This window comes from Sphingomonas sp. 3-13AW (assembly GCF_049311085.1).
GTDB lineage: Bacteria > Pseudomonadota > Alphaproteobacteria > Sphingomonadales > Sphingomonadaceae > Sphingomonas.
Window position 1 is genome coordinate 441,748 of sequence record NZ_JASNVZ010000001.1, and the last position, 110,749, is coordinate 552,496.

Annotated in this window: 123 protein-coding genes, 1 tRNA gene, 2 pseudogenes and 1 CRISPR repeat array (2 of these 127 running past the window's edge); of the genes and pseudogenes, 28 read left to right on the top strand and 98 right to left on the bottom strand. The window is 60.9% G+C overall.

Annotated elements, in window-relative coordinates; translation table 11 throughout:
* The 10 genes from QP045_RS02475 to QP045_RS02520 all read right to left on the bottom strand — a co-directional run.
* A protein-coding gene (locus QP045_RS02475) for a hypothetical protein (protein WP_422513371.1) crosses the window boundary here: on the bottom strand, nucleotides 1-1,154 show its 5' portion. It extends 355 nt beyond the left edge of the window; only the first 1,154 of its 1,509 coding nucleotides appear in the window; it begins with the start codon at nucleotides 1,152-1,154; its stop codon lies off the left edge, out of view.
* Nucleotides 1,155-1,250: 96 nt separating this feature from the next.
* A complete protein-coding gene (locus QP045_RS02480) occupies nucleotides 1,251-1,700 on the bottom strand; it encodes a hypothetical protein (protein WP_422513372.1) in 450 nt (149 codons plus the stop codon).
* Nucleotides 1,701-1,834: 134 nt separating this feature from the next.
* Entirely contained in the window at nucleotides 1,835-3,853 is a 2,019-nt protein-coding gene (locus QP045_RS02485; RefSeq protein ID WP_422513373.1) for a M3 family metallopeptidase, read from the bottom strand.
* A gap of 141 nt (nucleotides 3,854-3,994) precedes the next feature.
* On the bottom strand, nucleotides 3,995-4,705 hold the full coding sequence (locus tag QP045_RS02490) for a hypothetical protein (RefSeq protein WP_422513374.1): 711 nt from the start codon (nucleotides 4,703-4,705) through the stop codon (nucleotides 3,995-3,997).
* A gap of 72 nt (nucleotides 4,706-4,777) precedes the next feature.
* Nucleotides 4,778-5,347: a hypothetical protein gene (locus QP045_RS02495; RefSeq protein ID WP_422513375.1), complete on the bottom strand. Its 570-nt coding sequence runs from the start codon at nucleotides 5,345-5,347 to the stop codon at nucleotides 4,778-4,780.
* Complete coding sequence (locus tag QP045_RS02500) at nucleotides 5,344-6,018, bottom strand: hypothetical protein (protein WP_422513376.1); 675 nt, start codon at nucleotides 6,016-6,018, stop codon at nucleotides 5,344-5,346. The genes QP045_RS02495 and QP045_RS02500 overlap by 4 nt, the downstream gene beginning before the upstream one ends.
* 82 nt (nucleotides 6,019-6,100) lie before the next feature.
* On the bottom strand, nucleotides 6,101-6,604 hold the full coding sequence (locus tag QP045_RS02505; RefSeq protein ID WP_422513377.1) for a hypothetical protein: 504 nt from the start codon (nucleotides 6,602-6,604) through the stop codon (nucleotides 6,101-6,103).
* Between the two features lie 90 nt (nucleotides 6,605-6,694).
* Nucleotides 6,695-7,549 carry a hypothetical protein gene (locus tag QP045_RS02510; RefSeq protein WP_422513378.1) on the bottom strand — a complete coding sequence of 285 codons (855 nt, stop codon included), beginning with the start codon at nucleotides 7,547-7,549 and terminating at the stop codon, nucleotides 6,695-6,697.
* A 138-nt stretch (nucleotides 7,550-7,687) separates the two neighbouring features.
* The gene (locus QP045_RS02515; RefSeq protein WP_422513379.1) at nucleotides 7,688-8,290 is read right to left on the bottom strand and encodes a hypothetical protein; all 603 of its coding nucleotides are present in this window, start codon (nucleotides 8,288-8,290) and stop codon (nucleotides 7,688-7,690) included.
* 12 nt (nucleotides 8,291-8,302) lie between these two features.
* On the bottom strand, nucleotides 8,303-8,809 hold the full coding sequence (locus tag QP045_RS02520) for a hypothetical protein (RefSeq protein WP_422513380.1): 507 nt from the start codon (nucleotides 8,807-8,809) through the stop codon (nucleotides 8,303-8,305).
* A 182-nt stretch (nucleotides 8,810-8,991) separates the two neighbouring features.
* On the opposite strand from QP045_RS02520, the gene QP045_RS02525 reads away from it, so the two are divergent.
* A complete protein-coding gene (locus QP045_RS02525) occupies nucleotides 8,992-9,531 on the top strand; it encodes a hypothetical protein (RefSeq protein ID WP_422513381.1) in 540 nt (179 codons plus the stop codon).
* Between the two features lie 47 nt (nucleotides 9,532-9,578).
* Here QP045_RS02525 and QP045_RS02530 read toward each other — a convergent pair whose 3' ends face one another.
* The 19 genes from QP045_RS02530 to QP045_RS02620 all read right to left on the bottom strand — a co-directional run bounded on the left by QP045_RS02530 (nucleotide 9,579) and on the right by QP045_RS02620 (nucleotide 22,760).
* Nucleotides 9,579-10,013, bottom strand: a complete 435-nt coding sequence (locus QP045_RS02530) for a hypothetical protein (RefSeq protein WP_422513382.1) — start codon at nucleotides 10,011-10,013, stop codon at nucleotides 9,579-9,581.
* 190 nt (nucleotides 10,014-10,203) lie between these two features.
* Nucleotides 10,204-10,743, bottom strand: coding sequence for a hypothetical protein (locus QP045_RS02535; RefSeq protein WP_422513383.1), 540 nt, complete (start codon nucleotides 10,741-10,743; stop codon nucleotides 10,204-10,206).
* Entirely contained in the window at nucleotides 10,730-11,362 is a 633-nt protein-coding gene (locus tag QP045_RS02540) for a hypothetical protein (protein ID WP_422513384.1), read from the bottom strand. Before QP045_RS02540 ends, QP045_RS02535 begins: the two co-directional genes overlap by 14 nt.
* A gap of 257 nt (nucleotides 11,363-11,619) precedes the next feature.
* Nucleotides 11,620-11,820 carry a hypothetical protein gene (locus QP045_RS02545; RefSeq protein ID WP_422513385.1) on the bottom strand — a complete coding sequence of 67 codons (201 nt, stop codon included), beginning with the start codon at nucleotides 11,818-11,820 and terminating at the stop codon, nucleotides 11,620-11,622.
* Nucleotides 11,821-12,064: 244 nt separating this feature from the next.
* Nucleotides 12,065-12,856: a hypothetical protein gene (locus QP045_RS02550; RefSeq protein ID WP_422513386.1), complete on the bottom strand. Its 792-nt coding sequence runs from the start codon at nucleotides 12,854-12,856 to the stop codon at nucleotides 12,065-12,067.
* Nucleotides 12,857-13,070: 214 nt separating this feature from the next.
* Nucleotides 13,071-13,556, bottom strand: a complete 486-nt coding sequence (locus tag QP045_RS02555; RefSeq protein WP_422513387.1) for a hypothetical protein — start codon at nucleotides 13,554-13,556, stop codon at nucleotides 13,071-13,073.
* Nucleotides 13,557-13,916: 360 nt separating this feature from the next.
* Nucleotides 13,917-14,183 (bottom strand): hypothetical protein, encoded by a 267-nt coding sequence (locus tag QP045_RS02560; protein WP_422513388.1) that lies wholly within the window; start codon nucleotides 14,181-14,183, stop codon nucleotides 13,917-13,919.
* Nucleotides 14,184-14,740: 557 nt separating this feature from the next.
* Nucleotides 14,741-15,538, bottom strand: a complete 798-nt coding sequence (locus QP045_RS02565) for a hypothetical protein (RefSeq protein ID WP_422513389.1) — start codon at nucleotides 15,536-15,538, stop codon at nucleotides 14,741-14,743.
* A gap of 558 nt (nucleotides 15,539-16,096) precedes the next feature.
* Nucleotides 16,097-16,393 carry a hypothetical protein gene (locus QP045_RS02570; protein ID WP_422513390.1) on the bottom strand — a complete coding sequence of 99 codons (297 nt, stop codon included), beginning with the start codon at nucleotides 16,391-16,393 and terminating at the stop codon, nucleotides 16,097-16,099.
* Nucleotides 16,394-16,486: 93 nt separating this feature from the next.
* A complete protein-coding gene (locus QP045_RS02575; RefSeq protein WP_422513519.1) occupies nucleotides 16,487-17,536 on the bottom strand; it encodes an aminoacyl-tRNA hydrolase in 1,050 nt (349 codons plus the stop codon).
* Between the two features lie 124 nt (nucleotides 17,537-17,660).
* Complete coding sequence (locus tag QP045_RS02580; protein WP_422513391.1) at nucleotides 17,661-17,894, bottom strand: hypothetical protein; 234 nt, start codon at nucleotides 17,892-17,894, stop codon at nucleotides 17,661-17,663.
* Nucleotides 17,895-17,898: 4 nt separating this feature from the next.
* Nucleotides 17,899-18,228 carry a hypothetical protein gene (locus QP045_RS02585; RefSeq protein WP_422513392.1) on the bottom strand — a complete coding sequence of 110 codons (330 nt, stop codon included), beginning with the start codon at nucleotides 18,226-18,228 and terminating at the stop codon, nucleotides 17,899-17,901.
* A gap of 163 nt (nucleotides 18,229-18,391) precedes the next feature.
* Nucleotides 18,392-18,700, bottom strand: a complete 309-nt coding sequence (locus QP045_RS02590; protein WP_422513393.1) for a hypothetical protein — start codon at nucleotides 18,698-18,700, stop codon at nucleotides 18,392-18,394.
* A gap of 107 nt (nucleotides 18,701-18,807) precedes the next feature.
* Nucleotides 18,808-19,440 (bottom strand): hypothetical protein, encoded by a 633-nt coding sequence (locus tag QP045_RS02595; protein WP_422513394.1) that lies wholly within the window; start codon nucleotides 19,438-19,440, stop codon nucleotides 18,808-18,810.
* 2 nt (nucleotides 19,441-19,442) lie between these two features.
* A complete protein-coding gene (locus tag QP045_RS02600; protein WP_422513395.1) occupies nucleotides 19,443-19,646 on the bottom strand; it encodes a hypothetical protein in 204 nt (67 codons plus the stop codon).
* A 23-nt stretch (nucleotides 19,647-19,669) separates the two neighbouring features.
* Nucleotides 19,670-20,158 (bottom strand): hypothetical protein, encoded by a 489-nt coding sequence (locus QP045_RS02605; RefSeq protein WP_422513396.1) that lies wholly within the window; start codon nucleotides 20,156-20,158, stop codon nucleotides 19,670-19,672.
* Nucleotides 20,155-20,691 (bottom strand): hypothetical protein, encoded by a 537-nt coding sequence (locus QP045_RS02610; protein WP_422513397.1) that lies wholly within the window; start codon nucleotides 20,689-20,691, stop codon nucleotides 20,155-20,157. Before QP045_RS02610 ends, QP045_RS02605 begins: the two co-directional genes overlap by 4 nt.
* Before the next feature lie 498 nt (nucleotides 20,692-21,189).
* A complete protein-coding gene (locus QP045_RS02615; RefSeq protein ID WP_422513398.1) occupies nucleotides 21,190-21,444 on the bottom strand; it encodes a hypothetical protein in 255 nt (84 codons plus the stop codon).
* Nucleotides 21,445-21,542: 98 nt separating this feature from the next.
* The gene (locus QP045_RS02620; protein ID WP_422513399.1) at nucleotides 21,543-22,760 is read right to left on the bottom strand and encodes a hypothetical protein; all 1,218 of its coding nucleotides are present in this window, start codon (nucleotides 22,758-22,760) and stop codon (nucleotides 21,543-21,545) included.
* Between the two features lie 346 nt (nucleotides 22,761-23,106).
* On the opposite strand from QP045_RS02620, the gene QP045_RS02625 reads away from it, so the two are divergent.
* Nucleotides 23,107-23,658 (top strand): hypothetical protein, encoded by a 552-nt coding sequence (locus QP045_RS02625; RefSeq protein WP_422513400.1) that lies wholly within the window; start codon nucleotides 23,107-23,109, stop codon nucleotides 23,656-23,658.
* 105 nt (nucleotides 23,659-23,763) lie between these two features.
* On the opposite strand, the gene QP045_RS02630 is transcribed toward QP045_RS02625, so the two are convergent.
* The 11 genes from QP045_RS02630 to QP045_RS02680 form a co-directional block, all read right to left on the bottom strand.
* Entirely contained in the window at nucleotides 23,764-23,988 is a 225-nt protein-coding gene (locus tag QP045_RS02630; protein ID WP_422513401.1) for a hypothetical protein, read from the bottom strand.
* A 286-nt stretch (nucleotides 23,989-24,274) separates the two neighbouring features.
* Nucleotides 24,275-24,349, bottom strand: a tRNA-Ile gene (locus QP045_RS02635).
* A 114-nt stretch (nucleotides 24,350-24,463) separates the two neighbouring features.
* Entirely contained in the window at nucleotides 24,464-24,916 is a 453-nt protein-coding gene (locus QP045_RS02640) for a hypothetical protein (protein ID WP_422513402.1), read from the bottom strand.
* 101 nt (nucleotides 24,917-25,017) lie between these two features.
* Entirely contained in the window at nucleotides 25,018-25,905 is an 888-nt protein-coding gene (locus tag QP045_RS02645) for an ADP-ribosylglycohydrolase family protein (protein ID WP_422513403.1), read from the bottom strand.
* A 120-nt stretch (nucleotides 25,906-26,025) separates the two neighbouring features.
* A complete protein-coding gene (locus QP045_RS02650) occupies nucleotides 26,026-26,610 on the bottom strand; it encodes an ATP-dependent Clp protease proteolytic subunit (protein WP_422513404.1) in 585 nt (194 codons plus the stop codon).
* 175 nt (nucleotides 26,611-26,785) lie between these two features.
* Entirely contained in the window at nucleotides 26,786-27,310 is a 525-nt protein-coding gene (locus QP045_RS02655; protein ID WP_422513405.1) for a hypothetical protein, read from the bottom strand.
* Nucleotides 27,311-27,338: 28 nt separating this feature from the next.
* Complete coding sequence (locus QP045_RS02660; protein ID WP_422513406.1) at nucleotides 27,339-28,082, bottom strand: hypothetical protein; 744 nt, start codon at nucleotides 28,080-28,082, stop codon at nucleotides 27,339-27,341.
* 252 nt (nucleotides 28,083-28,334) lie between these two features.
* The gene (locus QP045_RS02665) at nucleotides 28,335-28,652 is read right to left on the bottom strand and encodes a hypothetical protein (protein ID WP_422513407.1); all 318 of its coding nucleotides are present in this window, start codon (nucleotides 28,650-28,652) and stop codon (nucleotides 28,335-28,337) included.
* 499 nt (nucleotides 28,653-29,151) lie between these two features.
* Nucleotides 29,152-29,595, bottom strand: coding sequence for a hypothetical protein (locus QP045_RS02670; protein WP_422513408.1), 444 nt, complete (start codon nucleotides 29,593-29,595; stop codon nucleotides 29,152-29,154).
* Nucleotides 29,596-29,737: 142 nt separating this feature from the next.
* Nucleotides 29,738-30,274: an RES family NAD+ phosphorylase gene (locus QP045_RS02675; protein ID WP_422513520.1), complete on the bottom strand. Its 537-nt coding sequence runs from the start codon at nucleotides 30,272-30,274 to the stop codon at nucleotides 29,738-29,740.
* Nucleotides 30,275-30,305: 31 nt separating this feature from the next.
* Nucleotides 30,306-30,593 (bottom strand): hypothetical protein, encoded by a 288-nt coding sequence (locus tag QP045_RS02680; RefSeq protein ID WP_422513409.1) that lies wholly within the window; start codon nucleotides 30,591-30,593, stop codon nucleotides 30,306-30,308.
* Nucleotides 30,594-31,327: 734 nt separating this feature from the next.
* On the opposite strand from QP045_RS02680, the gene QP045_RS02685 reads away from it, so the two are divergent.
* Nucleotides 31,328-31,750: a hypothetical protein gene (locus tag QP045_RS02685; RefSeq protein WP_422513410.1), complete on the top strand. Its 423-nt coding sequence runs from the start codon at nucleotides 31,328-31,330 to the stop codon at nucleotides 31,748-31,750.
* Between the two features lie 160 nt (nucleotides 31,751-31,910).
* On the opposite strand, the gene QP045_RS02690 is transcribed toward QP045_RS02685, so the two are convergent.
* Nucleotides 31,911-32,387 carry a MucR family transcriptional regulator gene (locus QP045_RS02690; protein ID WP_422513411.1) on the bottom strand — a complete coding sequence of 159 codons (477 nt, stop codon included), beginning with the start codon at nucleotides 32,385-32,387 and terminating at the stop codon, nucleotides 31,911-31,913.
* An 883-nt stretch (nucleotides 32,388-33,270) separates the two neighbouring features.
* On the opposite strand from QP045_RS02690, the gene QP045_RS02695 reads away from it, so the two are divergent.
* Entirely contained in the window at nucleotides 33,271-34,491 is a 1,221-nt protein-coding gene (locus QP045_RS02695) for an HlyD family secretion protein (protein ID WP_422513412.1), read from the top strand.
* A gap of 6 nt (nucleotides 34,492-34,497) precedes the next feature.
* Nucleotides 34,498-36,603 (top strand): peptidase domain-containing ABC transporter, encoded by a 2,106-nt coding sequence (locus tag QP045_RS02700; protein ID WP_422513413.1) that lies wholly within the window; start codon nucleotides 34,498-34,500, stop codon nucleotides 36,601-36,603.
* Between the two features lie 174 nt (nucleotides 36,604-36,777).
* On the opposite strand, the gene QP045_RS02705 is transcribed toward QP045_RS02700, so the two are convergent.
* Nucleotides 36,778-38,058: an ATP-grasp domain-containing protein gene (locus QP045_RS02705; protein WP_422513414.1), complete on the bottom strand. Its 1,281-nt coding sequence runs from the start codon at nucleotides 38,056-38,058 to the stop codon at nucleotides 36,778-36,780.
* 89 nt (nucleotides 38,059-38,147) lie between these two features.
* Nucleotides 38,148-38,315 (bottom strand): hypothetical protein, encoded by a 168-nt coding sequence (locus QP045_RS02710; protein ID WP_422513415.1) that lies wholly within the window; start codon nucleotides 38,313-38,315, stop codon nucleotides 38,148-38,150.
* Between the two features lie 536 nt (nucleotides 38,316-38,851).
* On the opposite strand from QP045_RS02710, the gene QP045_RS02715 reads away from it, so the two are divergent.
* Entirely contained in the window at nucleotides 38,852-39,760 is a 909-nt protein-coding gene (locus QP045_RS02715) for a hypothetical protein (RefSeq protein WP_422513416.1), read from the top strand.
* A 148-nt stretch (nucleotides 39,761-39,908) separates the two neighbouring features.
* Here QP045_RS02715 and QP045_RS02720 read toward each other — a convergent pair whose 3' ends face one another.
* The 8 genes from QP045_RS02720 to QP045_RS02755 all read right to left on the bottom strand — a co-directional run bounded on the left by QP045_RS02720 (nucleotide 39,909) and on the right by QP045_RS02755 (nucleotide 45,957).
* A complete protein-coding gene (locus QP045_RS02720) occupies nucleotides 39,909-40,595 on the bottom strand; it encodes an RES family NAD+ phosphorylase (protein WP_422513417.1) in 687 nt (228 codons plus the stop codon).
* Nucleotides 40,596-40,600: 5 nt separating this feature from the next.
* Entirely contained in the window at nucleotides 40,601-41,098 is a 498-nt protein-coding gene (locus tag QP045_RS02725; RefSeq protein ID WP_422513418.1) for an antitoxin Xre-like helix-turn-helix domain-containing protein, read from the bottom strand.
* Nucleotides 41,099-41,295: 197 nt separating this feature from the next.
* Nucleotides 41,296-41,787: a hypothetical protein gene (locus QP045_RS02730; RefSeq protein WP_422513419.1), complete on the bottom strand. Its 492-nt coding sequence runs from the start codon at nucleotides 41,785-41,787 to the stop codon at nucleotides 41,296-41,298.
* Nucleotides 41,788-41,810: 23 nt separating this feature from the next.
* On the bottom strand, nucleotides 41,811-42,056 hold the full coding sequence (locus QP045_RS02735) for a hypothetical protein (protein WP_422513420.1): 246 nt from the start codon (nucleotides 42,054-42,056) through the stop codon (nucleotides 41,811-41,813).
* Between the two features lie 109 nt (nucleotides 42,057-42,165).
* Nucleotides 42,166-42,843: a DUF6915 family protein gene (locus tag QP045_RS02740; RefSeq protein ID WP_422513421.1), complete on the bottom strand. Its 678-nt coding sequence runs from the start codon at nucleotides 42,841-42,843 to the stop codon at nucleotides 42,166-42,168.
* A complete protein-coding gene (locus QP045_RS02745) occupies nucleotides 42,840-44,624 on the bottom strand; it encodes a PcfJ domain-containing protein (RefSeq protein WP_422513422.1) in 1,785 nt (594 codons plus the stop codon). Before QP045_RS02745 ends, QP045_RS02740 begins: the two co-directional genes overlap by 4 nt.
* Nucleotides 44,621-45,094: a hypothetical protein gene (locus tag QP045_RS02750; protein WP_422513423.1), complete on the bottom strand. Its 474-nt coding sequence runs from the start codon at nucleotides 45,092-45,094 to the stop codon at nucleotides 44,621-44,623. Before QP045_RS02750 ends, QP045_RS02745 begins: the two co-directional genes overlap by 4 nt.
* Before the next feature lie 392 nt (nucleotides 45,095-45,486).
* Entirely contained in the window at nucleotides 45,487-45,957 is a 471-nt protein-coding gene (locus QP045_RS02755) for a hypothetical protein (RefSeq protein ID WP_422513424.1), read from the bottom strand.
* 67 nt (nucleotides 45,958-46,024) lie between these two features.
* Here QP045_RS02755 and QP045_RS02760 point away from each other — a divergent pair, with 67 nt between their 5' ends.
* Nucleotides 46,025-46,936: an SOS response-associated peptidase gene (locus QP045_RS02760; RefSeq protein ID WP_422513425.1), complete on the top strand. Its 912-nt coding sequence runs from the start codon at nucleotides 46,025-46,027 to the stop codon at nucleotides 46,934-46,936.
* 513 nt (nucleotides 46,937-47,449) lie between these two features.
* On the opposite strand, the gene QP045_RS02765 is transcribed toward QP045_RS02760, so the two are convergent.
* Nucleotides 47,450-48,721 carry a hypothetical protein gene (locus QP045_RS02765; RefSeq protein WP_422513426.1) on the bottom strand — a complete coding sequence of 424 codons (1,272 nt, stop codon included), beginning with the start codon at nucleotides 48,719-48,721 and terminating at the stop codon, nucleotides 47,450-47,452.
* 595 nt (nucleotides 48,722-49,316) lie between these two features.
* Here QP045_RS02765 and QP045_RS02770 point away from each other — a divergent pair.
* Complete coding sequence (locus QP045_RS02770) at nucleotides 49,317-49,646, top strand: hypothetical protein (RefSeq protein ID WP_422513427.1); 330 nt, start codon at nucleotides 49,317-49,319, stop codon at nucleotides 49,644-49,646.
* A gap of 583 nt (nucleotides 49,647-50,229) precedes the next feature.
* On the opposite strand, the gene QP045_RS02775 is transcribed toward QP045_RS02770, so the two are convergent.
* Complete coding sequence (locus tag QP045_RS02775; RefSeq protein ID WP_422513428.1) at nucleotides 50,230-50,730, bottom strand: hypothetical protein; 501 nt, start codon at nucleotides 50,728-50,730, stop codon at nucleotides 50,230-50,232.
* A gap of 328 nt (nucleotides 50,731-51,058) precedes the next feature.
* Nucleotides 51,059-51,796: a hypothetical protein gene (locus tag QP045_RS02780; RefSeq protein ID WP_422513429.1), complete on the bottom strand. Its 738-nt coding sequence runs from the start codon at nucleotides 51,794-51,796 to the stop codon at nucleotides 51,059-51,061.
* Nucleotides 51,797-53,101: 1,305 nt separating this feature from the next.
* Between QP045_RS02780 and QP045_RS02785 the strand changes: the two genes are divergently transcribed.
* The 14 genes from QP045_RS02785 (at nucleotide 53,102) to cas2 (ending at nucleotide 70,774) form a co-directional block, all read left to right on the top strand.
* Nucleotides 53,102-56,971, top strand: coding sequence for an RHS repeat-associated core domain-containing protein (locus tag QP045_RS02785; protein ID WP_422513430.1), 3,870 nt, complete (start codon nucleotides 53,102-53,104; stop codon nucleotides 56,969-56,971).
* A 10-nt stretch (nucleotides 56,972-56,981) separates the two neighbouring features.
* The gene (locus QP045_RS02790) at nucleotides 56,982-57,347 is read left to right on the top strand and encodes a hypothetical protein (RefSeq protein WP_422513431.1); all 366 of its coding nucleotides are present in this window, start codon (nucleotides 56,982-56,984) and stop codon (nucleotides 57,345-57,347) included.
* Between the two features lie 34 nt (nucleotides 57,348-57,381).
* Nucleotides 57,382-57,756: a TrbC/VirB2 family protein gene (locus QP045_RS02795; RefSeq protein WP_422513432.1), complete on the top strand. Its 375-nt coding sequence runs from the start codon at nucleotides 57,382-57,384 to the stop codon at nucleotides 57,754-57,756.
* Nucleotides 57,757-57,849: 93 nt separating this feature from the next.
* On the top strand, nucleotides 57,850-58,161 hold the full coding sequence (locus QP045_RS02800; protein WP_422513433.1) for a TrbC/VirB2 family protein: 312 nt from the start codon (nucleotides 57,850-57,852) through the stop codon (nucleotides 58,159-58,161).
* A 52-nt stretch (nucleotides 58,162-58,213) separates the two neighbouring features.
* Entirely contained in the window at nucleotides 58,214-58,447 is a 234-nt protein-coding gene (locus QP045_RS02805; RefSeq protein ID WP_422513521.1) for a type IV secretion system protein VirB3, read from the top strand.
* Between the two features lie 2 nt (nucleotides 58,448-58,449).
* Nucleotides 58,450-60,813 carry a VirB4 family type IV secretion/conjugal transfer ATPase gene (locus QP045_RS02810; RefSeq protein WP_422513434.1) on the top strand — a complete coding sequence of 788 codons (2,364 nt, stop codon included), beginning with the start codon at nucleotides 58,450-58,452 and terminating at the stop codon, nucleotides 60,811-60,813.
* A complete protein-coding gene (locus tag QP045_RS02815) occupies nucleotides 60,810-62,060 on the top strand; it encodes a type IV secretion system protein (protein WP_422513435.1) in 1,251 nt (416 codons plus the stop codon). Before QP045_RS02810 ends, QP045_RS02815 begins: the two co-directional genes overlap by 4 nt.
* Entirely contained in the window at nucleotides 62,057-62,983 is a 927-nt protein-coding gene (locus tag QP045_RS02820; RefSeq protein ID WP_422513436.1) for a virB8 family protein, read from the top strand. The genes QP045_RS02815 and QP045_RS02820 overlap by 4 nt, the downstream gene beginning before the upstream one ends.
* A complete protein-coding gene (locus tag QP045_RS02825) occupies nucleotides 62,983-63,672 on the top strand; it encodes a TrbG/VirB9 family P-type conjugative transfer protein (protein WP_422513437.1) in 690 nt (229 codons plus the stop codon). The genes QP045_RS02820 and QP045_RS02825 overlap by 1 nt, the downstream gene beginning before the upstream one ends.
* A 548-nt stretch (nucleotides 63,673-64,220) precedes the next feature.
* Nucleotides 64,221-64,787: a TrbI/VirB10 family protein gene (locus tag QP045_RS02830; protein ID WP_422513438.1), complete on the top strand. Its 567-nt coding sequence runs from the start codon at nucleotides 64,221-64,223 to the stop codon at nucleotides 64,785-64,787.
* Nucleotides 64,788-65,771 (top strand): P-type DNA transfer ATPase VirB11, encoded by a 984-nt coding sequence (virB11, locus tag QP045_RS02835; protein WP_422513439.1) that lies wholly within the window; start codon nucleotides 64,788-64,790, stop codon nucleotides 65,769-65,771.
* A gap of 669 nt (nucleotides 65,772-66,440) precedes the next feature.
* Nucleotides 66,441-69,581 (top strand): type II CRISPR RNA-guided endonuclease Cas9, encoded by a 3,141-nt coding sequence (cas9, locus tag QP045_RS02840; protein WP_422513440.1) that lies wholly within the window; start codon nucleotides 66,441-66,443, stop codon nucleotides 69,579-69,581.
* Nucleotides 69,539-70,432 (top strand): type II CRISPR-associated endonuclease Cas1, encoded by an 894-nt coding sequence (cas1, locus tag QP045_RS02845; protein ID WP_422513441.1) that lies wholly within the window; start codon nucleotides 69,539-69,541, stop codon nucleotides 70,430-70,432. The genes cas9 and cas1 overlap by 43 nt, the downstream gene beginning before the upstream one ends.
* Nucleotides 70,433-70,774: a CRISPR-associated endonuclease Cas2 gene (cas2, locus tag QP045_RS02850; RefSeq protein WP_422513442.1), complete on the top strand. Its 342-nt coding sequence runs from the start codon at nucleotides 70,433-70,435 to the stop codon at nucleotides 70,772-70,774. It abuts the gene before it with no gap.
* A gap of 57 nt (nucleotides 70,775-70,831) precedes the next feature.
* Nucleotides 70,832-71,328: direct repeats of the CRISPR family, unit length 36 nt; unit sequence GTCCTACCATGGGCAAATCGGTAGGGAAACCACGGC.
* Nucleotides 71,329-71,396: 68 nt separating this feature from the next.
* Here cas2 and QP045_RS02855 read toward each other — a convergent pair.
* A complete protein-coding gene (locus QP045_RS02855; RefSeq protein ID WP_422513443.1) occupies nucleotides 71,397-72,275 on the bottom strand; it encodes a recombinase family protein in 879 nt (292 codons plus the stop codon).
* Between the two features lie 586 nt (nucleotides 72,276-72,861).
* Here QP045_RS02855 and QP045_RS02860 point away from each other — a divergent pair.
* On the top strand, nucleotides 72,862-74,058 hold the full coding sequence (locus QP045_RS02860) for a hypothetical protein (RefSeq protein ID WP_422513444.1): 1,197 nt from the start codon (nucleotides 72,862-72,864) through the stop codon (nucleotides 74,056-74,058).
* Between the two features lie 318 nt (nucleotides 74,059-74,376).
* Here QP045_RS02860 and QP045_RS02865 read toward each other — a convergent pair whose 3' ends face one another.
* From QP045_RS02865 to QP045_RS02885, 5 genes and pseudogenes are all read right to left on the bottom strand, one after another.
* On the bottom strand, nucleotides 74,377-74,985 hold the full coding sequence (locus QP045_RS02865) for a hypothetical protein (RefSeq protein WP_422513445.1): 609 nt from the start codon (nucleotides 74,983-74,985) through the stop codon (nucleotides 74,377-74,379).
* A 153-nt stretch (nucleotides 74,986-75,138) separates the two neighbouring features.
* Nucleotides 75,139-75,337: pseudogene (locus QP045_RS02870) on the bottom strand (transposase); the annotation flags it as partial.
* Between the two features lie 94 nt (nucleotides 75,338-75,431).
* Nucleotides 75,432-76,445, bottom strand: a complete 1,014-nt coding sequence (locus QP045_RS02875) for a ParB/RepB/Spo0J family partition protein (protein WP_422513446.1) — start codon at nucleotides 76,443-76,445, stop codon at nucleotides 75,432-75,434.
* A gap of 619 nt (nucleotides 76,446-77,064) precedes the next feature.
* A complete protein-coding gene (locus QP045_RS02880; protein ID WP_422513447.1) occupies nucleotides 77,065-78,339 on the bottom strand; it encodes an AAA family ATPase in 1,275 nt (424 codons plus the stop codon).
* Between the two features lie 100 nt (nucleotides 78,340-78,439).
* Nucleotides 78,440-78,889 (bottom strand): hypothetical protein, encoded by a 450-nt coding sequence (locus tag QP045_RS02885; protein WP_422513448.1) that lies wholly within the window; start codon nucleotides 78,887-78,889, stop codon nucleotides 78,440-78,442.
* A gap of 32 nt (nucleotides 78,890-78,921) precedes the next feature.
* On the opposite strand from QP045_RS02885, the gene QP045_RS02890 reads away from it, so the two are divergent.
* Nucleotides 78,922-80,217, top strand: coding sequence for a replication protein RepA (locus tag QP045_RS02890; protein ID WP_422513449.1), 1,296 nt, complete (start codon nucleotides 78,922-78,924; stop codon nucleotides 80,215-80,217).
* A 2,002-nt stretch (nucleotides 80,218-82,219) separates the two neighbouring features.
* Here QP045_RS02890 and QP045_RS02895 read toward each other — a convergent pair.
* The 9 genes from QP045_RS02895 to QP045_RS02935 all read right to left on the bottom strand — a co-directional run bounded on the left by QP045_RS02895 (nucleotide 82,220) and on the right by QP045_RS02935 (nucleotide 90,159).
* Nucleotides 82,220-83,203 (bottom strand): hypothetical protein, encoded by a 984-nt coding sequence (locus QP045_RS02895; protein WP_422513450.1) that lies wholly within the window; start codon nucleotides 83,201-83,203, stop codon nucleotides 82,220-82,222.
* A gap of 206 nt (nucleotides 83,204-83,409) precedes the next feature.
* Nucleotides 83,410-83,586 carry a hypothetical protein gene (locus tag QP045_RS02900; RefSeq protein ID WP_422513451.1) on the bottom strand — a complete coding sequence of 59 codons (177 nt, stop codon included), beginning with the start codon at nucleotides 83,584-83,586 and terminating at the stop codon, nucleotides 83,410-83,412.
* Nucleotides 83,587-83,686: 100 nt separating this feature from the next.
* Nucleotides 83,687-84,046, bottom strand: a complete 360-nt coding sequence (locus tag QP045_RS02905) for a hypothetical protein (protein ID WP_422513452.1) — start codon at nucleotides 84,044-84,046, stop codon at nucleotides 83,687-83,689.
* A gap of 91 nt (nucleotides 84,047-84,137) precedes the next feature.
* Nucleotides 84,138-85,265 carry a hypothetical protein gene (locus QP045_RS02910; RefSeq protein ID WP_422513453.1) on the bottom strand — a complete coding sequence of 376 codons (1,128 nt, stop codon included), beginning with the start codon at nucleotides 85,263-85,265 and terminating at the stop codon, nucleotides 84,138-84,140.
* Nucleotides 85,266-85,288: 23 nt separating this feature from the next.
* On the bottom strand, nucleotides 85,289-85,897 hold the full coding sequence (locus QP045_RS02915) for a hypothetical protein (RefSeq protein ID WP_422513454.1): 609 nt from the start codon (nucleotides 85,895-85,897) through the stop codon (nucleotides 85,289-85,291).
* A gap of 60 nt (nucleotides 85,898-85,957) precedes the next feature.
* Nucleotides 85,958-86,302, bottom strand: a complete 345-nt coding sequence (locus tag QP045_RS02920) for a hypothetical protein (RefSeq protein ID WP_422513455.1) — start codon at nucleotides 86,300-86,302, stop codon at nucleotides 85,958-85,960.
* 83 nt (nucleotides 86,303-86,385) lie between these two features.
* Nucleotides 86,386-86,832, bottom strand: coding sequence for a hypothetical protein (locus QP045_RS02925; protein ID WP_422513456.1), 447 nt, complete (start codon nucleotides 86,830-86,832; stop codon nucleotides 86,386-86,388).
* A 439-nt stretch (nucleotides 86,833-87,271) separates the two neighbouring features.
* Nucleotides 87,272-88,159, bottom strand: a complete 888-nt coding sequence (locus tag QP045_RS02930; RefSeq protein WP_422513457.1) for a hypothetical protein — start codon at nucleotides 88,157-88,159, stop codon at nucleotides 87,272-87,274.
* Nucleotides 88,160-89,040: 881 nt separating this feature from the next.
* Nucleotides 89,041-90,159, bottom strand: coding sequence for a hypothetical protein (locus tag QP045_RS02935; RefSeq protein WP_422513458.1), 1,119 nt, complete (start codon nucleotides 90,157-90,159; stop codon nucleotides 89,041-89,043).
* A gap of 395 nt (nucleotides 90,160-90,554) precedes the next feature.
* Here QP045_RS02935 and QP045_RS02940 point away from each other — a divergent pair, with 395 nt between their 5' ends.
* Nucleotides 90,555-90,686, top strand: coding sequence for a hypothetical protein (locus QP045_RS02940; protein ID WP_422513459.1), 132 nt, complete (start codon nucleotides 90,555-90,557; stop codon nucleotides 90,684-90,686).
* Nucleotides 90,687-90,780: 94 nt separating this feature from the next.
* Here QP045_RS02940 and QP045_RS02945 read toward each other — a convergent pair whose 3' ends face one another.
* The 10 genes and pseudogenes from QP045_RS02945 to QP045_RS02990 form a co-directional block, all read right to left on the bottom strand.
* Nucleotides 90,781-91,095, bottom strand: coding sequence for an NINE protein (locus tag QP045_RS02945; protein ID WP_422513460.1), 315 nt, complete (start codon nucleotides 91,093-91,095; stop codon nucleotides 90,781-90,783).
* A 53-nt stretch (nucleotides 91,096-91,148) separates the two neighbouring features.
* Nucleotides 91,149-91,565, bottom strand: a complete 417-nt coding sequence (locus tag QP045_RS02950; RefSeq protein WP_422513461.1) for a hypothetical protein — start codon at nucleotides 91,563-91,565, stop codon at nucleotides 91,149-91,151.
* A gap of 51 nt (nucleotides 91,566-91,616) precedes the next feature.
* A complete protein-coding gene (locus QP045_RS02955; protein WP_422513522.1) occupies nucleotides 91,617-93,074 on the bottom strand; it encodes a class I tRNA ligase family protein in 1,458 nt (485 codons plus the stop codon).
* A 172-nt stretch (nucleotides 93,075-93,246) separates the two neighbouring features.
* Nucleotides 93,247-93,408, bottom strand: a complete 162-nt coding sequence (locus QP045_RS02960; protein ID WP_422513462.1) for a hypothetical protein — start codon at nucleotides 93,406-93,408, stop codon at nucleotides 93,247-93,249.
* Nucleotides 93,409-93,580: 172 nt separating this feature from the next.
* Nucleotides 93,581-93,973, bottom strand: coding sequence for a hypothetical protein (locus QP045_RS02965; protein WP_422513463.1), 393 nt, complete (start codon nucleotides 93,971-93,973; stop codon nucleotides 93,581-93,583).
* 163 nt (nucleotides 93,974-94,136) lie between these two features.
* A complete protein-coding gene (locus QP045_RS02970) occupies nucleotides 94,137-94,568 on the bottom strand; it encodes a hypothetical protein (RefSeq protein ID WP_422513464.1) in 432 nt (143 codons plus the stop codon).
* 10 nt (nucleotides 94,569-94,578) lie between these two features.
* Nucleotides 94,579-95,172, bottom strand: coding sequence for a hypothetical protein (locus tag QP045_RS02975; RefSeq protein WP_422513465.1), 594 nt, complete (start codon nucleotides 95,170-95,172; stop codon nucleotides 94,579-94,581).
* Nucleotides 95,173-95,231: 59 nt separating this feature from the next.
* Entirely contained in the window at nucleotides 95,232-95,909 is a 678-nt protein-coding gene (locus QP045_RS02980) for a hypothetical protein (protein ID WP_422513527.1), read from the bottom strand.
* Nucleotides 95,910-95,933: 24 nt separating this feature from the next.
* Nucleotides 95,934-96,047, bottom strand: a pseudogene (locus tag QP045_RS02985) (zinc-ribbon domain-containing protein); the annotation flags it as partial.
* A gap of 74 nt (nucleotides 96,048-96,121) precedes the next feature.
* Entirely contained in the window at nucleotides 96,122-96,412 is a 291-nt protein-coding gene (locus QP045_RS02990) for a hypothetical protein (RefSeq protein ID WP_422513466.1), read from the bottom strand.
* 562 nt (nucleotides 96,413-96,974) lie between these two features.
* Between QP045_RS02990 and QP045_RS02995 the strand changes: the two genes are divergently transcribed.
* Nucleotides 96,975-97,133, top strand: coding sequence for a hypothetical protein (locus QP045_RS02995; protein WP_422513467.1), 159 nt, complete (start codon nucleotides 96,975-96,977; stop codon nucleotides 97,131-97,133).
* A 195-nt stretch (nucleotides 97,134-97,328) separates the two neighbouring features.
* Here the strand turns inward: QP045_RS02995 and QP045_RS03000 are convergent, their stop codons facing one another.
* Complete coding sequence (locus tag QP045_RS03000) at nucleotides 97,329-97,916, bottom strand: J domain-containing protein (protein ID WP_422513468.1); 588 nt, start codon at nucleotides 97,914-97,916, stop codon at nucleotides 97,329-97,331.
* 686 nt (nucleotides 97,917-98,602) lie between these two features.
* Nucleotides 98,603-99,052, bottom strand: a complete 450-nt coding sequence (locus QP045_RS03005) for a DUF3085 domain-containing protein (protein ID WP_422513469.1) — start codon at nucleotides 99,050-99,052, stop codon at nucleotides 98,603-98,605.
* 1,533 nt (nucleotides 99,053-100,585) lie between these two features.
* On the opposite strand from QP045_RS03005, the gene QP045_RS03010 reads away from it, so the two are divergent.
* A complete protein-coding gene (locus QP045_RS03010; protein WP_422513470.1) occupies nucleotides 100,586-101,299 on the top strand; it encodes a LuxR C-terminal-related transcriptional regulator in 714 nt (237 codons plus the stop codon).
* A gap of 1 nt (nucleotide 101,300) precedes the next feature.
* On the opposite strand, the gene QP045_RS03015 is transcribed toward QP045_RS03010, so the two are convergent.
* The 3 genes from QP045_RS03015 to QP045_RS03025 form a co-directional block, all read right to left on the bottom strand.
* Nucleotides 101,301-102,197, bottom strand: a complete 897-nt coding sequence (locus QP045_RS03015) for a hypothetical protein (RefSeq protein ID WP_422513471.1) — start codon at nucleotides 102,195-102,197, stop codon at nucleotides 101,301-101,303.
* Between the two features lie 51 nt (nucleotides 102,198-102,248).
* The gene (locus QP045_RS03020; protein ID WP_422513472.1) at nucleotides 102,249-102,488 is read right to left on the bottom strand and encodes a hypothetical protein; all 240 of its coding nucleotides are present in this window, start codon (nucleotides 102,486-102,488) and stop codon (nucleotides 102,249-102,251) included.
* 204 nt (nucleotides 102,489-102,692) lie between these two features.
* Nucleotides 102,693-103,841 carry a hypothetical protein gene (locus QP045_RS03025; RefSeq protein WP_422513473.1) on the bottom strand — a complete coding sequence of 383 codons (1,149 nt, stop codon included), beginning with the start codon at nucleotides 103,839-103,841 and terminating at the stop codon, nucleotides 102,693-102,695.
* A 125-nt stretch (nucleotides 103,842-103,966) separates the two neighbouring features.
* Between QP045_RS03025 and QP045_RS03030 the strand changes: the two genes are divergently transcribed.
* Nucleotides 103,967-104,200 (top strand): hypothetical protein, encoded by a 234-nt coding sequence (locus QP045_RS03030; RefSeq protein WP_422513474.1) that lies wholly within the window; start codon nucleotides 103,967-103,969, stop codon nucleotides 104,198-104,200.
* Between the two features lie 150 nt (nucleotides 104,201-104,350).
* Here QP045_RS03030 and QP045_RS03035 read toward each other — a convergent pair whose 3' ends face one another.
* The 14 genes from QP045_RS03035 to QP045_RS03100 form a co-directional block, all read right to left on the bottom strand.
* On the bottom strand, nucleotides 104,351-104,584 hold the full coding sequence (locus tag QP045_RS03035; RefSeq protein ID WP_422513475.1) for a hypothetical protein: 234 nt from the start codon (nucleotides 104,582-104,584) through the stop codon (nucleotides 104,351-104,353).
* Between the two features lie 59 nt (nucleotides 104,585-104,643).
* Entirely contained in the window at nucleotides 104,644-106,089 is a 1,446-nt protein-coding gene (locus QP045_RS03040; RefSeq protein WP_422513476.1) for a DUF4942 domain-containing protein, read from the bottom strand.
* A gap of 230 nt (nucleotides 106,090-106,319) precedes the next feature.
* Nucleotides 106,320-106,766: a hypothetical protein gene (locus tag QP045_RS03045; RefSeq protein WP_422513477.1), complete on the bottom strand. Its 447-nt coding sequence runs from the start codon at nucleotides 106,764-106,766 to the stop codon at nucleotides 106,320-106,322.
* A 93-nt stretch (nucleotides 106,767-106,859) separates the two neighbouring features.
* Nucleotides 106,860-107,459 carry a hypothetical protein gene (locus tag QP045_RS03050; RefSeq protein ID WP_422513478.1) on the bottom strand — a complete coding sequence of 200 codons (600 nt, stop codon included), beginning with the start codon at nucleotides 107,457-107,459 and terminating at the stop codon, nucleotides 106,860-106,862.
* Nucleotides 107,459-107,662, bottom strand: a complete 204-nt coding sequence (locus tag QP045_RS03055) for a hypothetical protein (protein WP_422513479.1) — start codon at nucleotides 107,660-107,662, stop codon at nucleotides 107,459-107,461. Before QP045_RS03055 ends, QP045_RS03050 begins: the two co-directional genes overlap by 1 nt.
* Before the next feature lies 1 nt (nucleotide 107,663).
* Nucleotides 107,664-107,927: a hypothetical protein gene (locus QP045_RS03060; RefSeq protein WP_422513480.1), complete on the bottom strand. Its 264-nt coding sequence runs from the start codon at nucleotides 107,925-107,927 to the stop codon at nucleotides 107,664-107,666.
* A gap of 77 nt (nucleotides 107,928-108,004) precedes the next feature.
* On the bottom strand, nucleotides 108,005-108,166 hold the full coding sequence (locus QP045_RS03065; RefSeq protein WP_422513481.1) for a hypothetical protein: 162 nt from the start codon (nucleotides 108,164-108,166) through the stop codon (nucleotides 108,005-108,007).
* Nucleotides 108,163-108,558, bottom strand: coding sequence for a hypothetical protein (locus QP045_RS03070; RefSeq protein WP_422513482.1), 396 nt, complete (start codon nucleotides 108,556-108,558; stop codon nucleotides 108,163-108,165). The genes QP045_RS03065 and QP045_RS03070 overlap by 4 nt, the downstream gene beginning before the upstream one ends.
* Nucleotides 108,545-108,784, bottom strand: a complete 240-nt coding sequence (locus tag QP045_RS03075) for a hypothetical protein (RefSeq protein WP_422513483.1) — start codon at nucleotides 108,782-108,784, stop codon at nucleotides 108,545-108,547. Before QP045_RS03075 ends, QP045_RS03070 begins: the two co-directional genes overlap by 14 nt.
* Nucleotides 108,784-109,293, bottom strand: coding sequence for a hypothetical protein (locus QP045_RS03080; RefSeq protein WP_422513484.1), 510 nt, complete (start codon nucleotides 109,291-109,293; stop codon nucleotides 108,784-108,786). Before QP045_RS03080 ends, QP045_RS03075 begins: the two co-directional genes overlap by 1 nt.
* Entirely contained in the window at nucleotides 109,293-109,502 is a 210-nt protein-coding gene (locus QP045_RS03085) for a hypothetical protein (protein ID WP_422513485.1), read from the bottom strand. The genes QP045_RS03080 and QP045_RS03085 overlap by 1 nt, the downstream gene beginning before the upstream one ends.
* 260 nt (nucleotides 109,503-109,762) lie before the next feature.
* Nucleotides 109,763-109,975 carry a hypothetical protein gene (locus QP045_RS03090; RefSeq protein ID WP_422513486.1) on the bottom strand — a complete coding sequence of 71 codons (213 nt, stop codon included), beginning with the start codon at nucleotides 109,973-109,975 and terminating at the stop codon, nucleotides 109,763-109,765.
* Between the two features lie 155 nt (nucleotides 109,976-110,130).
* Nucleotides 110,131-110,538 (bottom strand): hypothetical protein, encoded by a 408-nt coding sequence (locus tag QP045_RS03095; RefSeq protein ID WP_422513487.1) that lies wholly within the window; start codon nucleotides 110,536-110,538, stop codon nucleotides 110,131-110,133.
* Nucleotides 110,539-110,632: 94 nt separating this feature from the next.
* Nucleotides 110,633-110,749: the end of an AAA family ATPase gene (locus QP045_RS03100; protein WP_422513488.1), read on the bottom strand. 495 nt of this gene lie beyond the right edge of the window; 117 of the gene's 612 nt are visible here — the last part of the coding sequence; the start codon falls outside the window, past its right edge — the gene reads right to left on this strand; it ends in the stop codon at nucleotides 110,633-110,635.

The window sequence follows — 110,749 nt, forward strand, 5'->3', positions numbered from 1 at the left end:
GCCTCACGCCCAAAGCCCTCAAGCGCTGCTTGCATTTCGGGGGCGGGGTTCCGCCTTGCGAGCTCTGTTTTCATGAAGCGAGGCCAGAGCTTTTGCGCTGTCATGCCGTCTACAAGACGCTGCGCAACGTCGCGCACCTGGATAGCCATACGAGCGTTCTCGGGGGTCATCTCTCCAGAGAAGGCATAATAGAATGCCACGCCTGTGACCTTCCCATCGACCACAAAGGCGCGCCACTCAGCAGGCCAGCGACCGGGCCCGGCGAAAGGAGAACCATCCCGGTGCGGGTCCATCGTTTCAATCCAACGCGATGCCTGTACCCATGGGCGCGCGATGAACACCATGTCGGTCTTCGGTCTCTCGGCTGTCAGCGATAAGGTACGGTGGTCGCGGGTGTTCACCATGCGCCGGTTGCCAAGGCGTACCCAGCCGGGCCCGACCTCCAGACCGGGACCGAAGCGCGTTTCGGGCGCTGTGGGACCGGCAAGGCCGGTCCCGGCGAGAGCCTTCAGCTCCGAACCGCCACATGCGGCGGTTCGTACCATCCACCCTTCCGGAACGTCATCCATGCAGGCCGCAAGACGCTCCTGAAGATCCTCACGGTCAACTGCGTCACGCTCGGCTGTGTCGAAGAGCGAGGTCAGCAGATCGCAGAGATCAGGCGTGGCGCCCTCAACTTCAGCCTTTCCGACAAGCTCGTGCAGGGTCTGTAGGACGAGTTCGCGCGAGGGCCCGGCGGGCATGTCGCTTTCGCCAGAGACCAGTTCAGTTTCGACCGCATTCAATCGAAGGATGACCTTACCCGGCACAGCAGCGACGCCAAGGCGCGCGCAGATCGCGAGCCACATCTCCAGGTCGCAGGCGTCGAATGCTCCGGAGCGGCCGTCACGTATCGCGTCAGCGTCCAGCCAAGTGGTGCTCTCCTCGCGTTCAAACCGCGTCGCGGAAGCGATGTCGTTGATCCCGGCCGCAAGGGAGCCCTGTCGGGCTGCGCGAGTGGCGCCGGCAAGGAGCTTGCGCACGTCGGTACGTAGCGCCGCTTTGTCGCCTGCCACGGTCAGCGAGAGCACGGCCTGACGCATCGCGTCGACGTAGCTGGTCATGATTTTCCCTTCCCGAGAGTTCCTGTGCCCTTGCTGAAAGCAGCAGCGCATTGTGCTTCGCCGGTTTTCGACGCCTCGAGCACGAAAAAGGGCGCCCGGCTAGGCCGGGCACCCGCTTTCGGTTTCGATCTGGTTAATAGCGCGAAATCAGGCGCTCTCTACCGCCCCAATTTGAAATGCCCGGCGAACGTGTTCCGTGAGGGCCTCATGGTTATTGCGCTCGGCATATTCCGGGCTGAAGTACAGCTTGGCCTTATAGAAGAAGGCATCGATCACGTGATACAAGTCTTCCCCGACGTGTTCGTCATCGCCATCGAACTTGCAATTGCGGGTGAAGTCACCGTTATACCGTACATCGATGAATGCAACATCGCCGAGATCTTCTCCCGTGGTAGCGAGCGCGTGGCGGATGACCGCGACCACGCCGTCCATCAGCTGGTTGGCGTCCGCTGTCTCTGCATCCAGGTGGACGCGGAATTCGATGAACGTGCCTGGATCACCGACCTGCCAGCGCTTTCCATCCGAATGACGGCAAATCAGCACACTAAGTGGAAGAACCACGCTGCTTGCGGTCGCTTCGCTCTTGATAACCGACATCATTTTTCCTCCACCAGACTATCTGATGCCGATCGCCAGTGAACCGCTATCTCGACCTCGCACGACTGCCGGGGGGCGACTGAACTCTCAGTCTGTGGTGAAGGAATACCTTTCTACGTCTCGCGGCTTGGGGGTCAAACTAGGCCGTGTCGGCGTAGAAGCGCAGATGGGTCCGGATCCCGTCCCATAAACGCACGGAAGCTCTCAATCGCAGGCCTGCTTGCCCCCTTCGAGAGGACCTCCCTGCGGAAGCGATCGCCGGTCTCTCGGTCGACGACGCCGGCTTCACGGAATTTCCCAAAGCCATCTGCAGCCAGCAACTCGGCCCACAGATAGCTGTAGTATCCCGCGGCATAGGCTCCGGAGAAAATGTGACGGAACGTATGGGGAGCACGGTGCCACTCCGGAGGCCGCATCACTGCGACCTCGGCGCGCACTGCCGCGAGCACCTCCATAGGATCGACGTCGACGGCTCCGGAGTGGAGGACGAGGTCGAACATTGCCAGTTCGACCTGGCGGACGAGGAAGAGCCCCGACTGGAAGCCGCGGGCACCCAGCATTCGCTCGAACATGTCCGCGGGCAGGGGGGCACCGGTGAGATAATGTCCAGACATGCTGGTAAGCACCTCCCGGTCCCAGGCGAAATCCTCCATGAGTTGGCTGGGAAACTCGATCGCATCCCACTCGTGTCCGCTGGTACCGCCGATAATGGGACGGTCAACCAAGCCGAAAATGTGATGCAGGCAGTGCCCGGTTTCGTGAAGAAGAGTGATGACGTCGTCATGTGAGAGGAGCGGCGCCGTCGTGCCGTCCTTGGGAGCAAAATTGCAGGTGAGGTAGGAAACGGGCAGTGTCCGGCCGCCGTCGCGCTGCAGGCGGGGACGTGCCTGGGCGACCCAAGCGCCGCTTCGCTTTCCCGAACGTGCATGGAGGTCGAGGTAGAGCCCCGCAAACACTTCCGCGTCGGCGCCGGCGACCTCGAAGTAGGTGACGTCAGGATGCCAGGTGGAGACGTCCTCGCGAGGCGTGACGGTGATCCCGAACAGGTCCTGCAGCAGGGTAGCCCAGCCCTCTAGCACCCGGTCGACAGGAAAGTGTGCTCGAATGACCTGCTCATCGGTCGCATACTCGGCGGTCCGCAGGAGGTTGGAGACGAAGCTCACGTCCCATGGCTGCAGTTCTCCGAGCCCCAGGTCTTCCGCAAATCGGCGCATCTCGGCCAGCTCTGCTTCCGCAAAGGGGCGCGCACGCGCTGCAAGGTCGCGCAGAAAGGCGAGAACCTCGTCGCCATCGTTGGCCATCTTCGTCGCGACCGAGCGGGCCACATAGTTGGGAAAGCCGAGAAGCTCCGCGCTTTCCTGTCGTAGCGCCAGAATCTGCCGGATCCGGGCGCTGTTGTCGAAGTCGCCGGCGTTCGGCCCCTGGTCGGAGGCGCGGGTCACGGACGCGCGGTAAACCCGGGCGCGCAGGGCGCGGTCTTCCGCGAAGGTCAGAATGGCGCTGACGCAGGGCTGCTGCAGGGTTACGAGCCAGCCGTCGAGATCCTTGGCCTTGGCCGCGGCCGCGAGCATTGCGAGATCGGCTTCGGCGAGGCCTGCAAGCTGGGCCTCGTCCACGATATGCTCGCTCCATGCCTCCGTGGCATCCAGGAGTGCGCCGTTGAAGGCATTCCCGAGCGCGGAAAGATCCAACGCGATCGCGCTGAAACGCTCGCGAGCATGTTCGCTGAGGGCAATGCCGGAGAGCATGAATCCGCGCATCGCACGCCGCACCGCGGCTTGGTCGTCGGACGGCAAATTGGCGAAGTCGGGCGACGCGATCAGCGCCTCATAGAGGCTATACAGGTCGCGGTTCTGACACACTCGGATCGAGTGCTCGACCATCCGAGCCTGAGCGGCAACATGGGCAGCACGAAGCTCGGGCGTATCTGCAACCGAACGAAGGTGGGAAACGGTCGACCAAGCCGCGTCCAGCTCAGCATCAAGGCGTTCGAGGGGGAGCCATACCTCAGCAAAGCTGGTCGGGCGATCGGCCGTCAGGCTCTCTACCGCTGCATCGTAGCGAGCAAGAAGCACGTCGAGTGCAGGAGCGATCTGGTCGGCTGTGATCTCATGGAAGCGCGGCAGGGCGTCAGCGTCGAGCAGAGGGTTCATGATCGGTTCCATTTCGATGAGCGTAGCAGGCTCAAGCCTGCAAAATCGTCGGCAACTTTGCTTTTCCGTCACCCGATAGGGCCGTCCCCTGCGCTGGTTTGACCCAAGGCCATGTCCGCAAGGCGGACACAGCGATAGCGCTCACGCCGCCAGGCGAGGGCCTACGGTCCGCACGCGTCCGGCGTCGAGATCCGCCTGGCATGCTTTCAGCCAGGCCTGGAAAGGGTCACCCATCTGGCTGGCAAGATCCTCGATCCGGTCGGTATCGACACTTCCGAAGCTCACGTCACAAGCATTTACGCAACGCGGGGTCGCCAGCTTGGTGAAGACCTGCCAACTGCGGTCATCCCCATGTTCGCCACATCCAGGTCCCACACCGCCAAGGTAACCGAAGCTGAGACCAAGCTGCGGATAGAGGACGGCGGCGGCGTTAACGGCTGCATGGATAGTCTCGTAGGGGTCACCAAACTCGACGAGCCGCGCTACGGTGTCTCTCTCTATATGTTCAAGCACCGCGTACTGGAACGTTGCCGGTCCAGGAACGATAGCGCCGGCGCTGCGGGCACGCTCGGACGCAAGCTTGTACACAGGGCCAAAGTCATCCGGCATGCACGCGTCGAAGATCTCTCGCGCCATCTCGAAGAGCGGCTGGGGGCGCCGCTCCGGCCGCGCATCGCCGGCCATCTCAGCGTAGACGGTGAAGGCGAGAGCCTTCTCCAGAGCGGTTGTATCAAAACCGCGGCGAGCGTGCTTGGCGATACCTCTTGCCATGTGGAAGAACGGGGGAGGATTCTCCGGTTTCCAGCTGCCGTCGCGAAGCGCCCGGCTGACAAGCATTGCGAGTTCGGACATCTATTTTCCTCTCAGAAGATGCGTTCAGGTCATCCGACGGCGACGGTGAAAATCTGCTCGGAAACGGGATGCTCAGGCACGCTCTGCGCTGAGCTTGAATCCGGGGTACCCGCGCATCGGGATGTCGTTTTGCTCACACCATGGGCGCATCATCCGTTCCGAGGCTTCGTCGCGGACTATGATTTCGGACACCACTTGGCGCACGTCTCGAACGTCCCCGATCACGAACGCCTCGTCCGGGCTCTCGAGGCTCTTCTTGACTGCATAGTCTTGCTGATGAGCAGGCCAGCATGGGACGCCCGAACGGTGGTGGTCCCTCAAACCCGAGAAGATGAAGACCTCGTGTCCATCTATGCGTGAGATCCGGTTCTCAAGACGCTTCGGGTTCACAGCGAAGCCGATCGGCAACTCCGCTGACGTCCACCAGCCGAATTCGATGGCAAAGCTCAGGCCGCGCTTGCGGTAGATTTTGTCCAGGCCGGTGAGCTCCTTGGGAAGCCAGTGCTTCGTCCGGTCGATCATCGCATTGTAACGCATGTAGGACCGCGCGGCCCTGGCATTGACCCAGCGGTAGATGAGTGCTGTCTCCGGGATCGGCGTGAGTTGATCATCAGCAAGCGGCTGGTGCGATAAACTGATCACGACGCTAGCGATGCCTTGCGGGCCTTAGCCATCGCTCGCCACGCGTAGCCGATAGGGCCGCCTCCTGCGGCAGGATCCTCGGTCGGTGACATCGACCAGCAATCATCCCTTTTGCGGTCGTAGGCAGCTTGTCCGGCAACATTCATCTCATCCGAAACCGGGCCGGGGGACACGGCGACGATCTCCTCCCGGACAAGCGTCTGGGCAATGGCGTCCCAAATCCGTGCCATGGGCCGGTAGTCGAGGCCGGCCCCCTCGATCAGGGTGCTGCTGGCAAAAAGCCAGGTACGCGCTGCCTCCAGATGGCTCTCCTGCAACTCGAAATAGGCGAGATCGATATCTGCGCCCGTCTCCTGCCGGCGACGCATGTCGATCCGCCGAAGTGCGGCCGCAGTTACGAAGCGCGCCAGGACATAGGGGTAGGAGACATCGGCCGGCCAGGTCTGGGACTTGAGGCAAAATCGGCGTGCAATGCGGTCCAGAGCCTCCCTCATCAGCCCGTGGGCCTCGGCGGGGGTGCAAAGGGCGAGGGCGTCGGCGACCTGCTCTGTGTAGCAGTGCAACCAGGCGAGCGGCTTGTGGCCTGGTGGGCAGACGCCGCCGTTCATGCGCCAGATCTCGAGTTCGAGCTCACGATCGGGCGTGTTGCCTTCCTCGCACTGCGCAGCCAACTCCAACGGAGTTCTCATGGCGATCCCCAAAAGAAAAGGCCCGCCAAGGGCGGGCCTTTAGGACGTAAGATGGCGGTTCGGCTTAGTCGCCGTAGTAGCTGACCGTCGGCTTGCCGGTTTCCTGCGTCAGGATCGCGACGTGGCTCTCCGGGAAGTCGAGCATGATACGGCGCTTCCCAGCCGGGAAAATCTGCTGCCCGTAGATGAGCGGCTCATCAACCTTGTAGGCGACAACCGTGCCCTTGCCGCCGCCGAGGTCTACGATGACGGCGCCCTGTCGGCTGTTGCGCGCGATGTACGCTTTATCAATGAGGCCGTCGGCGTTGTAGTCGAGGTAGGCGACTGTGTTGTACTGCCGCTTCACCTTGGTCGCGGCCACCATGTCTGCGGGCGTTACGACCTTCCACGGATCTTTGCGCGCGTCGATGTTGGCCGCGCCGCGGCCCACCGGCTCGGTGCGCTTCGACAGGGGCTTCGAGCCGAGATCGGATGCCACCTGGGCCATCGTACGCTGCGCCATTGCAGGGGCAGAGAGCGACATACCGAGCGCGGCCGCGATGAGGGTAGCGATGATCTTGGTATTCATGTTTCTGTTCCTCGCTTCCCCGTCCGGACCATTGCTTTTTCCGTTCCCTGGGGAATATCACGTTCATCCGTTTAGCTTCGCTGAACGAGCCTACTTGGGATCGTACTCGATGTGGACGTGATTGGAGTCACCATCGAAATCCTCGAAGATCACGTCGTATTTGGGCCCCAGGGCATTGGCGAGCGCCACCACCCACTGCTTGCACTGGGTGTCGGTGTAGCCGTTGGCGTTGTTGCACCGCACGTCGATCGCGGCCCCGCTGTAATGCTTGGAACCCGTGCCGTGTTTGCTGTCCTTTGTGGACGTCACCACAGGGGAACGTAGCCCAAGGGCCGCGGCCGTGAGGTTCAGCTCGTCGATGATGCTGACGATGTTGCTGCTCAAGCCGGCCACACTGACGCCCGGCTTCACCAGGATCTTTTGGCCGTCGATCGTCTTGGTCTCTCCGTCTGCCCACTGCTTGGGGGCCGGATAGGTCTTCACCGCGGCGAGATCCTGGCGATAGGCCGTGTTGAGCGGGCCCGCCATGTAGGTGCGCGGATCACCATCTCCACCTACGCGCATGTTCGTGATGTTCGGATTGGACATGTACTGGGCGCTACCTGCTCCAGATCCACCGCCCGGAGGGGGTGCGGGATTGGGAGCAGGATCCGGGGAAAGGCCGCCTGGGAAGACGCCGGTACCTGCACCTGCGCCACCTCCCGTGCCGGTGCCTGGGATGCTGCCGCTGCCGCCACCGGTCCCGCTGCCCGGGCTACCGCCGCCGGTGACAATGTCATCGATAGGCAGCAATCCCGGGTCTAAAGCGGCTGGCGTGGGGGTGGGGGTATTCTCTTCCTCGCACTCCAGGACATCGGTTACCGACTGGCCGGTCTGGGCGTTCGCGTGCCCGGAGAGCGCGAACATCGCCGCGGTGCCAAGTAGCGCGAGAAGGAGCGGCTTCATGTCTTTGTCCCTGCATGCCAGTAGGTTCGCGCTTGCGGCGGTTAACCGCGCGAAGTCCTACTCGCGATACCGGACGCGATCTGGGCTTGTAAAGCGCTATCCAGAAAGTCCCCCATATTTCCGGAATTTATCCGCACCTCATCCTAGAATGGGCGAGTTGCGACTTCCCGTTGCTGGGTGACCGTTGTTCTGCTCTGCGTGCAGGTATTCGCTGTACGCCTTCAGGCGCTCCGCAAGGGCGGGGTCGATCACACGTTTAGCCGCCCTTCGTACTTCCACCGAAAGCCGGTCGATCGTCGCGATGTCATGCTGGCGGATGTCCTGGTCGTTTGCAGACGTGTATTCATCTGCCTGACAGAGCGCAGACGCGTTGATTTTGCTCGTGATGTCGTGGGTTGAGAATGCCTCGACGATCATCCACTTGTCGCTGCGGAAGACCATCATATCCAGCTCCAGCCCCTCCAGCAACGCGGCTGGACTCCACGGCCGGATCAAGCGGACTGCGCCGTCGGCCCGCCGCCTGAGCAGGGCAACGAAGCGCGGCTTCAGAATGGAACGCTCGTCATCTTCACCGGCTCCTGCATAGATGACGTCGAAACCCTCATACATGGAGGTGTCACTGTCACCGTGGGGGGCCCGGGAAATAGAAACCAGAGTAGCGTCAGCGTTCCGGGATTCGATCTTCGGAAACGGGATCGTGGCGAGGGTAGCGGTCGAAATCGCAACGAGGTCGTTACACATGATAGGGCCTTCTCAGTTCTGATCGCCACGGGCTGCGTGATACGCGCGATAACGACGCTCGAATTCGTCCATATCGTCACGATGAATGCGGATCGAGTGATAGTCGCTGCGATCCATGTTCTGAAAGCGCAGGCCGCGACCGAGATCGGGATACCCTTCGATCTTGCCGTCGATGTACCTCGAGCCGTACTGGCATTGTTGCCCCAGCCGCTGGCGGCTGAAGTTTCCGAAACGCGAGTATCCTCCGTCGTGGAACTCCGGATGAATGATGCGCACCAGATGGCCAGCCGTCTGACCATATTCGCAGACGTGCCCCGTCTCGACGACGACTTCGTGTTGGACGAGCAGGCCGACGAAACGTGAATCCAGCCAGCACATGTTGTGCTCAGCGGGCTTATCGCTGCAGCCTCTCGGATCCAGACGCTCGTAGAGCTCGCCGTCCTCATCATACATAACGAACGCGCGATCGTCCTCGGAGTAGTGCAGCGTCATGGGACGCCCCTCCCAAACGATCTCCATTGCAGACTTCCTTTTGCGATGACCGGGCTTAATCCCACGTCTTACGAGAACAAGAACATTCAGGGTTGTGAGTGGCTAGGAGATCCAGGTCCGCCACTCCGCATAACGACCTGGGGAGTGATCCTGTGGAATGCGCCGCTGATCCCGATGGATGACCTCGGCGCGACATGCGATAAGGCGCAATGAAGCTGCGACTCGCCCTTGTCCTTGCGGTGGCTTTGACCGGCTGCTCCACCCGGAGTGCACCGCTCAACGCCGACTTTTCACCTCCGTCCGAACCGAAGATACAGCGCAGCTTCGATTTACGAGACCGTTATGGAGCCCCAAAACACATCGGGGCAACGGCGATCTACGTAGACAGCGTCAGCGTCCATCACCTCTACGCTGAGGCCAGCACCATAGTCTGGAAGGATGAGGCCGGCAGATGGCAATGGAGCCAGGTGTCCGAGATCGGCCCCGGTGGCCTTCTCCCGGTCGAGCGCCGGATGGAGGCGAACAATAGCAGGGAGTTGACCCAGGCAGAGTCCGAAGCGCTCGACCGCTTGATAGCGGATCCTCGTTTGTACCGGGAGAAGGTGCGGACCAGTGAACCCGCCGGCTTCGGTAGTGCCGGGCATGTGATGAGCATCGTCACCCCCTTCGGCCGCAAGACGGTCTCGTGGGACGGGCGCCTCGAAGGCCTTAGCGGATCAATCGCAGATATCGTCCTCGGTAAGGATTGAACGAGCGCCTTGGTCCCCAGCCGGACTTGCTCGATCATCGACAATCGTCAGGCAGGATCGAGCCGCGAACGGCCTGCCGGACAAACGTGGGGATGCCTCGCAAGATGGTCCCGCGCCATGAACGCGGTGAGCCAGCCGGACCGACACCAACCGTTCTCGGGGGAGAACGTACACACATCGTACAGGAGAAAACCCACATCCTCTGAGCACCTGATCCGGATGCCGTTCCAGAGGCGCAAATGCAGATCCACGGCCTCGCCGAGATCCTCTGCGACGACGAAGGTGACGGACGGGTCAGTGAGCCGGTTGAAACGATCTACCTCGTAGGTCGCATGCAGCAGGCGCGAGGCCTGCTTCATGGCCACTCGCCGCCGCAAAATCGCCCTTAGGCTTGGTTGCCTGGTCTCGGTGAACGGGATCGCCGCGCCATCTACGATCACTCGGTAGACCGTCGGGGCCTTGCACCATTCGATCTCCTTCATTCCGTTTTCCCCGCATACTGGCACTGACAGTGTTCGATCTCCCGCATCTGCGGAGACGGCGAAGTGCCGCCTCCCGATCTTCCTTCTTCGATCGGCAGCACCTGGCCTCTCGGAGGCGCCCCTCCCGGCTCGGTACAGCGGTCGTTGCGATCACGATAGCATCACCCACGGCGATGGTGGCCACCATCAATTAGTTCATCCGAGGTTCCGCTGGCCCGCCGATGCCGGTTCCCGGTGCCGGGCTCCCTTCCGCTGAAGGCGACATCGTGGCTTGCAGGCGCTGCTTGATGGTGATCGCGACCACCCGGTCAACGGCTTCCCGCAACCTCTCGCAGGTCTCTGCTTTCGAACCTGAGAATTGGCCCACATGGGCAGCCCGGACTTCAGCGTGCCCGCCCTGCTGCATTGAAACGAGGACCACCTGCTCGCCGGAACCGCGATCTTTGATGATGAAGCGCCAAGTGCCTCGCTCCCTGTCTCGAGGGGCCTCGATCATGATGGGGAAGTTGCCGGCGAGTGCCGTCCTCAGTGCGCGCTCGAGCGCCGCGACAGACCGCGGCAGCTTGTTGTCGTACCAGTCCGGGTAGCCGTCCTGTAGCATCCGACAGGACAGAATATTGAGCGAGTGCCTGCTATCGTCGGCAAGGAGGTAGGTCCCGCCGGCGCCACCCACACCGGGTTCGCCGTGGGCGCTGCCGCCGACGACCTTGCTGCGGTCATTCGCTCGCATGGGCCAGCCGAGAGCTCAGAAGGTCCTGGAGATCCGTGGTGAGGCATCCCGCAACACATGCCATCCGCAGATCTGGACCAGCGCCCGATATCGTGAGCGACCGGGATGAATCTTCGTGACCCGGACAACGCACGACCAGGTCGTCGCCCAAGTGGGGGGCGCCACCAGGATCGAGAGCCTCGGCCGCCATCCGCGCGTCCAGAGGTAACTGCCGGATCGAATGGCCGTAAGGGGCATGCCTCCTCGGCAGGACCTCCTTTGCGGCTTCCCGTAGCGCGCCGGAGATCCAGTTGCTGAGCTCCAGGCCGTTCCCGCGCGACGCATGGGTCACCGCGGTCGATGCGAGGGCCTCCACCGCTGCCATAGTGGTCCCGGTCGGTTCCGAAGGCCGGAGGTACTCGATCCCGTCCGTCTCGAAGAACACTCTCGCGGCGCCGCGCGTACGCGGAGCGGGTAGGGCCGGGCTTGGAGGCCCCTTCAGCATTGAATTCCAATGCGGGTAGCCGCCTTCCTGGGCGATCTGGTCCAGAGCTTGCTGGTAAGTGATGCCTCCCGCTCTGGCGAGAGCCTTGGCGGCTTTACGTGCCCGATCGAGCGCGACGTGATGCTTCACGTGCATAAGGTCTTCCTTCCGATCTGATCGGGTGCATGGCGTCCGCTCCCATGCGCCGACCAGGAATACGAAAGGTCGACGAAGGTGGGCATTCCATGAAGCTCCCCATCCGGGGTTCGCAGTTTGCGGACGGCAGGCCAGCTTCGGAGGCCCCGCCCGAACAATGTCTCACAAAGCTATTGAGGTCAAGAAGTCAGCGAGGTTGCTGACGAGCCCGTAACTATCAAACGGCTCATGGAACGGTTATTTTCCGTCCTGACTGACTAAGCCGGCATGCAGCCGGTGACAATTAGCCCGCCGATCAGCGAAGCACTTAAGGCAGAAGCCGTGGTGAGGCTGCGTTTGAACGGCCACTTCGGCCAGCAACCCAAGGCGGCTGCATCGATAACCAGCACCAGCATTGCTACAATTGCAACAATGCCAAACAAGTGGTGATCCGAGGCGTTGGCTAGTGCGCCGGCCATGCACAAAGGGACGAGGAGTATCATCGAAAAAGGGCGCAAGGCGGTAAGCCGCGACATGTATTGGCCTTTGTACGGGTGAGGCGGCGCCCCGGGGTTGGTGCAGATGGATGGTAGCCGTGATGACCCTAGTGTTCCATCCTGAAATGCGGTTTTCCAGGCTGGAAGGACAAAAATGCCCCCTTCAACGTGCACGCGAGGGGTGCCGAACCGGAGCTCGGACACCATTCGCTGCGCGAGGTATATCCTAGAACGGGATGTCCAGAACCCTGCTGAGCGGCACCCGCAACCATCTGCGATCAATCCCCTTGGGGATTGGGGCCCATGACGAAAGGCGTCTGCCGAGTTCGATCGAGATCCCACCGTCGTTCTCGTGCCGTATCCGTCGAGCAAGCCGATCCGGGACAGGAAAGGGAAGGAGAACGATCTGCTCGAGGCGGAGGCGGCGTTTGTCAGATCCGAATACCATGGTGTCGGGGACAGGTACATGGATGTGGACGCGCAGCGTGTCGTAGTCGCTGATCGACCAGGTGTTGTCCTGAGATCCGAGAGCGCCAACGCGCACCACACCGTCGCGAACGCCGGCATTGTCGACGTCCAGACCCGACAGGCGGATGCGCCTTAGCAGGTCCTGATCATCCCTCAGAGGTGCGGTTAGGTCGATCCCATACTTCTGCAGGCACGAGATCAAGAGCGGATCGGCGGCTGTTGCCCAGGCGGGTGCGTGAGTATCGTCATAGCCGGCCCGTATTAGGGCATTCTGGCGCAGGATGCGGCGGACTGCCTCAAAGCAGATCACTGCGATGCTCTCAAGCCCCTCCCGGGTGGGATAGCCCTCATCCGAGAATGGGACTGTTCTCATAGACCCGGCAGGGCCACTCGTCGACACAAAGGGAACGTTCCAAGCGGGTGCCCCCCACGTCACACGCACGTCGTGATGGTCTATCGCCCAGTGACGCATGTGGCGGCTGACCAGGCGCTCGACGATCTGACGGCGGGTGACCATCTCGTCCTGACTGGTGCGGATCGGATTACGCATGGGGCCTCCTCATTGGCGCGGGCGATCTTCGCCACGATCAGGACGGCGACGCCCATGTGGCGCCTTCGTCCCATAACAGCTTAGGCAGCAACGGCCTCTCGGGCTGCCAGCACAGCTGCCTTTTGCGTTTTCGCGTCGCTCAACTCATTCGTCACGTCGCGTTGCAGGAGGCACCCAAGATAGGCACTCAGCGCACAACACACGGCTCTAGCTGTCAGTCGTACTTCGGCGAGCGTCCATGCGGCATTCCGGAGACGATTTCGTTAAATGCCTTCATCACGTTCCTGTAGTCTTCGTCCCGGATTATGACGTGGTCCTGCCCGTCCTTGTTGCTGAGCGCGATATCGAGGTCGGGCAGATCCAGAAGGGCGGCGCCGATTCCGAGCACCTCGATCGCCCGGCTTCGCTTGGTGAACACATTGAATCCATGCGAGAGGTCTCTGTCTGGTCTCAGCTTCCTCAGGCCGTAGATGGCAGCGAGGTTGAGTTGCATGCCGTTGCGCTCGCTCACGATGACGATACGTTCCGCTTCGTCTCCCTGTTCGGCGCCCACGTTTTCAGTCATCAGCGCGTGGAGCTGGTCGAACGTCAGCAGTGCGGTCTTGTGCTTCGCGATGCCGGCGTCTGCGAGCAGTTTCCTGACGGTCGGAGCGTCAAGGACCTGGAACTCCACATCGGCTGGAAGGGGTTTGCGCGGCATCTCTTTTTCTCCATTCCCAGATCATTCATTCGCCCCTGTCGATATCGGGATGGTATCCGCGTCAACCATGGGAACGTTGTTCATCACAGCCGCTGAACTGCGACCTACCTGCGCGCTTTTCGCGCACCGGGATTGGCCTTGCCGCAAGCGGCTATCGCGATGCGGAGGGCGTTGGCTTCGTAGTTTGACAGCTGGCCGCCAAAGCGCTCATCAATCGATCCGTCCGCCTCCAGAGCCCACTCTGCAGGTCGTCCGCGGAACGTGTTTAGCTCTCGCCCTCTATCCCGAGCGCACGTCCGCTGGAGGCCGTGCTCGTGAATTTCGCGCCGAACGCCTCGGATCTCGGCAGGTGAGACTCCTTCACTTTCCTGAAAGATCCTCACCATAAGTGGCAACACGGTATGCGTATATCGGCCAGGCCGGAATGATTGAGAGGATATAAGCCTTGCGTGCGATCTCCAGATCATGATGAGTATCGAGCTCGACGCCATCCATATGGCTGAAGAGGTTACGGATGATTGCTGGAGAAAGCTTTTCGAGCCATGGAGCCACGTATAGCATGGCAACGGCAACACCCATCAGAAGGTAGATGACACCGAATGAGAGCAAGATCAATACGACGTTCATGCGTAAATACCTATGTTGACGGAGATGTTATTTTGGCCTTCAGGAGTAAGCTTGAGCACGAACGAGGCACATCTTAGAGAAGGTTGATCGCCAGAACTCCAATCGTCACGCCGATTGCCATAACGCCGATTGTAGCAAGAGCAGGGACTCATCCTGAGAGGTTTCCCGATTTCTTGATCGTCAAGAGGGCCACCAGCTTCGTAATCGGATCCGCTTTACCTACGCCTTCTATTTAATGTTAACGACAGCTTTACGCAGGTCTAGCGTCCCCTGATAAAAAACAGCTCCATAGCCATAAATCCGGCGAGCCCAAGACACCAGGATGATGTGCCTACGCCGATCAGTGCACCGAAGACGGCGCTTATAGTGAAAAAGACCATTACTTCTTTTTCTACTTCCTTATTATTCATGGCACTCCCTCTCATGGTGGCTTGACGTCGCGCCGGCCACCTCCTTGTGTCTATAGGACAGACCGCAGTATTCGTAAAACCGCTGCTCCCCGGCGGGATGGGGATGACCGCAGGCTTCGCAAGTCGTTCCCCAGCCGTGGCAATGGATCATGCGAGCGCGTTTGAACTCGCGAACATAACGAGGCCCATGCAGCCGGTGATGAAGCATGTCAGCCGCAGATGCTTAGAGGCCTTCCCGCGCCCTTCCTCATAGCCGTCGGGCAATCGCAGGATGCTCAAGGTCTCACGGCGATAGTTGGCGTCGACGAGAATTCCGCACGATGCCACGACCACGGCGCCGATGGATACGATACGGACAGCATGCGCGTAGCTCGCGGCATTGGTGACGAAGAGTAATCCGGCGATCGCGAGTGCCGCGATCGTCACGATCTGGACGGTGGTGAACCACTGGAAGAGACGCGATGCCGGAAGGGTCTGCTGTACATGGCCTGTCATCGCCTCCGCCGTCATTGCGTCGACGATGGTGCGGGCGGCCGCGGCTGGGAGCGGAGCCTCGCTTCTGGTCCGTGTGCCGCTGACTATGCCGATGAGCGTCGCCATGGTGTCGGGGATCGGGAGCGGCGCCGCCCTGGCCGGAGTCCATTTGTAGTTGTTGAGGAAGGCCGTCTCCGTCGCCATCACCATGTCGATCTCCCCCTCGATCTCGCCGACGATGAGCAGCGCGATCCAGCGGTGGTCTCCGCTGCCACCGGCATCGATCGCGTAGGGATCATATCGCTCGTCGCCAGGATGCGGCCCCACACACATGACCACGACGTCCTTGGGAGCGATATTGGGCGCGTCCGGCAGTGCCACTGACCAGATGCCTTCGCCGGCCACCTGCTTGGCGTGATCGTAACCATATGCCTGTGGCTGGGCATCATCGGCATGCGAACGATCGTGCATTTGCATAGCCAGTCGTGTTCCTTTTTTATGCAATGATGGTCCGCCGTCGGCGCTCTGGATCGTCTGCTCCCCGGAGGGGGAGGAGTATGCGTCGACAAGTCGACTCCGTAATTCTGCAGGCACGAAATCAAGAGGGGATCGGCGGCTGTTGCCCAGGCGGGTGCGTGAGTATCGGCATAGCCGGCCCGCATTAGGGCATTTTGGCGCAGGATGCGGCGGACTGCCTCGAAGCAGATCACTACGATGCTCTCAAGCCCCTCCCGGGTGTGATAGCCCGCTTGCGAGAATGGGACCGTTCTCATCGACCCGGCAGGGTCGCCCGTCGACACAAAGGGAACGTTCCAACCGGCTGACCCCACGTCACACCCACGTCGTGATGGTCTATCGCCCAGTGACGCATGTGGCGGCTGACCAGGCGCTCGACGATCTGACGCCGGGTGACCATCTCGTCCAGACTAGCGCGGATCGGATTACGCATAGGGCATCCTTGGTGGCGCGGGCTGTCTTCGGCATGAGTGGGACGGCGACGCGCATGTGGCGCCTCCGTCCCATAACAGCTTAGGCAGCGACAGCCTCTCGGGTGGCCAACATCTCTGCCTTCTGCATTTTCGCCTCGCTCAACTCAATCATCATGTCGTTCGCCTTATCCGTGCGCCTCCAGAGCCCACTCTGCAGGTAGTCCGCGGAACGTGTATGGCTCTCGCCCGCTATCCCGAGCGCACGCCGCTGGACGCGGTGCTCGTGAATCTCGCGCCGAACGCCCCGAATCTCGGCAGAGAGCTCTTTATAGCGGGCCCGCCACGCGGCGCGGAAAGCCAGCCAAGTGGTACGGTCGTGGAAGGTGTCGGTGTCCATGGTATGATGTCCTGTCTACGAATGTGCGCGGTGTTGATCGATGCCGGCGACGGGACCGCGACCGCGCACGAGCGCAGTCCGTCCCGGTGACGATCAGGCCGCCATGGGCACGACCTCCTTCGCAGAGAGACATGCCAGGATCGCCCGTCCGCGCTTCGACAGGTTCTTGTATTTGATCTTGAACGACGTGCTCTCAATCCCGCCGAACATGCTCGCGTTAGCATGGAGCTCTGACAGGCCAGTGAGGAGGAGTGCGGCCGGGTAGGGGCGGTCCGCGAACTCCTGCACGCCCTCGGCCTTTAGCAGGTGGATGTCCATGTCCTGCTCGATGAGGTGTTCCACCTCCGCCGAGCCGCCAGCCTGCCGCCACACTCGGGCGGAAACCTGGGCATGATCGGGAAAGTGCTGGCGGCCCTCATCGTCGACAACGCGGCAGAATGGTTTCCCGACATCGTGGAAGACATGATACTCCGCCATGACTTCGTCCGAAGGAAGCCCTTCGACCAGGCGTGGATTGTGGATCCACTCGGGTAGCCGCCATTCAAAGCGTAGCTCCGACCCGTAACGCAGGTGGTCGAGCAGGTCGCGATAGTAATCACGAACCATTCCGCCGTGACCCATGATGGTCAGGCCGGAGGTTTGCTCACACCCGCGCATCGCGCTGAGGAGTTCCTGGCGCACCTCCTGGCTCATCGCCCCGCGATCGCCGCTGCTGCCTTGCAAGGACTGGAAGCGCTTTGTGATGTGCCGGCACTGCGCCTTTGTGCACGGGCCGATGCCAAGCGCGGTCACCACCGGAGCTCCGGTGAAGTGGGGCAGGAGAATGTGGTCGCGATCGGTCACCACGGCATGGGGGATGCCGGCCTCCGCACACTCTCGCGCTGCGCGCTCGAGCTGACTGAGGTTTTTGCACTTAATGGTGACTTTGGAGCCGCCGATGCCGTTCTCTTCTCGATAGGCAGCTGCCGTATCGGGGGCCTGTCGCTGACAGGCTTGGAGAGCGTCGGTATAGGCGTGGCCAGACTGCGCGCTGAGTTTGCCGTCGGGCATTTCAAGATCCGCTCGGATCAGCGCGTAGATATAGAGCTTATCTTCGGTATTCGTGTCTGCCTGGGGCAGTGCGGTCTGACCGTGTTGGTCAATGCGAAGTGTTCATTTTCGTCTTCCTTGTGATCGTGAGTGGGCTGGTACCTAGCCTATTCGGCAGTATCCTCTTCTCAGCCCGAGATCAATCCGTTTTCAGGATAGGTCGAGGATGAGGCAGAGGTCAAAACCTCCAGAGCCATAGGCTAGGCGGGAGGACGATGGCCCCGATGCGCATCGAGCTGCCCGTGGAGAGCATGAGCCCGATGGACACGGCCACGAGGCCGGCGACCACGAGGGGTACGCCTGCCAGCGTTCGCATGCCGCCCGCTTCGATGAGGACGCTGCCGCGGGTCATGAGGAATAGCCCCGCGAAGATCGCGAGGAAGGCGAGGGCAAATCCCTGTGCGATGATCATGGTGTCACTCTCCATCCCTTTGTCGGACCTTCCCGGCGCCAGCGCGCAGTGCTTTTACTCCCCGCAGGCAAAGGCGAATGTGGTAGATAAGGGCCACTGCGGCGTTCATGACCAACAGCACTAGAGCAAGAAGGCCCCAGAAGAAAATCTGGTTCGTCAATGCGGCGTTTGCTGTCGCCGCCAGATCGGCAGGATCGGCGACAACCCGATCGGGAATAAGTTCCTCGAAAATATAGACAAGCGCGACAGTGAGGATCGCATAAAACGGGTCCCGGTAGGGCAGTGTGAAAATGGACGAGGCTGCGCGGACAAGACTAGTAGGACTTTTTGCCATCCGGACTTCTCTCATTTCGGAGTTTTTGTCGTCAAGGCGACAAAGAGTGGAGGACTGTGAACCGCTCCGCGGGAGACCTTAGCGGCGGTGGACGCGCTCGCAGGCTTAATGAAGAGGCCCGCTTTCGCGGGCCCCGTTTTAGCTCTTGGGGAGACGCGTTCAGCTAAGCGTTGACGCGATCTGCTGTCCTTCCCCCATTCGGGTCACCCCGGGGCGCAAGCGGTTCGACGTGATCACGCGAAGGGGACTGCGATGCACGACCGGCGCTCCAGGCACTGAAGAGCATCGCGAGTAGCATGACGCCCCCAAGTATGGCGCTGATTATGTCGAGCGCGATTGAGCCGTTGCTGACCATGCGAACGCCGGTCAGTACCAAGAAGGTCGTCAGACCAGTCGAGGCAGCCACGCCGCAAAGCGCCGTTTTGAGCGTCATTCCGGATGGCACGCGGTTCGAATTTCTCTTGTTGCTCATGATAAAGTCCTCTCGATCAAATAATACCCGAATGTAGGCACTTGTCCATTCAGCAACGGAGTTGGTGGACCGGGTCGGGGGACTAGCGATGCGGCGTTTCGGGTTGATCAGGCCTTGGCGTAAGCGGCGATCGCGACGCGGAGGGCGTTCGCTTCGAAGTTTGACAGCTGGCCGCCAAAGCGCTCATCAATCGACTGGAGCCCACCCAGCACGTCAAGGCGACGCTCTTCGGCGACGCGCTTCTGCTCGGCTGCTTCGCGATCCCATTGCGCGCGCCGCTCCTTGCTGGCCCGCTCCTCTTCGGCTTCCTGCCGACGGTACAGTTTCACCCAGGCCTTGATCTCGTCTTCCGTCGCCAGCTTGGGCGGTTTGCTCTCACAGGTCTTCTCGCGCCGCAACTTTACCGCCTCACGCGCAACTGCCGCGAGATCCCAAAGCCGTTTGGCGTCCTCAACGCAGCCGCGCGCCGTGACGGTCTGCCGGCCCATACCGGCCATGTGACCGTATTGTGGACACAGGCGGTCGATGTTCCACCACTGCCTTCCGAAGCCGTGCTTGCGATATGCTAGCCCCACGTGCTGGCCGTCGATCCTGATCTCATATAGCGCTTGCTCACGAGGGTGGCCGTGGGGCTCGCCCTCGCGCGGCGCGCGGTGATCCCAGTCGTGGCGGCGGACTGGGATGCGGGTCAGTTCGACCTGTGCCCCGTCGACAGAGAATGTCTGAAGGTCGGGCTTCATGGTCAGCGGTTCTCTCGGATCACGACGTTGAAGACGACCGACCCGTCGGTTAGCGTCTCGCGCACCAGCGCGAGATCGCGAACGCAGACGTATACCGTCTCACTTTCCGCGCCATCCTCGCGGGCCGACTGCATCATCTCGTCCAAAGCGTCCCGAAGCTCCGCAACGGAGGTGGGCGTCCAACGATCTACAACCTGCTTTGCCATTTTCCTTGTCTCCCCAGCTTGAGCTAAGTGCTCGGATCCGCGAGCTCCAGGGGGAACCAGGCGTCCCCTTCATCGAAGACGTTCACAATTGCCTGGTCGCCATCTTGCGGCCCGATGATAACCGTGACCGCCAACCCCTGAGGCTCAGGGCGCGTATCGACGGAAGAGACCTCTCCGATGGTTCCGACGGCATAAGCGTACTCCTCACCGTCTGCGCCTTCACCACTTGTGGGCTCGAGCATCCTGACATTCATGCCGGGCAGGAGAAGCCGGACGAGCTCGATCGACATGCCACTTGGCGACGAGTCACTTGATTCTGGAAGGACACGCAGGTGGTTGGCGGCGGCCAGGTGATCGGCTAGCCAGGCCGCCATCCCCAGGTGAGCCCCGATGCGCTCCAGAAGCTGGATCTGCCCGTCGGGAGGCGCACCTTCACCGGCGATGTAGTCTCGGTAGGTATTGGCAGCTTCGATCTGTCCGCGAAGGGCGTTGATCTCGAACGGTCCAATCATGGCTGCTCCAGGTTAGTCGGTTTATGGACAATGCGGAGCGCACCGCCGAACGATCGGAGGATGAGGGTGCGCGTGACGCCTTCTTCTAGGAGCGCCGTCTCCCCTCCTTCCGCGAATATCATCCCTTCGCCGGCTACAGCCCCCGCAGGACGGATCGAGCAGGTTCGTGCCAGCCCACGCGGGATCTGGTCGGCGGCGGTCCATATTCTGACATCCGCGAGATCCACCTCTGCCTCGAAAGTGTCTCGCCGATCGAGGGGGCGCAGGGTGGTCTGATCAAGGTAGCCGGGTTGGCCGGGCAGGGGGTCCGGTAGGGCCTCCAGGAAGGAGATGAACTGTGGTGCCATCGGCAAATCCTCGTGAAATACGAGGTTCCGACTGCGCATCGTACCGATCAAAGCCCCTAGGAGGGGGAGCAGCGATGCTTCCATGTCGCTCAGCCCGCCCGTCGACACCCAGGCGCTAATTTCCCGGATGCGTTCGACATCTGCGGCGAACTCCGGATACGCCTCAAGACGGAACGAGAGGGCCATGAGCTCGGCGCCTGCCGAATCCATATGTGGATCAGGGCGGATAGGGTCAGTTTCCGGCATGGGTCCGACTACTGCGCGGGGCATGCGCCGGACCCTTCGGCCTCCCAATCGCGCCATTGACGCTCATACTCGGCCAGAGCGGGTGTGGCGGCCCACTCGCTCAGCAGAACGTAGGCACCGTCGACGAAGACATGAGCAGGGCCAGCGTCAGGCCCCCCACTACGTTCGGCCGCCGAGATGGTCGCCTCTAGCCCGAGGTGCATGATCCGATGGGATGCCTGACCCTGCGTGGTCGTTCGGTGCGTCCGACACTTCTCGCAGGTCGGCGCAGAGAAGGGGCCGCCAAGCGGGCTGCCTACCGTCTCCTCCTGTGTCGCTGGCCGCCCGAACGGTGTCAGGCAGACCCAGCACTGGTCGGTGCTCATGATGTCGCGATCCGGCGGAATCTGCTTTAAGTTGGCCATTATGGGTCCTTGTGCTTGTCGGGCAGGTCGAAGGTCAGCGGATCACGTTTTCCTGGCTCCGCATCTTGAGCACATGCTCGGTTGACGCCGCTCGCATCTCGTTGATCTCTGTCACGGCCGCGTCGTCGGACGCGAAGCCGTCCCATAATCCGCGCGTGGTGTAGCGATGCTCAACGCCGGAAACCGTCTCGACGAAGATGGAGCGACGTCCGCGCCTTACGATGCGGACAGGCATGTACTCGGAGGAGCGTATCGTCGGCTTACCCAGCGCCCACTCCTCTTTGGACATGCCGCTATCCTTCGTCGAGTCGTTGCATGGAAGAATGGATCATCAACAAAAAGGGCCCGACGTTCCGCGCCGGGCCCCTTGCTGAGCGGATATCGGGATTAGTACTGGGGCTCTGTCACCCAGGATTTCGCGTGGCCACCGCTTGGCACGATGTAACAGGTTCCGCCCGAGCAATCGCCGTTTTCGGTGTAGTTACGGACATGCTCCGGCTGGCCGCTAAAAGCGGCAATCCAGCTCGAGCCGTTCGTGCGGTCGGTGTTGTAGCGCGAGCGCTCCTCGCAGCAGGTGGCGCCGGCAGCATCGCACAGTGCGAGCCCCTCCTCCAACGTTCCGGGCCGCGGCCATTCTGTGATCTTGTTGCCAGAGCAGGAGGTGCCATCGGCCCAGAAGTAGAACTGGTTGAAGCACTGACCAACAACCTCATTGGTGGCTGGAGGGCGTTCACCCTGACACTCGGAATCGTCGAGCTCTTCGTCGTAGCCGCCCATAGTCTTGCCGTCGGGAATGGGTCGTCGGCAGTAGTGGCCATACGCCATGACCTTGCGCGCGCCCTCGCAGAAGGGGCCCCAATCTTCGAGCTTCTTCCACTCGGGGGCGCAGCTCTCATAGTTACCAACGCGGGTCTCGGCAGAGCCACGGGTCACCACGACCGTGTTCGGGATGCTCTTGTCGTAGCAGACGGACAATGGGACCTCGACGCCCCCCTCCATCACGCAGGACATACGAAGACTGCCTTGAGCCTGTGGCGAGCATGTAGGCGTTCCAGCCCCCCATTCGGGCACAACCCATTCCATCACCCGGTCCTTGTGAGGCTCGAGCGTAAAACTGCAGCCGGCATAGGTGCCGGAGTAGATCTCTTCAGTCTCCGTCGGCCTGTCGTTTTGCGTCCCATCCCGGATGCAGCGCTCGATTGGCACAGGCCTCGGGTTGAACAGATCGTAGCCGAGCTCGCTGTCGGGATTGAGCCTGAAACTGTAGCTGGTGCAACCGACTGGCCGCGTCATCGTAACCGGCTGGCCGCATACTGCAGGCCCACCAGACCAGGCTCCGCCCTCCCATAGCAGCACTTCATAGTCGGCAGGAGTATCCGGAACCGTGCACGAGCTTCCGACACCGTCGATGGCATCAGGGAGGATCACCGCCCCCGGAGAGGACTGTTCGATCATCTGTCGTATGAAGACGTAGGTGGGGTCGTTCGGGTTCTGCGCACGGCACACCGACAGATCGGCCTCATCCGCCCCGAAGCTCCCAGACATGAGCTCCTCCTGCGAACGGATGACTGCCGTCATACACGATGCGATCATCGTGCCTTCCATGCATCCCCCGACAGCGAAGCTAGTTCGCTTCGGCCAACCATCTTCTGTCGGGCCTCCGGGGCCAGTGCCGGAGCACGACTGCGTGAGCGGATCGCAGTCGGGAGTTAGAGGAGGTTTGCCAGTGGTTGGCCAGCCGATCGGACGCCGCATCAGGATGCTGGTGTCGCCCGAGGGGGGCGTCTGCGCAGCAGCAGGAGTTGCTAAAATGGCTGCCCCTGAAAGGAACAGGAGGACCAGCGATCTAGGACCCATTTGCGACACTTTCATCCTCGCCTTGTCAAGAAAGAGATAGCGCGTTAGCACCTATCCTAAAACTAATCCAGAAAACCTTGAAGGAACTCGCTATATGAAGTTCGCGGTCCCCGGCTTCGTGTTTTCCGCTTCGCTGATCCTTGGCGCCTGCGGAGCGCCAGAGAGCCCTACACCTCAGCCTACGTCCGCAAAGGTGCTCTCTCGCGAGGACGTGATGAAGATAGCGGGCCGTGGGCGCCCTCCGGTTACCAAGGACGCGGCGGCCTTTCAGGCGGAGCGCACGTTCTGGAAGGGGCCGCGCTTGCTCGGCCGTGAGGGGGCTCTCATGCTGACCGAATCCCGGAAACAGGGGGATGACAGGCTCACCCGGATCGTCTTGGTATCCCGCGTCGGCGGTTTTCAGGATGCGGTGGTTCGCACACGTTGCGACGGCCAGCGTAAGGGGTTCCAGCTGATCTCCCTTGCGACTGCATCGAATGACCTCGCAGCCGCCGTTCCGAGCACGGGTCGCCCTAGCGGAACCGCTCTGAAGATAATTCCCGAAGAGCTGGTGCGGGCGACCTGCGCTGATCGTAGCAAGGGCATGGCGATTATGGGAACCGCTGCTCAGGCCTCAGCTCACGCGCGTGCGTACATGGAGAAGTGATCGATAGGGCCGCCGGCCTAGCGCGGATTATTCGAGAGAGAGCCTCTCCGCCCAGGCCGGTGCCCACCCAGGAGGCTTTGCTGGATGCTGCCCGTGAGACAGATGTCAGGCGCGCTTGATCCCTCGATCGGCTAAGCTCCATCCCGACCTGTATGCACCATAAAGTTCCGCGGCTGGCGGCGGCGCCGGCGCGACTTCCGACACAAAAGCTGCGAGCCAGGCGATCGTCTCGAGATCGTCCATCGGGGCGGGTTCAGGAACGTCGTTGATGTAGACGCGGTGACTGCCGTCGTCGTCACGCCGAAGCGTCGTGCGTATCGTCCCGCGCATCCTGTCGAGTAGGACGGCGCCGGGATGCGGTTTGAAGCCGTGGGCCTGGGGGGAGTCGCACCACTCGTCTTTCGTTGGGACCTCGGCCTCCTCGCGGGTCTGGCCACATGAAGCGCAAACAGCGACGTCCCTAGGCGCGTACCACATGCGCGTTTCATCACCGCAGAAGCAGCAGTGCTCAGGGGGCATCCATCTGGGCAGATCAGCGGGATCTGGAGTGAGAGGGATCATGGATCTTGCCTCATCTGTTGGAACGAGCCCACTGGAACGGGGCAGTTTCTACGGGTGGTAGGCGCGGCAGGGCTCGAACCTGCAACCTGGCCGTTATGAGCGGCTAGCTCTACCATTGAGCTACGCGCCCCAAAGGTGTTTGCGACCCTTGGCGACTTGAGAGGAGAGCACCGCGGTGGGTATTCCCAGGCGGCGCATACCATCCTGTTATGCGAGGACCGTATGCAAGTCGAGGTACCGGCGACTAGATGGCGCTGGGCCGAGCCTGCCGCCAACTTTCTGCGAACCCCCGCGCTTTGCACGTCAGGCGCCGGCTCAGCACTCGCCACCACGGCATCTGAGCCATCGCGATGTCAGGATCATCCCTGAGTGCTACTTCGCCATAGCGTCGCTCATGTCGTGCTTGAGCTCCCGAACATAGATACAGGGCTCGTCGCTGCCGTTCCTCAGACAAGGCGCGAAGGGAAGGGTGAGCGTCGCGCCGGAAGCGCGCGATCGGGCGTAGATCCTGGACAGCGGTAACGAAGACGATCTCTGGTTCGTTGGCGACGATCGAGGAGAAGCGTGCGCGCATTCTCGCCGGATCCATGAAGCGCTCCACATCGCCGGTTCCATCCACGCGTTGAATGTCGATCCAGTGGTCACGAGGGATGAACAGGCTCTGCGACGCCGCGGCGGTTTTGTGAACAGGATGCATTGTGACTTCCTTTGCGGTCTGATGGTGAGGGGAGGCAAGCCACGCACGAGATGCCGCGTGCCGGTTCCTCTGAGTTACGTTTTCCCGGTCCCGGGTCTCCCCTACAGTCCGGCGAAGGCCCGCAACTGAAGGTCCACGCTTCGGAGCATCGCCCGCCCGTCCTCGTCTTCGATATGGTCGGTCAGCGAGGACGGCAGATCATCTGGGATCGCCTTTGCGCAGGAGCATAGCGCCATGGTGACGGCTCCGAGAGAGTCGGTATCGCCGCCGCGCTTGATGGCAAATTGCAGGCGGTCCGCCATGCCGGTGAAGGTCGTGCTCGCCACGATGAAGACCGCACCTGCCGCGATTGTCCACGCAGGCATCGCCGGCACCGGAACAGGAGACCAGCGTTTGCACAGCGTCCGGTTACATTCGTCCTCGCTCGCCCAGTCTACTTCCTGCTCGAGATAGTCCGCAAGCTGGTCGATGGGGCCCTTGTCATAGATGAGGTAGTGGGCAGCGAGCGCGACTGTCTGCGCCGAAGACGCGGCCGCCCCCGAATGAGTGGACACGCACTGCGCCGTGGCGGCCATGCGGACAATGTCCTCGTTTGGCAGGAATCCGAGCGGAGCGACGCCCATAACCGCACCGTTGGTCGCACGCCGACGGAGCGCCAGCATGAACTGAAGCGGCGAGGATTCACGATGAGCGTCGAGATGGGCCTGGAAGCCACGCGACCAGCCCTTACGTCCATCCAGAGCATGGATGCGCTGATAGGCGGCCGCGTAGGCGGCCGGGTCGTACCAACCGCTTGGCGAACCCAGCACAACCGCCGAATTGGCAAGAGTCCGCAAGGTGTCGTCGGTATAGCGTCCGGCCGGGTACTCGGGGTAGCGCGGATTAACGCGGAACGCGCTGAGGTCGTTTGCCGCGTGCTGAGCAGACGGTCCGTCAGCGAACTCCCAGCCGAGCCCGTAAGCGTCGCCGATGGCGGTATGCAGGATCATGTCGGGTCCTTTGGTTTCTGCGGGCAGATGGTACGAGAGATTGCTGCGCGCGTCCTGGCGAAACCGAGCAGGTCGCAGGCACAAGCTGCCGCCCGGGCGCCAGGGCCCGGGCGCCTTCGGCTATGCGGCTTCTGGAACGGGACGCGTATCGAGGATCTGGTCGACCAAGCCGAAAGCCTTGGCCTCATCTGCTTCCAGAAAGGTGTCGCGATCCATCTTGCGCTCAACCTCGTCCAGAGGCTGGCCAGTGTATTTGACGTATAGGTTGTTGAGGCTGGTGCGCATCCGCAAGATCTCGCGAGCCTGGATCTCGATGTCCGAAGCCATGCCGCGCGCACCGCCCGACGGCTGGTGGATCATGATCCGGGAATTCGCCATCGCGATGCGTTTCCCCGGGGCGCCGGCCGCAAGAAGAAGGCTGCCCATCGACGCCGCCTGGCCGAGACATACCGTGCTGACGTCTGGGCGGATGTACTGCATGGTGTCGTGGATCGCCATGCCTGCAGTGACCACGCCGCCCGGCGAGTTGATGTACATGAAGATGTCCTTCTTCGGGTTCTCTGACTCGAGGAAGAGCAGCTGGGCGCAGATCAGGGATGCCATATCGTCCTCGACCCCACCGGTCACGAAGATGATGCGCTCGCGCAGAAGGCGCGAGAAGATGTCGAACGAACGCTCGCCGCGGGAGGACTGCTCGACGACCATGGGAACAAGACCGGCGAGGGGCGAGAAGGGGTCAAAACTCAAGGTATTCTCCTGTGTGGTGTACGTGCCGGCGCGAAAGGGAAGCCTGCTGTTCAAGGCGGCCGTACGCGCATCTGCCGTGCGCTGTTTACGAGAACCAGTATTCCGGATTGAACCGGATAGGATGGGACGCGGGTTAGTCTGCGGCTGCCTTCAGTATCGATGCCAGTTCATCGACAATCGCAGCGAGCATCGCGTGATCCAGCGAGGCTGGATCTTCAAGCTCGTCCTCGCGATCCCGGGTCGTGAGCTCCTTGGCGATCTCCCGCATTACAGCGCGGATCGCCTCGCTGTTCCAGACGGCCCGAGCGCCAGCGCACTGTATCAGGTAGTTTGCCCGGCCGGTCTCACGTAGGCGTGCTTCGAGGAAGGCCACGCGGTCTTCGGCTGAGGTTGGGCCGGGGCTCGGGGGGAGCGCCACCTTGTCCGGTTGCCCCAGAGCAGACGCGAAAGGGATCGCGATCGCGTCCTCGAGCTTCTCGGCGATGGCTGCGAGGTCTGGGTCTTCGGGCAGGTTTCTGATGAGATCGCGGATGCCCGTCCGCAATCGCATGTTGTTCCATTCGACCTTTGCCGCCCCGCCTCGCAGCAGGGTGTGGTTACGGAGACATGCAGCAAGCTCCGCTTCAAGTCTGGCGAGCCGAGCCTCCGGCTTGTCCATGCCGGCGTCGCGATCGCCGGCGTGCGTCCTAGCAAGCATCATGCTGCACTTCCGTTCTGATCATGTCGACACGCTTCGCCGACAGCTCGAGCAAACGTTCGATTGCTGCGTCGAACTCTGCCTGGGTCCGCGGCATAGGGACGGATGCGGCGAGTGAGTTCGCCCAGCGGTCGAAATATCCATCGCAGATGTCCATGCGCGCGATATGGGGCAGCACGCGGAACCGGCGCCGTCCGTCGGCAGTGCCTGCGGTCAGCTTAGTCCTGCGGCTGGAGCCATCAATGTAGTTATGCCTGCGCCACGCCCTGTGCATACCAAAGCCCTTCGACTGGTAAATGCCCGCGCGCTCAAACCAATGGCGCATGGCTCCCGGCACGCGCCGGTTCTGGTCGATCAGGACCATTCGCTTTTCGAAGTTCCGCTCCACCGAGCGCTGCCAGGTAATGTACCAATCACCAAGGCTCACTGAGATCGAGGCTTCGCCTTCCCCTTCGGCCACGAGGGCCAGACACATAGCCGCGGACCGGAGTTCCTCGATATCGTGAGCCAGCGGGAAGTCTTCGCCGAGGAGCTTTGCCACGGTGTCGACGTCGGCTTGACTGAGATACCTATGAGGTTTGCAAAGGACTTCCTCTCGGATCCACTCGCACAACAGGGGGTATCCAGGTCCGAATGGCTCGAAGTCGCCCTTGGTCTCCCCGATGTAGGAAAGCAGGGCCCTTGCACGCTCGCTCAGGCGTGAGTGATTTCCATGATTCATGACCTGGTCCATTTCTTTTCCCATCGTTCTTCGGTTCAGTTCGCCAATCCGTCAGGCGGACCATTTCCGCTGCCGTCATTTCCCGCGAAGGCATGTGATGCGTCGGCCTGACCGCTGGAGTCCGGCCGACCAGCAGAAGGATCTGCTCGCCGGGTCTAGCAGCCTGTGCACTGACCTCTGGTTTTCCTTCCCGTGAATGTCTTTGCCGTTTTCCGTGCTTGGGACATCAAAAATGGGGCCTGCTGTCCTTGACGATCCTTCGTCTCAATTTGCTGGCGAGCCGCCACGGGACGCGGGGAGCAGACGATTCAGATGGACCAACGCCAGGTAGAACAAGCTGGATACTCCAGCCGAAATGCCAACCCAATGAATGAACACTCCGTCGGTGAACATCGTGCAGGATCCAACGACGATCAGCGGCCCGATGGTCGCGAATAGAAGAGGGTGGCGATCTACCCATGAGCCGTACAACCAGATCACGGATGCTAGAACGACCATCCACGGGAGAGACACCAAGGCGCCGAGCAAGAAGCCGACGAACACACCGCCAAGGCTGAAACTGGAGGTCGTCCCGAGCGTCATCGCGACGCTAGTTGCAAAGAGGCCAAGGCAATGGGCTGCAAGCACCCGAAAGGCTGTCCGCATTCTCATTCATCACTCCCGGAGGTCAAGATCGGCCGCCCACAGGAAGCTATACCTTTTCCGCTCTCGTCAGCGTCTCGTCGGCCGACTTGCGATGACCGCAAAGAGAGGATCTGATAAGGGCTGCTCACACAAGTTCGAGCGGAGGCGCACTTCAACAGTTTGGGAGGGGAAAAGATGGAGAAAATGTACCCGCGCATTCTGCTGGACTGCATCCGGGATAATCGCCTGCCCTCGCCCGATGAGGTGGAGACTATTGCAAGAACGATAAGGCGGGAAGCGTTTCCAAACGGCGACCCGGACCGGGCTGCTCGTAGGCTGGCGGAGATCGCTCTGATCGGCTCACTTCGGTCCGATAAGGCTCCGCTTCCCTGAAAGTCGCGTCGGCTGCGCGTTACTCGAACGGCCCCGACTGCGACGATCTAAGGCGGGGTGGGGCTCAGCCGTTCAAATAGGTCGCCATTGGCTTTCCGGCGTCGCGAAAGAGATGAATCTCGGTGGACTCGGGGAACACGACCTTGATCGAGTGTTTGCCGGCCTTCGCGATGTGCACGTCAGGGGCAAGCCCGTTACGGTTGTCGATCAGCCATGCGTTGCTGGTCTTGCCCGTTTTTCCGGAGGTCACCCGAACGGCGGCGTGTCGACCGTTGGTCATGAGCTGAGCGACGTCGAGCACGCCATCTTGATCATAGTCGACTTTGAGCGTCCGTCCGGCCCCGCTCGGGCGCCAGGGCAGGCTCACGTCGACCGGATTCCTGCTGACGATTGCACCGATGGTCTTCGGGCCGTCCTCGTCTTCTACCTGTTCCTGGACGGGCAGAGTTGGAAGAGCGAGTGCCTGCGGCGCACAGAGAAGCCCCAACACGAGAATGGCAATGCGCATGAGATTTTCCCCTCTGATTGTTATTCTTGTACTGTTTTCCCTCGAAGTCGAGGTTGCTTACGGCGGAAAGCCTGTGCGCTTGCTGAATGCCGTCTGGCAAACCTAAGTCGACTGCGACGATGGCAAGAAGAAGCCCGAGGCGTCAGGGCTCGACGTAGGACTTGCCGAACCTTTGGGCCATGTCGACGGCAAGCTCCGGCGTTAACTGGACTCCCAAGACCGAGGTCTTGTCGAGCGCATTAGCTGCCCGATCGAACAAGGCCACGCATTTTCCTGCGTTGAACCGGGACGTGTAAGCGATGCCGTCGGCAAGGGTGTTGGCGTGGATGTAGGCGCTGAGCCCCCAGGTCGTGGCGTAGTTGTCTCCCAGTACGTCTGCGAGCGTCAGCCCGTGTGCCGATAGACCGGCATCGTCGAGTGGGTAGAGATGGAGAGTTCGCCTTGCCTTCAGCTCGCTGCGCGCGCGCGCTGCCACATCGGTCGAGAGGACGTCGGTGACGGTGGGCACGCGGACGAGCGTTTCGCCAAAGGAGGTTTCGAGCTCTCGCGCCAGATAGAGCAGCTTGTAGACGCCGCCCGGATCATCATAGCGCAACTCGGGCTCAAGACCGGACGGGCCGAAGAAAACGGGATCGTGGATCAGGCGGTGGATGCGGTGAAAAACCGTGCCGGCGGGCACGTCGCGCAAGGGGAGTGGCGGCACTGGCGGATCACCGTGCCCAACCACGGACCAGCCGTACAAGCTGGGTCTGGACATCTGGGTCGACGCCCTTTGCCAGCAGGGAAAGGATCGAGGCCGGCGGGTCACCGAAGCCCGTGAGCGGTGCCAACAGCAGCTGGAGTTGACCCCACGGGTCCATATCGCCGAAGGCGGTGAGAATGGGTTTCAACCCGGGCACGACGGCCCCGCCGGCAAACTGAGCTGCTGGGTAGCGGATCTCATTGCCATACGGGACTCCCAGTACCTGGCCACGCTGACGCTGCTTTGCGAGTGCCATCGGGGTCACGCCTAGCAATTCGGCAACGTCAGCTCGGGTGAACATACCGCCAGCCTTTTTGGCGAGATCAGATCGGAAGTCCGTGGTTCGTGCCTTGGCGGCCCGCTCGGCAGCAAGACGCTCTGGCGGGGCCGGCGGTAGATCTCGTGGAGCAACGGCGAGGGCCTGAGCGGGGTCGCCGGCCCCGACGATAGCTTCGAGTGTCGCGTCGCTGGCGCTTTCTACAGCGCTCGTAATGGCGCGGGTGAGCACCTCGATGGCGCTCCGCCGAAGCGATCTATCTCGAAGGACGTGCGGCTGGCGAGGAGTAGGTACTGCCGGTTCCATGGCGTTGTCCTTTCTGTCGCCACTATAAAGAGACGGGACCGATGCGACAACCCTGCCCGGGAGCTCCGGGTCCTTGCCGTCAAAACGGCTCACTTCTGCCGCTCGTGACAGTTTGCCTTGGGGGCGTGCCAGGGCCCCGTCGTCCTGCAAATTACAGAAGCCTGCCGGATAGCCCCGGGGCACGCCTCGGTTCGTCGCAAAGATTCGGTGGCGCCCCGGGGCAAACTGTCACGAGCGACCGACTCGGCTCCGTTCGTCGCAACGGCGGATAATGGGGTGCTTGTCAAGAGATTCAGCACTGAGATAGCTGAGGCCCAAAGGAGGAACGCATGGGGAACTCGGCGATCAATGTGGGAGATATCCTGGACACGCTCTCAATGCGATCGAAGCGACCCCGGTACGCTTTCATGGTTCTGATGCTGCTCGCGGAACAGGCCGGGGCAGGAAACCAGGCGGGGCCGTTCGTGAGGGAAGGGGAGAGGGCGCTTCCGCTGCGTGAGTGGATCGGCGACCGACTATCGCGGATGTCAGGCAGGGACACACGCAGGCGGCGGCTGGAAGCGCGCATCCGGGCATCGTTGCCTGAACTTCCCGATGACCTGATCGAAGCGCAGAAGATTGTCGACGAAGCTGTTGCAGAACATGTGCGCAGCACCGGCGCGGATAACGCGAGCCGTGTGATGGTCGAGCTCGAACGGTGTGGGTACTTGAAGCGCCACTACCAGGGCTATCGGACCGACCACACCAATCGAGGGGGCCTGAGGCACCTGGTGTGCGTGCTCGACGGCGATGCTATCGCAGCACTGCGGCGGCGGGACCGGCTTGTCTGATCTGTGTAGTCAACCGGCGCGGTCATTCTCCCAGCGCCATAGATCGATGACGCTCCTGAAGAACTGCGCAGCTTGGCGAAGCGCCAAACGAAGAGCGCCGGCGAAGCAGGACGAATCCTGAACCGCGCCGGCGCTCACTCAATGTGCGATGGTGGGGGTGTTATCCCGCGTTGGCAGCGCCCGCGGTCCGCCCGCCGCGCTTGCCCTTGTCAGCTGCCGGCTTGCGGCCGAGGCCGATCTTCTTGGCCATGGCGCGACGCGCCTCCGAGTAGCCTTCAGCAACCATCGGATAGTCGGCCTTGAGATTGTAGCGCTCGCGATACTGCTCGGGGGTCAAGCCGTGACCGGCCAGGTGACGGCGCAGCGTCTTGTACGGCTTGCCGTCAATCATCGACACGATGTGGTCCTTAGAAGCCAGCGACTTGCGGACGCTGACGGCCGGCGTGTACGTTTCCGCTACTGCTTCGGGGGCTTCCTGAGCGCCACCTTCCGCCCCGAGAGCGGAGACAGTGCTGTGGATCTGCTTGATGAACTCGAGAGCCTCTTCGGTGGTGACCCGGTTGTTGTTGTTGCTCAACCACGCGATGGCGATTTCGGTGGTGAGCTCGACGGGGTTCACCGTGTTTTCGTCTGACATTGCTACTCCGGTACGCTAGTGGGGACAGAGGGTTGCTACGTTACCCCTGTTACCAATTGCGCTTAGCAAAGGACGATGCACTTCGTCAATTCTCCTGGGTTTTGACTTACTCGTTCGTTCGTAGAAGCGGTTCCGCATCACTTCAAAACGACGGCTACTGAGCGATTAGGGAGCCGAAAGCCAGAACGCCGAGCCCCATTCGTACAGATCAGCGGGGCTTACGAGTATTTACGTGAGCACAGGAAATTGAGCGCGGGTGAGCTGAATCCGCCTTCAGATTGCGATCGCGCCGGAAATATCCCGGCCAAGAGAGCAAAGTTAATGGCGCCGAAACGTGTTCCGGTGCCTTGGCCGTATGTGAATGCTTAGCTTGACCATTACTCGCCTATTACATGTGCGCGGACGAGCGGGCCATGTAATATGAACCGCGCGGACGTGATTGCTGGCGAAACAGTTTGCCGCACCGACCGCAGTTCAAGTGCTTCCGGACGCTACCCAATCAAATGAGTGTAGCTATGTAAGAGAACACTCTCGAGGGACGATCGAGGGGCGGCGGTCTCGGGGGTAGTGGCCTAGCATATGTTTGGAGAAGATGGAGCTGCGGTTGATCGCCTGCGACGGTGGCGTTTAGTTTGTGTTTGATCAGGATTGGAGCCCGCCGGAGAGGTCGCGCGCACCAACGTTCGGGCGAGTCCGGCGGTTGCGCGGGCACCGCATAAGACTCGAACGGGAAGAACCTTCCTAGTAAAACGAGGGCATAGTGAGGTAGCCCGGCTCTACGGCGAGTCACTCGGTGGTCCCTGCAAGAAACGCGTTGGTTACCGCTGCGGTTTAACCTGAGACGGCTGTTGCGTTCCTATCGCGGGGTCGTCATCGTTCGGGAATGTTCAGGGACGAGGTCCGGCAAGCGCGGCGTTACAAGCTGTATGGGGACGTGTCTCTGGCGCTTCCGATCAGCTGGCAGGTCATAGGATATGGCTTGCTCGCGATGCTGCTCACCGCTGCGGTCTTCTTGTACTTTGCGTCATATTCCCGGGTGGAGGTCGTCCCTGGAAGGATTGAGCCGGACCTTGGCTCGGCGGCGGTGCTTCCATCACGAGCAGGTGTGATAATCAAGCTCCTTGCAAAGGAGGGCGATCGAGTTCGGGCCGGCGCCCCTCTGGCAATAATCCGGGCGGAGGAGATCGATCAGGGGGGCGGCCCCGGCGCTGCTCGGACGCTGGGGGCCCTGGAGCAACAAGAGAAGCAGTTACTGCTTAGGGAAAGCGCTGTTCTCGGCGGCGCCAGGGCAACGCGTGCTCGTTTTGCGGCTCAGGCTGCGGGTCTCGCCGGCGAGATAAGCGCTATCGACAGTCAGATCGCCACCCAACGAGATCTCATCGCTATCGCGGAGACCGATTTCAAACGTGCGAGGGCAATATCCGAGCGCGGCTTTGTGAGTAGGCGAGATTTGCAGACTCGGGAGGAGACACTGCTTAGTCGACAGCAGCAGCTCGCCAATCTGATCCAGTTGCGAACGGAGAAAAGCGGCAGCCTCGCAGAAGCTAAGGAGGGGGCGGTTGAAGCTGAAAACGTTGCTGCATCGACGGCAGCGCAGGTCGTAGGCGACCGGGCAAGCGTTGCTGAGCGCAAGTTCGATATCGAGGCGAATCGAGGCTATTCGTTGGTAGCGCCGGTGGGCGGGGCAGTCACTGCTGTGACTGGGCGCTTGGGTCAAGCCGTACGCCCCGATACGCCCGTGATGACGATCGTCCCGGCCGGGGCTCGACTTGAGGCACAGCTATACGTGCCGACCCGGGCCGCGGGCTTCATCACCGTTGGGGATGAAGTCCGGCTTAAGATCGATGCGTATTCGTATGAACGCTTCGGCACAATCTCAGGCAGGATTTCCAACTTCAGCAGCGCGACGATCAACTACTCGGACGGGGAGGGGAAAGAGGAGCCAGCCTATCTGGTAACGGTGGCTGTTCCGCGGCCAACCATTTACGCCTTTGGTCAGATGAGAAAGCTGCGGCCGGGCATGACGCTGACTGCCAACATCATCACGCGGCGGCAGACGCTGTTTGAACGGCTTTTTGAACCACTCTTCGCAGTAAGGCGCTAGAAGCCCATGCAGCCGATCGATTTTAGCCTCTTTGGCAGCAAGCGAATTCGGCACATTCAGCAGACGGAAATCGCTGAGTGCGGCCTCGCATGTCTTACCATGATCTCTGGATTTTATGGGAACGACGTCGAGCTAAGCACGATGAGGCGGCAATTTCCGCCGTCCTCAAGAGGAACGTCGCTGAGGAGCCTCATGACCTTGGCAGAGCAGATGGGGTTCACCAGTCGACCACTGAAGCTGCCTTTAGAAGGAATCCGAGAACTTCAGACGCCAGCGATCCTCCACTGGGACATGAACCACTTCGTCGTGCTCGAAAAGGTGTCCAAGGGGGGCGCCATGATCCTGAATCCGGCAGCGGGAAGCGCCCGCCGGATGACTATGGCGGAAATATCGGAACATTTCACTGGAGTCGCGCTAGAACTGACGCAGACTGCCACCTTTGTACCAACTGAGGCACCTCAAAAGATCAGGCTAAACCATCTGTGGTCCAGACTACGAGGTTGGAAGCGCGCTGCGGTGCAGACCCTCATATTGACGTTGGTGCTTCAGGTCTTTGCCCTGACGCTTCCGTTCTATATTCAGCTTGCTATCGATAACGTGGTACCGACAGGGGATCATAGTCTTCTGGCCGTTCTGGCAATCGGCTTCGGAGCATTCACCATATTCAACGGCGCGGCCGCGCTTCTGCGCAGCTTCGTGCTCTTGAACGCCGGCACTACTCTCGGCTTCACGCTGGCGAGTAACGTCGCGCGGAGACTCTTCCGGCTGCCGGTTACCTGGTTCGAGAGGCGTTCGGTTGGTGACGTGCTGTCACGCTTCCAGTCGGTTCAACCAATAGAGGATGCACTGACCAAGGGCATCGTGGCGGCACTGGTCGATGGGCTTCTAGCGATCCTCACCCTTGTGATCATGTGCTGGTATAGCGTTGGACTCGCTACGATAGCAGTCCTCGCGTTTGTGCTGTACACGTTAGTCCGTGCCATATCGTTCCGGGCCGAGCGTAACGCAAATGAAGCGGTCATCGTTGCAAACGGCCGAGAGCAATCAACCCTGATCGAAACCGTGCGTGGCATAACACCACTCAGGCTGTTCGGTCGGGAGTCTGAGCGTCATGTCCTTTGGCAGAATAGAATGGCCGACGAGGTAAATGCGAACGTGTCTGCTGCGCGAATACGCATCTGGCAGGAGACGTCGAACACCGTCGTATTTGGGCTCGAGAACATCATCAGCATCTGGTTGGCTATATCGCTCGTTCTCTCGGGTGGGTTCTCAATCGGCATGCTGGTAGCGTTCCTAGCCTACAAACAGCAGTTCATCGCGCGAGCAGCAGCGCTCATAGACCAGGGGATAGCCTTTCAGATGCTGGGGCTTCACCTGGAACGGCTAGGGGATATCGCTCTTGAGCCGGAAGATCATGGCCTCGACGATGTCATCACATCGGGGAGCGAGTTCTCAGGAAACGTCGAACTAAAAGGGCTGATGTTCAGGTACTCGGATGCCGATCCGATGGTTCTAAGAGGCGTCACTCTAAACATACCGGCTGGTTCCCACCTGGCGATAACGGGACCATCAGGCGGTGGGAAATCGACCTTGGCAAAAATCATCCTGGGGCTCGCCGAGCCGGCAAGCGGTGAACTTTTGGTCGATGGTGTCCCATTGAGAACGTTCGGATATAAGAATTACCGCAGGCAAATCGCCGCAGTTTTGCAGGAAGATAGTCTTTTTGCAGGCACGATCGCTGAGAACATCGCGCTTTTCGATGAGGCGGCCGACCCCGAAGCGATCGCAGAGGCTGGAAGGCAAGCCGCGATCCATAGAGACATAGAAGCCATGCCGATGAAGTACGAAACGCTCGTCGGCGACATGGGCTCGACCGTTTCCGGCGGCCAGAAAGCCCGCATCCTTCTTGCCAGGGCGTTGTACCGGAAGCCAAGGCTCATCCTTCTGGACGAGGGTACGGCGCACCTCGACGCTGAAACGGAGAGCGTCGTCAGCGCGGCGATCCGCGATCTCGGCATTACGAGGATTGTGATTGCTCACCGGCGTGAGACGATAGCGGCGGCCGATCAGAGGGTTTTTCTCGCGAACGGGATGATCTTGGGGGACGCCTAGAGCGAAACTGCGCCACGAAGGTGGCTTGCAGCAGGTTAACCGCCTGCGCCTGAGCCACTGGCCCACTTGGTCGGCTCCAGCCTGTTTTCCGAGGAAATGGTGGCGTTCGGCGAGCGTCCGGGGTCCTGCCGGGTGCCGTTCAACGACGGTTCGCTCGCCTAGGGCCGAGTGGGGTCAGGCGACTTCTATCTGGGCGGCTTCGGAAACCGGAGCTGACATGGTGCGCTCGTCATAAAACTTTCCGCCGCGCGGAGTGGGCGCGAGATCGCCATTATGAAGCCTCTCGTAACGAGCGTTATCGAGTACCTCATTGAGCACAACGTGGGCGGACAGATCCAGAGAGCGCCGTTGGGGGTTCCAGACATAGCGATCATCGCCGCTTGCCAGGTACTCGCAGAAGGGTTGGAGGAGTACGCAGTCAGGGCAGTGCTCTTCCGTCCATAGCCACTGCCCCTGCTCATTTATCTCAAAGAAGACAAACTCGCCGCTAGGGGTTTCAGCAATATCGAGCGATCCGAAGCGCAGGCCGAGATGCGCCATCATTCTCCTCGCGGCGCTGATCACGTCATCAGGAAGCGACGCCAGGCGAAGGTTCTCGAGATACGCCATATCGGCGCGCCAATCGCTTTCCGCCGGGCCATTCAGCTTCGTGGAATCGATCGCCACTGCGCCCACGTGGCCCGCAAATAGGGTCACCCGGTATTCCGCCTTCTTAGTGATGTACTCCTGATAGATGTGAGGCATGATCTCACAAGAAGCAGGTTCCGAGAGGTCGCTGAGCGAGATTTTCGTGTTGAGTGCATGGCGAATGCCCTCGTCCGTTAGCCACCCCTTGGGGTAGTACCCCTTCATGCAGACATCGCCTACGCGTTCTGCAAAATCCCGCACATCTTCGAACTTATTTGAGATGAGAGTTTGAGGTATTCTGAACCCCGCCTTCTTGGCGGCCTGTAGCTGCGTGAGTTTGTTCGATGATATACGAGCGGAGGAGATTGGATTCACTGGAAAGCCTTGTTCAAGCAAGGCATGAATACCGGCCAAAACAGCGTTGGTTGACTCCCGTATGAGGGCGGCATCCGCTGGATGCGAGAAGGACGGAAGCCGCTTTTCGCCCGTAATCCTGCGGTTCCAGGAGGCGGATATGTCGGCAATTTTGCCTGTGAAGCTGCCAATGGTCACGACAGGGTCGTCGAGATACTCGACCGACATATAGTCACGCTGCAGAACCGTTGAAGTATCGAACAGAACTGGCCGATGCCCCGTCCGCCTCAGGACGTAGTCTACCGAGGAAGCATGAACATCAACGGGGTGCGTGAAAATGATGACATTGGCAGGGGGCATGGGATGTCCGATCATCTCGCGAGGGAAGGCTGCCTCTCTCGAAGCCTCGGGGCGGCCGGCAGCTCGTTCGAAGTCGTAGGCACCGTTTGCCGAATCCAACAATTGTGAATCCACGGTCTCCGTGCTCGCGACGCGCACCCGCGATAACGACGGGTGGTGCGGCCGATCGTCTGCCTCAGAACGACCGCACCCCCTGTTCGACGTTAATCGTCGCTGGGCTTGGTGCCCTCGTATTCCCACACGTTACCGCCCCCCTGGGGCCGGCAATACTTGGCCGTGCTGGCCGCGCCGCCGCCGCCAACGTCCGAGATTTCTTCCTCGTTGAGTTCGGTTGCCTTCTGACGAAGCAGTGGTCGTACCGTCGTAGACATAGCAATGTCCTCTTGTGGTCGCATGTTACAGTTGACATGGGACTACCGACTCATGTCGACCGCGACTTGGACTCTGCCGGTTGCTTGAAATAAATCAACTTCGGCTTCTACGTATTTACTCCGCCTTTAGCTACAACCGCATTATGGGTCGGCGCGAGCAAAGGTCCGCTCGAACGACGTACAAGGCGGGAGGTGGACACATGCGACGGCGAGGGATCCTGACCCTCTTGGCAGCGGCGGCACTACTGGCGCCGTCTCCGGGGGCAAGTGCTCAAGAGGGGGACGTAATCGCAGCCTACAAGATGCTGCAGGAGGGTCGGGACCTTTCCGCGATCGAACAGTTTCGGGAGATGGCAGCACCATCTGCGGGCAGACCAGCTGATGAAGCTGCTGCTCAGAGGCTACAGCAGTACGGGCCTCGGCTGGACGGGATCCCGGTATTTACCGCGGCGCCCACCGGGGAAGATGCGAGCCAGGAGGATGTCGCTGCGGTTCGTTCTGCAGAGCTAAGACCCGCGGTTCAGACCATCGTTGACATGGCCAAGGGACGTCGGATCGTCATACTGAATGAAGCGCATGATGACCCTGAACATCGAGGCTTCGCCCGGTCGGTACTGACAGCGTTGCGATCTGCCGGCTTTTCGAAGCTGGCTGTCGAGACCTTCAATAACGATGAAGATGCGACATTCACGGACATGACGCGCTTGCGGAAGAGCGGGCATCCGGTCCGCACCACCGGTGCCTACATCGGCGATCCGGTATTCGGGGATATGGTCCGGCATGCAATGTCGCTCGGGTATGAACCGGTCGCTTATGAGCAGACCTTTGCCCAGTCCCAGAAAGATGGCTCTGGCATCGAAGCCCGCGAAGAGGCTCAGGCTACCAACTTGGCGAAAGCGATGGCAAAGGATCCGAACGCCCGGTTCGCGATCTATGTGGGCTATAGCCACACGGCAAAGAGACCATTGGATCGGGATGGAAAGGCCGTCGCCTGGATGGCTGCTCGGCTTTGGGAGAAGACAGGTAGTGAGCCCCTGACAATCGATCAGACCGGCTTGGGGTCAACAACCCAGACCCGCGCATCTGCAACGCTTCGGGAGGCCGCACGCCGGAAAGGAGTCACCGAGCCGAGCATCTTGTATGCTGAGGGAAAGCCCTTGGTGTTTGGCAAATGGCGCGGGGTGGTCGATCTCCAGGTAATCCACCCGGCAACCACACTCGTTCACGGCCGTCCGATGTGGCTGACCAGAATAGGCCGGCACGCTCAGAAGCCGAATCCCACGCTGTATCCAGCGCGCGGCCGTGCCTTGGTGCAGGCGTTTCTCGTTGGCGAGGGAAACGATGCGATCCCGATCGACCAGGTTGTGCTGCGAGACGAAAGCAGCCCGTGGTTTATGTTGCCCGATAAGCCGGTGCGCTTCGTGGTGAAAGAGGTCGTAGAGTAAGGGCACGATCGGTGCAGGGTGAAATCGTGCACCTCATGCCGCCCTGCCGAATACACACCGGTCAGTTCGATACTTGTAGTTATGTTAAACGGGATTGCAGATCTGAAGCGCGCTTGTGTAGCGGCCGGCCGACGCGTCACAGGTCCGATCAGGCAACCCGCTCTACGCTGTAGTTTGGTGTGCCCGCCCAGATCAGCCGGTAGACGGCGCCCTGAGTGACATTCTGGACCGCGTGCGGCCACAGAACGGCAAGGCAGGTTCCACCAGGCCGCCGAACGGACGGATAGATGATGCCATTGACGTCGGCAGCCATGGCTTCCTCGGCGAGCAGATTGCCTGCGGGGTAGCCGATCTTTGGATTAGGATCGAGGCACTCGGCCGTTGCACCGCGCAGATCTACGAATGCGCCGATGAAGTCGGCGAAGAGCTCGGCGTATTCAACGACGCCCTCAAAGCTGGACACCTCGCTGAAATGATGCGTCATGTGGTGCCCGACTTCAGCGATCGCGGTTTCCGTGTCGAGGGCTGCATACCAGGCGCCACGGGACGTGCCATTGAAGCGGTTCGGCGACCGCGGCTGGGCGTAAACGAAGGCTGCGTTGATGAAGCCCTGGTTCGGCCGCCCTGCGATCAAGGAGCCAGAGCTCAGACCTTCCACGCCACGGGATTGCGCGACAAGGCGGCGGCTCGTCGCGCCTTCGATCTCCGCCAGCTCGTCGGCTTCCTCGTCTGTGTCGATGAGCCCAGACATGGCTGCTTCCCGCAGACGTGCGGTGGATACGAGGCGGACTGTGCGCGGGAAGGATTCACTGACCTGTGGGAATTGCTCCAGCATATGGATCAGAGCCCCCCGCGCATTGCGTCGACGTGACGGCGGACATCAACCATCATCAGAATGCCGCCCTCGATCATGGCTTCAACGGCGCTGCGGCCGTTAAACAGCGGGTTCTTGTTGGGCAGCCGCGGCCACCGCTCGGCCATACCGTCGGCGAACAGCAGCTTCAGGCCTTTGTAGACGCCCACAACCGCAGATGTCCTCGTCAGCTGGTCTTGGCTGAGCGTCCCTTCCCAGCGTCCAGCCTTGATCCTGTCCCAGGTGCTGGCGGATACGCCAAGGAGAGCTGCGCTTTCCTGGTTATCGAGCTGCCATGCTTGCGCGATCCGGACAAAGGCCTTCAGCGCCGTCGGTGTCAGGCGCCGACGATCGTCTTCGGATGCAAAGGTTTGGACCCCATCGTCGGAGCTCGTCGGCCGGCGACCGTCGATCGAGATAACTTGGTTCATATCGCACCTCCTGATGAGAATATGCGCATCTTTTGACGTGATTACAAGAGGCATCCGCCGGTGGCTCGGTTCTGACGTGCGCCGCCCTCGAGCGCCCTCACCCTTTCGCTTTGCCGAGCAAACAGGTGGTGGTAAGGTATGAGTGCTGAAGGTAGTGTCTCGAAGAGCACGACGAGCTGGTGATAGGGCTGTTGCTGCCCCGTAGGGTTCGAATCCCACGCCACCTTCAGCACATTACGCCCCCTGCCCGCTTACAGCTTGCCGGCTTCGCTTGCCGCCTTAGCGCTGTAGACGATGTTTAGGCCCTGAAGGAGCGAGTTGTTAAACCAGTTGATCGAGATGTCGGTGCCGTCCTTCGTCACCCAGTCCGCGCGGCGTCCGAGTTCGCTGGGCGCTTCGCCGATCTCAGGTCCGTACTTCGACCGAACGGAGTTCACCAGGTCGTTGTAGTCGAGGCGCAGCGGCTTATCGATCATGCGCATCATGACGCTCTTCAAACGCTCGTTCTCGAAGATGAAGCAGACTTCGAACCGTCGAGCGCCGATCGTGTAGTTGTCGATACGCGCCAGGCACGGCGCGAGCGGGCCGAAACCACTCTCTGGATCATGGACCTGCTTCGCGTCAGGAACGGTCGTGAGCACCTCGGAGACGGTCATGTCGGTCGACGTGCCCTGGAATAGCGGCGTTGCCACCGCGGCAGGTGAGAGGAGCATAAGCACGGTCGCGAATACGATCTTGAACAACAATTTCCCTTTCTACATTGAAGCTACAGGCGCTCACCGGAGGCGTTTCCACCATAATCCTCCGCCTCGTAAACACTGATCAGGGCGTCACGCCGGGCCTTACGCTCTTCGCGCGTCCAGGAGGTGTAGGCAGGGTCCTTCTGGAGCGTCGCGGTGGCGCGATCTCCTCGCCGGACCGATTGCGGGTCGGCGCCGGGATTGAACGGCGCGGGCGGATTCTTGTGCTCGTAGTCGAAGCCGCCAAGATAGCCGGTGTAGGAAACGGTCACGGTATCTGTCCTTGCCAGAGGTAGCTTTGCTGCTGTGAAGCGAGAGGCGATCACCCGAAGCTTGTTCTTCGATATCCCCGCGATTGGACTGCAAAAGCTGGGTCGGGTCTCAAGCTGCCGATCGAGCATCGAGCCCCAGCTTGCGGGCGTTGGTTGCTTGGAGCATCCAGCGAGAGCCCTTTATCCGCCGGAGCCAGTCCGCGGCTGCTGGAACTCGGCCTAGCACGGTTTGGACATGCCGTTCGGCGACCACACGCGTGGGGACGGTATTTGCTCCGTCGGTCAGGATCGGTCCGAACCGGGCTTCCGCTTCAAAGATCCCGAAGGAGTGATGACGGAACAGGAGATGCTCGAGGCCGCCTGCCCACGTCCGGGTTTCAAGAAACCAGCGATGGAGAGGAAGGTACGTCTCGGCCGCCCCGCCGAAACGGCGGGCGCTCAGATCAGCCAGGTCGTGGACGTTGGAATCATCGCGTGCCGGCATCCAATCCGGAGGGCGGAAGTCGATCAGCCATTCCGTTGCATCGGGCACGTGCTGGCAGTCTTCATCCATGTGCTGCCTGCCCAGACCCGAGACCGGGATGCAGGCTCCGTCGCCATTGGTGATCGTCGCACCGAACACCCGCACTGCCTCTTCAATCCCCTGGGTGTGATGACGCAAGGCACGGTGAGTGAAGTGGCAAAGCGCGGCCTTGGTTTCGTCGAACCAAGAGTGCAGGCGATGATAGTCCTGCCACGAGCCGCCATGGAGGGCCGCCGAGGAGCGAGCATGGTCGTAAGGGTTCATGCGGCGAGCCTCAAAGTCGTTACGCTCCCCTGCCCTGTCTGGTCGGCGAGAGCCAGAAGGACGGCATCGACAGTGTCGTTGAAACCAGAGACCTCTGCCCATTGGGCGGCCGTTGGCGGAAAAGGTCGCGGCAGAAGCCCTTTATAGAGCGGCCAGACCTTCTCGGCATGCGACATCGGCATTGGCTCGCGCTGAGAGAACCAGTCAGACTCGCGCTTGGCGCGCCGTGCGTTGTCGGCAACTTCCTTTTTGTGGGTCGGGTGCGTGCCAGCCCCCAGATCGCGCAGAAATGCGGCCGCGGCTTCCCTGGCGTCGTGATCTGGCTGCGCCCGATAGCGCCCTTCGAACTGTCCGGCCCGGAGGCCAACTAGCTTGCCCTTCGTGAAGGTAGCAAGCAGCTCCAGTGTCCCCACGGGCACGCCATTCCTGCGCATGGAAATGATGTGCGTCTGCCCCGACCGGCAGACCTCGTAATAGCCGCCAACGCAGTGGTTATGCGCGTTACCCTCCTGAACCAGTTGCTCTGCTGTGGTCAGGGGGACCGCCTGGAAGGTGCCGTCAGGCGAAGACCAGACCGGGCATAGAGCTGGCCAATGCGGGTGGTCCGTCTGGCTCTCATGCCGCAGGGCCGCGGCGCAAGCGGCCCGGCGGTGCCAGAGACCTACGCCTTCATGAAAAGCTTTGGCTCCTCGGCTCCCGAGAATGGCGCGAGTCATGCCGCGGTAGAAGAGCTGCTGGAACTCTACGCTCTGCTCCGGCGCCGCCAGAAAGAGACCGGTGCAAAAGGTTGAGACCTGGCTATTGCCAGTCATGGCGAGCCCAAGAGCCTTCCGGCGTTCGTTAACCAAAGGGATCAAGATATCGGCTTTCAGTGCCATCAAAGCATCGTCAGCGTCGGTCATGTTGTTGAGAATTGCTGGCGAGAGCAGCGGATAACCAAGGCCCTTGGCCCAGATAGTCTGGCCCCAGTCATCTGGCCACTGATGTGCAGGCACTTCGTAAACGACCAGCCGACGAACGGAAGAAGCCGCGTCATAGCCCTGAAGACTCGCCTCGAAGGACCGAGCACGCCTGATCTTGCGCAACTGGGCCGGGCTGAGGCGAAGGCGTTCACGAAGGACGGGCGCCAAGGGCTGCCCGCGATCGATCACATCAGTGACCACAGGATCCATCAAGACGGACGATAGAAGGCCATAGGACTCGAGCGCCTGACGCCGGCGCAATATGGTCTCAGAGCGTCGCGGGTTCCCACAGAGGTGCGTGCTCAACGCCCATCGCAGGGTTGTGGTGATGAACTGGTGACCGATCTCGAGATCACGTCGCAGGACATCCGTCACGTGCTTTTTAGCAAGCGCCGCGGACGTCTCTTGCAGAGCGCGGAGACTGTTGCTAGCCACCGCTGCGATCTCTTCTAGAACACCCTGCCCTTCTTCCTGGACAACCAGGGACGTGGCGAGATCGGCGAAACCAGCGTTGTTGATCACGAGCGCAGGGCTGGTCGGCTCCGCGTGGGCACACCCGAACGGCTTCGCCGCGATTTCATGGAAATCTCGCAGGATTTGGTCGGCCAAGGAACCGCGCGCAGGCGCGGGAGCGGCGGTGATTACCGCTCGCACCTCATCTGCGATAGTGGAGGTGGAGAAGGTGCATCGTGACAGTGCGATAATCTCGCAGATGGCAAGGAAGGCCGGATGCTGGCTGTTGACCTCAGCGCCGGACGCGAGATCGAATAGCTCGGACCGTACAGACTGCAGAATCTTGTCGAAGGTGAGTTTGATCATGCCGCTTCGCGCCCCACGATGTTAGTGTCAACGATTAGAGCGTCATCCTGCTGCTCGGACTCGGTACCGTCGTGGTGACCTTTGTCTTCGGGGCCGTCGTCCTCATCGTAGAAACGATCGTCGAAGAGCACATCGCAGAAATCCTCGTCATCTTCGCCCTCGCCATAACTCATAAGGCAATCAATCCTGGGATCGCCCCCTTTTCGGTCGGGATAGTATACGACGGTGCCGCTGCCACCGTCATTGTTGACCCAATCCTCTTCAGGCACTTCGGCGGTATGGTCCGACAGAAAATCTTCCAAAGAGATTGCTTGCCCGCTCACGGCAAAGGCGATTGGGAAGTCTGGTAAACGCTCACGAATGGAACCGTCATTCATTCTGACCAGCGAGAGGTGGCATTCTCCATCATCTCCACCGCCGTTGAGAGAGAACTCGATTTCTTGGAATCCCAAGGCGTCGAGGGCGTCCAAGACTGAGTCGATAAGGTCAGGCGACCTTGCATCGGTCAAATTAGGTTCCACAATGAATTCCAGTACTTAGGTTTTCACACGAATTCAGATCAATGCATTCCTCGGACGCAGTGCCGTCGGACCGCGACAAATCCAGTTTTCAAGAAGAGGCCGTTCTGATCATGATCGTGCTGACATGATGTTCGGCAGTTCCCCCAAGACTATTAGCGCCCTGACGTGCGATTGCCGTTGACCGATCCTGATCAAATCAGATCAAATCTGAATGGGATCTCGCTCTCCGGGAGCGCGTACCTGATGGATCTGGTGCCGTCCCGGGGACCTGAAGCGCGCTCGATGCGCGAGATGTCCGGCGCAGCCTCAATAGGCCAATCGAGCTGCGCCATCACCGTAGATCAGAAGTAGAAGGGAAGCTCCTCGATCTCCTCCTCATCCCTGTCGAAGAGGATCCATTCAGCTCCGTCGGCGCGCGCCACGTCAAAACAAGCCCGCAGGCTTTCCGGAATGCCAAAGTACCCGCTGGGGTCGACCTCCTCCCCTGGCGGGGTGGGGTCGATGTCGTCGGTCTCTGGGACCGAGATAAACCAGCCGTATTCGCGAGGCGGAAACATCGAGATCTGGTTGAACCACGGTGCAGAGATGGCCCCGTTCAGGACCAGGTGGACCTCCTCGGTGAGGTGGCCGGTCGAGATGTATGCGATGGATGCGAGGCGGGTCACGGAAGTGGCGGTCGGGTTGTCGATGCTCATTTTCATTTCCTTCCCAGGTTCCATTTTTTGCGTCGGAAAATCCTGCATGCCGATCCCTCCGGCCTCGCTCGTGGCCACGTGCAGGTCAGAGGCACCGGGTATGGTGTTGCCGGCCATCGCCTATCGACATGGACGGCGCCGTTCCCGTATTGTTCCGGTCATGCCGCGAGACGACTCTGACCTCTTGACCCTCTCCCTGTCCGTATTGGAGGAAGCGGCCGCGCGCCCATCGAACGAGAACGTGGCGACCACGTCTGTTCGATTAGCGCTGCGGATTCTCATGCGCGTCTTGCCGAGAAGACAGCCGCTGGATCAGTTTTGGCGCATCGCACAGCTGCCTGCGGCAGACCGCCCTGCATGGGAAAACTGCACCAGCGCATACAACGACATCCGCTATGCCATGATTGCGGCCGGTTGGGATGTGGCGGAGTTGGACGCGCCATGGAAAGGTTGGGATATGTGTAACCGCTATCGCATGACAGCACGGCAGGCCGAGCTGGCGACGCGCTACGGCGTCGAGATGCCGTATCTTCCGGACATCACGATTCCGGCACCTGAGCTGTTTCCCAAGCGGGCTGCGTGGGTCGTAAAGCCTGCCTCGGTCGATGGGGGCCGGGACCTCACCTCGATGCTCTGGGGCTTCCCGAGAACCGTAATGGGGGCACGCGGCAAGCCGGTTGAAACATCGGTGACCAACGTGCGCAACCTTGAGAGCCCATTCTGGCGTACGGCGCTCTCGCGGCCGATGCAGCGGTGCCTGGTGCCGGTCACCAGTTTCAGCGAGTATGGCCCGGGACCAAAGGGCGCGCGGCCGCTGTGGTGGTTCGACGTGCCTTCACGACCGATCTTCAGCTTTGCCGGCATATGGCGTGAGGCACAGGGGCGAGCGGTATTCGCGTTCTTGACCACCGAGCCAAACACCATCGTCGCCCCGATACACCCGAAAGCCATGCCGCTGATCCTGCACGAGGAGGACGAGGAGCGCTGGCTGCGAGGTGAGCTTGGCGACCTGGTGGCCCCCTTCCCGTCTCAGTTGATGACAGTGAGACAGGATCCTAGTCCTAAGGGCGAGACTTCGCAGGCGGAGACTGGCTGACCTCGTTTTCGGCGTCCGGCAGTTCCTCGTCGAGCATCCAGTCGCCAAATTTCTTAAAGGACCGGGCTCCGCAGCACTTCGCAATGGCGGCGGCGTCTTCGCCGTCCTTTGGTGGAGCTGATGCCCATTCGTGGGCAGTACCATCGCACTGATACTGTTCGGGCGGAGGCTTTCGCATACGGTGGATGTGGGGTCCCGATCCTAAAGGTCGAGGCCTCTCCGATCGATCTCATCGGCCAACGCGTCTGCTTCGCGGTTTCCGGGTTCACCGTCGGTGCGCTGATAGGCCTCGATGAGCTCCTTGTCAGTCAGGCTCCCGCGTCCGCCACAGGCAGGACAGCTGCCGACAAGCGCGGGTGTCTCGTTTGCCGGGTGGGCCGCCTCAACCAGGGGTTCACCGGATCCGGCGCATAGCGGGCATGCTTGCTCAGTCATCGTCACTTCCTGTTTTGACCTGGATGCGCTTGTGGCCGAAAGCCCGCAAGCCAAGACGAAAGGTCTCGTGGGGGGCGGCTATGCTGCCGCAGTCTCGTGGCCGGGGTGAGACCGGCCTACGATCGTCGCGATCGCGAAGCCGCGCGACGTCAGCGAAGCATAGCCAGTCCCCTCGCACTCGCGGATACCAAGTTCGAGAATATCGCTCACAACAAGGGTGCGAGCGATCGCAAGCGTGCCTGGCTCGGCTTTGTAGGTCCAAGCGTTCTTGAAACCGGGACGAAGTTTCAGCGAGCCCAGGAGACGTCGTTGAGCGGTGGTGAGGCCCTCGAGCGCGGCCAGGTTGAGGCGCGCGCTTAGGGGGAGCCAGCGGGCGCCACCATCGAAGGCTTCACAATACCATTCCCATCCGGGCTCTCCGCGGTCGGCGCCGATAGTGGCGAGCTCAATCGTGAGAGGGGTACCGTCCCTGGGCTTGATCGTGAGCGTGCGAGGACCGAAGCCGGAGGCGTCCTGAACGATCAGCCCCTCGCGACCATCGGGATGCCGGACCCTGATGTTGCGCCAGCTCGTCACTTGCGTTGTTCCTCCACATCCTTGTGCTGCACAGGTGGCTGGCATTTTGGTTGACCAGCCGGCTAGACGGCGGAGGTACTCGGGGATCTGCTTGTCGGCATCGTGCACTGATTGAGCAATGGCATCGAGTTCAACATCCGGAACCGGGCCGGCGCTCACAAGGACTTGGGTGAGCGGCACATGGTGCTCCAGATAACAACCGTAGAGCCAGGCGACGCCGGCGCGAGACGCCGTTTGATAGATGCCGTAGGAGCCCTCGTGCTCGTGAAAGAAGCCTAGACTCCGCCCAAGGTCGGTGAGGCGCTCCTTCGCATCAAGGATGCCTGCTCCACGGAGAAACACCTTATGAAACTTCCGCGGGCTGACGCCCCGCATGCGCTCACGGACCCACTGGAAAGTACGGCTAGCACTGACGTCCAGGGTGAGGAGTTTCAAGGCGTCGGACAGGCTTCCTGCGAGGGTATGGCTGCGGTCGCGGACATAAAGGTCAATCTGCTCGTCGAGGATGTCCCCGTCTGCCGCGGGGTGTCTGTTACCGTTCGGAAGCACGATATCGATGGTTTGGCCGTAGAGCGTCCACGGGATGTTTCGCTCATCGAGGGCGGCTGCCACGTCCAAGAGCCGTTCGAGGTTCCGGATATTCGCGTGCGCCAGAGCCTGCTGGCGCAGGTCACGTACCGCGCGATCCGGGTTGTCGAGGCGATCGGATCCTTCTCGATTGGCTTTGCTCCGGGCGTTCTCGAGACGACGCTCGATGTCAGCGATCGTGTTCAACGTGCCCCCCTCTCGTAGCAGGTGCTAGGATGGCGCGGCTCTCATCGCGAACCGTCTACAGAGGCTATCAGCAGCTGATGAAGGTCGGCAAGCTGCCATTCTCGATACGCTCAACCAAGCTGCTGCTGAGCAGCGAGTTTGACATCATCCCGAAAGCGGCCGTCCTTCATAGGAGGAGGTGTGATGCGGAACAGGAGCTACGTGGACTTAGGAATTGTGTTGACGGCCGCGATATGGCTGTTTGCCGCGATTGCCATGCTCGGGCCGATAATGGGGGATTGCCTCTCGGAGATGGGGCAGAGCTGCCCTACTGACGGCGAGCGAAGACTTAGCCTATTGTGGATCGCGCTGATCGCGGCTGCGATCAATCTGGCCGCGATCTGGTTACTCGCACGCTGCAATGGTCCAACGAAGCTATAATCCTGTGGCGAACAAGCCCTGCGCTGCCCCAAAGCTGCCGATCCGCTTCCGCCCAACAGAAGCCGGGATCAATACAACCGCATTTCCGCTCAATCTGTGGCGCCGCGCTGGACGGGGGCATAGTGTCACGACTAGCTTGATACAAAGATCATTGGAGAGCGGCGTGCTACGCAGAATGGCTTGTCTGATCGCTGGAACGGTGTTGCTTCATGGCGCACCGGCAAACGCGCAATATGCTCCGGTCGATACCACGCCGATGGGACAAACTGCGACCGGCGTGATGGCCAACAAACTTTCCGGTGACATCGCCAGCAGAAAGGCGCGCTCCAATTCGGTATCGAGCCGATGCTTAGCCGATTCCGGGCCGGGCCCCGAACGGCGGGCGATGGAAGCGCAATACGCGAAACTGCTCCGGTCGAACGGTCGACAGCATGCCGATGCATGGCGGGCTGAGCACGGGCGTCGCTATCGCGCCAAGCTTAAAGCTGAAGGAGAATGCCAGTAGGCTTAATCCGATTGGATCGACCGCAATCCTCCCACTCTCAGCCGTTCGCGACCGCCGGGGCCGATTTTTGAAGCGGACATGCCGCTTCCGCCCCAGATTCGGCCGTTTAGCCGTTGAGCACCCTAGCCCTAGATCGGTCGTTCACTCGATCGGTGCAGGTTCGTCAATGAGGTGCCAGCCTCCCGCGTCTACAGCCAGGTAGGACTGGAAGCGCTCCCAACGGTCGCCATTCTTCTGATGCCAGCTACACCGTGCCTCAGTGGGCTCTTCTTCGATGCGCTCGCACACGACGCGTCTAATCTCGGCAGCGGCAAGATTACTTCGCGTGAACTCAGCCACAGCTTTCGCAAGCTCAGATGAGGAAGGCACAAGTCCAACTGTGGTAGCAACCATCAGGGAAACGGTGTGGGCAACGTACGACATACTCGCGATCATCAGCCGATGCGGGGACGAGTCAATGCCCGTAAGCAGCCTGTCTGCTTTCCACCCAGAATGCGACGTTCCTGCCCCGCAAAGCGGGCCTAAGAGCTGCCCTTCCGCTTTCGCCCAAGAGCGGTCATCCGACCCCCGGCGGATTGCGTCTTTAAGGATTCAGGACCTCATTCGGGACCATTTCGCCTGTGTCTCCCAGACGAAAGGGCCCGCCGCGGAGCCAGCGAATGACCTGAACCTTCCCATGTGTGATATCATATGCAACGGCGTCGTATCCCCAACAGCACTCCGCCTGACGCTCGCCGCTCCAGCTGGCAACGGAATTGAAATACTCAACGAAGAGAAGGCGCCCCGTGGAAGCGTAGCCAGGGCATAGCCTGAACGAAACCCCCTCAGCTGATAGCTTCTTGCCGAAGCTTTTGAGCCAAGAGGCCCTGTCTCTTGCAACGAGTATGCCGTCCTCGAACACCTGAACGTTCGGTGCGAGTAGCGCCTCATACCCGCGGACATCCTTTTCGGCGAAGACCCGGACCAAGCCTGTCGCGACAGCTGGCTGCTCCGGAAGCGGAGGAGGAGGAGGAACCTGCGCGATAGCCTCAGGCGCGGAAGCGGTGAGCACAAGAAGTGCGGCAAAGATTGGACTGAAGCGCATTCGAAGGACCCTCACGCGCAAGCCGCAACGTCTTGAGGTGCGTCGCGGGTCCATGTCGCCGCGCTCTGGAAGCAGCTTTGTGCACGCAGTCGTGCCCGACGCCCCTTTGGCATCAGGAGTGGGGGGCGCGGCGCGACCGCGATGAGGCCGCGATCCACCGTGTCGCGCAGAAGATTGCCAAAGGGATCGAGCCTGTTGAACGGCTCTTCGAGGATCACGAGGATGAGTCACACCTGGCCTGGTGCTGGTCAGCCTGCAAAGCATCAGGCGATCGGATCTGACATGCTCGGAAGGGTACGGACCTGATGCGCCTGGAATGAGGGTGCCTTTATGCGAAACGCCGAATGATGATGATCCGGGTCGGGACAGAGGTACCGGAGGCTTTGAACGCGCCGGCCGGCACGGCCTCGATGTGGGCGGCTACGTCAGCAAGCCATTGGCGCCACTCGGCGCATTCTTTCTCCTGGCCGAAGAAGCCATGCTCGCTGACGATTGCACCGAGCCGTCCCCCTGGCCTGAGGCACTCGTAGGCGTGGCGTACGTGTCTGATGTCTTGGTTGCGCGAGAAGGGTGGATTCATGGCGACCACCGTGGCTCGCATGGTGGATGGCTCCTGCTGGAGGAAGTCGCCCACGATCAATCGGTCATGACGAGCCTGATCGACCAGGATGGCTGCGTTGTCTTGATCGACCTCCACAGCGATGATCTGGTCCGGCGTGCGGTCCGCCATGGCTGTAACGATACGACCGCATCCGGCGCTGGGCTCGAGACAGACGTCGCCCGCACCAATATCGATCATGTCGCAGAGGCGTGCGGCGAGCTCGGGCGGCGTTTCGAAGAGCTGGAGCTTCTGCTGACGGTGAATGATCTGACGGCTACTCAACGCCTCGTCGAGCTTCGGCAGCGGGTCGAATGGAAAACTGTGCCCACCAGCACGGCGGTCCCACTTGCCGCCCAGTGCCTTCAGCACCTTGTCGGTCGAAGCATACAGCGGACGATCAAGCTGGTCTCCCGGAAGCTTTAGAACGGTACCTACGACCGTGGAACGAGAGAGTACATCCGCCACCTCGGGCGATATCTTAACGGCCAAAACTGCCTCCAGAATGGGAGCGAATATGAAACGCGAAGCGACCAGCCGGGCCGGAGGCCGGCGTAATCGCGTAGGAGCTGCTCGGAAGGTCGCGTTGAAATGCGGTAAGCAGGCTTCGCCGCAAACCCTAGCGGCGCCATCCTGTGTCGTCTGTCCCGGAAAAAGCGCGTGGCCAGCTCGACGCTCGCGCCAGCACTCTCGGAGCCCCCTCAACCGGCGAGCACAGTGTACTAAAACAGGAACCACTCAGCCCTGGTTGTAAACAGTGCACCCTCTTCGGCGAGATATAACCAAATACAGCGGAACATAGACCACGAACTGACTTGTCATGTTCGATGGTAAGTGCTTAGTTTTCTAAATGCCGAATCGCATTAGGTGAGCGGCACCGGGAGGGGCGGATGAACGCAAAGCACATTTTGATGGCTTTCGGCTTGGTCGCAGTAGTAGCGCCGGCTTCCGCCACCGAGACAATCACCTATAGCTATGACGCCAAAGGCCGCTTGGTCAGGTCTGTCCGGACAGGCACCGTCAATAACGGCGTTACTACTTCCTACGAGCACGACAGGGCCGACAACCGGAAGAGGGTTGTCGTGGCAGGCGCCCCGTAATCATACTCGTGCTCGACCGGGAACCGGATGATTGGTCAACGGGCTTCTCTCTGCTCGCGTCGTATGAACCTTTGTAGGCCGCGGCTGGCGCCTCTTTAGGCCTAAGCATAGCTCTGGGGGCCCGGTTGACGCTGACCGCGTAGTCAAGATCCCTGGAAGCCCCCCGAGGCACGGGGGTTCTTCCCAAACCCATGTATCGGTTGAAGTTGATAATCGGCCTGCTGGTCTCCAGCAAGCCACGTAGCCATTGACCAACTAGGTCGGTGGCCTCCGTTTCAATTCATCTGTGATGCTTGAAGCCAATGCACACGCGTGCGGCTCGCGTCCGAATTTATTTACACTTCATCAACGCTTTTGAGGGGGACGCGAGATGGCGCTTAGTGGGGCAACGCAACGGGCCGCGATGAAATTTCTGCTCATGACCGGAACGGCTATCGCTTGCAGCATTGGCTCGGCGGCTTGGGCCCAGACAACGTCACCCTCTGACATGTCGAACAAGCCGCTTGTGGACGCCAACTACGTGGACCTGCCCACGGGTCGCCTGGTCGTAACTGCTAGCATCAGTATAGGTAATGGCCAGAGCGGCCTGACGTACAGTCGAACATTCAACAGCGCAGGTGGCTACCGCGATGACCTAAACGGTCAAGTTGTGGGATCCGGGAGCGTCCGCACGGTGATCGTCGGAACCACGAAAGAGGAATTCAACGTCGCAGGATCGGGATTCACACCGGTTGAAGCGAAGGGGTCAACCCTAACACGAAGTGGAACGACCTACACTTACACCCGGGCGGATGCGACGACCTATACTTTCGACGACATACTCGGCATCACGTCCATACGCAGCAGAGCGGGAGAAGTCCGGAGCTTCTACTACGTCACTGCTCAGGTGCAGGTGGCGTCAACACCGTCGGGGCCGGCGTACACAACGATCCGCCGGCTTAACTACATGGAAAGCAATACCGGTTGGCGGGTCACCCCAACGTATCAGACGAACTCCGCGACGGTTTCCACTATTCCTCAATGGCAACACATTACGCAGGTTACGCTGTCAAACACGCAAGTGGCGTGCGGAACTGGGTGCACGCTCCCACGGCTAACGATGGGGCAGCTAGGAACGGCTACGCCATTTTTCACCGATGCAGCTGGTCGCACCCTCCAGCTGACGCTGGGCACCGGCGGTATCACCGGCATTCGCAGTCCCGGGCGAACGAGCGACGATATCACCGTGGCTTACTCGTCGGGCCGGGTGTCTTCCGTCACGAATGATGGAATTCAAACCACCTATAGCTACCTTGACGTACCAGCGTCGGATCGCCGGACCGTCACGATTACCAGGGCTGGCCGCCCTCCCCGCACGGCAGCCTTCCAGATCTCGACAGGCCTGTTGCTTGCCGAGACCGACGAGACGGGTAGGACGACGCGGTATGAGTACGATGCAGGTCGCCGCATCTTCAAAATCACCTCGCCGGAAGGCGATTTCGTTACGTATGGGTACGATGCACGCGGCAATCGGACAACGACAACTTCAACGCCAAAGGCGAACTCCGGCCTGACCGCGTCCACGATCACGCTCGCCTACCCTGCCGCCTGCACGAACATCGTGACGTGCAATAGCCCGGAGAGCCTGACGGACGCGAAGTTGAATGTAACCAATTACGCGTATGATCCGACTCACGGCGGCTTGACTGCCGTTACTGAACCCGCTGGGGCCAACGGTATTCGCGCGCAATTGCGCTACGGGTACACGCAACTAGGGGTCACGGGCTCTCCAAGCGGCAGCGGGATCTGGAGCGTGACCAGCACATCCGCCTGCCGCACGGCCGCGCCAGGAGCCTGTATAGGAGGCACGGATGAAGTTCGGACCTCGGTAGCCTACGGGTCTAATCTTTTGCCTACATCGCAGACGATTTCGGCGGGTGACGGCTCTTTGGCCAGGACGGTCTCTGCTGGCTATGATGCTATCGGAAATTTTGTGTCAAGCGATGGTTCGGCGCCTGGAGCTGTAGATGTCAGCCGAACCTTCTATGACGCGCTGCGTCGGCCAATTCTCGCGGTAGGCCCGGATCCAGATGATGCGGGAAGCCTGCGAAACCGGGCGGTGAAAACGGATTATGATGCCCGGGGCCGCGCTGCCGTAGTCACAAAGGGAGTCGCGAACCCGGACGGGAGCGGTTTCACAGCCCTCGAGGTGTTGAACACTGCCTACGACGCTGCGGATCGTCCCGTATCGACAGTGCTGATAGCCGGGGGGACGAGCTATTCATTCACACAGTTTTCCTACGATGCGGCAGGATATCTGGAGTGCATTGCGACGCGCATGAATCCTGTTGCCTACGGTGCTCAGAGCAACGCGTGCGCGCTCGGTCCGACAGGGGCAGACGGCCCCGACCGGATCTCGCGCACCGTTTACGATGGGGCGGGGCGAATTCTGAACTCCTTCGCGGCCTGGGGCACAGTAGACCAGTCAGAGGAACAGGTTTCTTACACCCAGAACGGGAAAGTCGCATCGCGGATCGACGCAAAGAACAATCAAACCAGCTACATCTATGATGGCTTCGACAGGCTCAAGCGTACGACCTACGTCGACGGGACCTTTGAAGAGGTTGGATATGACTTGAACGGAAATCTGAATAGCAGAAGGACGCGCGCCGGAACAACTCTTCTATACACCTATGACGCGATGAATCGGAAGATTTATGACGACAACCCGAACACGAATGTTGCGGAAGTCGACGCGTCGTATAGCTATGACAACCTAGGCAATCTGACCCGAGCCGGAGACCAGAACGGTTGGTTCAGCGCGGCGGAGTACGATGCACTCAGTCGTGTAACGAGACAGTGGAGCAATGTATTCCCTGCTGGCTACACGTTCCAGTATGACGCTTCCGGGAATATGTCGCGCCAGACCTGGCCAGACCAGTTCTTCGTTACCTACGAATATGACCGGACTGGGGCTCCAAAGCTGATCAGCCAGAATGGAAACTCCACTCTTGCGAGTTATGAATACGACAACCTGGGGCGGCGGACGCTTATCTCACGCGGCAACGGTACATCGACGACATATACGTATGACGGCGCATCGAGTATCGCTTCATTTAACCACGATCTGGCCGGGACCGCTCAGGATCTGTCGGTGTCCCTCGCCTATAACCCAGCCCGCCAAATCAAATCCCGGACCTCCTCGAACGACGCGTACTCGTACACTGGCCATTATAACCTCGATCGGCCGTATACTGAGAATGGGTTGAACCAGCTTACTGCGGCTGGGCCGACGAGCCTGGGCTATGATGCCGGCGGGAACCTAAACCAGTCGGGGACGAGCGGATACGCATACAATAGCCGCAACGAGCTCTACTCTGGCACCGGGGTTCAGCTTTTCTATCGTAACCCCATAGGCCTAACCAATCACATAATTCGGGCAGATGGGTCGGTAATCAACTTCGACTACGTTGGGACGACGCTCGTCGCCGAGGAGTCGGGTGGCGCCGTCCAGCGGCGCTATGTATTCGCACCCGGCATCGACGAGCCAATCGTATGGTACGAAGGTTCGGGGCTAGGTGACCGGCGCTGGCTGCACGCCGATGAGCGCGGGTCAATCATCGCGATCACGAACGGAGTCGGGGCCGCAATGGCCATCAACACCTACGATGACTACGGTATCCCGGGGCCGAATAACCAGGGGAGATTCCAGTACACCGGCCAGAAATGGGTCCCTGAGCTGGGGCTATATGATTACAAGGCCCGGTTGTACTCGCCGACGCTGGGGCGGTTCATGCAGACTGATCCAACGGGATATGACGACGGCATGAACTGGTATAATTATGTTGATAGTGACCCCATCAATGGGACGGACCCGACTGGACGGTGCGGCCCCGGTGATAGAGCACCTACTCCTGAGGAAAGCAGGGCCTGCCAAGACGCAGAGGCGAAACGCTGGGAATACTACCGCGCTGGGCCAAGCTTCGACAGCTCCTTTTTGGCGTCGTTCTCGCTCGGCCTCCTGTCTCAGTACGAGTCCAATCGAAACATTTATGGAGCCGATCAGATCCGCGAAATGCAGTATGTCATCGATACTATGAAGAGCATCGACAAATCGGTCAGAGAGGGGGGGCGTCAGCACGAATGGGCGCCACTCACTCTTAGCCAGCTGGCTGACCTCAACGGCCTCCTAAAGGAATCAGCGGTGCGCCGTGCTATGGAAAATGCATTGAGGGACACGTATCACCACGGCATCGAGTACGGGTTCTTCATCTACAAAAAGAACGCGAATCACTATTTTCCAGGCAAGTATGTCCAAGGGATAAAGGCCAAACTTGACGAACTCTTTTGGAGCTATGAGACATCGGATAAGCATGGTGGTTTCGCTGTCGCGACTTTCCACACCCATCCGGGAGGGACGCCATTCCCGAGTTCGGGCGATATCGCGACTGCGGTTACCCCGTACTATAATACGTTCATGATCATCGGAATTCCGTACGCGAACGGGATCGGTGGCCAGTTGATTTACGGAAATGGGGGGCCCGCCAAACGCCTGAGCAACTAGGAGCGGACAGATGATTTATGCACTTATGGTTTTGCTGCAGGGTGCCCCTATTGCTCCCGCCCAAGACTATCCGTCCTTGACTATCGCATCCAAGATCCACGATCATCTCGACTATGCAGGGTGCTTCAAATCGAACGCAACTCTGAGACAGGAATATTATTTCCACGGGTGGTACGAAGCACGCAAAACACATATCGACAGAAACATTGTTGTTTTCAGAGTTAGTGAGGCGGATCTAGGTTCGAGGTCGGCGGGTATCTTCATCACGAAACTTGTTGTGCCCCAGCTCGACGATACAGACTTCAAGTTCATCCGTGGACACTATAACATCCGAACGGGCAAGTTGACGCAGGGCTGTTTCAGCAACTTGGGTTAGCCGATAGTTTTATGGCTCTCATGGGGTTTTGACCGTGCAGAATACCGCGAGTCTCAATGTCCTCGGTTCATCCGTATCCTGGGTGGCTCAACTGCTAACCGGTACTCTCGCAACAGCTATCTCCATGCTAGCTGTCGCGGGAGTCGGCTTTGCTCTTATGCAGGGGCGCTTACCGATCCGCAAAGGAGGTGCGGTGATCCTAGGATGCGCGATAGTTTTCTCAGCACGGCCCCTAGCTGAAGGCATTCTGGGTGCTGGTAAGACCGACCAGTCGACGCCTGTGTATGACAGCCTTCCAAGCCCAGCGTACATCGCGTCTGCGCCAGAGCCTGTGCCGTTCGATCCCTACGCCGGAGCTTCCGTGCCGCAGTGGCCCGGTGGCGAACGCGGAAGTGTGTTCCGTGATTAGGACAATGCCGGCGACGCCCCTTCGATTCTGGGAATGTCTTGAAGGCATTGAGGATTCAATGGACGCCCTCAGTTCATACGCAAGGACGCTGACATGAAAAAGGCCCATCTAGTCGCCATGGTCGTTAGCCTTAGCTCTTCTGGTTCGGCGATTGCGCAAGATAGCTTTTCCGATCCTGCAGGATCGGGCCCTATCGTGGGCGCGGTTCACTGGATCCAGGGTACGCTGCTCGGGACAGTCGCGACGGTCATCGCCGTTATTGCCGTTGCTTCGGTTGGAATGCTGATGCTGTCTGGCCGCATCAATTGGAGGTATGGCGCAACGGTCATTCTCGGCTGTTTCGTTCTCTTCGGTGCAGCGAGCATCGTAGGTGGAATCCAGGCGGCCTCGAGCATTGGCTACTGATGTGGAGAACCTCGATCGCGATGTCCTATTCGTGGGATTGACCCGCCCCCAGATGCTGTTGGGGGTGACGTATGGCTTCGCGATTAGCAACGCGATCCTAACAACAGAGCTCTTTCTGGTGTTTAGATCGGCGATGGTCTTGTTCGTAGCAGTGGCGGTTCACGCCATTGGGGTGGTCGCCTGCCTTCGTGATCCGCGGATCTTCGAAGTCTGGCTGGTCAGAGTGCGTCGGTGTCCGCGAGTGCCAAACCACAGGCTGTGGCACTGCAACGTCTACCAGCCGTGAAAATGACAGCCGCGACATGGGCACGGGAGAAGCCTGCCGGCGCGCATCTCCCATATCTGGCCCAGATAGACGATAACACGGTGATGCTGCGTGACGGGCGCCTAATGCAGGTCTTGATGCTCGACGGCCTGCTATTTGAGACGGCGGACACGGTTGAAATCAATTACCGTAAGGCGTTGCGCGACGCGATGCTGCAAACGATCGGATCGTCTCGGTTTGCGATTTATCACCACATCGTCCGTCGGCGCGTCGAGTCACGACTAGAGTCAGTCTTCCCGGATCCGTTCAGCGCAGATCTGGATGCGAAGTGGCGTAGCCGCTTGGCTTCGAAGCGCCTCTTCCGGAACGACCTGTTCCTGTGTCTCCTACGTCGACCTTTGCAAGGGCGCGTTGGCGTCGCTGATCGTATGGCCAGATGGGTAAACAAGCGGAGTGGCGGCATAGCCGCAGAAGATGGCAATGAACTAAGGGAGCTCAATGCCGCGCGGGAAGGCTTACTCGCGGCGCTCGGCGTTTACGGGGCGAGGTTGCTCGGCAGCTACAGTGGTAGGAGCGGCCCATGCTCCGAAGTTCTTGAGTACCTCTCCGGCCTCTATAATGCGGAGTTTCGCCCGGTGGGGCTTCCCGAGGGAGACGTCGGGGCATACCTGCCCGCGAGGCGCGTTAGCTTCGGCGCCGACGCGGTTGAGCTCGGGCCGTATGGCGACAGGCCGCGCTCTTTCCAGGCGATCCTGTCCGTCAAGGATTACCCGGGACAGACGGTACCCGGCATGCTCGACGAACTGCTACGCTTGCCCATCGAGCTTGTTGTGACGCAAAGCTTCGGGTTCGTTGATCGGCAGATGGCGCTCGGACGGATCAACCTGGTGCTCCGGCGGATGAGGGCAGCCGATGACGAAGCCGTCAGCCTGCGAACCGAACTAGCCGTTGCGCGCGACAATCTCGCCGCCGGAAGAGCAGCCTTCGGCGAGCACCACCTGACGATTGGGGTCCGGGCTGAGTCGATTGCTGAGGTCGATGACGGCGTGGCGGAGGTGCACGCGACGCTCACGGATCTTGGCGCGGTTGTGGTCCGCGAAGAAATGGCGTTAGAGCCGGCCTTCTGGGCGCAGTTCCCCGGAAACTTCAGTTACATCCCTCGTCGCGGCTTGGTGGCTAGCCGGAACTTCGCGAGCCTAGCGAGTTTTCATAATTTTCCCATTGGGCGTGCGGAAGGCAACGTCTGGGGGCCAGCCGTGACGGTTCTAGAGACGACGGCGGCTGGGCCATACCACTTCAATTTCCACCACGGCGACCTGGGTAACTTTACCGTTATAGGGCCCTCTGGCACCGGCAAAACAGTAGTGCTGAATTTCCTGCTCGCGCAGGCTCGAAAGTACGACCCGCGCATTGTGTTTTTCGATAAGGATCGCGGTGCGGAGCTGTTCTTGCGCGCTATCGGCGGTCGATACGATGTTTTGCGGCCCGGAGAACCTTCTGGCCTGAACCCGTTATTGCTGGACGATACGCCAATCAACCGGCGGTTCCTTGTAGATTGGCTCTGTCGTCTTGTAGATGATCCCGCATCCCCACTTGATAGTGAAGAAATAGCGCGGATCGGCGAGGCTGTTGACGCGAATATGGCAGCGCCAGTGCCGTATCGAAGGCTGGCGCATTTTGCGCACCTGCTGCGCGGCCAGGCCCGACCGCGCAGCGGGGATCTTGCCGCGCGACTGGCGCCCTGGTGGGGAAACGGCGATCGCGCGTGGTTGTTCGACAACGCCGAGGATCGAACAGATCTCGCGGAACGTGTCGTGGGGTTTGATATGACCCGAATACTCGACGATCCAACAGTGCGCACGCCTGCTATGATGTATCTGTTTCACCGGGTGGAGGAACGACTTGACGGGACACCGTCCATCATCGTGGTCGATGAGGGTTGGAAGGCTCTCGATGACGAGGTGTTTACGTCCCGAATTCGCGATTGGGAAAAGACGATCCGGAAGCGGAATGGGATTGTAGGCTTCGCGACACAGAGCGCTGAGGACGCTCTTTCCAGCCGGATAGCGTCGGCGATCGTCGAGCAGGCGGCCACCCAGATCTTCATGCCAAACTCAAAGGCACAGGCCCGTGATTACATTACCGGGTTTGGACTGACGAGTCACGAGTTCGACTTGGTGAGGACGATACCGGACAACGCCCGAGCCTTCCTTATCAAGCATGGTCAAGACAGCGTCGTCGCTCGTCTTGATTTGTCGGGAGACCGTGATTTGCTGACGGTCTTGTCCGGACGTGAGAGTACGGTGCGCGCGCTTGATGCCATCAGGGCAGAGACGGGAGACGACCCTGCCCTGTGGCTTCCTCGATTGCTCGCGGCCGCATCATGATCGAATGTGCCCTTCCCAATGCGGATGCTGGCGTGGCTCTACGGATCTCGCAGTTTCTCACATGTCAGGCGCAAGCCTTGGGCGAGAATGGCTATCAGGCGTTGGCCGGGGGCCCGATCGTGGCGAGTGTCCTCACCGGGCTTGTCACGATCTTCGTGGCCCTGGTTGGGTATCGATTTCTCTTGGGGTCCACGCCAACGATCCGTGACGGCGTCAGCTGGGCGGTCCGCCTTGGCGTGGTGCTCACTTTCGCCACAAGTTGGCCGGCGTTTCAGGTAGTCGTTTATCGCGTCAGTGTAGAGGCCCCTGGGGAGCTTGCCGCAGTGTTACTGCCTTCCAGCGGCCTCTCAGACAGCAACCTCGACGAGCGGGTCCAGCGAGCGTACGATACTATCCGCTTGGGCTCGACCGCGATGGTAATCTCACAACCGGAAGCGGCGACGGCCCAGCAAGGACCGCAGGCAGTTGAGGCGCGAGCAGCTGCTACGGACGCAATCCCAGGAATATTGAGTCAGTCACGTTCGCCGCAGACCGCGTCACTTTTTGTCGTGTCTACCCTGGGGCTGTCTGCTGGCATCCGCCTGGCGTCAGGTTTCCTCCTAGCATTAGGTCCTCTTGCCGCCATGGCGCTCCTCTTCGATGCGACAGCGGGACTGTTCATCGGGTGGGCCAAGGCGTTGCTCGGCACTACGCTGGCGCTGCTTGGTGCGACGCTCGTCACCTCGCTGCACGTGTTGCTTGTGGAAAGCGAACTCGCCCATCTGCAATCTGTGGAGCGTGGCGTGACCATTATAGACCCACAGGCCCTCATTACGATCGTTGTCACGTTTGCAACTGTGATGCTTGCCACGATCTGGGCGGCGACAAAGATGGCGGGAGCTATCGCCTTCTCGTTTAACAGGAAGGTCCGGTTGTTGCAGGATGCAGGTTCCGCCTCGGCATTAACCGATCGGCTTGGACCCGGTGGATTCACGGGCCAGCAGGTTATCCCTGTGGTTGCTGGAGGTGGAGATCCGCCGTTGAGGGCTCGTGGGGTTGCGAGTGCACTCTCGGCTTCCGTGCGACGCGAAAACATTACGGGCGATGTGGGCGGGCTGGGCACTGCGGCGCGCGCCAGTAACAGTGGGGCTTTGATCGGAGGGGGCGGCGAAGGCTCCCCGGCATTGCAAGCAGGGCTTGGGGCGACGGTGCGCCGATCGCAGGCGCGGAAGGCACGTAGTGCTATGCGGCGGGACGGAACAGGATGAGCGACCGTGAAGCTTATTATCGAGCTGCGCGAAGCTGGGCAGAGGATGTCCGTGCCAAACGGTCTCGGTCGACTCAGATCGCGTGGATGGTCGCTGGGATCGCCGTTGGTGCCGCAGCGCTCGAGGCAGTGGCGCTGGCGCTGTTGACGCCCCTGAAAACCGTCCAGCCGATAACTTTGTTGGTCGACCGACAGACTGGCTATGTGCAGGCGCTGGATCCCAGCACACCTCAGCGAGTGGCTGCCGATTCCGCGCTCACCGATGCATATGTGGCGCAATATGTAATCGGGCGGGAAGGCTTTGACCGCGCCACTCTCCAAGTCGACTACCGGCGGGTTGCCCTGTGGTCCACAGGCCGGGCGAGAAGCGCCTATCTAGCGACGATGGCTGCTTCTAACCCTGCGAGCCCCGTACAGTCCTTACCTGCGGGGTCCGTCGTCTCGGTTCGAGTGAAAAGCGTCTCTCGCTTGCAATCGGGCGTGAGACTTGTCCGATTTGATACCCAGCAAATGGACGGCAGCGGCCAGGTGGAACGGTCTCGCCCCTGGATATCAGTTATCCGCTTCCAGTATTCGGATGCGCCTATGGCGTTCGCTGATCGATTGGTGAACCCACTCGGCTTTCAAGTGACGAGCTATCGCCGGGATGCGGAGGCGCCGCCGAGTGATAGCACTCAGGCATTGTCAAAGGTGGAAACGCCGGCGGTCGCTCGTAGAGCGTCGGCGATCGAGCCGATGAGGATATCGGCCTCAATGAGCCCGAGGGATGCCGGGAACTTAGACGGGGCGCAAGAGACGGCCGGCGGCGTCGGCGGACCGTTCGTGGCTGCAGGACGAGTTCCGATGCGGCAGGTCCCCGTGGGATCCCCGTTGATGCCAAGCGGCAGCCTCGCTGTAGAGAACCTGGGGTATCGGGAGCCGTGATGCTCGCCACGCTCGCGTATATAGCCACGGCCGCGCAGGTTTCCTCGCCGTTGATGCCCGTTGCGCCGCCGCATGACAGGATTGCCGATACGCGGATCCAGACCCTAGTCTACGATGGTTCCCAGGTTTTCGATCTCCGAATAGGAGCCGGCTATGCGGCGATGATTGAACTCGCGACTGAAGAGCGGGTCGAGACAATCGTCGTCGGGAATGATGCCGGTTGGCATGTCACACCGAGCCGTTCGGGAAACCGCGTAATCGTCAAGCCGATGGACGGGGCGATGATGACGAACATGGTCATTGTGACTGATCAACGCCGATACGTCTTCGTCATCAATAGCCAAGCTGGGGAAGGAAGCGGGACTTTCGTACTCAGGTTCTCATACCCGGACAGTCCAACAAACGAGGTGCAACATCAGCGTCGTAACGCTGACTACCGTCTGAAAGGGGCCCGCGAACTTTTCCCGCTCCTAATGAGCGATGACGGGAAGCGAACTACCATCACGTGGGATCTGAACACCGCCCTGCCAGCGATTTTCGCGGTCGACGAGCGCGGGCAAGAAGCGCTTGTAAACGGGCGAATGGTGGATGGCGACTACCGGATTGAGGGAGTCGCTCAACGCTATGTCTTTCGCCTCGGTAAGGCGCGTGCCTTAGCAACGCGAACGCTATTGAAGAGCCAGCAATGAGCCGGCGAGCGCGGGAGCAAAGTGATCCAATCAAAGAGGAGATGCGCCCGGTCGTTCGGTTGCCCAGGGGCGGGTTCTCTGGCGCCGTCATAGGTTTCGGAGGCATCGTTCTGGCGATAATACTGTTCGTTGTTCTCAACGGTCAGCGCCAGCGGCAAGTGTCTGCGGCGCCTTCTGCTGGTCGGATGGGGGGGTTCGTACCCCCGCCTCCCCTGCTGATACCCGAAGTGGCCCGACCGCCAGCAGTAGCGGCGCCCGTCACTGCGCCCATCCCTTGGACGAGGCCGACCGTGCGCCTGGAGAAGCCAACAGCGATTCAAATCCTGCCGCCGCCGACGATCGCGGGCCAAGGAGCACCGATAATTCCATTGCTTCCCGGCCCCGAAGCTCAGGCGCCGCGGGAGAAAGCGTCGGGAAGCGCAATAATCTATGATTTTGGAGCAGAGCCAACGACCGCTCGTGATCCCGCACAGCCTTCGGCGGCCGGTGGAAACGCCGATCGAAGCGGCCCTGGGGGATTTGATGATGGGGCCGCGAAAGCGACGGCCATGGCAAGTCGGACGGACGTCGTGCCGATTGGTACCCAAATTCCGATCGCACTCGAGACTCCGATTGATACGGCCAGGCCAGGCTTGGTGCGAGCGATCGCTTCGCGGGACACGGTTGGCTTTGACGGCCGGCGGGTATTGATCCCTCGGGGGTCGCGCTTCGTCGGCGAGTACCAGTCCGAGGTGAGGTCGGGTCAAAACAGGGTGTTTGTAACCTGGACGCGCGTGATACGCCCCGACGGCGTGACCATTCGTCTCGCCTCCCCGGCGGCAGATACTTTGGGTGGCAGCGGCGTTCCGGGGCGAGTGAACACCTTCTTCCTCCAGAAGTTTGCGGGCGCAGTTTTGCAGTCAGCTTTGTCGGTGGGGGTTAATCTCGCGTCAAGGCCGCGGGCGGGATCTGTAATCGTTGGCGTCCCCACAGCTCCGGTGACTACAATTGGCCAAGGCTTGGTCGGTAGTGACTATGCGCCGAAGATCACTGTGAAGCAGGGTGCAGCTCTCAGCGTATTCGTCGCGCGCGATCTCGATTTTTCCGGTCTCGCAGCGGGCAAGGCAGCACACTGAATGAGCTCGCCATCCTACCTAGATGTCTACTTGGGGCCCTATCTTGAGCAGCTGACACGCCCTGACGTGACGGACCTATACGTAAACAGATCCGGGGAGCTCTGGGTCGAAACGCTTCGGGGAGGGCTGGAGCGTCACATAGTAGATGCTATTACGGAAGAGCAACTTTGGCGTTTGGCGCGTCAGGTGGCTTCCATCTCTCATCAAGGGGTCAGTCGGCAGCATCCATTGCTGGCTGCGAGATTGCCGGACGGGGCAAGGGTTCAGATTGTGGCGCCGCCAGCGGCACGCAACGGCGTGGTGATGGCGATCCGCAAGCATGTCTCGTCGGACCTGGCTCTTTCTGATTATGAGAACGGTGGTGCGTTCTCCGATACCGTTGGAGGAGAAGCAAACGACGATGTGCATGCCGAGCTCACGCGCTTGTATGAGGAGCGTGACTGGGGCGGATTCCTCAGGATCGCTGTTCGGGCGCGCAGAACCATCATCGTCTCAGGCGGCACATCCACAGGGAAGACAACGTTTCTCAACGCTTTATTGCGAGAGGTTGACCCCCGCGAGCGTCTGGTATTGATCGAAGACACGCCTGAGCTTGTACTACGCCACGAGAATGCCGTCGGCCTGATCGCAGTCCGCGGCGATCTTGCAGAGGCGGACGTAACAATGGAGGATCTCTTGGTGGCATCCCTCCGGCTCCGCCCCGACCGGATTATCTTAGGTGAGCTGCGGGGGGTTGAGGCTTTCACGTTCTTACGCGCGATAAACACGGGCCATCCCGGATCCATGACAACCATACATGCTGACACGCCATCAGGAGCTATCGAACAGGTTGTACTGCTCGCACTTCAGTCGGGCTCACGGCTCCGACGTGACGACCTGCTTTCGTATATAGATCGAGTGGTGGATGTCGTGGTTCAGCTTGACCGTCGGAACGGCGCGCGTCGGATCGCTCAAGTTGCGTGGCTGCGGCAGCCGAAAGCTTGAGACCCGCTGCGGTCAGTAGTTACCCCTGCCTGAAAGACAGTGCGGCCCGTTGATGGGCGGTTAAGTCCGTGCGATCGAGCATCGCCTTGATGGTGCCCGCGGACCAGGCGGACGCGCGCGGGGGGAGGTGGCCTGCCTCGGTGAGAAGAAGGGCCAGGCGCCGAAGGCTCGCATCTGGATTGGCGATCCGGATTTCGCGAAGAGCAATCCGCGCGGCATCAGCGTCAGCAGCGCCCGGCATGGGCGCGCGATCAAGCACGTGCGCAGGCAGGTCTCCGGCTTTGACCAAGCGCTTCACATGGGCCTTTAGGGTCTCGACAGCGATGCCCCTCCCCTTCCCTCGGCCATGCTTCGCTTCGGATCGCGCGAAGATTGTCGCGGCCACTCGGTTCCAAGGCGCATGCGGCCGCATTCGTCGAACGAGGTCGACCCGTTCGGCCGAAGTCCAGGTTATTCCCGACGAGTCAAAAGACCCCCACCAGTGTCCCGGTGAGGGTCTAGAGAACAGAGAAACCTCTGTATCAGTGCTTCAATAAGGAATTTCCCTTGCGGGATGATCCTTCACAGTGAAGCTCTGTTACCGTGGCTTCCCTACCGATTTGCCAAGCACATAGTTGGGCGTTTGATCTGCCGTGGTCAAGACTTATCTAGAGGCAGAAGGGGATAAAAATGAGCGGCCTCGTTTTTGGTATCGATCTCGGAATAGCATCTTGTGGATGGGCCGTGTTGCGGCATCCGACATCGGAGGTCGCTAACGGCGAGATTGTTGCCGCTGGCTCATGGATGTTCGACGTGCCCGAGACTTCCAAGGAACGGACGCCTACGAACCAGCTGCGGCGAGGCAATCGCCTTCTTCGCCGGGTGATCCGCCGGCGCGCTCAGCGCATGTCCGAGATCCGCCGGCTGTTCCATGACAGCGGGTTGTTGCAGTCTCAGGCTCCCGATGCACTCAAGGGTGCCGGGTTGGACCCCTGGCACCTACGATCTCGCGGCTTGGATAACGAGCTCTCTCCTGCGGAGCTGGCAGTTGCACTGGGCCATATCGCAAAGCGACGAGGCTTCCGGTCGGCGAAGAAGGGCAAGGAAGCCAATACCGCCGGCGATGACCAGAAGATGCTCAAGGCTCTCGAAGCGACGCGTGAGCGGCTGGGGCGCTACCGTACGGTTGGAGAGATGTACGACCGCGAGCCGGACTTCTCCTCGCGTAAGCGCAATCGCGACGGGGTTTACGACCGGACCCAGAGCCGGGACGATCTGAAGCATGAGGTCCGTGAGCTGTTCCGGGCGCAGCGCCGCCTGGGCAGTGCGGCCGCCACTCCCGAATTAGAGGAGGCGTTCAGCGAGATCGCGTTCCGCCAAAGGGAGATGCAGGACAGTGAGAAGCTGGTGGGCATGTGCCAGTTCGAACCGAAGGAAAAGAGGGCTGCCCGGTTCTCGCCATCGTTCGAGAAATTCCGGCTCCTGAGCAAGTTGGTCAACCTGCGCATCGTTACGCCCGAGGGCGAGCGCCCCCTCACGCCGGAGGAAATCGGGCTGGTAGCGTCCGATCTGGGGAGCACAGCGAAGATCACGGCAAAGGCGGTGCGAAAGCGCATCGGGCTTCCAGAAGATGCTCGCTTCTCGGCGATAAAGCGGGAAGACGAGGCGCACGATATCACCGCTCGCACCGGCGAGGCGATGCACGGTACGAAGAAATTGCGCGATGCACTGGGCCCCGACTTGTGGTCGCAGCTGCAGGAAAGGCCCGAGCAGCTTGACCAGATCGCTCATGTAATAAGCTTCCACGAGACGGCGGAGACGATTGAGGCCGGGCTGGGCAAACTCGACCTGCCGGCTGGTGCGGTCGACCGCCTTCTGAGTGTCCTCGGATCATTCTCCCGCTTCAAGGCGGCTGGCCACATCTCTGCAAAGGCGGCGCGCGCGCTCATCCCTCATTTGCAGGCAGGCCTCCGCTACGACCAAGCTTGCGAGCGTGTCGGCTTCAATCACTCAGCCTCTCGCTGGTCCCGGCGAGAGCAGGTTGCCGACAAGAAGGCGTTCAACCGGCTCGTTGAGGATATGGGCAAGGAGATTGCCAACCCGGTTGCTCGCAAGTCGCTCACGGAAGGCCTGAAACAGGTCTGGGCGATGCGTAATCGTTGGGGCTTACCTGAGGCTGTGCACATTGAGATGGGCCGTGACGTCGGCAACAGCCTCGAGAAGCGCAACGAGATCAAGCGAGGGATCGACAAGAACACCGCCGAGCGGGAGCGCCAGCGCGAGGAAGTACGCCAGCTCCTGAACATCGAGGACGTCAACGGTGACACCTTGTTGCGATACCGCTTGTGGAAAGAACAGGCAGGACGGTGCCCATACACCGACAGGGCGATCCCACCGTCGGCTATCATTGCGACAGACAACAGCTACCAGGTGGATCACATTCTTCCATGGTCGCGGTTTGGCGATGACAGCTTCGCGAATAAGGTTCTCTGCGTCGCTAAGGCGAACCAGGAGAAGAAAGGACGCACCCCCTTCGAGTGGATCATGGCCTCGCACGGCGTGGAGGCTTGGAATACATTCGTGGCCCGGATCGAAGGCAACCGCGCCTTTCGTGGGGCGAAGAAGCGGAACTACACACTGAAGAACGCGCTGGAGGCACAGGAGCGCTTCCGGTCCCGCAACCTGAATGACACCCGATACGCCTGCCGGCTGCTCGCCGAAGCTGTGAAGCTGTTCTACCCGGTGGGCGAGCGGCAGGATAAGGGCGGGGTACGTCGTGTATTCACTCGCCCTGGCGCGCTTACAGCAGTTCTTCGCCATGCCTGGGGCGTGGAATCCTTGAAGAAGGTCGACGGCAAGCGGGTCGATGACGCGCGCCATCATGCACTCGATGCGATCGTCGTCGCCGCTGTCAGCGAATGGGAGGTGCAGCGGCTTACCCGGTCGTTCCAGGAATGGGAGCAAGCCGGCCTCGCCCGCCCCTTGCGCCAGGTCGCTCCGCCGTGGGGCAATGCGGCGAGCTTCCGTCGGGAAGTGGAGGCGGTTTACAACGATGTGTTCGTGGCTCGAGCTGAACGTAGACGCGCACGCGGCGAAGGCCATGCCGCGACGATCAAGCAGGTTAAGGAACGGGACGGCGTGCGCGTTGCGTACGAGCGCAAGGCGATCGCTGATCTCCCGGAGAAGCGGCTGGCCGATATCAAAGATCCAGAGCGCAACCAGGGCCTGATTGAAGCACTCCGCAAGTGGATTGAAGAGGGGCGACCACTCGACAGGCTGCCTCGGTCCCCAGCCGGCGACGAGATCCGTAAGGTCCGTGTCCGCGCAAAAGCGAAGCCGGCCATTCAGGTGCGGGGTGGGACTGCCGATCGCGGAGAGATGGTGAGGGTTGATGTGTTCACCAGGCCGAACGCCCGGGGTAAAGAGGAATTCTACCTGGTGCCGATCTATCCCCACCAGGCGATGAACAAGCGGGAGTGGCCGACGCCGCCGCTTAGAGCGGTCGTGGGTAGCAAGAGCGAGGAGGAATGGGCTCTGGTCGATGCCACGTTCGCGTTCCGCTTCAGCCTTTACCCGCGGAATTTCGTTGAGATCGTGAAGCCGTCGGGTGAGATTATTGAAGGCTACTTCGGAGGGCTAGATCGCTCAACCGGGGCAATTAGCCTGTTCGCGCATAACGACCCTAAGGATGTATTCCGCAGCATAGGGGCCAAGACACTGTTAACGATGAAGAAGTATAATGTGGATCGCTTCGGGAATCGCTCCGAGGTGAAGACTGAGGCACGCACATGGCATGGCGCGGTTTGCACATCTCAAGGCCCTGTCGCTTAACTCAGCGTTACCGCCAGATCTGTGTAGACATAGATGAGACGGGTGAAACTTTGGGTTTCCCGGTCGAGGATGTCGCTTGGATCATCCTCGACACGCCGCAAGTACTGGTGAGCGGCTCGCTGCTGAGCATTCTTGCCGAAAGCGGAGTCGTTATCGTTGTGCCGGATGCGAAGCATCATCCGGCCGGCCTGTTGCTTCCGTTTCATCAACATCACGCGCAAGCTGCGATCGCGCATTTGCAAGTATCCATGAGCCTTCCGTTGAAAAAGAGGCTTTGGCAGAGGCTTGTGAGGGCAAAGCTGGAAAACCAAGCGGCGGTCCTGAGCGGCATTGGGAGTGATGGCGCCAGCGTTCTCTTGGCCATGTCGAGCAGGGTGCGCTCCGGAGACATGGACAATCGGGAAGCGCAGGGGGCGAGATTCTACTGGCAACGACTATTCACGGATTTCAGGAGGCACGAAGGCGATCGGCGAAACGGCTTGCTAAATTACGGTTATGCGATCGTGCGTGCGGCTCTCGCTCGAGCTTGCGCGGCTTCTGGGCTGCTTCCCGCGTTCGGGGTTCATCACTGTTCACGAACGAACCCGTTCAACCTGGTTGATGACTTGTTAGAACCGTTTCGGCCCTTGGTCGATCGATTGGCGCGAGCCCGCGCAACTGCACTGGAAGGCAACGACCTCAATATTGAAGATCGTCGTTTCATGGCCAGTATCCTGAGCGAGAGTGTTGCGCTCGTCGATGATCGGATGAGCGTGCTTGCGGCAACTGAAGCGGTTGCCGCAAGTTTGGTCCGAACGATCAGCAGCGGCGACCCCACACGGCTCAATATTCCGACGCTACTCGCCGACTAGATGCAGCTGAACGTAAAATCCGAAGAGGTACGCTTCATGTGGCTGATGGTGTTCTTCGACTTGCCGGTGAGGACTAAACCACAGCGCGGAAGAGCCAGTCGGTTTCGGCAGTTTCTCAAAAAGGACGGCTACATTATGCTTCAACTATCGGTCTACGTACGGGTATGCCGAGGACAAGATGCTGTAGACAAACATATCGGTCGCGTCCGGGCCGTTTTACCCCAGGAGGGGAGTGTCAGAACGCTTCAAGTGACGGACAAGCAATATGGTAGGATGGAGTTGATGTTAGGAGCGGCGCCGAAAACGGAACAAGCTGGGGCTGCACAGATGGTTCTGCTGTGATTTCGGCGTCCTTCAAGCGACGAAATCACAGCAGTTTGAACGACTTAGACCGAAGCAGTCCTACCATGGGCAAATCGGTAGGGAAACCACGGCAAGTGCCATCAGCCTCACGGCCCTCATGTAGTCCTACCATGGGCAAATCGGTAGGGAAACCACGGCGCATCATACTCGGGTGCGTTTTCGTCGCAGGTCCTACCATGGGCAAATCGGTAGGGAAACCACGGCACCGCAGGGCCGTCTTGCCACGTGCGGGATGTCCTACCATGGGCAAATCGGTAGGGAAACCACGGCTGTAGGCGTGCATGTCGGGGGACCATCGGCGTCCTACCATGGGCAAATCGGTAGGGAAACCACGGCACGAGCAGATTTCATAGTTGTCGGCGGCGGGTCCTACCATGGGCAAATCGGTAGGGAAACCACGGCCGAGACGGAGGCCATCGACCGCGCCGCTATGTCCTACCATGGGCAAACCGGTAGGGAAACCACGGCTCGTGGCGGAGCTTGTTGAGGTTGAAAGCGTCCTACCATGGGCAAGTCGGAAGGGAAACCACGGCGGACCGGGGAGCTTTCCGGCGGTTGCGATGTCCTGCCACCGGCAAAAGCGCGCGGAAGCGATGATATCTCATCGATCAAGCCTGGCCTTGATCGTCCCGGCGGACCAAGCCGCCGCGCGCGGCGGGAGGTGCCCGGCCTCGGTTAGAAGCAGTGCCAGGCGCCGAAGGCTTGCCTCCGGGTTTGCGATCCGGATTTCGCGAAGAGCAATGCGCGCGGCATCGGCATCAGCGGCGCCGGGCATGGGCGCGCGATCGAGCACCTGCGGCGGGAGATCGCCGGCTTTGACCAGGCGCTTCACATGGGCCTTCAGGGTCTCGACAGCGATGCCCCTCCCCTTCCCCCGGCCATGCTTCGCTTCCGAGCGAGCAAAGACTGTCGCTGCGACCCGGTTCCAAGGCGCATGCGGCCGCATGCGTCGAACGAGGTCGATCCATTCGACTGATGCTTCGCGGGAACGCTGTAGGTAGGTGTCAGCCTGGCTGGCACGCATGCTCGCTATGGCAGTTGGGTCGTTGGCGCGCATCCTCGGGTTGCCGGCGACCTTGCCCTTCGACTTCGCAATCGCGAGACCGGCCTTGGTGCGCTCCCGGATCAGATGGCGCTCGAACTCAGCGAACGCCCCCAGGATCTGCATCATGAGGCGGCCTTGAGCGCTTCCGGTGTCGAATGGGTCCGCAAGCGATCTGAACGCGACCCCCCTGCCCTCGAGGTCTTCGACGATGGAAAGCAGGTGCATCAGGGATCGAGCGATGCGGTCTAGGCGCGCAACTACGAGTGTGTCGCCGCGCTTCAGCCGTTCTAGGCAACGCGCGAGCTCTGGGCGAGCGCGGTCGCCGCCAGAGGCGATATCCTGATAGACGATCTCGCAGCCGGCCGCTGTCAGCGCTTGGCGCTGCGAGGTTGTGTCCTGATCGTCGGTCGAGACGCGGGCGTAGCCGACGCGCATGGCTAGGCGCGACCGATCTTCAGCGGCGATGGCATAACGTCACATCCATAGGCCTTACCCTAACGGACGTTTTGGTTGCGTGTCTAGACCAAGTTGCCGCGACCGGCGCCCCGGCCGCACCTCCCGGAAATCTGCGGATAGAGCGCCGGAGCCCTGCCTGCCGGCGCTTCTCGGCAGCCGTCGAATTGACGCCAGAGAGCCAAAGGAGGATACCTGAAAAGGACGAGGCCGGAACGCGGACCGAACGTGCGCCGTTTCTGTCCGGTTGTGGTGGCGGATCGCTGAAGGGAGGGGCAGCAGAGAGATGGCGAGCGCTACCCTGATCGCGGCTGTCGAAGAGGCATCACTGTTGATCGGCCGCCTGGATACAAGGGTTTCGGCCAGTCCATTGGCCGAGGCGTGGCAAGTCCGAGCGGCGATCCAGGCGGGGGTTGCGCTGGCAGCTGTCGATGGGACGCCAACGCAAGAAGGCGATATTCTGAGCCTCATGACGGGGTCACCCCTCCCCTCCCCCAACAGCTACGCACCTGCTCGCACCGGTTTGCTGCATTGGCGTCGGTGCCTCGCTCGGGTCGAACTGGGAGATTTGGCCGCCCGCCTCGTCGGACGGAAGCCGTCGGCGACGCTGGCTGCGATCGAGCAGCAGGAGGATTGGGACGCAGAAGACGCTATGGGCAGCAGGGCCCGGCGTGCGCTTGCGGACCTCGCTCCCCTCTCCAGCATCGATGAAGATGCTGAGCGTGATGCCGCTCGCGCGTTAGCGGTCCTCAGAAGCATAGAACCCAAGGGATCTCGCCTGCTGGGGCTGGCCGCAGCACTGCGTGAGGCGATCACTACCGCGAGGGATCCTCGCAGGCTTCAGCGTACCTGGGATTTGCGGCGGATGGTTGAACGGCGGATCGACCAAGACGCCGAGCGAACCATCGCCGCCCTCCCCTCCCCTTCCCTGGACGGCGAGCAGTCAATCAGGCGCGCCGCGGCGGATCTGAAGGCGTCGATCGAGTGGGACCGGCCGGACGAGTTCGGCGCAGTGTTCGGTGTCGTCGCCGATCGGCTGCAGGATCTCGGCTTCACGCGATCGCGGCTGACCTGCCTCACCGGGGCAACGAAGAGATTGAGGATGGAGGGCCGGCTGGACGAGCGGGCCCAACTGGGGTTCGTACGGCGCCTGGCGCAAGAGGCGCGCAATGGCCTCGCCCTCCTCGACGGCCTCGAAACGGTCTTCCTCGAGTTCGCACGCAGTCCGGCCGTTGTTGCGGATGCTCGATCGGCCCTACCCGAGATCGTGTACGCGCATCTCGTGCTGCCGGCGGTCGACGCGAAGTGGCTCGAACTGTCGCTAGAATTGCACGAGCGCGTGACGCGACGTTTTGTGAAGCGCCTGGTGGATGCTGGGCTCATCGCTCCGTGGGGAACCAGAAGACATGTGCCGGTGAACGGAGCGCGAGCCCGAGAGTCGACGCTGAACGCCGCGGTCTCGTTCAACAGCCTCTATGAACGCGCTCTCCGAACCCGCGGCGCGTCGGCTGGACGAGCGGCGGGCCTGGCGCTCGCGCCCGACGAGATGATCGGCCGAGCTCGCGATGACTCCGTCTCTGAACCGATGGCCGTCGTGTTCAAGCGGTTCGAGGCCGAGATGCTAGAGATCGATCGGGAATTTGGGCGTTTTTGGGAGCGAAAGGGGTCGAAAAGCGGCCCCCATAAAGGCCCCTTGGAGACGAATTTCGCCCCTCCCCGGCATGTGGAGGCCCCGCGGGGGCTGGCAGCGCTCAGAGGGGCTTAAAACGCGTTTTTCGGCGGTTTCACGATCCGTTCTCATTCGGCTGAGTGCGGTCTTGATGCCTAAGGTCGGAACGCTACTTCGAGACCAGATTTGCGCCGAGTGCGCAGTCAAGAGCTGCGACCGCGAGGATCGCTGGCCTGAGCCGTATCGCGGTGTAGCCGACCACTCAGTTTGGATCGGGATCGCCTTCACAACCACCCCCCGCGATCGATGAGAGCAACAGCGATAGAAATGTGAGAGGGAACTTGCCGAGGGGGCCGGCAATGCAGCCCCATCGTGGCGGACGCTCATCGCTGAAGGCCATCGTGTGATCATGCCCTACGCGCCGGCGCCCACAAAGGGTACGCTCTGCATCGGGACTGTTTGCTGAGGCCACGACCTGGAGTAGCTGTGAGTCCGAGCATCAGCATACGCACGAACATGGCGGCGCCATGCCTCAAGATCGTGCTCCGGATCGGCGATAGGCATCCAAGGCAAACCCCTAGCGATGACTGCTAGGGTGGCGAGCTCCGTCTCGTCGAACTCGTCGCCGATAGGCGCCAAGGCTGTTACGCTGAGCGATCCGGTTACCTCAGCCAGTTCATCGCGGATCTCTGCGAGCGGGCGGCTTCCCAGAATGTCATAGCCATGCCCGGTGTGGGGGTTCACGAGAACAGCGTGAACGAGGCGGAGTTCGCCAGCGCGCCGCCAGAGGCCGGCGATCGGCCAGCCGGTGAAGCGGGCAACAGCTGACGCCAGGTAAAAGCAGCATCCGTTTGCGAAGGTGTTGAGAAGATCCTCGTAGAGCTCGGTAACGCTCTCCTGATCCCAGCCGGTCGCCTGAATGCCCGCGAACAGGGCTTCTGTGAGGTCACTAGTTGCGAGCCGATTGATCGAGAGCCAGCGGGTCAGCTCTGAAGGCAGCGGGGCAGACCGGTTCTGGATCATGGTTATCCCTGCGGACCGTTACAGTGGAAATGTGGATTGGATGGGCGGGGAATTCAACTCAATCCCGGCGACCGAAGGCGGTCAGTCCGCCGCACCCGGGTTGCGCGCATCCTTTGCCGCGGACTGGCCCCCACCCCTCCAGAACGGTCGGTTAACTTCTACTATGTCGACCAGCTGGATCTCGCCGTCGTGTGCGGCGCTGATGGCGTTCATCAACCAAGGCCACAACCCCGCCTGCCGCCATCGATTGAAGCGATTATAGCAGGTGGTGCGCGGCCATGCCGGTCGGCCAGGTCGCGCGTGGTGCACCGGAGCGCATCACCTAGAAGATGCCGTTCAGCACGCGACGATCACCGCCGTGCAGGCGCGCCTTCTTCATGACCCTTCCGAGCGTCGGCCCAGTGAAGAGAGTCGACGGCTACACCGCAGCACGGCAGTGGCATGGGTCACAAATCGCTTATTGCTTTAGCAAAGGCTTCCATGAGTTCTTTCCGAGTAGCTCCAGATTTTGGGATCAACCTCAGGCGTAACCCGCCTGCCCCATCGTGCGTAATCGTCATCATCGGTCGTCCGCCTGCGCTGAGAAGATTGATGGGCTCCTTCTTGCGCTCTGGGCGTTTCGTTTCGGTAGAGCTCACCAATCGACGGACGATCTCTTTGGGCGGGTAAAGGTCCCTCCCCGTGGCTCTCGCTCCCTCCTGCTCAGCAGCCAGCTTGCGGGCTTCCTCGATAAGGAGCGGCTTAGTCGCCTCCTTCTTCAGAAGGGGCGCAATCTGTGCAGCGTGGAACACGCCGATTTGATAGGGCGAAGCGAATGCCGAGATGATCTCAGCGTCAAGCTTGGCGAGATCCAGATAGCGCGAGAGCCAGGATTTTGTGACGCCGAGCCGCTCCGCCATCACCGTCTGATTACCCTCGTAGAAGGCGTTGAGACCGAAAAGGTAGTCCCGAGCGCGCTCGATGTCCGAGATGTCCTTGCGGGCGCGGTTCTCAAGATCGGCGACGCGGAAGGCCTCCTGGTCGCTGAGGTTCTGAATCGTGATCAGGAAGTCGATGTTTTCGTAATGATGCGCGCGGAGCCAGCTCACCGTCCAATGACGGCGGCGGCCTGCGATCACCTCATAATCATAATCGGAGTCGTCCTTCACGCGGCGTACAATCGCGGGAATGCGCTGCCGCCCCTCAGTCTTGATATTCTCAATCAGGTCCGCGCAAGTCTCTTCGGATAGCCAGGCGGCGTCACGGTTATGATGCACCCAGATCCGGCATCGGGCCGGATCAACAAGCAGGTTGCCGTCCGGCAGCTGCTTGCCCGAAGCGAGGCCAGATAGCGCAGTGTTCCGCTGCTCAAGAATGGAACGAGCAGGATTGTGGGGTCCTTGATCAACGACGCTTGGGGACTGCTCGCTCACGCGCGCGAGGATCGCGTCCCCGAAAGCTTTGTTTCCACCGTTGGCCATTACCGACACTCCTTCCCAAACCGCAAGATGGGAGAGGTCTGATCACCCTCTTCCGCTCGCCAGATTGGCCAGTTGCAGCGCTGCAACTGGCGCTCCTTTATAAGTCCGTTGCGCTGCTCCGAAGCATGATGCTTCGCGAGTTGCAGCCCTGCAACTCGGTCGGCTGTAGTCTGCGCCGGCCGGCCCAACAGCATCCTGACAGATCGAGTTGCAGCGCTGCAACTGCCCTCCCCTGCGCGCTTCGGCGCCGCGGCGGTCACGCCTGCGTAGCTGCTGAGTTGCAGCGCTGCAACTGAAGCATGCTGACTGCCCCGGACCGAGGCGAGAGCTGCAGCCCCACGGCGAGTTGCAGCGCTGCAACTCCGGCCGAGGACGCCCAGCACACCGATGACCGAGAGGCCGCTGCTGAGAGGGTAAGCACCGCGAGCCGCCCATTCCGCTTCCGTCAGTTGCAGCGCTGCAACTCGATCTTCGTCGCTTGGCTTAGACGGTCGGATAGGTGCATTGCCGACCCGAGTTGCAGCGCTGCAACTGACGTTTCGCCCGCTGCGCCGACCGTTCCGAACTCCGGATCTGACAACGAGTTGCAGCGCTGCAACTCGGACGTTCTCGAGCGCGCTCACATCAGGTTCTCCTGGAGGAGAGCCTCGTGATGAGAGGGCCACGTCTTCCGAATCTCAAGCTCGATCTCGCCGCAGACCGCGTTCAGGCTGGCAAGGCAACGGTCGTGGACATCGCGCTTGGAGATCGGCTTGTCGAGCTCGTAGACCGTTTTGAATCGCGCACTCGCGTTGTCGATCTCAGCGGACTCCTTCAGCGTGGCGTTGATCATGGAGCGCCCGAACACGCGCTGCATAATCCGCAGCACAGTCTTATGCATGCCCTTGTTCTCGGTAGTCTTCGACGCCACCAAACGAACGAAGTTGAAGATCGGCTTGGCGCGAAACTGAGACAGAATCCTCATGGATTCCTGAGCCATCCCGACGAACGATGCCGTGGAAGAGAAGTCCACGATGGTGGGGGGAACTGGAATGACCATCGCGTTCGCAGCAGCCAGCACCCCGAGCGAAACCATTCCGAGAGCGGGCGGAGGATCCAGAACAACGATGTCGAAGCGGTCTGAGATCGACTGGATGCCGGCGCTGAGACGGTTAAATGCCAGCCCGCCCTCTTCTCTCCCTTTCGCCACGATCGCGGCGAGCTCGTACTCAGCGTTATAGAGATCCAGGTTCGCTGGGATGAGCTTCAGGCCATCGAAGTGGGTGTCCTTGATCATCCGCTCGGTCACGCCCTCTTCGGGGTACCGAAGATAGCCGTAGAGTGTGTCGGCCTCGCCATCTAGGTCAAGGTCGGGCCGGTAACCGAACATCGAGGTCGAAGTGGCCTGACTGTCGCAGTCGATCAGGCATACCCGGTAGCCTTTTATGGCGAGGTACTGCGCAAGGTTTACGGCAATCGTCGATTTGCCAACGCCGCCTTTGAAGTTCTGGACCGCGAGGATCGCGGTCTTCTCGTCAGGCGCGCGACGTGGCGCGGTCCCGAAGACCTGGCGCATGTGATTGATGGCGCTGAGGGTGTAGTTTACCCTGCGTCCGTTCTCCGTTCGTTTTGGCTCCGGAAGGCGGCCGGACTTTTCGGCTTCTCGGATCATAGAGTCCGATCGGCCTACAAGTTCGGCTGCCCGAGAGATCGGATAGGTGGGCTCGGCTCGACCGCCAGTTTCGCCCATAGACTCGTTTCTGATGGCGTCCAGGACGAGCTTGCTCTGCTCGAATATCCGCTCCATCGTCTCGTCGGGGTCAAGGGAAACCCGCGCGTCGGCAGTTGCGCTCAGCTGTTCGTCGTAGGCGATATCCTCGCCGTCAGAAGGGGAGGGGGAGGAGGGATTGGTCACGGACGCTCCTATCATTGGCACTTATTGGCCCCTGTTTACGTCAATAAGCGCCAGTCGACAATAATCGCCGGAATTTGCATTAAGGCTGCGTCGGTAGGCCTCAATGCTCCAAAAATCCATCATCATAGCTCAGGGCGATCTGACCGGATGGATGGTCCAGATCGTCGCCGATGCAGGATGCGCACCGCTGATCTCGCCCGCGTTGGGTGGCTGATAGTCTGATGTTGGTAGGTCTGGTCTGATCATGGTTGAAGCGTTGCATGATCAGGGTTGGAATGTTGTCTGAAGAGGGTTGGCGAACGCGGTCTGATGATGGTTGGAGATTCTTTCCTATAGAGTCATCAACCGAGAGAACCGGAAGGCGCCGGAATTCTGCTTCTAAAATCGGTGATAGCAGAAATGCGGGTCCCCGTTCACGATTGGCATCCCTACCAACATCAGACACGCCATTGGCGCTTTTCTGAAGAACCCGACCACCGTTGTGCCAATGGGGTTGCCAAAACACCCTCAAATCGGCTCTGTATCGGTCGAGAGAGGTCGAATCAGCCATTGATTCGGAAGCAGAAGGGGTCGGGAGGCACTATGGCTGGAACTGTGGGCGCTTGGTCCGATCCGGATGGAAAGCAGTACGCTTTGCAGCTCGCCTCCGAGGATGCGGGGGAGGTGCGCCGGCGCGCCGAGGCTCATGGGCACGGAGAACTCTTCGACGTGGCCTTCCACAAGCATGGAACGAAGCCCGCACCGGCGTTCCTCCACTCCGTTTTGTGCGCGATGTCGCTGCCGGCGAGACGGCCGAAGGGCGGCAATGAGTTTAAGCCGATCATCCGCCAGGATCGGAATTACTCGCTCGCCATCACCCCTAAGCCCCGCCTGAAGCGGGGGGCGGACGGGAACGTGGAGCTCGTGAACCTGGGCGTGCCGTACGGATCGTATCCCAGGATCATCCTGATCACTGTCCTAACTCAGGCAGTGCTCCAGAAGTCCCGTGACGTGTACCTCGGTGGTAGCGTCCGGGACATGATGCGGCGCTTTGGCTTCGAAACGGCCAGCCGCGGGGTGAGGGGGCAGACGGATATGTTTATTGAACAGCTGGATCGGCTGCTCGCTTGTGAGTGGATGATCCAATGGGACGACCGAAGCGTGGAGACAGCCGAGAGCGCTTTCAAGGTCAACGAGGTCAAGCTCTCGCACGAATACGCCGGGATGAACAATCCAGACGGTTCTTTTAATCGCGAGCTCCGTATCTCGGAAGCATTTTACGAGCATCTTCAGAGCCACGCCGTCCGGTTCGACATGAATGCGATCCACGCCATCAGAAGGAAGCCGACAGCGATCGACCTGTACACGTACCTTGTTTTCCGCCTCCCACGAATCCCGGAAGGGAAACCGGTCGAGCTGACCTACGAACAATTGGCCGAGCATATGGGCAATGACATCAGCAACCCGGCCAAGATCAAGCAGACGATCAGGAAGAACCTGGACCTTGTATCTGGCGTGTACCCTGAGGCGCGCGTCGAGATGAGCAAGGACAAGGTTCGGCTGCACAACTCCAAGCGACCCGTGCCGGACATAAAGATCGTGCAGTCCGCCGGGATTCCTCCGTTAATTGGCTCGGGAGTCCCGAAGGCTGAGAAGGCACCGATGCTCGCCGCCGTTGAAGACGTGGATCTGGTCTTTCCCAGCGGAAGCCTTCGCTTCTCCGTGGCGGCCGAGCCCTTCCTCCTTATCGCGAAGAAGCACGGCAACAACTACGACGTGGATAATATCGCGGAGAGCTATCGAAACTTCATGAAGAGCAAGGGCGAAATGCCGACGGGATCCCGGCTGTTGCGCTCGTTTGAAGGCTTTTGCCGGTCATACAAGCCCAGCCTCTTGTGATCGGTCGCCGAGATACGACCACAAAGCCGGCAGCGGCGCGCGGGAGTGCCTTCATCAGACGTTCTTTTTGCCTCCGCGGAGCGGCCGGGCTTCGTGCGGGTCGGGCGTCTCTGATGCCACCACCAACATCAGACCTGCGCTAAGATCCCGGCCTTTGCGCGAGGGGCTTGTAGCGCAGCGGTCCCACCAACATCAGACAACGGCCGTGGCAGGCGATGATGGCGCTTCCGCCTCGGAACTAGGATCGTATCCTCTCCGATACAAACCGGCCGGTGCCGCCGTCCGCGCCAGTTGCAGCGCTGCAACTCGGCGATTAGCCTTCGGTCAGCCCGGCTTTCTACCGACATCAGACAACGGCCTCGATAGCGCGACGCGTCGACACGGTCGAGTGCGAGCGCTGAGATTCGGGCGCTGGCACCCTGTTTCGTGGGTTTCTACCAACATCAGACAACGCAAGTGTGAACGGGGATCAGTTGCCCCGCCCGAAATCTGCCGTCCTACCAACATCAGACAATGGCACGGGAGGCAGGCGGGGCGATCAGCATCATCGGGTTGCAGCGCTGCAACTCGACGGTTGGCCTTGGTGGCCCGCATTTCTACCAACATCAGACAATGGCTCAGGAGGCAGGCGGCGCCGTGGATATGGTTGAGTTGCAGCGCCGCAACTCAGCATTCTGCCTCGGCGCGCATGTCCCTACCAACATCAGACAACGGAGCAGGGCGGTGGAGCCGTGGATATGCTCGAGTTGCAGCGCTGCAACTCGAAGCTCGATCTTGTGGGAGATTCCTACCGGCATCAGACAACGGCGCAGAGGCGATGACCCAGTGGCACCGCTCCATCTCGGCAGTTGGCGTCGTTCAGCCGGGTTTCTACCAACATCAGACAACGGCCCGGGATCACGGGGAACCGGCGATATAGGCGGGTCGCGCGCTGCAACTCGCCCGTCGACTTGCCGTTCTCGCAGGATTCTACCAACATCAGACAACGACGTGGCCGGTAAGGCGGGATGTCGCAGCCACGCAGAACCCGACTGCTGCCGTTTCGCATCCACTATGGTGACGTGTCCTACCAACATCAGGCATGTGTCTGATGTTGGTGGGAACAGCGGATCAGCAGACAGAACCGGGATCGTCGCTCGGCGAGGATTCGTCGACCACAATCGCGCCGGGAAGAGTCGCCCCGTGGGCCTATGTAGCAGAGCAGACCCTCTGTCTCTCCCCGTTTGCGCGAGACGGACCCAAGATCATCGATCACGGAGGAATGCTCTGGCGCCTGAGGCCCCGCCTTGGTCCAGGCGTCCGGGTTATGATCGACGGCGAGAGGCGGGGCGGCGAAAATGCCGACCCGCGGACGGAGCACCATGCATGTCTGATCTTGGTAGGCGCAAGGGCGCGAGCGGCGCTCCGACGGGGAATGATCTGCGGCCGCGGAGGCCGGGGGAATGTGACACGGCTTGTGTGGGGTGGGGGCTCTACACCGGCCCACTTGCTGGCGCGGCAAGGGACCCGTGTGCCAGCCCCAAAACGGGCCCGTTGCAGTGGGGCTACGAGGATCTGTACCGAGCCGCCCTTGAGCATGGCTCTGGAAACGACGTCACGAAGCTGGCGGACGCGTTCCGGAAGACACTGGGTGACGAGTTGGACGGCCTGACCGGGGATAAGCTTATGGAGCGCTGGGTTGCTTACTGCCAAAAGTGGCCGAAGCCGGCCTGAAGCTCCCGACGCGCGGGGGTGCATCGCCGATAAAGGTAGGGCGGAGCTGCGGCGATGCGCACCGAGATCATCGGTTTCGGGGCACTCGGTCTTCCAAGCTGGTGCTCGGCCGTTTCAGCCCGTTTGCGGAGCCTCGGGGCCGGGTCAGAGCGAACGTCAACGGACCCGAGATCATCGGTACGCGATTACGGCGTAGAAGCGCATGCGGGCAGATCGGGTGAACCGAGTTGATTCCGGGGGATCGCGGTCCGGCGAGGCGCGGGACGGGGTTAGCCCGCCCCGGTAGCCATCAGCTGCTGACCATCGACTTGAGCGCGTCTAGCGCTGCATTCGAAGCCGCGGACCGGTCTGGGAGAGAGACGGTTTCAGCCTGGTCGATGATCGCGTGCCATGTCTTGCGTGGCAGCACAGCCTTAACCAGTTGGTCCTGGTAGTGAGCGGGCCGGCGTTCCGCCTCGAACTCGTCATCGAACATGACGTCGCTGTTCCAAAACTTGACGAGCTCGATACCTGTCCAGCTACGGTCGCGCCGCCGCATGGCTGCTTTCGACGCGTGTGCGAGCGCGATCATCGGCGTCAGGAAGTCGGCAGGGACATAGAGGCCGACGTGGCTGCGTTCGCTGCCCGGATCGATGCCGACGGTCACGCCGACGAGCCGACCCGCGTCGTCCACCGTTGGACAGCCGATGTGAATGTCTGAGGGGTAGTCAAAGTCGGCACTTACACACGCGGTGATGCGCTCCGCCGCTCTCTCGTCCGAGGCGTAACGGTAGGGCTGGAGCAGCGGCGGCTCGTAGATCGACCCCTTCACCCCTTCGACAGGGAGTTCGAAGGTCGTCTCGGCACGTGGGACATAGGTGCCGAAGCGGCTGAAACCCGGAAGGTCCGGCCGGTGAATTGACCGGTATTGGGGCCAGGTCATTTCGGCGGTAGAGGCGATCTGCGGCGTTTCGCCCACGTCTCCCGGGACCCCCAGCAAAGCGATCGGACGAAACGTTGTCCGCATGGCCCACTGAACGGGCAGTTCGATCACGGAGCCGTCGCCGGCAATAAGGTGCAGATATAGGTCGACCACGACCTCGGTGCCGCAGAACTTGCCATAGACCGAGCCTGGGTAGATCCCGCGATCCTCGACCCCAGCCCACATGCCGGTTTCAAGTCTCGTCGCGAGCGATAGATATTCGCGGCTACCATCGGGCCCATGGCGAAACAATGCGCCGGTCAGTGATCGCAGGGCGGCGAGGGCTGCGGGGGGCGTGGCTTTGTCCTTCATCGGTTTTCCTTCTTGGCGTCGGATGCGAGCTTCGTTCGATACGATGCTGGTAAGTGACCCCTCCGGCTTCCCGCCGCATAGAAACACCAGGGGGCACTAGGCTGGGCGCGGGAATTCGGCGCCATCTCGCCGCACAGAGATCGGGGCTTTGTCATGCTGCGTCTAAAAAAGGGGAGCCCTCCGGAGGGAGGGCACCAATCCTTGCTTCAGGCTGCGGTCTCCGAGCGGCGGCGCCGCTTCTTCATCTCGACGACGACGCCAGCTGTCATGTCTGGTTCGGCAGCGCGCTTCTCCAGGCGGCGTTCCGCGATCGCGTCGGCGACAACAGGGGTGTCTTCGACCGGAGGCTCAATCGTAAGTTCTGCGGCCTGCTGCAGCCGCATGACCCACCTGCATCGGGTGTCCGCTGTGATCGCCCTCTTCATTTGTGGTGACGGTCCATTGTAGCTGATGCCGAGTCGAACTTCGGTCGCCTGGAACCGGCTACCGCGTGAGAGGCTCGCCAGAAATCGTGGTGGCGTCGAGCGGGTGGGTATTTGAGTAGCTGGTCGCCTTGGGCAGTGCGAACTGAATGTAGTGGGTGTCCCAGGAGACGTAGAACGCCCTCCGTCCTGCCACCCGGATCTCTCGACCGAAATCTGCGGACGCACTGCCCCGTGCGACTTTAGCCATCTTCATGAACTCGCCGAAGGAAATCGGGTCGCGAGCCGAGTTATAGGAATCCCAAGCGGCGGAGAGTGCCTTGCCGCGGGAAGCGGCGTGCAAGGTGAACGCGTCGAAGCCCTCGACTGTCACTCGGAATGGGCGAAGGAGAAAGTCGGGGTCAAATGCCGGCTGTGTCACAAGAAGCTCCTGTTGAGATGAGTTTGCTACGCCGAAGAGCTTGTTTGAGCACGTGGGCTGGGGAGGGGGCTACATCTGCCGCAGCAGTCGCTCAGGCGACGCGCTCCATGAAAAGCCAAGGTTCGGGCCCTTCCGGAACACCGGCGGAGAACCGGTCGAAACGCTCGGAGAAGGTGGGCCCGAAATGGACCCGGTAGCGACCTGGCGTAACGCTTAGCGTGACAACCTCGTCCATCTCGTCGCCGATCCACGCATCCAGGGAGCTGGCCGCGTCAGCCACGCCTGACCGCGTCAGCAGGGCGACAGCGACCTGTCGGTCAACGATAGTTGTCATCCAGCGATCGCAGGTGAAGCCGCCCCGCTGCACCCATCGGTTGTCTGGTGCCTGCGCAACGGTGCCTTCGAGACAATCATGGCTAAACATCTCGCTTACGAGAAGGCAATCACCCCTCTGATGGACCGAGACGGAGGTGTTGCTGGTCGCGATCTCTGCGAAGCCGTAATCGGCCGCGACGGCGGTCGTGTAGTTGAGCGCACCTTGAGCGGAGTTCAGCGAGGCTGTGGTGTAGCGACGATCACCGAGGTCGACGATATCGTGAAAGGCGCCGTCACAGACGGTGATTGCGTCGCAGAGGACCAACTCACCCGACGGGCAATCGATCTCGACGGTTGCAAGCGGGATGGCGTCTGCGTCCTGTGCTTGTTCGAAGGCACTGCCGTTCCAACGGAGGAGCTTGGCGTGCCAATTGTCGAAGGCGAGTTGGCAGCGCTCGCCGGTGAGCCCGTCTTCGAGAGTTTCAAGGCGGAAGCGGTTTTCCGTCGTGCCCGTGTCCATCAAGGTGCACAGGTCCTTCCACGCTGCCTCCACCCGCTTGTGGGGCGAAATAGCAGCTTCGCGGTTTTCAGGGGACAACAAGGACCCGTGCTCCGCGTTGTAGTGCGAGCCATGCAAAGCCATTTCCGTGAGGAAGCTTGTGAGCCACGGGGAAAAGGTGCCCACCGCGATCATCTCGTTCCAGGCGGTAGCCGACCATACATCCCGGCCAGCAAGGCCGCTCGCCATGCCCAGCCGTCCTTCGCCTCGGAGCTGTAGGAGATGGGCCTCGACGGCGGGAAAGAACACCGCCTCCTGGTGCGTCGCGACTTCCGGCCCCCCGAGAATACTGGCGCGATAGCCGGCCTCGAAAGCGGCCAGCGGATAGTGATCAGCGAAGCCCATCTCTTTTCCTTCCTCTGAGAGTGTCAGGAGTGGCGAGCTGGGATGACCTTCTCTTCTACACTGGTCATCGTGGAGAGATCGACGATCTCGACATGAGTGGCGCTATGATTAGCCGCTGTCGTCCACCGGAAGTGCGACCTCGCTTGCTCCACGGTGTCGAAGCACTCTACGAAGTCGTTCCAGCCGCCCGACGCTTCATATTCCCAATAGGAGAACATTGCGAAGCGCCGGTAAGCCGGCTCCTTGGGGCCGAAGAGATCCAGCATCCCGTACGCGAAGGCTTCGTACTGCTCCGGGAAGGAGGCTGAGGCTGTCTTCTGACCGTCGACATAACGAACCTCGAGGTCAGTCCATTCGCTGCCGTCTTCGTGGAGGGATGCGCGTAGGGTCAAGAAGGAGATGTCGGGTTCGTCGATGTTTAGCTCGAGATCGGGTGCCTGCACTGAAAGGCCGCGGAAGCGCAGCATACGAAGTATGCGCGTAGCGAGCATCGGCCGGTCGTCATCGACCGTCGCGATCAAAACCGGTTCGCTCTGAGGCACGTCTGCCCTTGAGGCATGAATGAGGAGTAGGAAATCAGCTGTATTGCTGGACTTGCTTACGGTGGCGTGGGTGAAGCCGTACGTTTCCATAATCTAAGTTCCCTAGTGAAATGCTTCGGAAGCCCGACGTCCGGAGGTGCACGCCGCCCGTTAGGGCAGACGCCAATCGATGTCGCCACCTCTGCAGATGGATTGCACCTGGAGCGCTACGTCGCAGAGGTCGTGTGCCTCGATCGAGGACCAATAGTTGTCGACGCGCGCTGAGAACCGCGACGCCGGCATCGAACCTGGAATGATGTCACGGCTTCGAGGGTGCACGGCGAGATGACGTATCTGCATAGCGAGCATCAATGCCTCAAACTTCGCTCCGTCGATCTCAAGCCGGGTGCTTTCGCAACTTACCGAGACCCTCAAGGAGCGCATCCATTGATCCCCGGCTTCCTCGAGCAAACCGTGCTGTGGCTTCATGATGCCTGGGGCGCTCATCATTTTCATCTCCAACCAAGTTCGGGTGCTGCGGGGGACGTGGAAGGCAGTTCCAGGACGCATGGGCGCGAGGAACGGGAGTTCGTAGAACGTCAGGCAGCCCTCAGGAGTTCGCGCTGGCGTATACGACGAAGAAGCGGCCCCTGCCGGAGCTCCGTGATTGCTCCACACAGAGAGCCGACCCGGCTTGCGATCTGAGTGCTAGTCCCCCCGCTTGCGATGTAAGACGCCAGCCCCAGGGCTTCGCGGACAATGCAGGTTTGAACCGTCTGAGCGTCGGCGCGAGCTAGAGTCTTCATGTACAGGGATCGTACGGCAGCCTTGAGGTTTGGCATCTCCTGCGCGTTCCGCGCGTAAAGCCCTTCCAGGACGTCATAGAGGTGGTGCTGCGGTGTGCTGGTCATGCCCGCGTCGGCGTCTCTGGCGGCCTCGAGGGCGTGACGCAGGAGAGCGGGCAAACGCTCCTGCAGCAGGAGGTCCAAAGACGTCCTCACCTCCGCAGGCAGGACGTTTCGGGTGATGCTCAAGTTGCGGCTCATTGCTTTTCCCTCGACTAGGATCATATCAACATTTGGAACGATCCGCAGTGCCTCACGTCTTGGCGAGGTAGCCATTGTTCTGATGGTCCAGCCTCGGCGAGCGAACAAGCTGCCGCGTGACACCGTTTTCCACTCACCTCGTCGCATAAGGCTTGGCAGGACGCGTCGCGGTGCTACCCGGGCTAAGGTTATCCTCCGGCATCCCGAAAGCGGCGTCTTCTTCCCCAGCAACGTCCTCTAAACCTCATCCGCACCCCCCTTGGATGAGGACATGCCGGAGGAGCCATCCAGACGTGCTTCACTGATAATCGGGATTCCGCCGCGGATGGCGAACCACTCGTTACGCAGGCGGAAAGGCGCCTAGGTGAGGTCTCGGGCTGTTGGTCCGGTGTAGCGCGCTGCTTCCGCTTGGTTGCCGCGGATCCCTCCTAGCGGGCCGTTATAGCGGAAAGACGACTTCCAAGGTGCCGCAACCGCAATCCGCGCGTGGGCTGACTTCCTGTACGGCGGGAGAGGCGAGAGCCTTGAGGCGTAGACCGCCAGGCATAATTGTCTCGGGAATGCGCCCGGGGGAAGGGGCGATCCCGGCGAACTCATGCATGCCGACGATCGTACGAAGGAGGAATGGCGACAAGTGCGGGTCCAGATTGCGGACCATGATCTCTGGCCACTTCAACTCAGACAAACCGATCGTGTGCAGAAACTGGGAGTCACCGTCCAGGATTCCGAAAAGCACGATCTCATGCTCAGTTGCGGCTTTCGCGATCGCCGCGTCGAGCTCATTCTCGTCCAGAGACCATGTGTCGTCGAGTACGACGCCGAGGGTCCGCAGTATCTTGTCATTCTCGAAATCGTTCGGGTTCAGAGCGGCTGCGCGAGCCTGAGTGGCTGTGACCGTGCCCGCTAGGACGTTCTCAAGCAAACAGGGGTTGTTCTCCAGCCCGGGGATTACGAAGATCCGCTCGGACGCGAGGTCGTCGATTAGCGCGGGGTCATCGAGCACCGAGTGCCATTCCGAGACCAGTGTCGCGATCCGTATCCAGTCGGCCTCGCCGTTGGGGTCGATGCCAGCCCGGGTCGCGATGACGTCGATGGCCGCGTTGAACAGGTCGTGCCAGCTCCCAGCGGAGAGCTTCTTGGACGCTATGCTACCGTTCGGGTCGAACCGGAGGGTGGCCGTGAGGCCGAACGGCGTGAACAGATAATCTCGCACAAGCATGTCGCTGCCGTCATCGGGGCAGTGGATCAGAGCCTGTCCGGCGGTTCTGTCGATTGCCGCGGAGGCGACGGGTGGGAGCTCGACAGCATATTCCTCAAGTGTGCGCATAACGATGCTCCGTGAGGTTATGCAGCCAACCTTGGCAGGCTTTCGGAAGTCGGATGCCCGCGTCGAGACATGCTGATCGAGGCTCGGACGAGGGGGACGACAATGAGTTGCCGCAACGCGGCGCTGGAGGCTGGGTTTCTCCGCAGGCCATTCCGCATGGTACCGGTTCAACGGGGCCCTTGTCATTCGGAAATAATTTGCTCGCAGGGCTGGGCATGGAAAAGATGCCAGTAGGACGCGGCGGTTTTCCAGGCGTGCGCCAAAAAAGGGGTTGCGGCGGAAATCCGCCAAGGTTCGCCCTTCGGAGTCGTCGAGCCGGAATTGGGTGCCGCCAGAGTTTGCACTCCCGGTCGGCGAGCAGCGTCATCACGTCAGGGTGCGAAGCACCTCTTCTCAACCCGGATCAACCCGCAATGATCGTCATCGGAGAACGGTTGGATGACCTGCTCGCTTTCGAGGTTGGCGTGCATCGGAGGCCTTTCGACCGGCTTGCCATCAGAGGCCAGCCCTCGGGTCCTGCACTCGATCTCCGTGCCGTGTCGAGAAGGCGGACACAGCACCAAACGCAAAGCGGCGCCGAACTCGAGGTCCGACGCCGCTCTGGGATTGGGTTGATACGCTTAGAGGACGGTGCCGCCGTCACCCCGGCGCAGAATGGTCTTGGTCATCATCGTTCTCCCCATCATTGGACAAATCGTATCAGAAACTGGCTGTCCCGAAAGTGAATTTCTCGCCTCTCGGGCATCAACGATCCGTGGTGCCTTCGGTTGCCGGTCCCTGCGCCGTGCACGGTGCACCTTCCGGACTGCTTGTATGCCTAATAGGAACGGTCTCACCGTTCCGCAACTCGGGCATCGGAGCGAACGGCGCCTGCGTCGGATCTAGAGTCCCTTGAGCCACCGAGCCCACCTCGTCTTCTGGGGGCCGCCGGCAGTCGGCGCCTCTGGAAGCGAGCGCTCGGTCGGGTCGTGCCCCGCGGCGTCGGCGTCGACGGAGTTCGACGCTTCCGGATCGAGAGTCACTTCTCGATTCGGCAACTTCCACCAGAAGACGATGCCCTGGCGCGGGAACGCCCACTGGCTGAGCGTCCATTCGGCCCAACCGTCGTGGATCACCGCGCGGCTGGCCGGCTCGATTTCGGAACTGTGGATCGACTTCGCCATCATGATAAGCTGGCGTCCGGTCTGATCGCGCACTTTTAGATTCATTGACTCGGTGGGCACGGAGGTCTGGATGATCTCGTTATCCTCATCCTCCTTCACGATGTCGTAGTCGAACTCGACGGGGACGCGGTCCCCGGCTCCGATCTTCACAGGATCGAGCATCATCGTGAGTTCGGCAGACTTGCGAGCCTTGGCCTCCTGCCTGGCGATCTGGTTGAGTTCGCGGAGCTTGTCGTCTGCGACGGGCACGCCGGCGACACGGATGCCTCTGAGGGTCACGAGGTCGATCAGGGGGCCGAGCATTGGGTTTGGGAGCCGTACACCCACGGGAAAGGTCTTCTCCTCGGACGAGATGTTGTGATTGGTCCACGAAGCCTTGTTCTGAAGAAGGACGAACTTGCGATCGCCAACGAGGCCTTCGACCTTTTCGACCGGCTTCATGGTGATCTGTACCTGAAGGTTTTCACGGACCAAAAAGGGAGAGAGGATCTGGCTGACTGCCAGGTCGACATAGCCCTTGGGCAGCTTCATCCCGAGGGCGCCGGCGAAGACATTCTTCGAGATCGCATCGATCCGCCGATCCAGGTCGAGCTGCACCTCGAAGCGCTGGTCCCTGAGGATGATCGTCGAGATGATGAGCGAAACCAGGATGCCGATGCCGCCGTTCAGAAGCACGGCGATGAAGAAGTAGTAGGGCGTCGCCACGCTGCTGAACGCGTAGGCGGCATCAGCCTTCGGATAGTTGATGAAGATGATGGTGGCTATGAGGATTGCGACTAGGCAGGCCAGCACAATCATGACGTTCCTGACCGAGATGAACTCGCGGTAGAACGGCACCCAGCCGAACGCCTTCTCGTCGCTTCCCTTCTGCTTCGTCTTTTTCATCGATTCCCCGCCTTTTGCTGATCAACTGCGCCGGGAAGGCGACGCCGATCTTTCGCCTTCCGGTCTAGGATGGGAGCCCATCGTCGGCAACGGGGGCGGCAGAACTGCCCCAGCTACTCGCGGGTGACCCTGCGCCATAGCGGGTGAACCCGGCTGCCGCCCTTTCCCAAGAGGAACTCTCGAGTGAGGCAGTTCGGTCAATCCTGGCGGGGATCGAAATCAAGGCTGAAGCTGTGGGGCGCACGCACGGTCTTGCCAGTGCTATCCCGAATGTGTCGCTGCGCAGCATAGGCCCAATTGGAGGGGCCAGCTTCCCACGCGACCCAGTAACAGGCTAGGTTCCCATGGTGGCGATCGTGCCCGGGTGGCCGCAAAACAACCTCGAAGTCCGGATCCATGTCGGCAGCCGCGGCCGCTTCCCGAAGCGCCTCATAGGCCGCGCGGGCCATCTCGGCGGCGGTTCGGTGTGGACCGATTGAAGCGACGAGTTTTTCCGAGAGATCGGACAATGGGTACTCCTTCCGGCTGCAATGTATGGGTCCGGTCGCGCGGTTGCGCCCGTGAGGTGGTCGGTCAGCTGTACTTTCGGAGAAACTTGTCGTCGGACATCAAGAGAAGGCGAACGGTCTCGATCAACCCCAGAAAGCCGGGGATGAACGTCCAGCAAAAGAGAAGGTAGAGGACCCCTGAAACGGAGCGGCCGAGGTAGAAGCGATGGATGCCGATGCCGCCGAGAAAGAAGGCGAGCAGTGCAGCGACGACACGGTTCTTCTCGGTGCCGTTCGTTTGGCGGGCGCCGCAGTGAGGGCAGGCCGGCGCTTTCGGGGAGATATGGGCCCGGCACTCGCGGCAAGCGACGGCGTTTTGAATCTTGCTGAGGTTGACCATGTTTTCCCCTTGGGAAGAGCTAATCGAGGAGTAGATGCAGGTAGTGTCCGGCGTTAGGCAGCGGCCCATCGTTCTTCTTCGATCCGGGGACTGCGATAGTCCCTAATCATGCCGGCGCCCGAGATGCTGAGGATGATATAGTCCCCGAAGCCTTCAGTCCCATGAGTCAGAAATTCGTCTGGAACGTAATATCCGCGCCACTTGGCAACGCGAATTCCAGCTGCGTTTGAGAGCCAGTATTGCCCTTCATCACAGACTTTGTAGTGGATTTCCGCTTCCACGCCTTCTGGCCAGTCTTCGACACGGCCTGTGGCGAGATCGATGCGGATCTTCCAAAGATCGTCATACCGGCCCGGTACCAGTGCCCCGTCAGCGTCTATGGTGCCGTTGATGACTGCATCTTCCCAGTAGCGGACGAGCGCTTCCACATCGAGGTGCGTTGCGGAACGAAGTGCGTCAGTGGCCGGCATCTGGGCGTCCTTGAAAAGGTGGGCGGAGAGGTGGGCCTCCGCCCTTTATGATCACCATGACGACGTAATGAGCGGTGGCCCGCCGATGGCGGACCTAAGCTCTTCAGTCACGAAGGGAGTTATAGGATGGAACATCCGCAGGGTCCTGTCGAGCACCTGGGTGATGCAGGCTTTCGCTGATGCATCACCGGCACGCAGCCGATCCTTGGACACTTCGATCCACCAGCTCGACAAATCATCGAAGAGGAACCGCCGTGCCGCTGCGGCTGCGAGGTGTAGATCGAAAGCCTCAATCGCTTCTCCGATCGAGCGACGAGTTGCTGATGCACGTCGGATCAATTCGCGGTCGTCTTCGTGATCGCTGTTCCCTTCTTCTAGGTGGGAGAGCGCGAAACGGCCTATGTTCCATAACTTTGTCGTAAAGCCGCGGCCCGCTTGCAGGCGTTCATCACGTATGCGCAGGTCGGTCCCGGGGGCACAGCCCTCGAGGAGGGCGATGCGCATACCGTCGCTTCCGTACTTGTCGATGATGCCTAGCGGATCGATGCCGTTGCCGAGCGACTTCGACATCTTGCGCCCTTCTGCATCCCTCACGATGCCGTGCATGAGGATACGGGTGAAGGGGAGGGTATCGGTGAGCAGCAAGCCCATCATGAGCATGCGAGCGCACCAAAAGAACAGGATGTCATCACCGGTCTCGATCAGCGTCGCCGGATAGAACCGCCGCATGTCAGGGGTGTCAGCGGGCCAGCCGAGCGTGGCAAACGGCCAGAGAGCCGATGAGAACCAGGTGTCGAGCACCGCCGTTTCGCCCTCTATCGGAATCCGATGCCCCCAGCGGATCTGACGTGAGATGCACCATGGCTCGATGTTCCGAAGGAACTCCCGAAGAATGGCCTCGCCGCGGGCCGGCTGGATCTCAAGGTTCCCAGCGTCCAACTCGGACAGCAGGCGAGCGGCCAAGCCGTCCATTCTCAGGTACCAGTCTTCGCCGTCGCGGTATAGCATGTCCCGCGAGCGACAGATGTCGAAGGCTGCTTCCACAGCGCGCGTGTAGCCTTCGTCCATGGTGAAGCGGCGCCGTGACCAATCACAGCTAGCTCCTGTGCGCCGCAATTGGGTCTCGATTTCTCCACCAAGCCGACGACGATATGCTTCAGCGAACGGCTCGAACGATGGGCCCTCCGGATCAAGGCCGGCAGCGATCATTTCAGCGTCGAGCTTAGCCTGGGTGGCAAGGCCAGCGTGGTCGAAGCCCGGCAACCACAGAGCCTGGTGTCCACGCATTCGCGCATAGCGAATGGTGGTGTCCTGAATGGTCGAGAACAGCGCATGCCCCATGTGGAGCCTGCCGGTTATGTTGGGGGGTGGCATTGGGATGAAGAACGGTGTCCCCGTTCCAGACGGCTTGAAAGCGCCGTCGGCCTCCCATTTCTCATAGATGCCATGCTCACGTGTCGCATGGTCGAAGCGTTTGTCTAGGCGACGTCCAACGTGGTCATTCGTTATCCTCCGATTTCGGGATTGTTTTCATTGTGAAAGTACGGTGTCGGCAGCAGCAGAACGGTGGTTCCCTAAAATGGCGCTGCAGACCTGTCCAGTATAAAGAGCCAAAGCGCGCGCAGTTTCAGAATGGCAGCATCGGATCTGTTGGCTACATGCTGCCAATCTATCGCTGGCCTCAGCTGGAAGCACTTTGCGGCAAGCGGATCTGCAGTCGTCCGGGGAGGACGTTCAGCAGCACGCGACGCAGATCCCGCCAGAACACTGATAGCTGGTCCGCGATTGACGCCCGCAACCGTTCCGCCGCAGAACGATCGATGGCTCCGGCCTTGATGGCCATCTCAATCTAGCCGTCACTGTACATCCTGGCTGATCCCTCGTTGCTGGATAGGAGTTAGGCGGGTGTCGCGCCTGCTCACGTCATAAGTTGCGGACCAGCTCTCGCCCGGATTGACGGGGCGGCTGGTCCTCGGACGTCCAGCCGTCTCGAGGCGCACTGTTGGCGGCCGTGCTCAAATGTCGACCACATCCTGTATCGATTCAAGGTCCGGTTCGGGCGAGGTCTGCCGAAGGGCAGCGATAGCGGGTATGCTCGGCCCGAGAGCCTGTGGCGATCGCGCTGTCCCCTGTCTTGTTGGCGCGCTGTGTTCGGTGAGGCTTGCTCGGATCCAGATGGTCACACCGGTCCCGATGACGAAGATGACACCCAGAACTGCGGAAGCACTGTCTATCCCGAGCCGGATGATCCGCTCAAGGAGGAGGAGCGCTATGCCCGACGTTGTGCTTGCCGTGGAGAGTGTCAGCTTCTCGAAGCCTGCGTCCCGGGAACACACAAGTCCCAGGATTACGACGGGTGCTATTACCAGGAGAAGAACGATGGCGACGCCCATCATAATCTCAATCACACTGCTTTTCCTTGTGGTCTGCTGACCCAGAGCTTTCGAGCGCCCCGGGGTGCCTGACACCCTCTGAAGACGGCCCGATGGCGTCTCAGCGGCGACTGCCTGATTCCTAGCAGGTAGCCGCAGTCGGCGAGCGCCGTCCGAGGTGCCGTCTACAGGAGGGACTTCACGGGGCGACGTATTCCATTTCGTCGCCTTCCAGGAAGAAGTGCGTTCCGCTGCCGTCTTCATCGCGAACAAAAGCTTCTGCGGAGCGGACCCGGTGCTCCTCTCCGGTGAAGAGGACATGATCGAGCACCTGGACGATGGGCATGCCCGGCAGGGCGAGCAACGCGGTTTCCGGGAAGGCTTGATCACGTGCCGAAATGCAAACGTCGTCCCCGTTGATGGCGACCATGACCTGCCGGGATTTATTGAGAGGCATGCGCATTCGAAGCACGCCGTGGTCGTTCTCGATGTAATCCGGAGCGTAGCAGTCCGGCCACATGGCGGAGCCGGCGAGGGCCGCTGCGGGGTTCACTCCGCACTTGCGCAGGATGGCAAACGCGAGCGAGTGGCCCTTGACCCGGGCGCCCGCTGGTAGAGTTGCTTTCTTCATGGGGTGATACTCAGGCTGGGTGTTTGAAGGGGGCACGGCTGTGGCCGAGCGCATAGAGGTCATCGCTGATGCGATCGCACTCGCGGACTTCAGCCAGAATCTCGCGGAGGCGAGGATGCTCAGGAGCCGCCTTTCTGGTCAGGTGATACTCCTTCACGAGCGACGATCGTCGCTCGGAGGCGGCGTTGCGCCGGGAGACTTCCTCGACGCTTAGTCCTCGTTCTGGATTGGCTGCGTCGTAGGCCGCCCATGCAGCCTCCATGTCAGCGCGTTCGGAAGGGGCTACTGCGCGGCGGTCCCGGAGGAGCTTCTCGTACTCGGAGGCCCAGACCGGATCGACCAGCGCTTCCCGGCGGCGAAGGTCAACCCGGGTGGAGACCTTGTGCCACCAGTCTTGCCAGCAGGTGGTCAGTTCGCGTTGCCGGGCGACGGCGTCGACGTCGCTATAGTCCACGCGGTGCGCGGGCTTCTCTGGCTCTGGTCCGATGGTATTCAGGTCATCTGGCGTGAGCCACAAAAGATGGCGCGAGAGGGACTCTCCGGCCGGCGATCGCGCAAAGCTCGCGTCCGCTGCCATTTCGGCTGGCGTACGATGAAATGGCATGAGTGTCTCCCTTGGGGGCTGAAACTGGGGCAGCGGGAGACAGCTGCCCCAGCCGTCTACTACTGCCCGTTCCGTCCGAACATCGCGAGGTCTGGCGCGGGGCGTTCCGTCTCGGCACCGCTGATCGGCACACGGGTGATGTGCCTCGGCGGACCCTTGCCATGAGGCGGCGAAATCAACCACTCTTTGATGACGCGCCCATCCGGCGCGCGCATGGTCGCCTTGAGGTCGGGTAGGCGACCAGGAGACGCGCCAGTGCCGGCAACTTCTGCGATGGTGATGAATTCCTGGCCACCAGTTGCCTGCTGACGAGCGGGGTTCTCGGGGATGGCCATCCTGACAGTCGGCGTCCCGAGGGGGTTTGTTCCTGGTTGACTGGCAACGACGACACCTGCGCCTCCGGCGATCGCGAAGACCATGAAGGCAGCAACAGCGGACATGAACCTCAGGCCCTTGCGGCGTGAGGCTGGCGCGTCCTCACCTGGCGCGAATTCGATGTCCCGTCCCACATCCGACCGGGGCGCGGAAGAGTGGTAGGAGGCATCGTCCGCGATGGTGGGGGCAACGATCTGTGCAGCGTCAGCATGAATTTCCTGCGCAGGGGCGGCGGAAGTGGCAGCCTCTGCGGGGGCGATGATAGCCGGAGCTGCCTCCGCGGCTGGCACCGCGACGAACGGGGATGGCGTTCGATCTTCGTCCGTTTCCGAAATGGAGATACGAGCGGAGCTGGAACGCACGTCCTGAGGGAGCGCGACCCAGGCGTGTTGGCAAAGCGCACACCGTACCGCTCGGCCATCTGGGCCGATGGACGCGGGGGACACTGCATACCTCTTGTCGCATTTCGGGCAGGCTATCGCCGGTTTCTGATGTGTCATCCTAGTATTATAGGATAGGACACGAGCGCGTCAAACATCTGAAGCGGAATGGGGCCGATCGGGCGCCGCGCTGATCAGGCGGCGAGCCGCGCCGGCTTTGGCTGGGTCGACGTGCTCAACGGAACGACCTCGCCTTGAGTTTCTGCGCGCGCATTCTCCTCAACGAGGGCGATAAGCACGGCGCCGGCCGCCTGACGAGCCTCGCCGCGCGTCTCGTGGTTCGGGGTTGTCCCGCGAGTAAGCGAATGCTGCTTCGAGGTGAGATAGAGCTGCTCGTCCATCGTGACGAGGCTCCAGCTGAAACGGTCTCCATCCGGCGCAGTGCAGACGATCAGGTCGGGGAGCCCGTTGTTCATCATGGTCATCGTGTCACTCCTTGAGGATGAAGGGATCAGCGGCGGGATATACGGCTGAGCCGCCCCAGTCGGGCGTAGGGGAGGGGGTGGCGGTCACGGCCCCGCGTCGAAGCGAGAATAGTCTGTGCGGCCTCGGTTCTTGTCCGGCCTCGTTATGTCACTGCTGCGCCGGGCGCGACCGCTCTCGGCAGCCTGCCGATCGCGCGGCTGCCGAGTCCACGACTGCGTCCGGGTCGGCGACCAAGTCATGCGCCGTCCGCAGAAGCCAGCTTTCGATGGTGGCTGGGTATCGTGCGGCGACTGCTGCTCGAGCGCGTGCAGCGAGAGTGCCGCTGGACCGGTGGACCTCGTCGTGGGTGATCCACACTTCCCGGGGGAGGTCGGGAAGGTCTGCGCCCCACCTGATTTGCGAGATCTGGAGAAAGGGGTGAGAGCTCCCAACCTGCTCGCGAGGGGAGGGCTCAAGGAGCCAGTCGAAAGCGCGTCCAACTTTTCGGTCCTGTGCTGGCCACCAGCGCAGATGGACACGCATTCGCACGTCGCGAAGCGCCATGCACCCAACTGAGAATAGATGGCTCTGTGGGTCGTCGAGCCTGCCGGCGTGATTTACCAGCCATCGAAGCTCCTCGAGAGGCGGCGAAACAAGCCTGGGATCATCGTCGCAACTGACGGCGTCGCGACGAACAAGATCGAGCTGTTCAAACAACTGACGCGCATCATCGAGAGATAGCTTTCTCAAGAGATGGTCTCCGCTAGAATATTTTCCATTGTTTTCCCCTTCGGTACAAGCCGCCGGGTATGCGGGGTGGGTAGCGCTGCGGCACCTGTGCCGTTGCCCTGGCAATGTTAAGCCTCGGACTCGTAATTCCGCTAGTCGAACGTGTCGGCTGATCTCGATCCTGAGCGCTGTCGAGAGGCGCAACAGCTAGAACCGTTCTGCTGCTTCTGCCTCGCGCCGACCTTCTTCGTAGGCAATGCGAGCCTCGGTACACCGTTTAGTCGTCAGAGAATCTTCCCCGACGACGTCCGGATGCAAGCGCCGCATGGTGTTGGCATAGGCTGCCCGGATTTCCCGCGTGCTGGCGTTCTTTGAGACACCTAGAACCGTGGACCAGTGCAACCCCGCCGGGGTGTTCGTGGCCGCGGAATCTCTGACGGATTCCCTCCAGGAACCAAAGCCATTTGCCCCTGCCCACTCTTCAAAGGCCTCTTCGGCAGATCGCTGACGACGATCGGCTTCCGCAAAGGTATCGTAGGCGTCCGGCCGACGTCGGTCCCGGCGCGTCTCGTAGCCGCCATGAGGGGGCGTCCCGTAATCTCTGCCGAGGCCCTCCGTCGCGTAGCGTCTGTAGGATCGATGGGATCCTTGCTTCGCGAAGGGGTGGTCCGTTCTCGAACTTTTGCGGGTGCTGCTCGAGGGCGTCGGGACGCTCGCACGGGCCAGGTAGGACATGATGCCGGCCAAGATTGCTCCCACGATCAACAGAACATTTATGATCGTGTGGGCGGTCATCGAAGGGCCCCAGTTTCCATAGAAGGCTGAACGATCGAGCCCGTTCTGCCGTGCGGTTTGCAACGGTGTGCCAGATGCTTCCCCAAGAGGAAAGTGGCCGCGCTTCTATCCACCTCTAGGTGATTTCAGACCCGAGCGCTCACAGATTCCTTGGTTTTCCGGCAGTCTCTGGAAGCATGATCGTGAGATCGATATCGCTAGACCCGGATCCGTCGCAGATCAGGCGGCCAGAGCAAGCCGGCTTCGACGAGCGCGATCGCCGCCGCGGCAGGCTTGCTGGCCTCGACGACCTCGGCCCGTTATCGGTGATGGTGGCTGATCGAGGCCGAGACGCACTAACTCTCCGTCTGGAACCCACCAGGAGGTGACGCGGGATCCCCATATCCGAGTGATAGCCTCCATGGTGATCGGCCTGATCTCCGTAGTAGCCTGGGCATATCCGGAGAGAAAGGATGCGGTATTGAGGTTCAGTCCTCGAGCATCCCCGAAGCGATCGTCTCCGGTGCGTACGCCGACATGCCGAGGAACGTTCGTCCAGGTCGAGTCATGGATCGCCACGAGCGGAAGAGTGAAGCGGCGGCCGAGCGTTGCCGCCATCACCATGCACTCTCCATACAGGTATCGGAGCGTTAGATCTTCCACATCCTGGGCTGCTGCCATTTAGGCGGATGTCCTTTCGATCGGGCCTACAAGCTGACCGACAACTCAGTGTCGCTGACGTGGATGAAGACTTTGGGGTTTCCCAGCTTGATCGCTGCCTCGAAGACGTCGAGGCCTATCTTGTCGACGCCGTCATCTCCACCCATGATGGCGCGGGCCATGTCGTAGTCGTCCGGTCCGGCTTCGAACGCGTATGCGACCATGCCGCTGTCGCCCGATCTGTTCTTAAGGAACGGCTCGCCCGGGCTCATCAGATAGACGCCCTGATCTTTGACTAGCCACAAGCCGGCCGGGATCTTCGCCGGATCGACGTCGTCCTGGGATGGGTAGGTCGCCCCGTCGGGTTCCTTGCCGTCTTTCCGGCAGGCCGGATCGTACAACTCGGCGTAGCAGGGACGGCGGGTTGGGGAGTTGCGCGCATGATGAACGATTGTGCGCAGTGTGTCGTCTACGAGGAAGGTGAGAATACCAGCCATGAGGATCTCCGTTCAAAGGTAATCGGGTAGCGGGCCAGCTGTGTTGCTGGCGAGTGATCATCGGACCCTTTGCGGGGTCCTCGACGCTTTTTCCGAGGGCGCTAGACCTGCGGCGATTTCGTCAGGAGTTCCAGCCTATCTTGAGTATGGAAGCTCCTGCGAGGGTTTGAAGCACACCTTCGATCCGCCGATTATCCGCTGCCTCGAGGATCACAAGCCCAACCGTGGGCAGCGTGTGGCCGAGTAGTGTCCCGTGGTTTGTCAGTTCCCGCTCAGCCGCTGTGAGCGTGCTCGCTTCCAGCCCGGATGACCGCCATTGCTCTGCCAGGCCGGCAACATGTGTGATAGCGAGTGCCGCTAGGTCGGGATTACGTTCCTGCCACATCCGGACAGCCTCGCCAGCAATGCGGTGCCCACCGCAACCGGTCGGGAGGGCGACCGTATGAACCTCGCCCGGTATCAGGTTGCCATGAGCATCGAAATTTCCTTCGGGTGATCTGATCCCGCGACCTGGTCGCCCAGCGTTTCAGGAAAGGTGGTGCTAGGCGCACTCGGAATAGCGGATGGTGTGATGAACGCGGTACGGCTGAGCGTCAGGGCTCCCGATTGCAGATAGCAGTGGCCCATCGTCAAACTGCCCGCGGGTTGGATCTGCGATCATGCCTGCAATCTGTACCCACGAGTGTCCGGTCGTAGGATAGCCCTCTGGGCACGGGCGATCGTACTCGCCCCATACAAGCTCCGCCTCCATCCCTACGTCGGCGAGTCTGGATGCCAAGTCGCCCGCTGCCTCCTCGCAATGTCCAGCGAGAGGGCCCGAGCGCGCAAGAACTTGGTTACGTACTGCGATGGTCATCTGCTCGAGGAACTGGGGAGGGGACATGGTCTGGATCCGTTGTGACGGCTTGGCTACGCATTGCCGACGGCGGCCACCTTGTTGATGGAAGAGCAGGGATAGCATTGGAGGCCTGACAAGCCGCGTGTGAGACCTCCAGGGTGGCCAGAACATTGATCGCGAGGACCCGGGTAATCCGATCTAGGAGGGAGATCCCGGCTTACCAGGATGCCAGCAGCAGCAGGATGTCGAAGCGCGGGAACATGGAACATCGTCGGGGCCACCCAGAAAAAGCCCCCGTAACAATATCTTGATTGAATCTGCCGAAAGCAGCCTGACAAATAAGTGAACCATTTATCGGATTGGTCGAAACTTCGTGATTACGATTCCCGATTCGGGACGAAAGCGCCTACCCCTCAAGTGGTACCCATCGCAGCCGTTTTTTGACTGACCCGCCTGATAAACCTCTTCATTTATTCGCAAACGTATATTACGCACACGACTGCGTGAATTACGGATAGTTACCGAGGGGCGGGAATCATATACATAAAATGACTCAGTTTTTCCGGTTGCATTCGTAACGGGAGCGCGTCCAGCAGGCTAAGCAGTCTGGCCGAATATGGTTAAGCGCGCGAGAAGGTCATCGGCATACGTGCCGGTCGCATCGGGGGATGCGGTGGGGAAGGTGGAGACGCACAATGTACAGAAATTACAAAATTTCTATCATTGATAGCAATGAAATAGGCCGCGAGGGTCTGAAGCGGTCGTTTTCGGAACGCGGTTTCGGGTTTGTCGAGACGCGTCCGGACGCGGCATGCGTCGCGCCGGGGCCCAACCACCTTGTTCTCGTGACGTCTGCAGATCAGGACGAGGCGCTGGCCATTTGCCGGTTCGTGCGATCTGGCTACCCCTCGGCGAAGATCGTCATCGCGGTGGAAGATTGTTGTTCCGACATAGTGGTTGAGGCGATCGCCTGCGGGGCGGATGGCGTGTTGTCAAAGATCCTGCCGCTCGAGCAGATGCTGGCTTCGCTTCATCTGATCGCGCTCGGCGAGAAGGTCATTCCGACCCCTGCCATCGATGCTCTGCCGGCGAGGTTGCTCGTGATCCGAGCTCCGGCCTCCGAGGACTCGTGCCTATCGACGAGAGAGCTTTCGGTGCTGGAGCGGATCGCGGCGGGCCGGGCTAACAAGCTCATCTCTCGGGACCTGGGGATCGCTGAGGGAACCGTGAAAGTGCATGTGAAAGCGATCTTGAGAAAGCTCGGACTTGCGAACAGGACGCAGGCGGCGCTTTGGGCGGCAGAAAGAGCCGGAGCTTCACCGGGCGACGCTTCATCCCCGCACGGCGCATCTCCGACTGCCCCGCGAGTAGCGTCAGGGATCGTTTCGGATCTCGCGCGCTCGGCATGATTCAGCGGTGGCGAACCGCCTTCTGGTCCGTCACCTCCATGGCACGGTCGTAGGAGGCGATCAGAGCGTCGAAGGTGGTCCGAAAGGCCTCAGCCTCGCGCCGGAATGGGATATCACTGCCTTCGCTGATCTCTGGGCTCATAAGCCAATCGAGATGGCGTTTGGCCGCCTCGACGCGGCCCATGCTCTCACAACGATCGCGAAGATTGACCATAGCGTTGTCAACTTGTCGATGACGCTCTGCCCACACTCCGTTCCAGATGTCCCCCTGCTCCGGATAGCGGCGAAGCCAGACGATCTGCGGGTCATTGGGATCGACCTCGTCGTCGGAGGCGAGCACGACCCCCAGCCGGGCGTAGAGAAGCTCCTGGAACACGACGTCGGGCTCATGGCGCCAGCGCTCAAAGAGTCGCTCATTGGGGGTCTTCCCATCGCCGGATGAAGTAAAAAGAAACCGGTCCATGAAAATCGGATGCTCGAACGATTGGGAACGTAGCTCCGGAAGCTCGAGATAGATGGCCATCTCCGAGAACGTCGAAGCTTCGCGTTCATTCTGCGCGTTGCGAGCCGCCATGGTGGCTCCGTTCATGCCGCGGGCATAGGGCATGGTGGCAGCATGATAGATTTCGTGGAGATAACGGAGATCTCGGATGGTGGGGTTTTCGTAGTCCGCGAGCTGAATGGCGCTCCACCACGGGGAGAAATGGGTCCATTCGAGCCTCTGGTCCGAGGCATCAAAGAAGATACGAGGCAAGCGCGCGAACTTTTGCACGATCTGATGCACCAGACCACCATCCCGGTGGTTCTGCTCGACGAGGCCGCCCGGAGACCACAAGTCCATCACGTAATCAGCGATTTCGCCCGGCTTCGCCAGAAGTAGGATGCTGTCGACGTTCATGTTACTTCCTCTGTGGCTTGCGTCGCCGGGCGGCGGCTGTCTGCGGCCCCATCAGGTGGCGTCGCGCAGTAGGGCCGGCCTGATCGACCAACTGTGGAACGGTTCATGTAGGCGACCTGCCAGAGCAAGATCCTCTGGATCGGCGAGGTCCAGGACGCAGGGCCCGATCTCGGCGACATGAGCAGCCCATCCATCCACCAGGAAGCGTCCATCAACGATCGCGAGGTCGTGTCCTTCTGCATGGTTCGTCATTTCCGCCGAACTGTCTTCCGAGCAGAAGTAGCCGCTCATGATCGCGCGATCGCTGCCGAGCTCTGCAACTACCTCCTGGGCAGACCCCCAACACATCGTGGTCGGTGCGCCGGTTCTGCTAAAGGTTTCCTCCTGATCAGGCGCTGATCTCGGTTCTGACCAACCTGGAGCGTCTGATCTCCCGAAATGCGTCTGCAGCCAGGTCCGTGTCATCTGTTCGGGCGGCGGGATCCGACGCACGGCTCAGTCCTCGCGCGTGAGGATGAGGTGCTCGAGCGACGGTGCCATCTCGGGCGCGATCAATCGCGTCATAGTTGGGGTGAGACAGATCCGCAGCTTGCGATCTGAGCCGGCGCCACGGATCAAGCTGGACAAAAGGGGGCTGGCGGTCTCGGGGACGGGAGCGGTCGCGAGCACGTTGACGCCTGCCGGCCGCAGTCCTTCGACGCCCAGGCGCTGGGCGACGAGAGCCGTCGCCATGTCCTGCTGAGCACGATAGCGGCGCGGGAGGTGGAATACGCCGTTCGCCGACATCATCTCCACGCCCCACGCCAGGCTGGTGAGGTTTTTGAACCAACGGTTTCCAAACAGCGTCCCGCGTTCGGTTCGCGAGAACGCGCCCCCGCAGCGATGGTAGTAGCCGCCGAAGGGCTTGGAGTGGCTGATTACGAAGGCCGGCACGTTCTCATAGTCGAGCGCGATCTGATACGGATCGGCCACCGATCCGACATAGCTGAGATCGGGGATGATCTGAACGTCCGGGCGGAGGGCGGCCATCGTGCCGAGGAATTCGTCAAAACGCGGCCAAACGCCTCCGTCGATCGAGGAAGGCTGGCTGATCCAGACTTGACCGTTCTCGTCCACCTGATCGATCATCGCGGACCAGTCGTCGCGGCTATGTCGTCGGACAGGGACGGACAGCGCGGCCGCGAACGATGCGAAGCCCTCGTACTCCCCTTCGAACACATGGACGGAGGGATTCCGACCCCTGGCCCACTGCTGTGTGGCATATTCGGCCATCAGTTTCACGATAGCTTCGCTGGCGCCCGCCGTCGGATACCTGTGAGAGAAAGCAGATGCATCCACATCCACAACTGGCGATGACCAGGTAAGCCAGCTGTCGAAGTAAGCGACGTGCATATCGTCCTGCTTCTGGGTCCATGGCTCATGGTAGCGAGACAGCCACTCCCCGCGGCGCGAACTGAGCAGGATGTCCAGGGGTTGTCCTGACCTTTCCAGGTCGTCGATGTGAAGACCATCCACGACCCGCATGATGGCCCGTTCGGACTCTGGCGTGACCATCGCGTAGATCGTGCCGGAGGCTCCCTGCGCGAGTAGCTGACGCTTGATATCTGCTTGCGCATAGGCGGGCAGAGCTTCGTTGGTCGTCATGAATTCCATCCTGATTAGGGTCAGCTTTGCCGCTGGACGGCTCGCAGGCTCGATCCATCCTTAAATGGTTGAGCCTCATTCGAAGGGGCGCTAAGGGCGATGCCCTCATCATCGAGGTTTGGTCAATGGACGTGGTCGCGGTTCAGCTTGGTGTCTTCCTGTACGCAATACTGGCGGCCTTCGTGGCGTCCTCGATGCGACTGAACCGTAAGCAGAACCGTCCAAGCTCGACCATGATGGTCATGACCGGCTGGGGGCTGTTTTCTTTCTCCGCGGTGAGCTCGGGGCTACTTTTCGCCTTGGCTGCCGCAATGGCCCTTAAGCTCGTCCCTGACGATGGCCTGCTGCTGCTTGGCTGACGCAAACGCTCAAACTGCCGATGGCAAATTGGGGAGCCAGGCTTTGAGCGGGTGAGTTTAGCTTGGGCGGTTTGCACCACCGACGATCTTCGTGCGCCCCTCGACGGGTTCGAGTAGTCGCGCCCGAATAGCTGGCTAGCGGAGCCCCGCCTAGAACATGACTCGCATGCTGCCGTCGAGAACAGAGACGCGAGCCTTATAGTTGTAGAACTCACGGTGTTCTTCGAGGTGCTCGGGTGTGAGCACATTTCCGCCGTTGATCTGCTTGCCCCCACGCTTAACCGATGCTGTGATAAACATCGAGCCGGAGCGAGCCGAAACCTGATAGCCCAAGGCCTTCATGGCGCTGCGGAATGTGGCCAGATCGACTGTCTCTTTGGTCATGCGTCCGTCCTGGTATCGTTGGCTGAGATAGATCGAAGATCCACGCGGGACCTCCTGTTTCAAGAGTGGAGGGCAGGTGCCCGAAGCCGGACCAGCACTGTGTTGACTCCAGTGCCGCTCTCTTCGAACGAGCCGACCGGGAGGTCGATGATTTCACCGTCCATGCGCTCGACCAGTTTGCGGAACGCATCGGTCTTGCGATCTTTGCGGTACTCGACGCCGGCGGCCATGACAGCCACGATCAACCCGCCGGGAGCGAGGAACTTGACCGCATGGACCACGTGGTCGACGTCCAGACCGCGGTCGAAGGGCGGGTTCATGAGGATCCGGTCGTAGATCGGGTCCGGGTGCATCTCGAGGAAGTCGTCGTGGATCACCTTACCGAAGCGCATGTCGCGCAGGGTCTGGACGCGCCCATGGTGAAGCTCGACCATGTCCAGGTCATAGCTGGCGCCACTGCGCTCCATCGCCTCCCTCAGCGCCTTCACGATCGCGCCTTCGCCAGCCGAGGGCTCCAGGACGCGGTAGTGTGGCGGCACGTAACCTTCGCGCGCCGGAGCGCAGTTCATCTTTGCGTTGCTGATGATCCGGTGCGCAACTTTCTCAGGCGTGGGGAACCAGCCCATGTTTTTCGCAACCGCTGTGCTACGGCGATCAAGCGGGTCTTCTTCCACGGCGTCAGCGCCGGCGCCGAGCACCTCGCCGTAGTATTCGCCGAGTAGCTTGTTCACCTTGCGCAGCAGGTCGTCACGCTTGAACCAGACGTGCGCATTACCGTTCTTGAACGCCTTCACGCGGAAGTAATCGTCCTCGACCACGAACGCCCGACGCTCCAGCCCGCGCTGCTGCTCGCTGACGAGCGCGACGATGCCGAAATGTCGCTCGGGTAATATCTTCTCGCCCTCCTCGTCACGCGGGGCGTCATCGTCCAGCATGATGAAGGCGCGGGCGATGTCCACCAGCGTCTCATCGTGAGCAACATGGTGGCTCCAGCTGCCCCACTCGGAGAAAGCGTCGCTAAGCACCACGCGATCTCCGAGCTTGAAACCATCATGACTCCGGAAGCGTCGATCCAGTTTCGCGAAGGCGTTCGCGATGCCGCGCTTGAAGAGGCGATCGGCGTCGTGGACCAGCTTGAACAAGGTGGCCTCGGCAGTTTCGTGGGTTACCTCCGGGGGATCTTTCAGCAACTGGGCCCGGAATTCCTGGTGCGCTTGGCGATCCATCAGCTTGTCGAAGCCGAAGCCCCTGATGAGATAATCCCAGACGGAGCGGTCAGCCTGGTGACGCAGGTAGGTGAGGAAACCCGAACGATCACCGAAAGAGAACGCCCGCGCGGCCTCGTCGCGATCGACATGGAAGCGGGCGCCGCCCGCAGCCTTCGCCGCGGTCTCGAACGCCTCGTCCAGTGCGGCGATCGCCGTCTCGAACTTTTCGACGGCCAAGGTACGATAGCCGACGATTTCGTCGATCGTGGCACGGGTGGCTAGGGCGGTTCCGGTCATACATACTCTCGAGTTGATCCCGCCATGGTGGGTGGCGAGCGTGAAGGTTTTCACGAGCTTTGGGAGATGGCGGCATCGCCCCGGTTTTCACGGATATCGTTGCAGAAGCTCCGGCGGTTGCACGAGGCGCTCGTCAGTGCTGCGCTTGATCTTCCCGGTTTCCGAGTTCCGGTCCGCGCGGCTCTCACCGCGCGACCTCATCACCGGCTCATTCCCACAGACGCGGGTGTCTATGCGGGATCGCCGTAGAGCTCGCCGCAGCGCGTGCAGGAAGTGTCCGCCGGCAACCTGCCAACTTCGTTGACCCAGGAATGGAGACCGACGCTGCACTCAGGGTCGCTTTCGGTTTCGGTGACTTGGTCGGCCAGGATCTTCTTGTGCAGATCGGGCTTGTTCTGCAGCAGCCAGGCCATCGCATCATCCTCATTTACATGACACTCGAAGCCGATCGGGTTCCGAGTGTTCTGCATGTGGGCGATGTGCTCAAACATCTCGGTCACTTCGCCGTGGGCGCCCTCGAAGTGCTGAGCAACGGCATCCGCGGGATAGTCGCCGCCCCATTCACACCGGGCGAGCTCAAGGATCTCCTCATCGCTCGCCTGCTCGAACCACCGCAATGCATCGAAGTTGACCTCGACTGCGCGGTCGTCGCTATACGTTTCGGCCTTGATCTCCATGGTCTCTTCCTCTCGTCGCAGCATCGCTGCGCATGAATGTGCTATTCTCGCGCGCGCGAAGCGTGCGGGTCGGTTGTTCGCGGGCGAGAAGGGTCAGTACTCCCGGATCTCGAGTCCGCCGTGGAGCGCGCCCAATTCGTCGGCACGCTTGAGCGCCAGCTCCCGCGAGGGGAACTCGTCATCGTCCGCAGTGTCGAACGGGTAATGGTTGCCCCGAGGGTCGGGGATGCGCCGGTAGACGGACCAGCCCTCGATCGGATCGCCTTCGCCCGAGTAGGTGACGTCGCCATTCTCAGCGGTGTGGAAGGCGTTCACGCATACTACGGATTTGACGGCCGACGGATCAGAGCTCGTCGCTGCAGCGCCGGGCACCGGGTCCGACGTATCGCCGGCAGCGTCGCGAGGCTCTGTTAGGTCGGCCTCGTTTGGTTCCCGCCCCTCGTGCAGCGTGAACTGCTGGCAGAGCTTCACCGCGGCGAGCGCTGCGCAAAGGGCAGACTTGCGAGCCTCCATGTCAGCGATGCGGCGGGCGAGGGGGAGCGCGACGGGATGGTGCTCAGTGTAGCGCTGCTGCTCGGGAAGCTTGTCGAACTCGGCCCGCCAGCCGTCGATCTTCTGCGCGCAAGCATCGACCTTTGCCTGGATCATGCCCTCGACGTCGGTGCGGCGCAGATATGTGGTGAGGTCCGACATCAGTCCAGCTTCATCGTGGCAAAGTCAGCCAGATCGTCGGCGAGCGCCTGGCACGCCTCTGCATCCAAGCCGGGATACTCACCGCCGCATGTGCGAATGAGGTCAATGTCTCCGGAGAGGTCACCCTTTTCGAGCGCCTCGCCGAGCAGCCGAAGGCCAGCCCACACCGCGTTGTATTCGTCTGAGGTCAATTCGCGTGGCATATCATCGTCCTTCTGCCGGTCGCGCTGTCAGCTCCCGGTTGGCAGCTGCGATCTCGCGACGATATTCGCTGATCGGGCGCTCGCCGATGTCCAGGCTGCCGAACGTGCCATCGGGACGCGGCGACGGGATCGAGCCGCGATAGCCGCGCATGTTGAAGTAGAGTTCCGAGAACGGCTTGCCGTCGACCATGATAGCGTAGCGCATCTTGGTCTCCATGCACGCCATACGGCGCGGGCGTTCTTCCAGCGTGATCCGATTCGCCACTTCTTCTTCCTTTCTCACCGCGCACCGCTGCGCGGGTGAGGGTGTTATTGACCATGCACGCTAGACGCGCGGGTGGGTTATTTGCGTCGTTCGGCTGCCATCGACCGATTGATCCGCTCCAGCACTGCCTTACGGTGATCGAAGAAGTCGTCGGAGGGAGTGCGCATGCGCCCCAGGCTCCGATCGAACCCCGGCGGATCGTTCCAGCCGATGTTGTCGCGGGTGAGGATCTGGCTCATACGCGCCGCCTCCCGGCCTTGAGCATTCGTTGGAGGCTCGAGCTCTTGGACTTCGCGGGGCGGTAGCCAGCGTGGAAGAAGTCGGCGTAGCTGGGCGGGGCAGGGGGTGCCGGCGGCTCGACCGCTTTCGCCGCTGCCTCCCGAGCGTCGATCTCCTCGCGGGTCTCGAACATGGCGTGTCCGCACTTGGGGTAGTTGTGCAGGAGCCAACTCTGCCGATTCACAATGTCGCCACCGATGTCCCGCGCGCAGTCACCGCAATACCAGGCGTAGGAGCCGTGGTTGAAGTGGAGCGCGGGCTCGGCCTGGCAGCTCTGGCGGTTGCACGCGCCGCCCTCCTTGCCCTTGTTGGGCTTGCAGGGCGCGTCGAGCGGAAGGTCACCGAAAGCCATCAGCACTCTCCCAACTGTCGACCACCAGGCACAGCTTCACGTTGCCCATCTTGACGCTGCCATTGTCGAAGATACCCCAGACGAGCCGAGCCTCGTCGGGCGACGAGAAATAGCCGTAGTATTCCTCGGTTGCGGTCTCGCCTTCGGCATCCAACACGTCGTAGATGATGACGTAGGTGGACGGCTTGGGCTTGCGGCGCAGCAGTTTGCGGAGCCGGGCGAACATCAGAACGCCCCCTTCGCCTGCTGCTCGCGCAGGTGCGGCGGCATTTCGTCGTCGGGCAGAAGCATCGCCTCCTCGTCGGTGAGGATCTCGATCTCGAAGGGTCCGGGCCAGTTGCGCACCATGGCGGGCGCGTTCGCGGCACCAGCGAGCGAGTCGTAATCGCTGGCGTCATCGCCGCCGGCCGCCGCGAACTCATCGTCGGTGATGCCGAAGGTGGTGACGCCGCCATCCACGTTCAGCGCGTGGTCCCTGATCCAGGCCTGACCCGTGAAGCGCGCAATGCGGGTGATCGGCGCGGGGACAGGGGCCTCCCCGATCTCCACGACGCCTTCGACCTCCCGGTCTTGCTCGTCGCCGATGATCGCATCGTTGAGGAACTCGATCGGATACTCGCCGCCGGTGGCGTGGTCCTCGAACAGTTCCGCTGCATCCTCCGCACTGTCGGCCTCGATCAACCAGCGTTCGCGGATCGGCGCCCTCGCCGTTGTGGTGACAATGAACTGGGGCATCAGCCGATCACCGTAATGGCGGCTTTCACGCCCTTCTGGTAGACGGACAGCTTGAACCTGCCGGGCTGCGTGGAATACTTATCGTTCCAGATGTCCGTCGCCCGGTTGTCCACCTCGCGCCGTGTGCCCGTGAACGCCTCGCGATGATCGATCTCCTTTGTGCCGACCCGCTTGACGCGAATGCCAAATTCTTGAGTTTCGTCGTCCATCATCTCATCCTTTCGATCGGGGCACTGCAGCGCGAGCGCGGGCGTTTACCTGCACCACAAAGATGCAGGTGGGTTTGGAGGTGGCCATGCTCTGGTCGCCCTCTTATTGCGTCCGTCGGAGGCACTGAGCAGCGCGTTGTCGCGTCACTCCCAAGAGCCTCCCGGTCGTGCCGGGACGGTTCTGGTCGCATGGGATCAGAAAGCCGGCGTTGGAGAATTCCACACGACGGCTTCGACCAACCTCGAGCGGGCTTGGGTCGTTAGTGCCGTTCCCTCGGCGGGTTGTTCACGATTTCGAGGAAACGATCCACGGGCGTCTGCTCGATGGCCGACCTTCCAGACTTTCGATAGTGGACGTTCCCGCTCTCCACCCAGACAATCTCGACCTCGATCTCGAAGGTGGCCCGACTAATCGTGTTCGTTGCTTGCCGGATCGTCAATTGGGTTCCAGGCAGCAGGTCTTCCTCGGTCATCAGTCTCTCCGCGCTGCTGGCTTCGTGCGGCCCATCATGTATCGCCTATACGCGTGTGCGTCAGGAGCCGGGTGCAACATCAGCGAAGCCCTTCTTGCCTCGCTCGTAGGCGCCGCCTTGGATCTCCCTCGTCTTCTTCACCAGTTTGTCCAATCCTACCGGTTCGTATCGGACCATCGGATCTTCTGGGAACAGTCGATCTTCGCGAACACCCGGACTTTCTCGATGCGGTCAAACGTAGCAGCGCACCCGCCGACCCGCTCGATCGCCGACAGCGCCAGGCGAACATAGCGCTCGTCCACTTCAGCCGGCACCGGGTGGCACACGCCTATGCCTGTGCAGATGGAGGCATGGTTCGCTTCCCCAACCCCCTCCTGGAACCGAACGCGGACCATGAACCAATGGTCGTCTACCGAGGTGACGCGGGCGAGCTTCTTGGGGTTCCGCGCCCGAAGCTTCTCCAAATAAGCTTCGGTCTCGCTGGTGAGATCCGATGGAATGCCCTTTGAGTCTTGCGCCGCGGCAGATTGAAGTGTGAGGGCGGCGAGCAAGGCGAACAACATCGCGTATCTTCCTTTCAGGAGGCGAGTGCCGAGCGAGCAGCGTGCCGCTCGGTGTTAGCAGAAGAGGATCGCGCGATCGGCGCGGACCCGGAGGCTAGAAGGGCAGGCCGATCTCTGCTGCCACCGGCGGTAGGCAATTGGCGGGAATCCGGATTCGTTCATCAAGGTGGATCGTTGTGCCGAGGTTCGGCAGTCCCGCCGGCGCCGCTAG

Coding starts and splice junctions, on each gene's coding strand:
- QP045_RS02710 (WP_422513415.1), bottom strand. CDS start 38,315: ATGTCTACGACGGTACGACCACTGCTTCGTCAGAAGGCAACCGAACTC.
- QP045_RS02740 (WP_422513421.1), bottom strand. CDS start 42,843: ATGAACCCTTACGACCATGCTCGCTCCTCGGCGGCCCTCCATGGCGGC.
- QP045_RS02930 (WP_422513457.1), bottom strand. CDS start 88,159: ATGCGCACACTTGAGGAATATGCTGTCGAGCTCCCACCCGTCGCCTCC.
- QP045_RS02560 (WP_422513388.1), bottom strand. CDS start 14,183: ATGAACGTCGTATTGATCTTGCTCTCATTCGGTGTCATCTACCTTCTG.
- QP045_RS02540 (WP_422513384.1), bottom strand. CDS start 11,362: ATGCACGTGAAGCATCACGTCGCGCTCGATCGGGCACGTAAAGCCGCC.
- QP045_RS02555 (WP_422513387.1), bottom strand. CDS start 13,556: ATGCCGCGCAAACCCCTTCCAGCCGATGTGGAGTTCCAGGTCCTTGAC.
- QP045_RS03070 (WP_422513482.1), bottom strand. CDS start 108,558: ATGGCTTTCGGTGACCTTCCGCTCGACGCGCCCTGCAAGCCCAACAAG.
- QP045_RS02570 (WP_422513390.1), bottom strand. CDS start 16,393: ATGGACACCGACACCTTCCACGACCGTACCACTTGGCTGGCTTTCCGC.
- QP045_RS02825 (WP_422513437.1), top strand. CDS start 62,983: ATGCTCGCCACGCTCGCGTATATAGCCACGGCCGCGCAGGTTTCCTCG.
- virB11 (WP_422513439.1), top strand. CDS start 64,788: ATGAGCTCGCCATCCTACCTAGATGTCTACTTGGGGCCCTATCTTGAG.
- QP045_RS02640 (WP_422513402.1), bottom strand. CDS start 24,916: ATGCATCCTGTTCACAAAACCGCCGCGGCGTCGCAGAGCCTGTTCATC.
- QP045_RS02885 (WP_422513448.1), bottom strand. CDS start 78,889: ATGGCTGATTCGACCTCTCTCGACCGATACAGAGCCGATTTGAGGGTG.
- QP045_RS02520 (WP_422513380.1), bottom strand. CDS start 8,809: ATGGAGATCGTTTGGGAGGGGCGTCCCATGACGCTGCACTACTCCGAG.
- cas9 (WP_422513440.1), top strand. CDS start 66,441: ATGAGCGGCCTCGTTTTTGGTATCGATCTCGGAATAGCATCTTGTGGA.
- QP045_RS02550 (WP_422513386.1), bottom strand. CDS start 12,856: ATGCGTAATCCGATCCGCACCAGTCAGGACGAGATGGTCACCCGCCGT.
- QP045_RS02530 (WP_422513382.1), bottom strand. CDS start 10,013: ATGAAGGAGATCGAATGGTGCAAGGCCCCGACGGTCTACCGAGTGATC.
- QP045_RS02645 (WP_422513403.1), bottom strand. CDS start 25,905: ATGATCCTGCATACCGCCATCGGCGACGCTTACGGGCTCGGCTGGGAG.
- QP045_RS02630 (WP_422513401.1), bottom strand. CDS start 23,988: ATGCGCGGGACGATACGCACGACGCTTCGGCGTGACGACGACGGCAGT.
- QP045_RS02890 (WP_422513449.1), top strand. CDS start 78,922: ATGGCTGGAACTGTGGGCGCTTGGTCCGATCCGGATGGAAAGCAGTAC.
- QP045_RS02865 (WP_422513445.1), bottom strand. CDS start 74,985: ATGATCCAGAACCGGTCTGCCCCGCTGCCTTCAGAGCTGACCCGCTGG.
- QP045_RS02615 (WP_422513398.1), bottom strand. CDS start 21,444: ATGTCCAAAGAGGAGTGGGCGCTGGGTAAGCCGACGATACGCTCCTCC.
- QP045_RS03010 (WP_422513470.1), top strand. CDS start 100,586: ATGTACAGAAATTACAAAATTTCTATCATTGATAGCAATGAAATAGGC.
- QP045_RS03095 (WP_422513487.1), bottom strand. CDS start 110,538: ATGTTGTTCGCCTTGCTCGCCGCCCTCACACTTCAATCTGCCGCGGCG.
- QP045_RS02680 (WP_422513409.1), bottom strand. CDS start 30,593: ATGGCACTCGCAAAGCAGCGTCAGCGTGGCCAGGTACTGGGAGTCCCG.
- QP045_RS02920 (WP_422513455.1), bottom strand. CDS start 86,302: ATGAAAATGATGAGCGCCCCAGGCATCATGAAGCCACAGCACGGTTTG.
- QP045_RS02650 (WP_422513404.1), bottom strand. CDS start 26,610: ATGGTCGTCGAGCAGTCCTCCCGCGGCGAGCGTTCGTTCGACATCTTC.
- QP045_RS02925 (WP_422513456.1), bottom strand. CDS start 86,832: ATGAGCCGCAACTTGAGCATCACCCGAAACGTCCTGCCTGCGGAGGTG.
- QP045_RS02505 (WP_422513377.1), bottom strand. CDS start 6,604: ATGAATACCAAGATCATCGCTACCCTCATCGCGGCCGCGCTCGGTATG.
- cas1 (WP_422513441.1), top strand. CDS start 69,539: ATGGCATGGCGCGGTTTGCACATCTCAAGGCCCTGTCGCTTAACTCAG.
- QP045_RS02545 (WP_422513385.1), bottom strand. CDS start 11,820: ATGGCCGGCGCACTAGCCAACGCCTCGGATCACCACTTGTTTGGCATT.
- QP045_RS02960 (WP_422513462.1), bottom strand. CDS start 93,408: ATGGCCATCAAGGCCGGAGCCATCGATCGTTCTGCGGCGGAACGGTTG.
- QP045_RS02535 (WP_422513383.1), bottom strand. CDS start 10,743: ATGCGAGCGAATGACCGCAGCAAGGTCGTCGGCGGCAGCGCCCACGGC.
- QP045_RS03020 (WP_422513472.1), bottom strand. CDS start 102,488: ATGAGCGGCTACTTCTGCTCGGAAGACAGTTCGGCGGAAATGACGAAC.
- QP045_RS02580 (WP_422513391.1), bottom strand. CDS start 17,894: ATGATCATCGCACAGGGATTTGCCCTCGCCTTCCTCGCGATCTTCGCG.
- QP045_RS02700 (WP_422513413.1), top strand. CDS start 34,498: ATGCAGCCGATCGATTTTAGCCTCTTTGGCAGCAAGCGAATTCGGCAC.
- QP045_RS02690 (WP_422513411.1), bottom strand. CDS start 32,387: ATGTCAGACGAAAACACGGTGAACCCCGTCGAGCTCACCACCGAAATC.
- QP045_RS02685 (WP_422513410.1), top strand. CDS start 31,328: ATGGTTCTGATGCTGCTCGCGGAACAGGCCGGGGCAGGAAACCAGGCG.
- QP045_RS02990 (WP_422513466.1), bottom strand. CDS start 96,412: ATGACCATGATGAACAACGGGCTCCCCGACCTGATCGTCTGCACTGCG.
- QP045_RS02720 (WP_422513417.1), bottom strand. CDS start 40,595: ATGCTGGAGCAATTCCCACAGGTCAGTGAATCCTTCCCGCGCACAGTC.
- QP045_RS02665 (WP_422513407.1), bottom strand. CDS start 28,652: ATGACGCTCGGGACGACCTCCAGTTTCAGCCTTGGCGGTGTGTTCGTC.
- cas2 (WP_422513442.1), top strand. CDS start 70,433: ATGCAGCTGAACGTAAAATCCGAAGAGGTACGCTTCATGTGGCTGATG.
- QP045_RS03065 (WP_422513481.1), bottom strand. CDS start 108,166: ATGAGCCAGATCCTCACCCGCGACAACATCGGCTGGAACGATCCGCCG.
- QP045_RS02725 (WP_422513418.1), bottom strand. CDS start 41,098: ATGCCTCTTGTAATCACGTCAAAAGATGCGCATATTCTCATCAGGAGG.
- QP045_RS03000 (WP_422513468.1), bottom strand. CDS start 97,916: ATGACCGCCCACACGATCATAAATGTTCTGTTGATCGTGGGAGCAATC.
- QP045_RS02950 (WP_422513461.1), bottom strand. CDS start 91,565: ATGCCGGCCACTGACGCACTTCGTTCCGCAACGCACCTCGATGTGGAA.
- QP045_RS02655 (WP_422513405.1), bottom strand. CDS start 27,310: ATGGACAAGCCGGAGGCTCGGCTCGCCAGACTTGAAGCGGAGCTTGCT.
- QP045_RS02875 (WP_422513446.1), bottom strand. CDS start 76,445: ATGGCCAACGGTGGAAACAAAGCTTTCGGGGACGCGATCCTCGCGCGC.
- QP045_RS02620 (WP_422513399.1), bottom strand. CDS start 22,760: ATGGAAGGCACGATGATCGCATCGTGTATGACGGCAGTCATCCGTTCG.
- QP045_RS02755 (WP_422513424.1), bottom strand. CDS start 45,957: ATGGCCGGCAACACCATACCCGGTGCCTCTGACCTGCACGTGGCCACG.
- QP045_RS03075 (WP_422513483.1), bottom strand. CDS start 108,784: ATGTTCGCCCGGCTCCGCAAACTGCTGCGCCGCAAGCCCAAGCCGTCC.
- QP045_RS02695 (WP_422513412.1), top strand. CDS start 33,271: ATGTTCAGGGACGAGGTCCGGCAAGCGCGGCGTTACAAGCTGTATGGG.
- QP045_RS02610 (WP_422513397.1), bottom strand. CDS start 20,691: ATGGCCCTCTCGTTCCGTCTTGAGGCGTATCCGGAGTTCGCCGCAGAT.
- QP045_RS02485 (WP_422513373.1), bottom strand. CDS start 3,853: ATGAACCCTCTGCTCGACGCTGACGCCCTGCCGCGCTTCCATGAGATC.
- QP045_RS02790 (WP_422513431.1), top strand. CDS start 56,982: ATGATTTATGCACTTATGGTTTTGCTGCAGGGTGCCCCTATTGCTCCC.
- QP045_RS03015 (WP_422513471.1), bottom strand. CDS start 102,197: ATGAACGTCGACAGCATCCTACTTCTGGCGAAGCCGGGCGAAATCGCT.
- QP045_RS02915 (WP_422513454.1), bottom strand. CDS start 85,897: ATGGAAACGTACGGCTTCACCCACGCCACCGTAAGCAAGTCCAGCAAT.
- QP045_RS02820 (WP_422513436.1), top strand. CDS start 62,057: ATGAGCGACCGTGAAGCTTATTATCGAGCTGCGCGAAGCTGGGCAGAG.
- QP045_RS02800 (WP_422513433.1), top strand. CDS start 57,850: ATGAAAAAGGCCCATCTAGTCGCCATGGTCGTTAGCCTTAGCTCTTCT.
- QP045_RS02525 (WP_422513381.1), top strand. CDS start 8,992: ATGAAGCTGCGACTCGCCCTTGTCCTTGCGGTGGCTTTGACCGGCTGC.
- QP045_RS02605 (WP_422513396.1), bottom strand. CDS start 20,158: ATGATTGGACCGTTCGAGATCAACGCCCTTCGCGGACAGATCGAAGCT.
- QP045_RS02490 (WP_422513374.1), bottom strand. CDS start 4,705: ATGTCCGAACTCGCAATGCTTGTCAGCCGGGCGCTTCGCGACGGCAGC.
- QP045_RS02995 (WP_422513467.1), top strand. CDS start 96,975: ATGGCTCTGTGGGTCGTCGAGCCTGCCGGCGTGATTTACCAGCCATCG.
- QP045_RS02660 (WP_422513406.1), bottom strand. CDS start 28,082: ATGGACCAGGTCATGAATCATGGAAATCACTCACGCCTGAGCGAGCGT.
- QP045_RS02855 (WP_422513443.1), bottom strand. CDS start 72,275: ATGCGCGTCGGCTACGCCCGCGTCTCGACCGACGATCAGGACACAACC.
- QP045_RS02945 (WP_422513460.1), bottom strand. CDS start 91,095: ATGGTCAACCTCAGCAAGATTCAAAACGCCGTCGCTTGCCGCGAGTGC.
- QP045_RS02970 (WP_422513464.1), bottom strand. CDS start 94,568: ATGAAGAAAGCAACTCTACCAGCGGGCGCCCGGGTCAAGGGCCACTCG.
- QP045_RS03040 (WP_422513476.1), bottom strand. CDS start 106,089: ATGACCGGAACCGCCCTAGCCACCCGTGCCACGATCGACGAAATCGTC.
- QP045_RS02590 (WP_422513393.1), bottom strand. CDS start 18,700: ATGAGCAACAAGAGAAATTCGAACCGCGTGCCATCCGGAATGACGCTC.
- QP045_RS02815 (WP_422513435.1), top strand. CDS start 60,810: ATGATCGAATGTGCCCTTCCCAATGCGGATGCTGGCGTGGCTCTACGG.
- QP045_RS03025 (WP_422513473.1), bottom strand. CDS start 103,841: ATGACGACCAACGAAGCTCTGCCCGCCTATGCGCAAGCAGATATCAAG.
- QP045_RS02900 (WP_422513451.1), bottom strand. CDS start 83,586: ATGCGGCTGCAGCAGGCCGCAGAACTTACGATTGAGCCTCCGGTCGAA.
- QP045_RS02515 (WP_422513379.1), bottom strand. CDS start 8,290: ATGTGTAACGACCTCGTTGCGATTTCGACCGCTACCCTCGCCACGATC.
- QP045_RS02715 (WP_422513416.1), top strand. CDS start 38,852: ATGGCCAAGGGACGTCGGATCGTCATACTGAATGAAGCGCATGATGAC.
- QP045_RS02480 (WP_422513372.1), bottom strand. CDS start 1,700: ATGTCGGTTATCAAGAGCGAAGCGACCGCAAGCAGCGTGGTTCTTCCA.
- QP045_RS02775 (WP_422513428.1), bottom strand. CDS start 50,730: ATGCGCTTCAGTCCAATCTTTGCCGCACTTCTTGTGCTCACCGCTTCC.
- QP045_RS02600 (WP_422513395.1), bottom strand. CDS start 19,646: ATGGCAAAGCAGGTTGTAGATCGTTGGACGCCCACCTCCGTTGCGGAG.
- QP045_RS02805 (WP_422513521.1), top strand. CDS start 58,214: ATGCTGTTGGGGGTGACGTATGGCTTCGCGATTAGCAACGCGATCCTA.
- QP045_RS03080 (WP_422513484.1), bottom strand. CDS start 109,293: ATGCCCCAGTTCATTGTCACCACAACGGCGAGGGCGCCGATCCGCGAA.
- QP045_RS03090 (WP_422513486.1), bottom strand. CDS start 109,975: ATGACCGAGGAAGACCTGCTGCCTGGAACCCAATTGACGATCCGGCAA.
- QP045_RS03035 (WP_422513475.1), bottom strand. CDS start 104,584: ATGACCAAAGAGACAGTCGATCTGGCCACATTCCGCAGCGCCATGAAG.
- QP045_RS02565 (WP_422513389.1), bottom strand. CDS start 15,538: ATGCACGATCGTTCGCATGCCGATGATGCCCAGCCACAGGCATATGGT.
- QP045_RS03050 (WP_422513478.1), bottom strand. CDS start 107,459: ATGTCGGACCTCACCACATATCTGCGCCGCACCGACGTCGAGGGCATG.
- QP045_RS03030 (WP_422513474.1), top strand. CDS start 103,967: ATGGACGTGGTCGCGGTTCAGCTTGGTGTCTTCCTGTACGCAATACTG.
- QP045_RS03085 (WP_422513485.1), bottom strand. CDS start 109,502: ATGGACGACGAAACTCAAGAATTTGGCATTCGCGTCAAGCGGGTCGGC.
- QP045_RS02510 (WP_422513378.1), bottom strand. CDS start 7,549: ATGAAGCCGCTCCTTCTCGCGCTACTTGGCACCGCGGCGATGTTCGCG.
- QP045_RS02585 (WP_422513392.1), bottom strand. CDS start 18,228: ATGGCAAAAAGTCCTACTAGTCTTGTCCGCGCAGCCTCGTCCATTTTC.
- QP045_RS02770 (WP_422513427.1), top strand. CDS start 49,317: ATGGCTTGTCTGATCGCTGGAACGGTGTTGCTTCATGGCGCACCGGCA.
- QP045_RS02745 (WP_422513422.1), bottom strand. CDS start 44,624: ATGATCAAACTCACCTTCGACAAGATTCTGCAGTCTGTACGGTCCGAG.
- QP045_RS03045 (WP_422513477.1), bottom strand. CDS start 106,766: ATGGAGATCAAGGCCGAAACGTATAGCGACGACCGCGCAGTCGAGGTC.
- QP045_RS02595 (WP_422513394.1), bottom strand. CDS start 19,440: ATGAAGCCCGACCTTCAGACATTCTCTGTCGACGGGGCACAGGTCGAA.
- QP045_RS02895 (WP_422513450.1), bottom strand. CDS start 83,203: ATGAAGGACAAAGCCACGCCCCCCGCAGCCCTCGCCGCCCTGCGATCA.
- QP045_RS02670 (WP_422513408.1), bottom strand. CDS start 29,595: ATGCGCATTGCCATTCTCGTGTTGGGGCTTCTCTGTGCGCCGCAGGCA.
- QP045_RS02810 (WP_422513434.1), top strand. CDS start 58,450: ATGACAGCCGCGACATGGGCACGGGAGAAGCCTGCCGGCGCGCATCTC.
- QP045_RS02910 (WP_422513453.1), bottom strand. CDS start 85,265: ATGGGCTTCGCTGATCACTATCCGCTGGCCGCTTTCGAGGCCGGCTAT.
- QP045_RS02830 (WP_422513438.1), top strand. CDS start 64,221: ATGGCAAGTCGGACGGACGTCGTGCCGATTGGTACCCAAATTCCGATC.
- QP045_RS02975 (WP_422513465.1), bottom strand. CDS start 95,172: ATGCCATTTCATCGTACGCCAGCCGAAATGGCAGCGGACGCGAGCTTT.
- QP045_RS03005 (WP_422513469.1), bottom strand. CDS start 99,052: ATGGCTGGTATTCTCACCTTCCTCGTAGACGACACACTGCGCACAATC.
- QP045_RS03055 (WP_422513479.1), bottom strand. CDS start 107,662: ATGCCACGCGAATTGACCTCAGACGAATACAACGCGGTGTGGGCTGGC.
- QP045_RS02625 (WP_422513400.1), top strand. CDS start 23,107: ATGAAGTTCGCGGTCCCCGGCTTCGTGTTTTCCGCTTCGCTGATCCTT.